The following is a 115,343-nucleotide window of genomic DNA, read 5'->3' as shown; positions in this document are numbered from 1 at the left end:
AGCAGCCTGTGCTAAGGGCGTAAAATACCCCGTGAAGCAGCATAGCATTGTCATTACCAATACCAGCTTGCAGCTGATTGATTTAATTGTTTTCATACAAATTTACTTGCTAGTCGTTAGTTGTTCACTATGATTTGTTGATCCTTAACAGTAGTTTTTATGTTAAATGTTTGTTCTAATGTTGACAATACTTGTTGAAGGTTATTCGTTGACAAGTACCCTGTAAATAATTCTTTTCTCATTTTCGAGCCTGTGAATGTTACGCTATAGCCGTAATGCTGCGCAACTTGATGTAAAACTTCTTGCAGGGAAGTTCCGTGGAACGCCATCAAATGATCTTTCCAGGCGGTGTAGTATAACGTATCAATTTTTTTATTAACCAATAATTCCCCGTCTTTCAAATAAGCCATATCGCCGGGCGATAGAACCTTAGATGTTTGTTTGTTCGTCACCTTAACGGCGCCGGAACTGAGTACCACATAAGGATGCCCATTGTTGGTGTTTACGTTGAAAGAAGTGCCCAAAACGTGCACATTCAAATCTTCGTTGGCGTGAATGATAAACGGTTTATTAGCGTGCTGTTGCACGTTGAAAAATGCCTCTCCTTCCATCCAGATTTCTCTTTCGCTGCGCGATAAAAAATCTTCATGGAGGCGCAAGGTACTTTTTTGTTTCAAGTAAATCGATGTTCCATCTTGCAAAGCCACTAATTTAATAGTGCTGGCATTGTTGTGGTAGGTGATAATTCTACTTTCACCCATCGATAATTTATACATCAACCCTATACCGGCCATAGGAATAATAGCGGCAGCTACTTTTACCCATGTACGTTTCCAGAAAGGCACTACGTTGGTATTTGCCACTTCCGGGATGTGTTGTATAATGTTGTTGAAGATGTTATGGGCTTCATTCCCGGTCATTTTCAACGTAGTATCTTCTTGATCGAAAGCGATATCGTTTTCGTTGGGAAGATCATTAGCTTGGGCGCGTTCGATGGTATTGAGCAATAGCAAGCGTTCTTCCAGCGAGATGGAATCATCTGCCAGCTTTTGAAATAATGACTTGATATGCACGGTTTGTTTATCCATGTGAAAATGCGCCTATATAGATAATACGATTAAGTGAAAGGGATGTACGATCGTGTTGGAAAATATTTTTTCTTTTCTATGCCATCATAGTAAAAACCGCTACCAGCATAGCAATATCGGCATGTTGGTAAAGGTATTGGCGGATAAAACGGGATGCCTTCGTTAGTTGATCCTTGACGGTATTGGAGGAAATACCGAGTTGACTAGCGATTTCGGTATTGGAAAGGCCGTTGAGTTTGCTGAGTTTATAAATGAGTTGTCGTTGCCCGGGAAGCTGCGCGATTGCTTGCATGCGCATCTCTTCGAGTTGTTTATAGTACAAATCGTTGTGGCTGGTGGCGGGTTGTTCTTCGTAAGATTCGAGGAAATGTTGCCGGAACTTCTCGTCGTGCACCGCTTTTTTAAGTTGATCGAGGATAATGTTTTTGGCGATCTTATAAAGGAAAGCTTTGATAGACAGGGAAGGGTCGAGTGATGCTTGTTTCACCCAAACTTTGAGAAATACCTCTTGCACCACGTCGAGCGCTATTTCGCGGGAGGTGGTGAGTTTGAAAGCGTATGCAAAGATTGCATCGCTGTATTTTTGATACAAAGTATGAAAAGCCGGCAGATCGTTGTTTACGATCTTCTCGCATAATTCTTCATCCGTTGGCTGAACCATTGGTACAACGCTTTTGGTTGGGAAAAAATCACTGTATTGGTCGCAAAAGTATATAAATCCTGTTCATGAAATATTCATCGACTAAGCTATAACCCCCTATTTAAAATAAAGATAACATGGAACATCGTGGAACGAGGAATAAATATATAAAAGGATTTTCGAAGTTTGCAAGTAAAATTTTCTCGTTCTCAATAGAATTATTTTTCCGCCACATTCCTTTACCACAGCTAGTTTGAAAATTATTTTTCAATTTCCTCGCATTAAATTTGTTTTATTGAATGATAAATCTATATCTTCGCGTCCCGAATTGCTGGAAACAGTATATCGAGGATCGGTAGTTCAGTTGGTTAGAATGCCGCCCTGTCACGGCGGAGGTCGCGGGTTCGAGTCCCGTCCGGTCCGCAGAAATTAAAAGCCTTCAGATTATTCTGAAGGCTTTTTGTTGAATCGATTTTTCCCATAACAAAGATCAGGCTGGACCATCTCCCCATTGTCACCAAGAGGTTTTAATCCAAAGTTTGACCAACTGAGCTCCAATAGAGTATTAATTCCTTCCAATATGGAATATCTTTACCGGCTAACTTTTGTTCTTAAATGTCAAACACTTTCCTTAATTCATCCCCATACTCAGCATAATAGCATTGATCTTCTTTATCAAACACCGATATGTAGTGATCCAAATGATTTGTGATCTCATTGAGCAGATACAACCGAAGATCCCATCCATATATAATAGTACCAGGGGCATAAACAGAGAGGATGGGACTATCAGCCAGGCTTGTCTGACTAACTAAAAATCTATGTAAAGTAAGCGGTAGTAATTTTGGCGTTAATCCATCAGCATCCAAAAAACAGGCAATAATTATTGCTCTTGAAAAGCAGTATAGAATACAGTATCAATAAAAAAAAGTGTATTGGAATTGACTATAACATTCTCGTCGTGTATATCCTCAAGTATCAAACCTAGTTCCTTATTATAATAGTTATTAGTGGGCAGTCCTTTTCTTAATGTATTTTCAAAACCATTGTATGCCAGTAATTTCTTAACATCTGATAAGTCAACTACATCGCCTGCTGTCACAAATGGTTGTTTTAAGACAGCAAAGAAATCATCTTCAATTTCAATAAATCCAAGAAAAGTATAAGCTGTATTGGGGAAAAGGAGATTGTGAATTACTATACTGTTAAAGAACTCCAGCCAGGTAGCGTAGTAAATTCCATCATTGATTTTAATGACACTTTTTGTTTCTTCTTCAAAATAAACTTTTGCTTCACCTCCTCTGGCAAGAAATTGAGATTCACTTGGGGCTTGTCCTATTAATAGAGCGTTTTCTGAGGCATATTTCCTTAAGAATTCGACCTGCTCTTTTTTTGAGATTGACTTACTTTCGAAGTCTCTCTTAACCGTTGTACTTGTGCTAAAGCTTGAGCATAGGATATTTCTGGTTGCTGTGCAATTATCCGTTGCCCCCTCAATGATAACTCCGTCAATGATATTTTTAAGTTTACTTCTGGTATCATTAATATTCATTTCATGTAAAATTACCAAAAAAAAGGAAAACACGCGAATACGCTATTCAAATGAATATAAACATTTGTAAATCAAATAAATATATTCATATATTTAAATATACTCATTGTGAAATGAAGCTATTTTCTCCAGATCTGATAAGACTAAGTTCGAAAGTTGTCCCTTCTAATAAAGCCCAATTCTCTTAACTAAGAATAATAAGTATATTTAAATTCCCCCAAGGCTGGTGAATGGAAAATTTAACAACCCTGCTAAAAGTTGTCCTACTTAAACCCCTGCCTAAATTCCAAAGGTGATTGATTCGTTTTCGCTTTAAATAATTTACTGAAGGATTGCGGGTGTTCAAAACCTAATTCATAAGCAATTTCGCTGACCGACATATCGGTTGTAGTTAATTTTTCTTTGGCTTTCTCAATGGTTTTTTCTTGGATGTGTTGCTGGGTACTTTGGCCCGTTAACATTTTAAGTACACGACTTAAATAACTGGCAGATACGTGGAGATTATCGGAAATATACTGTACCGTTGGCAGACCAGTATGAAGCGACTCATCGTTTTTGAAATAGTCATTCAACAATGTTTCGAAACGAACGAGGAGTTGGTGATTTGATTTCTTACGGGTTATAAACTGGCGATGATAGAAACGATCGGCATATGTAAGCAATAATTCGATATGGGCAATCATTACATGCTGACTGTGATTGTCGATATTCGATTGATATTCCTGTTGGATATTTATGATGATATTATTTATGGTATCTTCTTCTTTACCAGACAAGAACAGGGCTTCACCTACCGAGTAATCGAAGAATTCGTATTGTTTTATTTGTTTGGCCAAAGGCATATTCCATAGGAAATCGGGATGAATAAGCAATATCCACCCTGATTGTAATAATTCTCCGCTTTCACCAAGTTCAATACTAAACACTTGCCCAGGGGCCATAAACGACATCAAGCCTTCATCAAAATCAAATTGTTGATGGCCATATTTCACCTTGCCATTGGTTCTTTTTAGGGCAATCATGTAGAAGTCGAGCACTAAACTCATAGGTTCATCAACATGTAAATGGCGCGCATCTTCAACATTCACCACGCTAATTAATGGGTGTTGAGGATTGGGCAAGTTTCGAAACCGGTGAAACTCGCTAATTGATTTAAACCTATGTATACGCTCGCCTGTCATTTTATTGTTCTTTTCTCACTTCTATGATTAATTTACCGCGCACATGCCAGCTTTCGCTTTCCCTGTGTGCTTCGGCAACTTGTTCCAGTGGGAATATTTTGCTAATAATCACCTTTACGTTGCCTTCATCGATCAAATTTGCAATCTCCTTAAGGTATTCAGCAGCAACAAATGTTCCTTTCCCTCCTACCAATTCCCCTGTTGCATGTTTTGCATCGAGTGCAGCTTTTACTTCATCACTAAAGGGGAAATCGATATTTACACTAACCAATACACCGCCGTCTTTTAATACTTGCACGTTTTTCAAACGTTCTCCTTCATCGCGAAGTGGGGAGGCATCAAACACAACATCAATATCCCGTAACAAATCTTCAAATGCTTGGGTTTTATAGTCAATTACTTCGTCGGCACCAAGCTGTTGTAGGAATTCAATATTGCTAGTGGAAGCCGAGGCAATTACATATGCACCTTTCGCCTTAGCAAACTGTACAGCAAAACTGCCAACACCACCAGATGCACCTCGAATGAATATACGCTGACCTATTTTCAGTTTACCGAGTTCAAAGTTACCGGTCCACGCTACCATGGCAGCTAAAGGAACACCGGCCGCTTCGTTAAAGCTAATGTTTTTGGGCTTTAATGCAAACTGGTTAGCCTTAGCAGCCACAAATTCAGCATAGCTACCATTGCCTGGGAAGTTAGGTACGCCATATACTTCATCTCCCTTTTTAAAAGTTGTTACTGCTGCTCCTACTGTTTCTACGATACCTGCTGCATCCCAACCTAGGGTTAAGGGTAGTTTTAGGATGGGTTTCAAGAAGTCGTTCCCACCTTCCCGGATAACCCAATCGACAGGATTAACACCACTGGCGTATACTTTAATTAAGATCTCGTCGGCTTGGGGAACTGGGTGTTCTATTTCTTCAAGTTGCAAGACTTCTACACCTCCAAATTCATGAATTCTAACTGCTTTCATTGTACTTCTTTTTAGTGTTAACAAAACTCCCAAAGAATTAATGAATGCATGTAGCTGAATCTTGCTTAGTTGTAGCTATACATGACTTAACTGGTGAAATATGGTTAACTCGCCATACTTACCTCCATACTTTCAAAGCAGGTACGATTATGATAAATAAAATGCAAAACGTATATTTAGTTATAAAATATAATACTTTGATCCCAGATTTAACCTTACAATTGCTTATTAAGCAAGAATTTAACCTAAAGACACTCCGTGTAACCCAGCAATACCTTGAAATTATGGATGTGCATTATGATGATGGTTTACCTACCATTGAGAGAATTTCTAGAAGTAGAAAAGATGGTATAACAGTAGCGTATGTTAAAGTTGTAAATGAACACTTCTATTTAGCTGTATACATCGACGAAGCAAATGAGAAGATTGTAAACATTGGAACCGAAGCAAGGAATACGGTTGTTTTCCGTGCAAAATCAAAAACACTTAGTGGTGATCACTTAGCGGCAATGACAACCTTACCGATAGATTTCAAACAAAATAAAGGTGATTTATTAAAATTTAGTTTGCTTGATATCGCACCTAGCATAAAAGTAGGTCCTGTAGAAGAAAAGCTAAGCGAGTTACTGGATTTAATAGCAACAGATAAAGAAGGGGTCGCCAATTTGGTGACTACCGCCAATGGAAACATTCAAGTAATCATGGATTTTCATGGAGGCAACCAAATATTAGGCGGAGTTGCGCTCAGTGAAGAACACATCCAGAAAATGGCACAATTAAATCTAAGTTTCAATTTCTTTGTAACATCATGGGGTAAACGTTTCAAATAATTCTTTGCTGTCCATTGCAATATCCCCCTATTTACTTGCATCAGATGCAAGGATTAGTCGCTTAGGGCAATTAAAAATGTACAAAATGTTAACCATGAACCCATCACATAGAATTTCTTAATTACGCCAGGATATGGAATTACTGAATAAATTAGTAGCTATAGTAAAGGAATAAACTGCTATGCTTAGTACTATAAATGAATAGAAATCCCAGGTTTGCCATCATCCGTAGGATAACGAGCAACAAAATTCAATTGTCCTTGCAAGGCGGGATCTTTCCAACGTGTATTATATTCCGATGTGTAGTTGAAATACAATACACAACCCGGCTGTGTTTCAACTACATTTTGAATGCATGCTTCGTCGGGTAAATGATGTATACTGCCATTAGATGAAACAAGTATATGTTTAGCCATCAGCGCTTCTGCCAATTTACGCGTAGTGCTTCTTTGACTGCCATGGTGTGCTAGCTTCCATGCATCTAGTGTAAAGCGAGGTTCGCCACGCTGTGCTTTAAGTAATTGAATAACTGGAAGCAACTCATCGGAAGGGGCATCGCCTGCAAAAAGGCAGGATTTTCCTTCATAAGTACCAATAAAAGCAATTGAGCAAATGTTAGCAATGCTCTTATCTGGGCTTCCGCTGCCACCTAACACATCGGAAGGTGCTGCAGTATACCGTGTTTCCTTTTGCCAACGGGCGTCAACAGTTTCTTTTGCTTCAATCTTCGCAATTTCCTTTTTCCAATCTACATAGAGTTTTTGTAAGGCTTTTATGGAAGGCGTTAATAAGGTTAGTGTAAAGCCACTACAATTTATAACCGGTAAAGCATTCGGATCACGTATAACGACAGCTTTTCCTCCAAAATCTCCATTATGAACTAGTTGGCGATCGGCTATTAACTTGGACAAGTATTCTCCTTGCAAAGCACCTAGTATACTACCGCGAATTTCAGGTTGGTTGATTTGAGCAAAACCATTGAACCAAATCTGTTTTACTGTAATGGGTAATGGCGATTGGTTAAGGAAGGTAATAATACCATCGATGTGATCAATATCGGTATGCGTGACGATTAGTAATTCTATTGTTTTTATGTTGGGGGCTACGCGTTTCAAACCGGCCATCATACCGGAATACCCATAATAAGGTCCTCCATCGATGAGTATATATTTAGGATCGACTTGTGTGCCGTATTCAATCAAAATGGCATCGCCGAATAGGGCTGGTAGTAAGTGAATATTGTACATTTTTTATGCTACTTTAATTTTCCAGTCGGCGTCGCCGTGTGCTAATAGTGTTAAACTCATCATCATACCTTTCGCTAATAGGCGCTGACGTAAGCGAAGTACAACTTCACCGAAACGGAGTTCCTTCCCTGCTTCATCTCTCAATATTGTCACTAACTCAATCACGATAGCCGTGGCTACTTCCCCTTTTATTTTGGTGAAATTGGATAAGACAATGGCGGCGCCTTTACGTTGAATAAAACTAACCGTATCGAATAAGTAAGCGTTGGTATCAGTGGATTCGCAACCAATTAATACAACAAAAGGTGGCTGCTTATTGGCTGCTACATTTAAATAGCTTTCATCGAATTGGGTTTGTGTGAGGAAATCTTGGTTTGCGATTTCTAGTTGTTGTACACCTACATCATCGTTCTCTTCAATATGAACGACGAGTATAAGCGTATCGGGGTTGACTTGTGGAATTTCCAGTAACCAATTAGCCCAACCGGTAGCCTCTCTTGGTGTTACCGGAGCTCTATCATGAAGAGCCTTTTTCATTTTATCATAGCTACCTGGCTCTACATTATTTACTTTACTTGTGCAGGCGTATAATGTTCTATTAAGTACTTCTAGTGTGCCTTTTGAAGTAGACGGTGAAAATGTCAGTTTAAAATCTTCCTCACCACCTTTTACATTCGTAGGAAATTGATGCCGCTCTACTATATAGCGCAATCCCCAGAAACCTGTTGGGCAAACCACTTTTTTATGATCTACATTCTTGGTTACACACTGGCAAGTAGTACCTTTCATGAGCGCTTCTTCTGCATACTCACACAATGTAGCATCTTCTAATGGTGCTTTAAATGTATAAGCTAAGTCGATTGGTAAATACTCATTTTGGTTGCTTAGCAATTGAATAGGCCCACTTATCTTTACTTCATTTAAGAAATTGGTATAGAGCATGTAACCTTGGTTAGCAAGTTTGATAAGCAACTTAATATTGTCTTCCGAATTTAAAGCAGTTTGGTCTTGAAATAAGGCACCTTTTTCTATGGTATCTTTCATTTTCTCTACCAGTTTTTCAATACTGGAGGCATACCTTAATTCTATGTATTTGTTATTATGCATAGCAGGTAATACCGTATCATCACTCCCTTTGGCATCTATATAAATACTAGTGGTAAAATCTGTTCTATTCTCCAACTGGTTCAAATCTTCGTTTAGTATGATTTGTGTTACCAATACAGGTTTCTCCAATTCAACTACTTCCCCAGGCGTAGTAATAGCAACACGGTACTTTACCTTTTGCAGTAAACGAGTTTTATGGTAAGCATATATATCAGCCTCAAAAACACCAGCTTCATTAGCAGCGATACAATCTAGTAATGCAATGGTACTATCGCCTGAGCGAGGCAGAAGGATACGGCGATTATACTTTTTCTTTTCGGCTAAAACATCTATTACAAGATCGATATTCACTCTATTAATAGTAAGATCGGTAAACAGTTGCTCTTCACGGATTTGATTATTTGTTCTTGTCCATAAAGGAGAATCAACGCCTATGCTAATTTTCATTTGAAATGCATTCCCTGCCAATAGATGATCTTCAATTGGATTACCATTTTCGTCGAATATCGCAACGCGCAAATAACGGGGAGCAGCAGGTCCTGTTGGTGGAACCGGTGTTTTTCCACCATTATTTCCGCGGGGCGTAGAAGGCAAAGAGGTAGGTGGTACAGTCTGCCCTCTTCCACTACTTTTCCCAAACACATCATCATCATCACCATCTATCTCAAAAGGTAAATCATCATTATCTCTTTCATCTGAATCCTCATCACCTGGTGTTATTACAAGATCATCTAAGTCGTCAATTACTGGAGGCTTTGTTTCCGGCGTTTCTTCCGGTATATAATTAGGTAGTTCAATTTCACCATCTGCTGTACTAGGTAGCTGAAACCCGATTCGCTTTAACTTTGTGCTAATTGTGGATACAACTTTTGCAAACACTTTACCATCCTCTATTTGATAAGATTCTCCGTTTGATTGAAGATAATTCCCAATGTCTTGTAGATTCATATTTACCAAACCCTTTCCCGGCAATTCAATATTAATCGGAATAAATGGACCCGTTTTATGAACTTTAATGAGCTTTTGACCGAGGTCTACTGCGAAATAAGAAAGTTTAGTTCTATCGTTTAAATCATTGGCAACATATGCTCTTACATTCACATTAGCGCCCTTAAAGGAAGCCATCGCTTCTTCTACACCTTTGTTTAATGAAAGTTCGAGCATGAACCTTGCATACCAGGTTTCCAATTTCAATGCAGTTTGTACATAATACAAACCACCGGCATCTACTAGGCTTGTCCAGTTCTTCGATAATTTATCAATGGCTCCCCAGTCCTTTCTTATGAAAAAGGATTCTTTTTCAATAATGATAATAACTGAAGTATTCAGTTGAGTTAAATACTTAGAATGATCAAAAAAGTGACGTGCTTCTTCTATTCCATCAAACAACAACACATTCCAATTATACACTTGTTGTGCTCCTAAGCTAGCTACATCAGCATATTGTATGATATTTGGGTCAGTGGCCACCGCAACAATTCCATCTTTACTAAGATCAATTACACCTGTTTTCACCGGCCATTCCCAACCTGTATTGGCTGCATTGGGAATATTGATTTTCTTAAAGCTCATAAGTATCGGATTTATAGATCGCATATTTAAAAACCTGGTAAGAGCACTTGTACCTCATCTTCTTCCTCCCCAGCACTAGGTTTGCCACCTAATACAGAACCATTTCTATTCGGATCCCTCTTCGTATCACGTACTGTTAGTTCCATTTCAAAATCAACTTTGGGTGTACTGTATCGATGCTTATTAATACCAAGTGTATCAAAGTCGCCATGCAACACAGTATAACTATTTATGATAGTACCTAAAGGCTTATCTTCTACACCTTGTAAATGAGTACCTACCACCTTTGTAATACTCGTGATTAAATCTAAAGCAGCTGTTACTGGTGTTGCTTTGGAAGCCATTGTAGCGAGTTGACTGGTAATAGATTTATAATCGGGATCTGATTTTACTTTCGCCATGATTTCTCCTGCTTCGCGCAAGCCTTTTTTAGACTTCATAACTGAACAAAAGGCGTGAAGCTGCGTAGGACTTTTTGCTTTTTTGGAAGGCGCTTGCCAATAGTAAATTGTTTTATTAATGGGTAAAGCTTCATGGTCACCAATACGAGGAAAACCTTGTAAATCGATACCACCAGCTAACTGGTTATCGGCATCACCGACCACAATAACTAAACAATACAAACTAGCTTTCCCTGGAAAACCAAGGAATGCAGGTGTATTATTATCTTTAATAAACGGTGGTAGTAAACGTAGTTCAACGCCGCTTACAGATCCAGAATCGTCAATAGTTCCACCTAACACGGAACTCTTATTTACTTCCTTGGGTAGTGATGTTCTATACAATACATCTTTTGCAAAAAAATCGATTGCCATGGTGTAATATTTTGAGGTTATCGTTTCAAGAATTCGCGGGGATTATCACGTGCAATAAGGTCAAATTCCGCTTCTGATAAACCATTCATCATATCTGCCAACATCAGTTTATCAGACTTATGATTACGCACTACATAGAAATCTGTTCCATAGAGTACCTTTTTCAGTAGCCCATCATTGCGAAGTGTTTGACGAAGTAGAGGAATTACATCTTCGGTACCGTGTAGTATATAGCTAATATCTGCGTATACATTACTATGTTGTAACATGAGCGTACTAATAATGGAATACCAATCTGCCTTCTTCCATAATTGCTCTGCCAATCCTCGTTTAATCTTATCATTTTCATCCTTTATTGTGATACCTTCTTTTTTTGTATTCAACTGTTGTGCATAATTATCCCTGTCTTTCTCCATAAACTTGAGCCACTCATCTTCGCCACCGTAGTGGCCAAAGCAAAGTTTCAAATGCTTTAGGTCTTGTTCAATTGTATTATCTCCAGGACTGTAACCAAATAATTCCTGTATTCTTGGATCTTTAGCTTGTGCGACTAATTTGGTAAGCCATTGTTTATAAAGCAAGCAGGCGTAATTCATGGGATGCGTAAAAATTTCTTGTACTTCTACAGGCCGCATATGATGTAGGCGTAATGGTTTGAAGTATTTATCCAATACAGGTTTACTATTATCCTGGTCGCCTTCATATTGTTCGAATACAGGATGTGTATCCCATTCTTTTTTCTTTTTACCGCGGTAGAAGATTGTTCCACGAATGCAGTGTGTAAGGATTGGGATACCGTTATCAGCTGCGTATTTCCAAAGGGGCAATAGCCTTTCGTCGAATGGGAAATATCCAAGGGCCGGGTAAATTTTAAAGCCACTGAATTCCTTATCCTCGATATAGGTTTTGATGAAGCAGGGTTTTAGGACTACTTTCCCCTCTACTACTTCATAATCGAAAAATGTTTCGTTACCCACCTTTTCTCTTCGTGGATCAACGAATACAAACGGGAAAATACGGTTGGGGTGTTTTACTTTGATCGCGGCTAATTCTTCCATTTGTTTGCCATATGGTTTGGGCGGATTCCCAGCCCCCATAAACTCCATATCCATTGGTAACACCACCATTCCAGCTCCTTCCGGGTATTGTTTGATCAACCGGTCGAAAATCCTGCTTTGGTCTTTATACCTTGAGAAACGAACGATATTCATATAGCGTTTCAGCATAGCCGTGGTTTCCTTACCCGGCAACATTTTGAAGAAACCGGAGAATTTCTTCAAAAGAAACAATAGCAAGTTTTTGCCAGATGGGAAGAATGTTAGTAGTATTACTAGCAATAAACCTTTCAAAAGCCAGCTATTTGTAATAATTAAAATGCCATGAGCATCAAGCCAACCGATAATTTTATCCGGGGTGTTGGTGCTAATATCTTGCTCGTGTAAGTAATCGCTTATATAGATATTATAGAATTCGTGGAACACACTAATTATTATGATGACTCCTACCAAAAACTTAATGGCCCCTAAAATATGAGAGCGGGTAGTAGCAATTTTCGCACGGTACAACATTTCTCGTAGTACGATATACCAACGCTGGCCCGGCCAGCGGTAAGGACTTTTTTTGCTATTGAAGTACCATTGTACAAGTTTCACTAACACCGTAATGTTTAATAAATAGTAAAATGGCGGTGGAACAAAAGATTTCGCGATGTGAGGGGGTACAGTTTCTGATGTAAAAATATGCGTATGACAATTAATCATGGGGGCTTTGTCCTTTTTTACGCAATCGCATGTAGTCGTTGTTTGTTTCAATGACATGTTTAATTCGAGGTTAAGGTTGATTGGGATGATAATAGTATTCTTTACTATTAATGCTTACGAAATAATTGGTAGCATGAACAACATCACCTATACAATGATTATTATGGGGATTTGCTACCTGGGAAAAATAAAAATGTATACTGTCGCTATTTGGGATATTGATATTTGGGGCCCATCTTGCTCTTCGACTTCCAACAGTAAGTTAAGTAAAAAACCAATATATAACTATATCACCTTCGTTGTAGCAGTAAATTATTATAGTAAAGGGAAGACCTGCTATTCAAATGATTAAAATATGATATAAAAAAAGGAAGTAACTGTAATTACTTCCTTTCAATAAATTTATAAACTAAGACTGGGTTTACGTAACTGTCGTTGTTTCCACCTCACTAGTCCGACCACCACCAATGATAACATCAGCGACATGAGCATATACCGTAATGAGATATCACCTTGGGTTTCCATTTTACCAGTTTGTGATAGTACATAACCCGAAAACGAGGTAATTACATATACTAGGCCTCCAATCAATCCCCCGGCTAAGCCTGCATGTTGAGGAAAGGCTAATATATTTTGTGTAAAGAAGATGGTATATAATAACCCTGAACAAATATGGATTAAGAAGGCAAAAAACATAAATCCCCATAGTGAATGCATCACTAGCCCAGCTACCATTAACAAAATGGTTAAAACTAACTGTGTGCTACCTGCTACTAGAATTTTTTTATTAAAATCTACCGCTACTAATCGTTTGCCAATAATACCACCTATCATCCAAGAAAAACCTAGGATTAAAGTACAATATCCAATTACTACTGAATTATGATGGAAACTATGTTCAATTACAAATGGTCCTGCTATATTGAATACCATCACTACAGAATAGCTCAAACCCAATATCACGATACCTATTAAGAAAGGAGCATTGCTTAACATTTCAACATAATCACGGCGGATCTTTTGTAAGTCGAATTTCTTTTTCTCGATCAAAGTTTCACCACTAAAAATCAATTCCAGCACCAGCAATACGAACGTGTACAAAGCTAAGAAGTAAAAATTCGCTTGCCAGTTGAAGAGTTGTTGTAAGAAGCCGCCTAAAAACGGTGCTATAATTGGACCTAACGACCATACTATTGTAAAATAGCTCAAGTAGTTTTTACGCTCATCGCCCTCGTACATTTCTACGAATAGCGCCCGTTTAGCCACGATCAAGAAGGCTGTACTAACACCTTGTACGATTCTTAAGGCACAAATCAGTTCCACACTACGTGTATTGGCAATGATTAAAGAAGAGAATAACATAACTACTAATGAAATCATAGCAGGCTTATATCTTCCTAGGCTGTCTAACAAACTGCCTACAAACATTTGTCCTAAGCCGTAACTCATAAAAAAGCAGGTAAGTGTTAACTGTATTCTATCGGCGGAAACATTTAAATCCTTTGCCATCGAAGGGAACGAAGGCAAATAAATATCTGTAAAAAATCCAGACAAGGGGATACAACTAAATGCCAAAATCGTTGCGATCTTTTTCCTCCTTGCTGACGCTTGCTGTAACATATATCTAATTTGATCACAAAATTATTGCGGTGTAGCTTGTATACGATTAGAACAATCAAAGAGATCATTACAAAAATCAAATATGACCGTTCCTGCCGGCTTGCCTATATTGCAAAGGTGTTGTTTGGGTTAGTTTTTTGAAGAAATTATTGAAATGTGCGGGTTCATCAAAGCCAAGACAGTAGCCCACTTCAGAAATATCCCATTGGGTATTCAATAACAAAGTTTTAGCTTCTTCCACAATTCTACTTTTGATAATATTAGTAGTAGTATGACCCGTAGCCCCCTTAATTACAGCATTCAAATGATTTACATGCACGTTAAGTACCTTCGCGAAATCGGCGGCGGATTTCATTGTTAATGGGTTCTCTGGAGAATCTAAAGGAAACTGTTGATGGAGCAGTTCATCGAAGTTTTTGAGTAAACGGGATGAAGCCGGTAAGTCGTTGGGGGTTAAAGTATCTGCGGGATGTTCAACCAATATGGTGTGCATTAGTAAGCATAACAAGTTGCGTACAGCTTCATATTTATATGGATACTCGCCTTGCGCTAAAGCTAACATTTGCTCAAAGTATACTTTAATCAGCGTTAACTGCTGCTCATCTAGGAAGATGACAGGTTCGCTCCAAGCCTTAAATAAAGGGGAACGTTTGAAAATATCGAATTGATAATGTTCGTTAAAGAATTCCTGGTTGAACAAACAGTAATAGCCATCTTGCTCATCGGACATACTCACCCATGAATAAGGAACAGCAGGGCAAGGAATGAGTAAAGCTGGGCGATCTATGAGAATAGTATTACCACCGTAATTAATTTCACCTACACCTAGGATGAGCGTGATTTTGTAGAAATCGCGCCGGTTGTAAGGCGTTTTGAAGTTGCAGTATTTCCTGATGTTGACGTTGAAGTGGGATTTTCCAGTTTCAATATCTGCCGTACTGAAGGGAAATTGAATCGATGAACGATCACGGTAAAAGTCACTTAATGTCTCCAATTGCCGACTCATGCTTGCAAAATTACCCCAATTTGCCGATTTATCAATAAACCGGCGTTTATATACAACCAGGTGACAATTCAATAAAATAAAAGGTTAATCAACTTTGCTTGTTGATTAACCTTCATAAATAGTTACAATAAGATTACATTCCCATTTGTTCTATTTGGAAATCCAATCCTTCCTTCACTGTAATGACTTTTCGAGACACTTCATTGATGTTTTCACCTTCTTTCGTCCATAAGAATGGGAAAAAGCTGAAAACGTGGTTGCCATCTATAGCCTGCACATCTACTTCCCAACCTGTCCAGCGTAAATCTTGGTAAAATGCCGCGATATCGCCTTCAAAACAAAATACTAAGAACTCTGAGTAGCTAATATCCATTGGCTCCCATCGTAAACCTGCAGGATCGAAGAAATACATTTTACCTTGGTCATCCCCTAAGCCACCCGCATTAATAGCAAAATGGCCCCCCACTACATCATCGGCTACCATAAGATATCCAGAACCTGCTTGGTTCCAAGAATCGATGCTGCGTTGCATTTTGGGGTGACCAGCGCCCAGAATACGGATCCATCCATGATCTACGAAAATACCACCTGTTTCATATACAATAGCTCCCATGGGTGAGCGAGTAGTAACTTGTAGGTGTAACAAAGCATCTTCCGCCACTTGTTTTTCTACAGGTAACACTTCGATTGTATGCGTAGCAGATTCTATCCATTCTTGCACTAATGGCCAAGCGGGATCTTCTTTATTAATTAATTCTTCTAATGAACGCATATGTTGAACATTTGTGTATTGCAATATTATTAGCAAGCACAAAGATACCTTATTTACAAATCTCGCCACTGTTGGTGAAATTCATCACACCAAGTAAGCTGTTTAACACAAATAATGATTTAAAAAATAACGCCCTTGTACATTTGGAGTGTCAAAAAAACATTCGAAATAATGCTCAAAACTCCCATACAATATATTCTACTTTACTTTCTAATAATATTTACTAATAACACATTTGCACAATCATTAGACAAGCAAATTGATAGTATTATATTGTCAACCTTTAATGATAAAGACGGACCAGGAGGAGTATTTATGGTGGCTCAAAATGGAAAACCCATTTATCAAAAAGGTTTCGGCAAAGCGAACTTAGAGTTAGACGTACCACTTTCTCCCGCCCATGTTTTCCAGTTAGGATCTATGACCAAGCAGTTTACAGCTGTAGCAATCCTCTTACTTGAGCAACAAGGGAAACTATCTGTGCAAGATCCTATTATAAAATTCATAAACGACTACCCAAATGGCCAACATATAACGATTCACCATTTGCTTACCCATACTGCAGGTATTAAAGATTTCACAAAGATGAAAACCCTCCCAAGCATCGCCCAAAAAGAAATGACGCCTAGAATGATGATCGATTTTTTCAAGGATGAGCCAGTTGATTTTCTTCCAGGGGAGAAGTTTGATTACAATAATTCGGGGTATGTTATACTAGGGTACATAATCGAGATGGTTGCTAAAGAGAAGTATGAAGATTTTATTCAACAATATATTTTTAACCCAGCGGGCATGCACCAATCCTATTATGCCAGCGATCGTAAGGTGATTCCCAACCGGGCTAGCGGTTACCATAAAAAGCAGTGGGGTTATGTGAATAAAACTGCTATAAGTTTTAGCGTGCCTTTCTCTTCCGGGGCGCTAATGTCGACATTAGCCGACTTACTAAAATGGCAGCAAGCGTTGAATACTGACCTAATATTGAACAAAACTGGGCGAGCGAAAGCTTTCCGGACTTATCAACTCAATAATGGTTCAGGCTTTACTTATGGCTATGGTTGGCATATTAAAAATATTGAGGGAGTACCTACGCGAGAACATGGTGGTAGTGTTTTCGGGTTCAAGACAATGGGTATTTATATTCCCAGTGCAGATATCTACGTAGTAGGAATGAGCAATTGCGATTGCTTTTCACCTACAACAGTAACGGGCCAAGTTGCGGCATTGGTATTGAAACAGTCTCAGCAAAAATAGATTGTATGCTTTACCCCAACATGCTTGCATGTTGGGGTAGCATCAATCAATGAAACTGCCATCATTGCGTCTTTCTTTGTTCATATTCTTTCCACCCGACCATTGCTGAGGACTCCATGAAAACTGCAACATGAAAAACCGGCTATTAGTATTCGATTGTATATCTACATAACCATTCATTAACAAGCGACGGTTTACAACTTGGTACTGCTTAAACAAATCCATCACCAATAAACTTACAACGCCATTCTTCTGGCGAAATACGCGCTTTTCTATATTCATGCCAACCACAAATGGCTGGCGATTCAACGTTGCGTCTTCACTTTCATAAAAAGATTGATTGATATCAAATCCCATTAAGAAAGTTTTTGTAAAGAACAGCTTCCCATACAAATTGACTGCTTTCTTTGCATATTCCACCGTTGGAAATAAGGGTAAAGAATGCTTGCTATTGTTTTGTTCCCATTGAGCAGCGAGATTTACGTCGAGCCAACTTATAGGCGTTCCGCTGAAAGTTAAGGTGTGATTCAACTGTAAACCTCTTGCAATGTTCCTTCCTTTATCAAAAAAAGAAATCATTTTCGAGCGATTCCAGCGTCCTTCGAATTTCACAGAGTAGGATGTATGATCGAATGTTTTTGTGAGATGGTACATCCCGTTCCAGCTATTGTTCCCATTTACTTGCGTAAAACTTGTTTCGCGGGTAACAATACTCGGTGTTTTACTATATAATGTAACCTGCTGGGTTACTTTGTTACTGGGTAATAAATACTGTGATAATAAACCAATAGTAAATGCCTGTGGTTTAAATAGCTTCGTCATTCGGAAACTGAAACTATGAAGAACGGTAGGCTTTAATGAAGGATTACCAACCACAACTTGCAATGGATTACTATAATCAGGAATTGGCATAACTTCCTCGAATCTAGGCAATTGTACACTTCCGTAATAGCGAGTTGAGAATTGAAAATTTGTCCCTTTCGCAAACTCGTAGTTAAACTCTGGTAATATAATCGCGTATGATTTAGACAATGTATTCTTAGGGTTTAATAAGGCTGCGTTTATGTTGACATGTGAAAATCTTGCACCTATATTTATACTACTTTGGTTGCTTAATATTCTTCTGAAGTTTATGCTGAAAGGGGTTTCCAATGTTTTATATACATAATTTCTACTTAAAGAATCTACTTTATATGGGCTCCCATTCTCTTGCACATTTGACACAATTTGTTGATGATTAAAGACATTATAATTCGATTGAGCCAATAAAACCATCGTCGTTCGCTCGGAAAAATGGTAGGTAAAAGTTGCATTAGCAAAATGCTGTTGCTGATGATCGTTCGTCTTATTCAACAAATTGTAAACCGAATCCTTCACATACTGTGTAGAATCTGTATAAGTAATTAAATTATCATCTTGTTTTCTTTGGTATAAAGGATTGGATTGAATTTTTATACTAGCAGTGATAACCGCCTTTGAAGGTACAAATATGTGAGAATAGTTACTTTCCACTCGGTAAATATCCTTTTGGGTATTATTGTTAATAATACTCAATTGCTGGGCATTTATTAAACCACTTTGATTAATTTGGTTCCGTTTATCCACATGCAGCCAATCATTGTTCCAACCGAAGGATATGTTAAACTTTGTTTGATCAGATTTTTGGTAAAACATAGCCACTTTGGCTTCATGTTGACGAGCATGTTGGTTAGTGGTCAATAAGTTGTTCCCCCAGATGATACCTTTATCATAATATTCATACCTGTTTTCCTTTTTAAAATAAGACTCGTTTTGGGATTTGAATTGATAGCCTAGTTCGTAACGCCAACGAGCGTTGAGCTTATCTTTGAAAGTTAACACCGCATAGTGAGCCCGTCGATCCCCTCCCGACATGTCAGAATTGGATGTATTAGTGGATTGCATTAAAGTTTTAGCATTACTAATTGTTCCTACGGCAGCACCTTGTTGCACGCCCATTGGCTGGGTCTCTATGCCTGCTTGTAATTCAAGTTGTTTTAAGCCATCAACACGTTTAGCATATCCACGTGCCTCATGGCGATCATCTATATTACTTTCAAGCGTTATGTCGAATAAATTAGCGACTGATTTATCTTTCTTAGAAATAATGTTAAGTGTTTTATTCGGTTCACCTTGTTTAAGGCCTGCCGCTGTGGATTGTTCGCCATAGTCATCGATTATTTGAATTCGTTCAACAATATTAGCAGGTAATTCCTTGATAATATTCTTCACATTACCACCAAAATACTTAATACCATTAAAGAGTGCCTTGTTGACTTGTTGCCCCATGAAAGTTACATTACCATCTTTATCAACTTCAACTCCTTCCAATTTCTTGACCAATTCTTCCAGCTTTGCATAATCTCTCACGATATAATCATCTGCCCAGAATTGGGTGGTATCGCCCAACATCTTGGGACCTACTTTTCCTTTGATGGTAACACCTTCAAGCAATTGAGCATTTACACGCAGAATTACGGGGGGAATAGTGATGCGGGGTTTAGTATCGTTGAACAAGTATTTTTGATAAAATGGTTGGTACCCCATCATGTTTACACCTATAAAAAATTCCGCTGACTTCACTTCTCGAAAAACAAACACCCCATCCTCATTTGTTACTTGATACACGGTATCCTTACCAGCAATCAATTTAATTGATGCCCCGGGTAATTCAACTTTCCCTGAAGAATCCATTACAACGCCACTAACAACACGTATTGGCAAAGCTGTACTTTGTTGCGCATACATTCGAAATGGCAAACAAAATAAGATGCATATCCAAAAGCGCATCATCACACCTCCTTTTTAGCTATGGTATATTCCGCCCAAAACTCCGATACTGTATCTGCATCAACACGTTTTTGCTTATCCTCTTCAGTCATTTCACTTCCATTAGCAGAAATCATTTTTAGGCCTGGCGTTAAAAATATAGAAGTACGACCACGTTGGCCAGTTCCCATCATGCAAATATTGTAAGTAAACTTGCTTGTATTCGCATCAATATCGAGTAATTTCCTTGGTACACGTAATTCATAGACATAGAGGCTCTTTTCAAAACTGAACTCCCATCCAACCTTGATACCAAACTCATTATAAATGGATATTACGGAGTCGCTAATAGCAGGTATATCTTTTACAGCTATCTCATTCCACTGTCCCATGGGAATACGCTTATTATTGGCCACTACAACTGGGAACTGAACCAATGGAGCAGAAGCAATGTTTTTCTCTCCGTTCTTGCTGATATAAAATTGGATACCTGTTCTGCTAATTGCCTTTGTAATATTGTAAGTTTTTTTTATAGCTAGGTAGATAAATTCATTATCGTTGGCAATACTGTACCAGAAGTTTCCATCTTTATTAAAGCTTTTCAATTCCCCCCAATCTTCAATATTTCCATCCACTTTCAAATTATTTGCCCAAATGGGGACACTTTGTGTATTGGGCAATTTCTGTGCTTGCGCAGCACAACTCACTGTAATGAATAAAATGACGAGTAGTTTCTTCATATTAATTATTTTTATACAATAACTACTTACCATTGTACTTATTCGAAATCATACAAATGGTAAGTAGTTGTGATGGCTGATGCATTAATTATTGTCCATCAAGGCAGTGTACATAAATGCACACTATTCCTCCCAAGGCCAATCACATACTTGTGTACGTGGATTAAACCATAATCCTTCAGGGCACTGGTAAGCAACGGTATTCATACCATACTGGTCGATATAACAAGCATAAAACCAGTTATGCGCTTGGGGATGAGGATATAATCCTTCTTGCGTTACGTTTTCTTCGCAATAATTCAGGTTGATGATGATTGTTTGCGCATAAATAGCAGTGGAAATTAGGCCAAGACCTAATAACAATCCGAGCATTTTCTTTTTCATAAAAAATTGGTGGTTTTAGTTTTTAATGAAGGGTTACATTTCCATTTATATTGATCAATAATGGCAAGGTGGGGGAATTAGAGAAAACAAATAGATGTTGACTAAAAGGTCCTGTTCTCTTCAATTCGTATTCGACAATAATATTCTTCGTAGCGCCTGCTGCTATGGGTTCTTTAGGCCAATCTACCTTTAAGCATTCACAAGAAACACGTACATTTTCGATCTTTAGTGGCTCTGTACCAGCATTTTTAACAGGTACTTCTAACTTTTTCCTGGCATTCACCACATCATTTCCAAAATTCATATCGGTTTGTGCCGTTACTAGCAAGGGTTGGCGCGTTGTATCGAAAGAATTATCCGCCATAAACCGTACTTCCGTCATATAAGGTTGATACAACATAGCATCTAACTCTCCGAAATTCTCTTTCATAATACTATTGCTGATTGCTTTTGCGGAATCCGTCAACCCGGAACTGTACAGGGATTTAGACAGTAAATACTTATTTAGAAAATATGGTTGTTGTTGAATGCTTTTAACCAACCTATCATTTTCATTGCTATCAACTTTCCCGTGTGTACGAAAATCACTTAGTACATGAAACAGGTCATTAACAAAAGCTACCTTCGATGCTGTACTAAGCTGCTGGCTGGTATCTTTACCAATATTCAGAAAAGGGCGTTTCGATTCGGAGAAATACATACTTCCAGCAGCAATTTTACTCATCACATTTACTAAGTCTTTTGCGCTTCCTCCTTTCAGTACACCACGCACATTACCACTAGGGTCGATAATAAGAAACAGTGGAAATGCGTATTCACGAACAATTTGATTGACCCACATATTACCATCCATACGGGCATCAACCGAGGTTACTGTCGCGTTTACGGGAAAAAGATCGGGCTTTGTCTTTACCATGTGTGTAAGAGTACGCTTATAGTAAAAACAAACGTCACAGGTTTTGTTGGTTACCATTAACACGGTATACTGTTGGGAAGATTTCGCTTCGAATAATATTTCATCAATAGTATTCACATCGCTGAAATTCAGTTTCGTTTCCATAGCAGGCTTACAGCCGACCATGAGGCATAAGAATGCCAATGCAGCAACGATACGCATTCTACGTAGAGGTTAAAAATTTTAATGATTGGTTTGGTCTATTTGGTCAACACGATTAACAAAAACTCACGCTTGCAATATTTAACTAATTTTCGAAATAACATAATAATCAATTTCTCTTTTGGGAATATTGTTTTCCACATCTATGATAATAGATTGATTCTTAGTTTTTTTGGAGTGAAAAATTTTTTTTCGCCTACTCAAACAGCAGAATTAGTTCGAAATCCTTTCAAATTTCAAGTGAATAAATCCTTCAATAATCAATGTGACATTAAGTTACAATCAAAAATAATTGGTCAAAATTGAATGCTATACTACAGTCCTTATTATATACTCACCATCACAAAAATTATGTAACAAATACACAAAGCCACCAACATTATTTTTTACCTTTGTAGTTTAAAACCTAACTATGCGAATTCTATTAACAGCCATTACCCCATCACTAGTGGAGGCTTGGGGAATATTTTTTAAAAATGCTCCTGGGGTAGAAATTCTTACATCAGATATTACCCAGTTAACTGTAGATGCTTTAGTAAGTCCCGCTAATTCCTTTGGATTTATGGATGGAAGTCTTGACTATGCTATATCGGAGAGATTGGGATGGGATTTGGAAAAGAAGTTACAGGCAAAAATAAAAGCACTGCCCACTGGAGAACTACTAGTTGGGCAGGCTATAATATTGGAAACCGGCGATTCAAAAATTCCGCATCTAATTTCAGCACCAACGATGCGTATTCCTACAAATTTCAATATCAACACGTCCATCAATGCATACCTAGCGATGAAAGCCATTCTAATTGCAGCCCAAAATGACGATAGAATTCACTCCGTTGCGATCCCAGGTTTATGTACAGGTGTTGGTCGAATGGATCCCAAAATAGCTGCAAGCCAAATGTTCGCTGCTTATGAGGAAATAATGCTGGGCAAACACCTAAACTTTGACAACTTTGCGGATGCTCAACGACACCATAGATTATTGAATCCACTAGGAATGATTTGGACACACTAAAAACGCCTTCAAACATAATTTGAAGGCGTTCAAAATTTCATTTACTGAAACTTAAAATAACATTTCATATACTTTTGTTTGTATATAGCAACTTCCGTTCATTTCACCATGCAACATTTGACCTTGTGTATTTAGTATAACGCCTTTACAAGTACCAGTACTACGACTACCATCATTCACTTTAACAGTAAACTTTTCACCATTACCCAATTGAGGTTCTAGTTCAACAATTTTACCTACTGCCATTCTAGCAAACAATACAGGTAGGTTTTTAATAACGACTTCTTTGGAATTCGTCAATTGGAAACTACATTTTTTCTGAATGGTAACAGGAATTAAAAATAACAAGACCGCGACCAATGTGAACACTGACGATATGATCAATGTTAACATATGCTTGCGAATGAAATGTTGTTTTGCTACAATTTTGTCAATAATTTGCATAACTATTCTTCTACAAGGTTAGGATTTTCAAGCTGATTTACTACCAAAGAGTGATAATATCCACGTAACCCAATTAGCTCATCGTGCGTACCAGTTTCTACGGCTTCTCCTTCATGAAAAACAATTATTTGGTCAGCATTTTTCACCGTACTTAGACGATGTGCTACCACAATCACAGTTTTCCCTTCGTAATAATTAGCCAAATTGTTATAGATAATCCGCTCATTTATTGTATCAAGCGAGTTCGTAGCTTCGTCAAAAAATATAAACAGTGGATTTTTGTAGATACAACGCGCGATTAATAATCTTTGCTTCTGTCCTTGACTTAAACCGGCACCATCCAAACCAATACGTGTATGCAATCCATTTGGTAAATCGCGTACATAATGTTGCATATTGGCAACATCCATTGATTGTTGCAATAATGTTTGATTAATTTCGCCACCCTTCATAATAATATTATTGAGGATGGAATCGCTGAAAATATATCCATCTTGCATTACAGCTCCTGTGGCCGTTCTCCATTGGTCATAATCAATATCATTCAATTCAATATTACCAACGGAGATACTGCCTTCTTGGGGTTCATACATTTTCATCAATAACTTCACAAAGGTTGTTTTACCACTTCCACTTGTGCCCACAATAGCGTTAATTTTACCTTTTTTGATATTAACATTAATATCTTTTAGCACTTTCTTTTGAATACTGCCAGGATAAGCAAATGACAGATTGCGTACCTTAATCGTTGCATTCAAATGCTGCAAATCACCTGGGCTATAAACCTTTTCCTCATTTTCAGCCGGATACTCATCTACTTCTGCGATTCTTTTCAAGCTGAGTTTTGTTTCGTTATATGCTTTGAAAAAGCCAACTAAGCTTTGTACAGGTGCAGACAACTGGGCCAATATATATTGCAAGGCAATTAGTTCACCAAGCGTATGCTCACCTCGTACAACCCCAATAGCTACGTAACCAACAATTACTAAGCATGAAAGTTCCACCAAGAAGAAGGAGCCAAGGTCTTGAATTTGCTTTAGGATTAAATTCTTTTGATTATAGTGAAAGAGTGATTCTTGTAATTGATTCCAATCTGTGATTTTCTTAGTAATAGCATTACTAAGCTTAATGTCGTGTACACCATTTACTAATTGAATCATGAAACTTTGATTCTTGGAAGCACAATCAAATCTTTGATAGTCGAGATTCTTACGTTTGTTTAGAATATATTTCACCCAAGCAGCGTATATCAACAATACCGCTAAAAAGAATAAAAATATCTTCACACTAAATACTAACAATATAATTTCAAAAACGGCCAATGTAATAATTGATATAATAAATTCACTGCTATGTGTTGTTAAAAAATCTTCAATTCGTGCATTATCATTAATACTTTGTACAATATCTCCACTATTTTTTCGATCAAAAAACACGACAGGTAAGCGCAGCATTTTAAATAAATAATTCGAAATCAGTCGAATATTAATACGTGAACCAATATACAATACGGCCCAGTTACGAAACAAATAAACAATACTCTTCGATAGTACAAATACAAATTGTATTGTTAACAATAGCACAATCAATTGTATACTTTCACCATTAATACCATAGTCGACCATAGATTTGGTAATAAAAGGAAGCGCGACCTGTATACCCAAAGACACTAAAATTCCCAGTGCCACCTTAATAAGCAAGCCCTTATGGGGACCTATTTCTTTCGTGATCTTAGAAAACGTTTTATTTTTGGGTTGAGGAGGAAATTTTTTATCGTTTTCTTTTGTACTATAGAATTCATCGGTTGGTTCGATGTACATGGAAAATCCTTTATCTGTTGGGCCACCATGAGCCCCGATCCACCCTTGTAAGAATTCATCACCACTTAGCTTTAGTTTATGTTTCGCGGGATCGGCAACATATACTGTGTAATCTCTACCACGCTTTTTAACGTCATGTACAACAACAAAGTGCTCTTGGTTCCAAGCAACTATAATTGGAAATACTTGCTGCTCTTGAATCTCTTCAAGCGTAATATGAAAACCTAAAGCATCTAATAGCAAAGTATTAGCCCCATTTTTTATTCCTAGCATACTCACCCCATCTTTTCCCATATCGCAAATCTCTCGCAAATAGCGAAGCTCTATATGCTTTCCATAAAACAGCGTTATCATTTGTAAACACACCGGTCCACAATCCATCTTATCTATTTGCCTAATAAAGGGGAACGACATGTATCTAAATTTTTGGTTGTAATATTATTGATTCATAGAAGCTATATTCATACCTGATCTAGCTTTACCAACTTCAATTCTAGCTATCCTTTCCATGTAATCATAGACTATCAATTCATAAAAACGTTGGTTGAAGTTGAAGAGTCGATTTACGTGCATATGGACAATACTCCAAATAATCTCATTTCGTTTCTGTGTTGTGAGTACCTCTAATCTTAATGACTTGCAATATTCGCCACGTTCAATCCATGGAAGTTCATTTGGAAGTCCAACAACTGTAGCTTCGTAAGCCTCCCGATGCTCTCTGAAATTCTTGCTGAGCTGTTTTTTAAGTATAAGATCCATATTAAACTCTACAGCAAAGTTATCACGGGCAACTTCGCAGAATTGAAGGATTTCATTCAGGCTGAATCCGAAAGAAAGTAAATAGTGCCGGACATTTTTCAATGCAAATTGCAGCCTTACAAAATCTGGCAACTGCCAATTTTCTTGCAAGAAATATTGAACAATTTCTGCATCCTTACAAAAAACTTTTTCTAACACATCAAAATCTGCAGGATGGTACCTTTCTAGTTCTCTTGCATATTTTTCCATTTGAATATTATGCACAAACGGTAGCGCTGAAAAATGTGCAAATACATCTTTCACAATATTTCCAAAATGCTCAACTGGTGGATTAAACAATCTAAACCTTAAATGATGTGCAGTATCAAAATATCTTATAAAGAAAAACTGTGGTTCATATTGATAATCAGTATTCCATTTTTGTAACAGTTGTGGCCATTCTTTTGATAATAATTGATCGAATTGGGATGGGTTACAATAAATTTTAAAATACGTCCAACTATCACAGGGGTAAAAGCTGCGTTGGGTATTTTCTTGAGTTGCGCTTTGCAGGGCACGAATCAGCTGTGCAGAATTACCTTTTGATGAAGTTTGAGCAGCTTCTTTTTTATAAAACGGTAAAATAAAATCGTTGGTCATACCTTGCGAAGGATCGAATAACGATTCTTTGATGATTATTTTCTTCATGCTTTTGATGTAAGCGAAAAACATTTCCCAGTGATGTTCGCATGTTACATCCACATACATTTCATTATCACCTTCTTTTACCATGAAATAACGAATGTGTTGCAATTTATGCATCAATCTTTCCCTCATTTCTGTTATAGTTATTTGTTGTTTAAAAAATGGCTCGAAGTAGGATTCTTTGAACTCCCAACTTGCTGGAATTAAAACAACATTTTGATAACGAACGCGGGGAAAATAATCTAACTTATCCACCCATGTGCCTAAATGTATATGCACACCATCTACCGTATTCTGCCGTTGTATATCACATAAAAACTTGTACACTGGGTGTTCTGACATAGTATAATTATGTGCACTTGTTAAGACCGGCTTTACGAATTTTTGTATTTTTTCTGCATACAGTAATACTTTATCATTCTTAACATACACTTGTAGATCGCCAGGATAGATTGCGCGTTCACCAGGCAGCTGGGAGTTTACAAGGTATGGCAATTCATATTTTCTAAGTAACGGTCTTGCTAAGATATTCACCAATCCAGCATCGCTAACATGACTAATTTCCGCCATCACTTCATGTTCACCTAAAGCACGTTCTTCAACCATCGCCGCTTCTTCACAGATTTTCTGAATTCCGGGATGTGCATTAGCGAACCTTGCTAACATATTTGTTGCAGTAATACCAGCCCATCCATTAAACTGAACATAATGATCGAACTCATTTTGTTGTAGGTTTTTTGCAGAAATAATGGAAAAATGGGCATTAAAGGTATCGGGTAATTGAGGAATAACCGATTGAAAACTTTTCAAATCAGCATCAGTTAAAACAATTTCTCTTTCTTGAGCCTTAATACAATCAACATATTTCTGTAACCAAAATGAATAGTGCTGCTCATACCAACGCATTTCCGTATATGGTTTAGCAGGAGGATTTAAAGCTGTAATTTCATTTAATAGTTGGTTATTGGCACCAATTTTTAATTTATTAGCTGGATAACCAATTCCCATATCAGCGTCTAAAACAGTTAACAGCGACACTGGAGCTTCGTTATAAGTGGCCTCCATTACCTTTTTAAAAGCTTCCACTGTTGCGCTAGAAGAAGAAAGCGTAAAATGGCTAGCTACTTCAATACCACGCATGACAGAATTGATAATACTTTGATCAATTTTTACCTGTTCGAATTGATGATAGGTATCGATGTGTAATATCCGCTGGGGATCAAACTGAATATCCAATGAAGTAAACTCATCAATGAGCCACTCGACAAATCCCATCAAGCTTACATCCTTGTTAACAGCTCTTGTTTTCTTAAAAATGCTAGTAACCCGTCCAACCAAATCACGCGCCTCTCCCTCAATATCCTTTATTAACAAGCGTTCCAACACCTCCATAAAGTGATCTTGATATGGCATTCCGGCAATGGATGGTGCGATTTCTGTAATAAGAATATGTGTTTCAATCAATTCATCAATAAACGCAACAATGTCGTCCATTTCCAAATCTTCATCATACGCTTGTAAAGTGCCTATTATTTCTTTATAATTAACCCAGTTTCCACCGCTCTTCAGCACTTCATACAAATATTCATTTCGATCTATCTTAACAACTTCATGAATTCTTTTTCCATGTAGGAAATAATAATTTATATACTTTACATCTTCTCCATCAAATAGGCAAGTTTCGTTTACTTTATATTGCAAACGCGTTCTTATATAAGGTTCATTCAATAAACGATTTGAAATATTCTCCAACACTAACGCATCCAATTTTACATCCAAATATTGCCCTGATGTATCATGAACGATGTTCTTATCTCCATTTTCAGCTATTTCCATAGTTCCTACAGCCGCAAACATACCGAATGGTGTACAGCGGGTACTCATTCTGTTCAAATACCGCATAAATGCATGTTCAATTTTCTTCGTACGCTTTTCAGTCGCATCATTCTCATTCAAATACAATTTAATTTGCTCATGCAAAGCAGGTGAAGCAATGTATAACGCATTACTAAAAAAAGAATCATCCATACATGACTTCATTTTCTCCTTTACAGATCCTTCAAACACGCATGTATCAATAGTTTTTGTTGGAACTCTTGCAACCACTTGCTGCGCTGGTGTAAAAAATTTCTCTAACATTTTATACTACTTTTTGTAATATCAAACCGCCCAGGCGTAATAAACTTTCTTTCTTTTCTTCTAAAACGCGGTTGTGCTCATAAATCACAATCTCGTCGACCTTCAAGACATCGTAGAACTCATTCAATTTATCCTCACAATAAGCACTATTCCCAATCACACGGTGATTATCTTGTTGAGTCATATCCAAATTCCACTCTTTCAATAAGGCACTTACTCGCCGATCATCATCGTTACAAGTCATTTGTATTGCCACGGCGCAAGTGCCGTGCTTTCTATGTTTTTCATAGTATGCTTCTTTGTAATGTTGAATAGTATCGATGTAGCTTTGTAATGGCTTATTGCTATGAAAAGTAGAAACACATAGATGCATATCCTCTGCCACTGCTACTTTTGCTGATTCCATTCCGGTTCCCAACATCCAAGCATGGGGCACATCGGTTCCATAGGGAGGAACAGGTAATGCACCGGGTGCCTCAGGATCGTATAGTCCTCGTAAATATTGCAACACCTCAGCTACTTGGCTTTTCGCCAAGTCCCAATCAATGGCATCTTTGTACAACAATGCTCTTGTAGTTTCTGGCGGAACCCCTCCACGCGCTAAACCTAAATCGATGCGTCCAGGGTAAATGGCGCCTAACATTTTAAAAGCGGATGCTACCCGGTAAGCACTATGATAATGTACAAGTATTCCAGCTGCCCCTACTTTTATATTTTCTGTGTACCCAGCCAATATCGCTATCATGATTTCAGGGTTCGTCCAAGAACAATAATCGTTGTAATGTTCGGCCAACCAATAACGATGATATCCAGCTTGGTCAAGACTTTGTGCCAAATCGAATACAGCATTAATCGTATCAGTAGCTTGTACGCCTGGAGGCATGTAATATCCAAAGTCGAGAAAACTCAATTTTTTGTCACCCATGTTTACAAATTTTCTATATCAAACAATAGGATTTTGTCCCATGCGAAATTCACTTTGCTACCATTTTCACGGTTAAGCAATGGAAGCGCTAAGCCAGGTAAACCACGTAGTATACCATGCTTTGGGAAGTTTATAAGAACATCATCGGTCAAATAACTAGTTAAATGATTGGCCCAATAATCGCCCATATCTTTACATTCTTGCCAACCGGTTTCATTGTATATTTTATCATATTGATAAATAAAACTTGACATACCATGACACATATGTAATTCCATGGCATGCCCACCGGTGATTTCGAGAGACGGAAAATTATTTTTAGTAAGCGTAATATGTTGACTGATTTGAATGGCTTCGCGGAAATTATTGATCCACTCTTCATTTCCTAGTGTCTTTCCTGCGAAATAAAAAGGAGCTGCATTTGAAATTAGGCCCATACACCATCCTTGTGTAAAGGAAGTGTTTACTTCACCATCACGGTATACAATATTTGGATAGATATATGGGAATTGTTGCTCATTTTTGTGTTGCCTTAACCAATTTAAACTTGCTACAATCAATTGTTCACAAGTTTCTTTTTCTATATCTTGCTTATAGCATTTACACAAGAAAAAAACAATGGATGAAAGGCCATGAGCGAGGCCGTGGTTATAATAATTTACTCGTTTACGTGGCGCCTCATTAAAATGGGAAGTATACAAATCGAGCCAACAGCAAGCTTTTCCATCATCTGAAAAATGTGCAGTACGGCGGAGGGTTAATACAGCTTCTGATAAAGTTTTGTAATGTTGATTTGTTCCACGTTCCATGAGGTAAATGCATTTTCCAATGGTACCAATTGTGTGGTCGTACACTTGGTCTTCTGCATCCCAGCTCATCGTATGAATAATAGCCTCATCGATATCATTAAAATCTTCAGTATAATCGGCAGGTAGTAGGTTATTGTTGACTAGAAATTGAGAGAACCAAGCCATACCTGTTAATCCATGAGCAAATTTGTAGTTCATCATATGTTCATTCACGGTATCGGTATGGTATGCAAAATTCCGGTAAGCACGATCTTTTGCGCTTTGATCTTGATATACGATCCCATAATAAAAAAAATAAAGTGCGTCGGAGAGTACACCAGACATAATTTGGCAATTCTTGTCGTATTCTTCAGTAATAAAAGAATTGATTTTATCTATCTGTGCTTTTAACATAAACAAATGGAATAGAAATAAAAGATAGAAAGGACCGGCAATCGCCGGCCCTTCGGGAAATTATAAAGCGCCCGCTGATTCTTCAACAGTGCCTGTTTTAGCGCAGCTAGTGTCGCATTGACCAGAAGTGCAGCTTGCTTCAGCGGCATCGAGGTTACGACCACCTTTGATGTTTTGTAAAGCTTTATCATCTAAAACTGATAAAGTTTGTTTGTTCAATTTCAATTTTTTGATTTCGGTATTCATTGTATTGCGTATTTAAAAGTGACTGATGCCTACTCTATTGAACTTAGGTTTTCGGCTAACCCTAATATGAAGGAAACCTACGATGCGGGCATGACGGGTTAGGGCAACAATACGGGTGTTACAAACTCCCTACGGGCCAAAACAAACAAGGTTCCAAGAAAGAAACTATTTTCCGAAGCTTTCAGCTTCTTCTTCAGCTTTAGTTTTAGCACAGCTAGTGTTACATTGACCAGAAGTGCAGCTTGCTTCAGAAGCATCCAAGTTACGGCCACCTTTAATGTTTTGTAAAGCTTTATCGTCTAATACTGACAAAGTTTGCTTGTTCAATTTCAATTTTTTGATTTCGGTATTCATTGTAACATGTATAAATGTGTGATGCTTACTCTTTTGCAAACAGGTTTTCAGCATGCCCTGTATAAGAGAAACCATTGTAGTGTTTGAGTATTTGGGTGTTTTGGGCAACAAAAGGGTTACAGTCAACTCCCTGCAGAGCTGTCATTACAGATTTGCTAATATTCTTAAACGTTGAAAATGGTTTCGAGAGGAATGGGCTAATTATTCAACCTCAGCATTTGTTTTAGCGCAGCTAGTGTCGCATTGGCCAGAAGTACAGCTTGCTTCTGCTGCATCGAGATTACGACCACCTTTGATATTTTGCAAAGCTTTATCGTCTAAAACCGCTAAAGTTTGCTTGTTCAATTTCAATTTTTTGATTTCGTTATTCATGACAAAAAATTTTAAAAAAATGATGCTTACTCTTTTACAAACAGGTTTTCAGCTTACCCTGTGGTTAACGGCTACTATTGTGCTACTTCTTCAGCATTTGTTTGCGCACAGCTAGTGTTACATTGGCCTGAAGTACAGCTAGCTTCAGCTGCATCAAGGTTGCGACCACCTTTGATGTTTTGTAATGCTTTGTCATCTAAAACAGACAAAGTTTGCTTGTTCAATTTCAATTTTTTGATTTCCATTGTGAGAAAATTTAAAATTGGTTAACATACGCCTACTCGTTTCTACAGGTTTTCGGCTACGCCTGGTACATAAGGGTCCATGGATTATGTAGTAAATTGAAATATTGTATAATCAGCTACCGGCAGCTCTATCGATAGCATCTTGGTTACTGTTTTGCTGTTTTCTTTTTGCTTCTTTTTTACCTATCTTATATGAAATAGTTACACCCAAACTACGAGCATCGTAATAGTTACTATTTTTCTTTTCAACCCCATTTACAATAGAGGAAAACTTTATTTGTTGAGTTTTGAAGATATCCCTTACTGCTATATTAACAGCCAATCGCTTTTCCAAAAAAAGTGCCCTTACACCTATATTCATATTCGAATAAGCCTCAAACTTACTATAATTACTTATCTCCGGGAATTGGTACCAATAACTCAAACTTGCAATTAGCGTTTTCTTCTTATTCAATGTTATTGAATTGCTCGTGCTTAAAAATGCACTTAAAATTGACTGCCGCGGAATTGTTCCTTGTAAATCCGATTTATCCATGTTTTGATAAACAGAGACATTATTTGTCATATTCCAGCCTTTCACTGGTACTACCACGGCAGAAATATTAGCCCCCAAGCTGTACGATGTCAAAAAATTGCGATATATCAATTCTATCAAATTCGTGTCTGGTCGAAGGTTTTCAATTTGACTAAACTTATTTTCTGTTTCCTGGAAATACAAGCTCAAACTATAGTTACTTTTGAAGGTGTACGACAATTCAGCATTGTGATTAAAAGAAGGTAACAAGAAAGGGTTACCAACAGAATAGGAATAAGCACTACTGTACCATTTAAAAGGATTAAGCAAAGCGTAGCCTGGTCTATCAATTCTTCTTCCGTAATTCAAAGCAACAACATTATCATCATTAATAGTCTTTACAACATATAACGTCGGAAATATTTTGAAATAATCCTGCTTCACTTGTTCCTTAATGGCAACAGCATAACCATCAAGCCTAGTGTATTCTCCACGTAATCCAGCTTGTAACTCCCATCCCTTACCTATGGATTGATGGTAATTTAAATATGCAGCTTGCGTATTTTCCTTGTATGTAAATTGGTTTTTTGTAATTACTTGTATATTTCGGCTATCATCTATCTCGTTCATAGACCGATTTTGAATGAAAGTAGCCTTTGCACCAATAGTAAGTTTTGCCTTCCCAATCGGCATCTCAAAATCTGCATTAATTGCCTGCACATCAATCTCTTGATTTCCTATTGCTGCAGAAACGTTTGCTGTTCCTGTCAGATTGCCTCCAGGTAAGTAATTTGTTGTTTGGTAATCGTTCGTTTTATGACTATTTTGAAAAAAGTAATCTGCGTTTACTGTTAATCTTTGTGATTGAGGGAAAGTATGTTTAAAACTCAAATTTAATGATCCATTATCACTATTCCCTTTTGCACGGCTAATTGTATTAATAGTGGAGTCCAATTGAGCCGATAGGTCCTTCATTAAAATTGTATTCACTCCCCTTAAATCTATCCTATCATGTGCTCCCATGTAAGCCAATCCCATAGTTGTTTTGGGAGATGGGTTATAATCTATTCCGGCTTGATAATTGAAGTTTCCCGTTCTATCCTTTCTATGCTCCAACTGGTCCCACGTTTGTTTAGGGTAATAGAGCTGTGTGAAATAATTGGGTGCCTTACTTCCTTCGCTCATACTTGTATTAGCGTATAATGCAACTTTCTTTGTTTGATAATTAAGAAGTAAACCTGTTCCTCCTCGAACGTATGTAGTTTGGGTATAAGCTGTACTTAGCATCGCACTCCATCCATCTTGCTTAATTCTTTTCGTACGAATATTTATTATACCTGCATTACCAGCAGCATCGTATTGTGCAGGTGGCATAGTTATAACCTCAATAGAAGCTATATTTTCCGCAGGAAGCGAGCGTAGGTAGTTTAACAAATCTTGTCCACTCAAATACATTATCTTATCATTGATCATCACCTTTACACTGCTTTTGGCAACAAGCGAAATATCATGTTCATTTACTCTTACACCGGGCGTTTCTGTAAGTACATCCAATAAAGTACCGCCAGCTAAAGTTTGCATTTGTTCGGTATGAAATATAATACGATCGATCTTTCGCTCCATTATAGGTTTCTTCGCTTGTACGGTTACGGTGTTTAATTGTTGAACTTTATTATCGAGTAGAATGGGTGGAATAATATGATTTGCCGTAGCTTCAATTTGAATGGCGACAGGTTGAAACGTTTGTATTGATGACTGAATAACTAGGAAATATGCGCCGACCGGGATATTGACTAGCGTAAATTGTCCTATGGAATCAGTAAATACTGTTCTTACACGTACGCTATCAGTAGTACGATGCAGTTGAACCATAGCGCCTACAAGCGGGCGTTGCTCTAACAACAAGGTACCCATTGTTACATACTGTGTAGCAGAACTGTTTTGTGCAAATGCTCCAAAATGACAGGAAAACATGAATAACAACAATATCCATTTAATTGTCCTGTTTGCCTTCTTTTGATTCATACGATGATCTTGGTTGCAACGTAAATTTTGGGCCACTCATTATACTTTGGTACGCTTAAAGCTGCCACCAAACACAAATGCCGTATTAAAATCGGCAGATAGTTAACAATCCTAACTAAATAAACAGGAACCAAGATTCCAAGCAAACATGTTGGGTTATGCTACCTTTTCCAAACAACGATTGGGTCGACGGGCTTCAAAATTTTGTTGTATTCAAAAATGGAATATTCTTATCTAGTACAGAACAAACAAACGTGTTATAAAACAGATACGATTTGAAAGCGTACTTTTAATGCTCTCTAAAGATATTTATTTGTCAATAATGAAAACTTCACATATCGAGAAGTAAAATATGGCTGAAAGTTAAGCTAGCAGGATATTATAATAGATCTTAACAAACAATCCAAGGGTTTCATCAAAGCCAAAAATCAAACAATACGCATATTGTGTTAACGAATTTAGGTCCTTTTCACTTACAGTAGATAGCACATTAGTGTTATTTTTGTTGTAACATCCATTGAAATCCAAGCTGCTGCAAAATTGCTTCAGCAAGATTAAAATACTAACCAATTCGAAAACAACGCATGCTAATTCCTGCGAAAACTTCTTCGTATGTGTGCGTAATGGGTTCGTTTTTTCTCATAAGCGCCAAAGCGTATAACATTGGTAAGTAGTGATCCAAGGTGGGGACAGATTTACGCGCCATTTTCCCTTGCTGTTGATATAATAATAAACTTAAAAAGTCGCGATCATCAATTTTCTTTTTCACCCATTCATCAAATTCTAATGCCCAACCATAAGGCTTTTGAGAGAACATATGCAAGGTAGATAACTCCAAATTATGTACAATATTTCCACTACCGATTATGAGAACACCTTTGTTTCGCAGCGTGTTTAGTTGTTGCGCTAATTTCCAGTGTTCGTTTAATGGTTTTGCCAAATCAATACTCATTTCCATAACGGGAATATCCGCATTGGGTGAGAGATGTTTTAATATAGCCCATGCACCATGATCTAATTCTCGTTGATCGTCGGCCTGGAGCGTCGGATTTTCTTCTAGAAAGCTGCCAGCCAAGCCGGAGGCACCTTGAACGGGGTAATAGCTAGATGTGTAATTTGATTTTGTTGAGATGAATGTATTGTCGAGCGATTGCCAATGAGCTGAGATGACTAAAATGGCAGAAGGTTTTTGGGGAAGACTTGCAGCCATTCTACGCAGGCTTTGCGTAAAAGGATTATCGAGAAATGCATTATTAGGATCGCCATGCCCGATAAAGAATACCGGCATTGTTTGACTATTATCGAAAGTAAAATTTTTACCCAGTAAGCGCTCTAAACCTTTTGCTTCCGCGATGATAGGTAAGAATGTTAATAACTTCAAGAAATGCTTACGTTCCATTTTCAACCCAATTTTTCTAAAACCGGGTGTAAATGTAAGGTGTTTTGAATGAATGAAATACGTACAAATAAAAAAGGCAAGTGCACCATGTCATTCGACCGTTGAAGTATGCGAAGCAACAATGCCTAAAAAAACCTAAACAGACCGAAACATGAAACGGATAAACATCAACGATTGTTACATCAATTTTATATTTATTTCTTGAATAAACATTGTAATTTGAAAGGCATCCCAAAGCATTCATATTCCACGAATTCATTCAAAAACACTCAGATGAAAATGAAATTAAACCTAACGCTAGTAGTCGTTTTATGTACGACTATTTTTGCTTGTCGGAAGGACAAAGAAACGCCTTCAACTACTAAAGATTATTCCATAGAATGGTCACTTGTTAAATTTCCTATTTTAGTAAGTAGCATTTCCCAAGTGAATTTTTTTGATGACTATAATGGTTATGTTGTAGGAAGATCAGAAACCATGGATACAACCTATTTGCTACGCACTACGGATGGAGGAAAGTCATGGACTTATCAAAGCATAGATAATAAATTATTCAGGGATGCAAGTGGCGGTAGTTTCCCGGGTAACATCGGTATCCCTTCTCCCACTAGTAATTTGGTATTGGCAGCAGCAGCGGCTTTTATGGCATCTAATGATGGTGGATTGTCATGGAAACAGGCAGGCAATTCATCTATAAACATTTTAAATCCTCAACTCGGCAGCTTTGTGTTTATGCAAAATGAAAATGTAATATTCTATACTTCGCAATTATACAAATCTAAGGACGGTGGCCAAAATTTCAAATCCACATCTGATAATTACAGGATGCCATTTAGAATAGTTAAAATGAAAGGCAATACTGGTTTTGCTATTTCAGGTGATGAATTTGATGCAACTAATTATAGCATAATATTGAAAACTACAGACGGAGGAGATTCTTGGAAAGTCGCTAATCATCCAGATGCAATGTCACGCAATATCACAAGCCTATTTATGTTGAATGAGAATATTGCCTATGTAGCAGTTAGTTTGTATAATGGAAATATCGGAGGAACCATTTCAAATGGTGGTGCATTGTATAAAACCACAAACGGTGGACAAACTTGGTTCCCTATAGAAACCGATGGTCAAAATCAATGGAAAACACAGCTTTATAGTCTTTACTTTTTTGATGAAATGCGGGGTCTTGCAATACATGGTCGTGGCATTTATTATACTTATGATGGTGGAAAAACATGGCAAGATGAGGGACTCCTTAAAAATTCGCGGGAAAATTACGACTGGAATATGACTACCACATCGAAAGCTACTTTTGTTGTAGTAGAAGGTAACAAGCTGTATAAACGAACATATTAAAATAACAGGAGCCTCCATAAAACATGGGGGCTTCCTCCAACTACTTGCTTCGCAGTCCGAACCATTCACAATCACAATAACACTGCATTTAAACCGCAGTGATCAATACACACCAAATCCTCCACAGTAAAGGGTTTCGCTATAAATAGGTAATTAAATTTTGAATTATAGGAATTGTTAACTAATATTACAAATACCGTTTATAAGCAGATATAGCATGTAGGACACAATTGACCAATTTTAGTGTGTTTGTTACCGCCAAGCATTGTGCTTCCGTGCATTTTATTAAGTGTTTTAGAAACCCGACAAACATGCATAACCCAAAAATTCACCTGGCACTTCTGAGTGAACACACGCTTATTAGGAAAGCACTTGTTCATATGGTATCACAAGATGCAAATATTCACGTGATTATTGATGTAGGTAGTAATGATGAGCTTTTTACCAAGCTCAATATTTGCAAAGAGGTGAATGTATTACTGATGGATTTGTCTTCACCGCTCAATAATACACTTCAACTGCTTGAAACCATCCAGCAAACGTTCCCACATATCAGCGCCATTTTAATACAGAACAATGAAGATCCCATGATGGTAAGTGAATTACTTGATAAAGGAATTTATGGCTGTATTCCCAAAACTTCTTATCCTACAGAGCTAATCGATGCCGTAAAAAGTGCTTATCATAAACAAATTTATCGCAACCAATTATTCACAGACGCTTTGTATTGGCGAACCGGTTCACTAATGAATAAACCTAAAAAACCAAAACTTAGCGAAGTCCATAAAAATGTGTTGATACTTCTCTGGCAAGAAAAAAATACAAAAGAAATTGCAGATGCAATTTTCTTAAGTACTAGTGCTGTGGAAAAAATTAAACAGTTTTTGAAAGAAGAAATGGGTGCCAAAACAACCATTGGCCTTATTAAATCAGCTATTCAAAACAATATAATTTCCATCGATTAATAGGCTCTAAAATAGGCCCTCCGGTTTGCCCAAGTAAAAAATTCGCTACTCTCTCCTATCGTAGAATGTCCAAAACTTTCATATACCACTTGGTGGTAAATGGCAAACATTCCCACTTTCCAAAACAATTCTTCACCGGTTAAATCGTGCTCTTTGTAAAACGTGCTATAACTTAAGTACGCATGCTTTTCAAAGAATTGATGTGCTGTTGTATCGCGCAGTAAATGAGCCGTCATAATATGATCACAATGATCGTGCGGGTTAAGAGAAATATCGGGATCAATGAAATGCAATACTATCTCTCCTTTTACCTGTAACGTTGAAACGTGGATGATAGCATCGAGGGTTTTAACCAACGATTGCCAATCGGTAAACTTATTACGGTCATCTACAGACTTGAGTGATGAAATATCTTGTGTTCTCAATTTCATAAGACTTTGGTAATTGTACCGCTCAAAACCCTCTCCTTCGTAGTTCCCGTCGGGTAAACGCATAAAATAGGAGGTACAATCCCCGTTTGTTGTGCAGGTAATAGAATGTCCGTTCAGTTCAATTTCGTCTAGGACTTGATGCTGCATTGGGGTTTGTGATAATCTAAACCTAATACTAGCCACAGCAGCGGCCTCTCTTGCTATCCAATAAGCATCTTCATACCCTGCATCTCCTGCTGTGGTATGAATGATGACAGTACAACAATTTTCATCAGCAATATCATTACCTACATGAGGACTCATAAATAATTGCCAATCATCTTGATGTGCTACTACATAAATAGCGGCACGTTCATAAGTTTTACTCATTTACAACAATTTTATGTAACGAAGCGGGAATAGTATCGGATTGAATAAGGCGGCGAATATATTGATCGGTGATTGATTGAATTTCCGATTGAGTGAATAAGTCGTTATCGTAAGCTACATCCAACGTAACTGCATTTTCGAATACATTTACAAAAAGGGCCAGTTGTTGATAGCACGTAATTCCTTGGGAAGCAGCTGCAGGTTTATGTTTGAATTCGTAGAGATGGTCTGGGTAATTGAGATTGAAGAACATTGGAATTTCTGCACCTACAACACCTGGTAAACAAGAGCCAACTTGTTCATATGGATAAAGTCCGTAATGATGCATTTCGAACAAGCGATTATTGACTTGTTCCAAAAACCCAGGTAGGCTGTTCTCCAATGCAGGTTCAAAAAATCCCATACCTTGAATTGTCATCCAACCAATTGAATTCTGGTATTGTTTCGTAGTTCGTGGAGCTACAGGAATGTCGATAGCAAAACGGGATTGTCCAGATATCTTATACATTTCCCATAGAAAATATCCGATAAATACAGCAGATAAGCTTACGTTATACTTTTTGCTACAATTCCATATAACTTTCTTATGATCTGCATCTAATACAATGGTAAACAAACCACCATCACTTCCACAGTAACGCCTTGTTACAGGTGCTAACACTTCTTGATCAATCCATCCGATGGCTTCCATTCGCTTTTTTACGGTATCGATTTTGGTTTGGATTTTCTCCAATTTTGCTACTTTTCTTTCAAAAGGAACACAATCATATGTTGGTAACCCTTCCTGCATTTCTCGTTTCCAAATTTCTCGGAAAGCTTGGCCAGCTTGGGTATATAAAATTTTTTCTTCCCATGCTGTGTAATGACGGTAATCGAAAACAGGAGGTATTACTACTTGGTTTGAATAAAAATACGCTCCTTCAGCATCAAACACCTTAAAAGAAAACTCATCAAAAGCCAAGTGGTGACCAGTCACCGTTACCATATGCAAATCAATTTGTAGAGAACAAACCATTACGCGAAAAAGTGGGCCAGTTTCGAAATTGAAAGCCAATGCACGTTGATGTGTTTTCTTAGCTTCCATGAAAGATTGTTGTGCTTCCCCCGCCATTCCTCGTAAGTCGAAATAATCTACTTCCAATGGCATGTTGGCAACTGGGTGAATTATTTGTAATAATCGGCCATCTTTCATTTCATAGGTTGTACGCAAGATTTCGTGCTTAGTAACAACATGTTGTAAAAATGAATTAAAATAGGCATGATCGAAGTGCGGGATAGAAAAACTGCGCTGCATATTAAACGGGTAATGATCACTCCGAATTCTATATAGCAAATATTCTCTACGTTGAATATATCCCGCGTTGGCAATGATTTTCATAAAAAATTATTTAACTCACCTTTGAAACATAAGCTTCAGGCATTTCAATCGAAATGGCTTGTTTTAACACAGGCAACTTCAAGACAAGCCTATCTTTAGAAGACTTTTTCACGAGTATACCTTCCATTCCATTAAATACACCCTTCGTAACAAGTACTTTATCTCCTGCAATAAAAATCGATTCTAAATGCACATCTGTTGCAGAAGATTCGATGATGCGAATATTCTCGATTTCCTTTTCTGCCATCTCAACCGGCTGGTTTTCGAAAGACACGAACTGTACAACACCGCTAGTAGCCAAAATTTTAAATCGTTCCTTCAAGTTTATTTTCACAAATACATAATTCCAAAACAGGGGCTCTTCCATCATTTTCATTCTATCACTCCATTGCTTACGCACCGTGCGCAAAGGAACATACGTTTCAATGCCTGCATCAGATAACTGCTTTGCCACTTTTCTTTCAGATTTGAAACGTGTATATAGTACATACCAATTGCATAAATTATTTGGTTGCATATGAGCTACATTTAAAATGCTGAGTTAATGATTGACAGATCAACTATTCGAAGCGTCCTTCTTTTGTGATAAGTCGATACGGTTCTTTAAAAAATTTGTTTGTATTGTGGTTGAATTGTTCACTGAAAACGACAGGAATTCCGTGTCCCGATCCGGGTTGTATCCACAAGTATGCGTGCGGAATATGTTCACTGATAAGGACTGAATGGCGCACCTTAATGATATCATGATCGCCTGCCACCACCATTACAGGACAATTGACGGACTGAAGTGCGCTGAGTGTTATTTGCGGCTGCTCCATCAGTAAGCGGAGTTGTTTGAAAGTGTTTGCTTGATCGGGATTCCGATCCTGTAATTGCTTCAATTCATTATAAACCGGCTTCACGATATCCAACACATCAACGTTCACAGCGGTTGTATCGGGCCATAGATTTGCTCCAGAAATGACTAGTTTCTTTACTTTGTTAGGATGCCTTATCGCTAACAACAAACCTATTATTCCACCATCACTCCATCCTACAACCTGCACAGAATCCAGTTGCATTGCCGTAAGTAATGCATCATAATCATCAGCCATCATTTCATAGGTAAGGCTATCAACACGATCGATAGATTTACCATGAGCGCGAGAATCGGCAGTAATGACTTTATATTGCTTGGAGAAATAAGGGTACTGTTTATCGAAGCTGGCAATTGATCCACCGTTTCCATGAATAAAAAGAATAGGACTACCATTGCCGTACGACTCACTATACATGCGGAAACCGCGAAATTCGAAATAGTGCCCTATAGCACTGTTATTTCCATAATCACCTTGTGCGTTGGCGGTTACAACAAGGCATAGCAATAGCCATACGAGTATTTTACTTCGTAGCATAGACGTTGTTTTTTAAGCAGTTGGACGATTAAAAGCGATCTTGTTCTTCTGTTGAACCGGTTGTTCGTTCGCGGTTCGAGTTGACTTTATACTTTCCGAAATTCCAAGAGAATGTGAGCCGCGCATTGCGCGAATCATCGCGATAGAAGTATTTCATATCTACATCGCCGTATTTTACGCGGCTTGTGGTTTGATTTTTATAGAAAATATCATTCACCGAGAATGTAATCTTTCCCTTGCCGTTCATGATAGTTTTTGCCAGCCCGAGGTTTATACCAGACGAAGACCCAGTTAGAGTAAATTCATTTAGTTGACCTGATGTATAGTAAGCGTTGATTTCGGCGGAGAATGTTTTCGTGAACTTATAAGTAAAGCCGCCATACACTTGCCAATTCCATTTCCTTTGGTTGTATAATGAATCGGCGAACGGTGCTTTATATTGATTATAGAATGCTTGAATACCAGAATACCCATCTAGCTTTCTACCAATCTTAAAGGGATAATTCAATTCGGTAGTTATGTTTTGCCAATCACCCAAGTTTTCTGCATGCATATACGTTACATTTCCTTCTTGGTGCGGTGCTTCACGGTAAATCACACGATCGGTATAACTATATGCCACTGAAAATGTAGGCCAATCTTTAGGCTTGATCGACAGCCTTGCGGCATGACTCAATTGCGGCAGTAAGGTCGGATTGCCCTTCGCATACGTTAACGAATCGATGAAATATGCGAAGGGACTTAATAATTGGAAATCCGGCCTATCTAACCTTCGACTATATGTGAAATGGATGAAAAGATTTGGATTAATTTCTTGCTGAATAAATAAACTTGGAAAGAGTTGTAAATAATCTCTCTTCAAAGCCAGCGTATCAGCCAGGTAACCTTTATTGCCAGTTCGCTCTACACGCAATCCTACTTGCCATTTTAGCTTTTTGTGCTCACCAGTAAGGCTTGCATATGCGGCGTAAATGGCTTCTTCATACTTGAAGATGTTTGAACGATGGGGATCGTATTCTCCATTCCGCGTAAACAACAAGTCATTATGGATATTCACACTCGACACTTTCAACCCTGTTTCTAACTTCAATCGACTAGAAAATGGATGTTCATAATCGGCCTTGAAAGTCCAAAAATTAAGAGGCGTTTTTCCGCGTTGGAACTGGTGTACTATTGATTGATCGGCCGTTAAAATCCTAATATCCCCTTCATTCCTATAGTAATAATCAGATACGTCCAAATCGATATTCAAAACTTTACCGGTAGAATCAAACGTATGGTTGAAATTTAGGTTAGCAGTAACGCTAGTACGGTTAATATTTGTTGTATTATCTGTTCTAAAACTATCTACCGCTTTCATCGTATGAAGTGGCAGCAAATCGGTGTATGTTCTACCTGTTCCTTCACCATTCCGGTGATAGCCACTTAGCAAAAAACCTATTACGGTGCGTTTGCTTAAGGAATAATCTACCCCGACACGGAAGTTGTATGTGCTGTACTGGTAAGGATAATAATTCGTTTGTTTGTACAACGTACCATCTACGACCCTATCATAATTATTCACTTCAAACACCGACCTCCGCATATAATCCACGTTACCAAATATGTTCCAATTTCCCTGTCGATAATTCATGGCTAAGGAACCTGTTAAGCGATGATAATTGCGATCGTCGGAACGAACATTGCTTTGATTATATGTACTAAAACCGCCACCAATTACAGCATTCCCATTAAACCCTGCCCGGTAATTCTTTTTCAATATCAAGTTGATTACACCGGCATTTCCACTAGCATCATATTTTGCGCCGGGGTTATTCATTACCTCAACCCGGTCGATATTGCTGCTTGGAATATCTTTAATTACCGATTCCATATCTGTGTACGGAGAAGGCTTACCGTTAATCATGATCACAACACCTGTTTTACCTGATAAGCTTAAATGATCATTTACTAAAACTACGCCTGGCACCTTCGACAATACTTCAAATGCAGTAGCACCTGCACTAGTAGCACTATTTGAAATATTTACCACCAAGCGATCGATTTTCTGCTCCAAGAAAGGTTTTTGGGCCGTTACAACGACTTCGTTTAGTTTCTTGGCTTGTTGCGATAAGAAAATCGCCGGTAAAGCTTGCATTGTTTCAGTGCTTGTTACAGAAATTGGGATAATTACATCTTGGTATCCCAAATAGTTTATACGCACTAAATACTCAGCCGGCAAGGCTTGTAGAGAAAATCGGCCTATTGAATCTGTCAAAGCACCCATCACTAACACCGAATCAGCTTTCTTTAATAGCAATACATTCGCATACGGAGCGGGTCCTTCGCCTTTTACTTTTACTTCGCCGGTAAGGGTAACGGGCGATTGGGCTATGGCGAGGCAATGACAAAAAACTAGGATGAAAAGGGTTGCTCCAATGGCTTTCATAATTTTATTTTTAACTGGATGAAATCCGCGCTCATCAATGCTTCGAAACAAAAGTCACGCGCTTTGATTGATTATTTTTTTTTGTTAGGTGAACGATAAAAATGTAGCTGTAGACGGGGAAAAAGTTTCCGCAAACTGTTGGCGGATAAAAGTGAGCAGTTGGCGGATGGGACTACTATAGGTGAGCCTTTTTTCTTATTTTTAAAGAAAAAGCGTGGCAAGAAAAAAAATCATCCTAACCCACATTGTTTTCTGGACCTTGTTCATTCTACTAGGTATTATTATGAATGTTGCCCTTCATAATAATATGCACATTACCTGGCAGGCATTCTGGAAAGACTTCACCGACCCATTTACTCCCATTGGCTATGGTAGAACGATTGTTGTATGTTACTTGAGCTTATATATTTTCGGGTTATTGATTAGCAGGAAAAAATATGCCATTGCCGCCGCTTCGGTAATATTGATGATTGGGTTCGACGTTTCGTTACGTTTTTTGATTGAACAGAAATTTGTAGGCCCTGTTTTCGACAAATGGCAATTTCCTGATGGTATTGCTTTTGGACAATATTTCGCGGAGAACGTGTTTTTTAGCGCTATGGGGATTTTTATTTGCTTTTTATTGAAGATTATTGATGATATGTATAGGAATGAGGTTATCGAAAAAGAAAAAAATGCTATGGAACTTCAATTCCTAAAATCGCAAATCAACCCACATTTTCTTTTCAATACCTTCAATAACTTATATGGATTATCATTAAGCGACCCCCAAAAAACGCCAGATGCTATATTAAAGTTATCTGAAATGATGCGTTATATGTTATATGAATCTAACGTAGAAAAAGTTTCCTTGCAGAAGGAAGTCACCTATTTACAACATATGATTAGCTTGCAAGAACTCCGGTATGATGATCAGACTTATATTAATTTCGATATTTCTGGGAATTTAGAAAACTATTCAATAGCACCGTTGTTATTGATTTCTTTTGTTGAAAATGCATTTAAGCATGGAGATGTAATGGATAAAAAAGAGCCTTTAATTATTAGTATCAAGTTAAAAGATGGAAAATTGGTGTTTAATTTGAGGAATAAGATCTCTTATAAGAATAAGGATCATGTTGGAGGAATTGGTTTGCAGAATGTGAAGCGCAGATTAGATTTATTATACCATAATTCCTACGAACTGGATATTAAGAATGATAATGTTATTTTTGAATCATCATTAACCGTTAACCTCAATTAATATGATTAACGTACTTGCCATCGATGATGAACCATTAGCTTTGAAAGTACTGGAAAGTCATTTACAAAAAATCCCATTTATTGAAAAAATTGTAACCACCACAAAAGTGCTGGATGCCTATACTTTAGTCGATAAAGAGCAAATCCAACTTATTTATTTGGATATCCAAATGCCGGACTTAACGGGTTTACAATTTATGAAATTGTTGCAAGGCAAAGCAAAAGTGATTATCACCACCGCTCACCAGCAATATGCGCTAGATGGATATGAATATAATGTGATCGATTATTTGCTTAAACCCATTTCGTTTGAACGCCTCTTTATTGCCACCAAAAAGGCACTCGAGCAGTTACAAATGCAAAACACATCCGTTCAAAACACAATACCTAGCCTCTCTACTGCTACTACGCCGCAGTTACAGCCGTTTATATTTGTAAAAACGGCATACCGCCTACAACGCGTGTTTTTTGATGATATATATTATATTGAAGGGGGGAAGGACTATGCCACGATTTATACCGCTGGTGAAAAAGTACTCAGCTTAACAAGTCTTTCTAAAATCATGGAGTATTTACCCTCAGATAAATTTATCCGCGTACATAAATCTTACATCGTGGCACTAGAAAAGATTTCAAGTATAGAAAAGCAACGAATTATCATCAATAATGAAGTTATTCCCATCGGCGATACATTTAAGGATGCTTTCCAAAAACATATCCGCGAGATATAATTACTTCTTTTTAAGTGATTTAATGATAGCGCCCATCCATCCAAAATAATCAACCGTAAGCTTCATGACTGGGTATGCAAGTATAAGGGAAAGTCGTCGACCTTTAAGCTCAGTTGTTTCCCCTGGTGCAATTAATAAAAGATTGAGGCACCAAGCAAGGCAGAATACATATAATCCACCGAAGAACCACATTAATTGCGTAACATTCATCACAGCGAAATACGCAATCATTAATGGCATACCCAGTATAAAAAGTAGCACAAATAAATCCACTAATGATCTAAAACCAATGCGTGTACCTTTCATAATTTGGTCTGCATAAAAGCTTTTCTCTTTTACAAAGGTTTCAATATAACCCAAATTCCAGCGTACACGTTGTTTAATAAGTGCGCGCAACGATAAAGGTGGGCGAGTGAGGGTAAGAATATGATCTGCATAAATGGCTTTAAAACCTAAACGGTGACCAATTTGCGTGGCTTCACGATCTTCTCCACTTCTAAAACCACTATGTTCTTCATAAATCGACAATAACACATCACGTTTAAAGCAGCAACCAGCCCCTGGCATCACCATTACTGTTTGATCCTTTTCGTGGAAGCGATATAAACTACGAAGCAGCGAATATTCAAGGCGTTGAAAATCAAAAACGCTACCACTACCTTCATAAGGCAACATGCGAAAATAACAACCCATGAGAGATGGATCGGCTTGCATCGCTTGCACAAGGCCTTCTACTTTCCCAGGATCATCAATATCTGTATCAAAATCTGAAAGGATAACAAACTCATGCTCGATATGCTTGAGAGCAAGGTATAATGCGCCCACTTTATTTGCATTAGGTTTAACTGTGGCAAGATAAAAAGCAGGATTATGTTCGTTAATAAAACGAATCATTTTCACAAGGCTGTTATCTGTTGAACCGTCGTCGATGATGACAACGTCAAGTTTATCCTTGTATTGTTCTGCTACATTTGCAAAGTATTGTAATCTACGTTCGAGATTACAATTAGATGCTTCATTGTATTGCGGAATAAGTAGCGCAATACGTTGTTGTTGACGAGGAGCATTGAGTACCCAACTGAGGCGGGTAGCTTTTTTTTCCATATCCTTGATCATAAACTATTGAAATTGAAAGGAGTTAGAATGTTATACCATAATTTGCGTATCTGCACTTTGTTCTTCTTGAACTGCGCCAGCTTGCAAATGAATTGAATTGTATTGGAAGAGATCAGAAACATTGAGGCGTTTACCAAAGGTTTGGTTGACTTGCCTGTATAATTGAATAAGCTTAATTGAATCGCCACCGACTTCGAAAAAGTTATCGTGGATACCGACTTTCGAGATACCCAGTAAATCTTGCCAAATAGTACAGAGTTGCTGTTCTGTTTCGTTGCGAGGCTCATCACTACCAGTAACTAGTAAATTACCCGGTTTGGGTAATGCTTTGCGGTCTATTTTGCCATTACTCGTGATAGGGATCGAAAGAACATTGACCATTAAACTAGGTACCATGTACGATGGTAACCGTTGTTGTAGGTATTGTAGAATATTGTCTTTATCAAAATTATCACTCACTACATAAGCGACTAACTTTCCTTCATTAGCGATGACTACATTTTGTTGTACTAGGCCACTTTGTTGTAGCGTTGTTTCAATTTCTCCTAGTTCTATTCTATAACCACGGATTTTTACTTGGTCGTCGATGCGACCATGGTATTCTATTTCACCGCTGGCAGTCCAGCTTGCAAGGTCCCCGGTTTTGTAAAGGGTTCCTTCACCGAATGGATTCGTGATGAAACGTTCTGCCGTTAATGCCGGGTTGTTTAAATAGCCCAAGGCTACCTGTACCCCGCCGATATATAATTCTCCTGGTACCCCAACTGGAAGGCGGTGTAAATTTTTGTCGAGAATATAAACATCTACGTTCTGGACCGGGCGACCAATCAATACTTTTTCAACTGCTTGGCATAATGGTACTTCCCAGTAAGTAACATCTATAGCTGCTTCAGTGGGGCCGTAGAAGTTATGTAACTTGGCGTGGCCGAGTTTTTCTTGGTACATCGAAACATGGGATGCTAATAGGGCTTCCCCGCTACAAACTACATGTTGCAAACTTTCACAAGCACCTGCTTCAATATCACTTAAAAATGCTCCCAGCATACCTGGTACAAAATGCAAAACAGTGACACCTTCTTCTTCAATTAATTGTCGTAAGTATTGGCTATCTTTTTGTCCCCCGGGTTTTGCTAAAACCATGCGGGCTCCGACCATCAGCGGAAGCATCAATTCCCACGCCGATACATCAAAGCAATAAGTGGTCTTTTGCAAGATAACGTCGCTACTTTGAAGAGCGTGGTAATGGGCTGCCCAGCTTAAACGGTTCACCAAACCTTCGTGCGCATTTACGACGCCTTTGGGTTGGCCCGTGGAGCCGGATGTATAAATAACGTATAATGGATCTCGCGGCGTAATCCCGGGATCGAATATATCTTTGGAATAGGCTTCGTAGCGACAATTATCAATCTCTATTTTTACTAAGGGGGTTGATAGCTGGGTGTCACTCGTTGTTAGCACAAAGCCAACTGTGCCACCGTTACACATGTACGCGATCCTTTCTGCAGGGTAACTGGGATCTATGGGAACATACGCGCCTCCAGATTTAATAATCCCCAGCAGGCCAATTACCATTTCGAAAGAGCGTTCTAAACACAGCGGGACAATACTGCCACGTGATACACCCTGTGCCTGCAGGTAATTCGCTAACTGGTTACTGCGTTCTTCCAACTCCGCATAGCTCATATGTTTGCCACTAAACGTTAACGCTGGCTTATTTGCGTGTAAAATTGCAGCTTCGCGCAGTAAATCAACCATGGTTGACCCAACCGGGTAAGCAGCACGTTCGCCTTGGAAAGATTGCTGCTGAGCGTTTTCAGCCGGTGTAAGTAACTCGATTTCTTCGATACGTTGCAACGTCATAAGTTGCTGCAAGGTGTTCTTGAAATGACCTGCCACCATCGAAACGGTTTCTTCGTTCAGTAAACCTGCGTTGTAGCTGAAGTTGATCTGCAAGGTGGGGTTCAGTTCTACCAAGATCGTGAGCAGGTAGTTGGTATGCTCTGCTAGCTGGATATGGCTAAAGCGTAAACTTCCTGCCACGTTCGAAGTATCTTCTACCGGGAAGTTTTCAAACACCAACAAGCTATCGAATAAATCACCTTTTACACCGGCTAATTCTTGCAATGTACTCAACGGTGCGTAACTATAATCACGGTTACGCGTATGCTCATCCTGGATAGTAGCAAGCCAGCTGTTAATATTACCACTATTTACTTGTGTACGTTGTAAAATAGTATGAATATAAAGTCCTACACGCTCCTCGCTATGCGCTATATCTGTAGGTCTACCCGATACCGTTACCCCGAACAACACGTCTTCACGGCCACTATAACGCGACAATAAATAGCTCCAAGTTCCTTGCACAAGCGTATTTAAAGTGACACGGTTCCGTTGTGCGAAAGATTGTAACGCAGCATGTTCCCCTTCGTTGAGTGCTAGTTGAATTGAACCGGTATTTGCACTGCCTTGGTTGCGGGCCACGTTCGCTGGTACAAACGGTAGCAGGCTCGGTGTTTCAAAACCACGTAAATACTGCGACCAATGTGTTACTTCCGAAATAACATCACGCTTTTGAAGGTACTTTGTAAAGGTCGAGAAATTGTCTACTTCGAAAGAAACGGGCTCCCCGCGTAGTAGCGATTCATAATGTGTTTGAAGGGCCTTGATAACGATGGGAACCGACCAACCGTCGAGTAAAATATGGTGGAAAGTCCACACCATCAATGTTCGGCCGTTACTTACTTCTAGTAGCGTTACACGCATTAACGGTGCTTGTCTAAAATCGAAGCCGGCTAAACGGTCGCCCGTTAAGAAACTTTCTACTTCGTCTTCTTGGATTAAGTACTTTGAAAAAGGGAGGGAAACATGGCCATGTACGACCTGTACGCCGTGGGCTAGGTGTTCATAGTGAAAAGAAGTACGAAGAATTCCAAATTGCTGTAATACTACATGCCATGATGCGCTCAATAGCTTCTCATCAACCCCGTTTACCTCCGCGGTAAACTGTTCTACGTAAGTGCCGGCATGATTATCCATTAATCCGTGGTATAACATGCCCGCCTGCACTGACGTTAAAGGGTGGACTTCTTCAAAACTTTCAAGCGCACGTAACAATTCAAACTCTTCGCTACTTAATTTTCCACCTAGCCCGGTATCCCAAATTGTAGGGGTAATAACTTCGGCATTGATACAATGACGAATAATATTTGTTAAGTGAAATAAATAATCGTTGGCTAACTTCTCTATTGTTCCTGCTGCAAACTCCAACGTGTTATAACTCCACGTGAATTGTAAACTTTCTTCAAAAATATATCCATCTACACCTAGCTGCGCCGGGTAAACATTCGTGGCTGCGCTAGCTTCACCTGTTCCTTGGAGGATATCAGTACTTTGGGTTAAATAACTTCGTCCTACGACCAAGTTGCTTAGACGACCAAGATAGTTAAATAATATACAAGGTGTATATACTAACCCAATATTTTTATTAAAATATTTTGAGATACCGTAACCTAAACCTTCGTATGGAATACCCCGCAGCGATTCTTTTGTGCTAATGATTACATTTGATAGATCCCCCGTACTAGATAACAAAACGGGGTACATCGATGTAAACCAACCTATTACACGGCTATTATCGGCACCAAACCCTTCCCGGCCATGGCTTTCTAAGGTTACTACATGCTCGTTCAAACCCGTATAACCTTGCAAGGTTAATTGTAAGGCTGATAAGAGGATGTCATCAATTCTTGTGGAATAAGCTTGGTGAACGTTTTGTAAAAGTGATTGTGTTAAATGGGCAGGAAGAGAAACTTGCAACCTGCGCATATCTCCTATTAAACGTGGTGTTTGCAAAGCGTGGTCTACTGGTAGGGGTTGAACGCGGGATACAATTTTCTCCCAGTAACTTGCTTCCTTCAATAACACCGGGTGATCTTTCAACCCAATTAAACGTTCAGCCCAAGCTCTATAACTTGTTGTTCGATTGAGCACCGGCAACGGTTTATCATCAACAATACAAGTAATGTAGCTTTCCAAATCCTCGCATAGTATACGCCAAGAAACCCCATCGGTACACAAGTGGTGCGCGGCTATGAACAAACCATTTTTCACTCCTGGTAGCTCAAGTAAAACTACCCTGGCAATTGGACCGTTTTCAATGTTCAATCCTTGTTGAACCTGGGTGCAAATAGTTGCAATATTGGTGGTTTCTACACTTATTGTCTCGACCGTAATTCCAGCACCGTTGTAATACTGTTTCCAACTTCCATCTTCTCCAAGCAAATACCTAAAACGCAGTGCATCATGTTCTTTACACAAATGATCAACAGCAGCTTGCAATTGCGATGCAGTTACTTCTTTGGAAATATCAAGTAAAACAGCTTGGTTATAATGGTGCAAATTCTCATGCCCCTGTTCGAAAAACCATTGTTGAATAGGCAACATAGGACTTTCCCCTTCCAAGGGAAGTACAGGAGCGACAATATCTTCTAGCTGGGTTAATGAACTAGATAATTGAGCGATTGTTTGGAATTGGAAAATATCGCGTGGTTTTATATCTAATCCCAGCTTGCGGGCACGGCTGACTACTTGGATACTCACAATTGAATCGCCACCGACTTCGAAAAAGTTATCGTGGATACCAACTTTCGAGATACCCAGTAAATCTTGCCAAATAGTACAGAGTTGCTGTTCTGTTTCGTTGCGAGGCTCATCACTACCTGTAACTAGTAAATCCACCGGTTTGGGTAATGCTTTGCGATCTACTTTGCCATTACTCGTGATAGGGATCGAAGGAACATTGACCAATAGGCTTGGTACCATGTACGATGGTAACCGGTGTTGTAGGTATTGTAGAATATTGTCTTTATTATCACTCACCACATAAGCGACTAACTTTCCTTCATAAGCAATTACTACGCATTGCGAAACGTAGCCACTTTGTAGTATCGTTGTTTCAATTTCTCCTAATTCTATTCTATAACCACGGATTTTTACTTGCTGATCGATTCTTCCCAAATACTCCATCTCTCCAGCATTCGTCCACCGTACTAAATCCCCACTTCGGTATAATTTCTCACCGGGGCTGAAAGGATTATCAATAAAACGTTCAGCCGTTAAGTGAGGATTATTATAATAACCTCGTGCCAACCCATCACCTTTCACATATAGTTCCCCAGGAACACCAGTAGGTAACAATTGCATATCTGCATCCATAACCAAGCAACCCAGCGTGGGAATTGGAATACCAATATTGCTAATACCAGCTGCAATTACGTCATCACCAATTTCTTTAAAAGTTACGTGTACCGTCGTTTCCGTAATACCATACATATTTACCAATTTGCACGCAGGATAATGCGTATACCAATTGCGCAAATAAGCTGTGTTCAATGCTTCACCTCCATAAATAACGTAGCGAACATTCAAGGAAGGATAAGTTTTACAAACTTCCTCTTGTAAAGCATAAAATGCTGTGGGAGTTTGATTAAGTACAGTTACATTCTCTTCCTGTAGTATTTTTGCAAAATCAAATGTATTGCGAGCGGCAGAAGGAACAATCACTAAACATCCGCCATATAATATGGCACCATACATTTCCCATACAGAGAAATCAAAACAATATGAGTGAAACAATGTCCAAATATCGTTTTCATTGAAATCAAATAAAGGTTGTTCGTTGAATAATAAACGTACCACTTGTTGATGTTCTATCATCACGCCTTTAGGGCGGCCAGTAGAACCGGAGGTATAAATAATATATGCTAAATCATTGGGGTGAATATCAACGTTCAATTCACTTTCATCTGAATACGCATAATGTATCGACTCTACAAAAATTTTCTGGATATTAGTTTGTAAAACAACATCCTCTCGTGTCAGGATAAAGAGAGAAGCTGTATCTTCTAACATAAAATCAATCCTATCTTGTGGATATTCAGGATCAATAGGTACGTAACAAGCTCCAATTTTTAATACTGCCAGTATGCTAATTACCATTTCGAAAGATCGTGGTAAACACAATGGTACTAAACTTTTTGGCTGCACCCCACTTTTTAATAAATGATGAGCTAACTTATTACTTGCTAAATGTAACGTATAATAATCCATGGATTCCCCTTCGAATCGCAATGCAGTTTTAGAAGGGAATTTCAGTGCCACTTCTTGGAATAATTTTACCAAATTAGTATGCCGATCCCAGTTAACAACGGGCATTGATAATAGCTTTTCTATTTCTTTTTTTGGTAAGATTGAAATAGAAGAGATAGATGCTAAGGGTGTCTCTATAACAGCATCTAGTACTTGTAGGAAGTGGTCCGTCATATTCTGAGCAGTACTAGGCAGATACTGTTCATTAAATTCTAGCCAACCTATGATATGATCTGTATCGAGATGAAAATCCCATAGTAACCGAAATTTACTTGTTGTCCTTATAACTTCTTCATGCTTCCATATACTAGTAGTAGTTTGAATAGTTTGCGGCAATTGTTGATCTTGCAATACCATCATAACATCAAAAAATGGATGGCTTTCTAATGATCGTTCTACCTGCAAAGTATCTACCACTTTTTCAAATGGTACTTCGCCGTGCAAAATCGCAGATAAAGTATTTTCCTTTACCTGCTGCAATAATTGGTGTACGCATTCAGTTCCTAATACTTGCGACCTAATAGCCACTGTATTTGCGAAGTAGCCTACGGATGATTGCCAGTTAGGATTTGGTCGATTAGAAAGCACACTCCCCACGCAAACATCTTGCGCACAGTTAGTATATTTATACAATAATATTTTCAAAGTTGTGAGCAACACCATGTATGGCGTAACTCGTTCTTGTTCGCATAAGTTTTGTAATTTCTCCCATCTTTCATTTCCTATTACAAACTTCACGGCTGCTCCCTTTCTCGTTGGTTGAGTAGCTGGAGCAAAATCTGCAGGTATTTCCAAACGTGCACAATCTTTTAATTGATGCGACCAATATTTCAATGATGGATTCCAATCACCATTTTTCAACGACTCTCGTTGATATAGCGCAAACGAAATTGCGCTATTATCAACCTCAATCATCACCTTCTCTTCTTGCCGCAATTGATCATAAAAATTCAATAAATTACTTATAATAAATTGTAACGACCAACCATCTGCCACCATGTGATGAACGGATAAGTATAACTTGGTCGTTCCTTCGAATGTTTCGAACCCAGCTCGGAATAATGGTCCTTTAGTAAGTTCGATTGCTTTTGTAAAAAACGCATTTGCATCAACTATTCTTTCTAATATGGGCACTTCAGAGGAAGCCAAGAATACGCTTTCGTCGTACATAATAAAACGCGTTGCTAAACTAGGATATTTAGCAACAAGCAATCTAAGGGCCTCATTAAAATAAGGAACATGTAGAATATGATTTGTGCTATAAGAAAAATTAATATGGTAATGAATACTTCCTTCCAACTGGTCAACTACCCAAAGCGCTTCTTGTGTAAAAGAAATTGGTAAATTTTCTTCAGGAACATAATTTTCATTCTCAGCTGCATAAATATCTTTCGCTGCAAGTGAAATATTTTGTACAGTTTCAGCCTTAAAAGCATCCGCAAATGAAATAGCATGTAGATGTTGAAGTTGTAACCAATGTACAAACCGCAAAATCGACAATGAATTTGCTCCAAACGACAATAAGCTATCATGTAGTCCAAGATCTGGTCGAGCAAGTTGTGCTCGCCAATATGATAAAATAATGGAGGTTAAAACCGAATCGCCTTCTTCTGTAGAAACTTGCAAATGGGATTCGTAAATTTCCAACAATGCACGTTTATCCACCTTTCCATTGGAAGTTTGCGGGAAACTGCTCACTTCAATAAATGCGCCTGGTACCATATATGCCGGCAACTTTGATTGCAAGTAATTACGGATACTGCCTTCTTCAAATATTTCATTTTCTTCCAATTGTAAAAAAGCTATCACTTGCTTTCCTCCCGCCTCTCGAACTGCCACAACAGCATTTTTTACGCCGCGCACATTTTGTAAGCAACATACAATCTCGTTTAACTCTACGCGATGCCCATTTACTTTCACCTGTTCATCCTTTCTACCTATGAACACCAATTCTCCATCTTCAGAAACCGATACAATATCGCCCGTTCTATACCAACGTTCATTTTCTGCATCTACAAATGAAGCTGCTGTTTCAATAGGACGGTTTAAATATTTAGCAGCTACCTGTCGGCCACCTAACCACAATTCATCCTCTACAATTTTAGTTTTAACATCTCCAACCGGGAAACCTATTGATAAAGGTTTATCCTTTTCTACTTTCGCAACAGTTGCCCAAATTGTGCATTCCGTTGGGCCATACTCTTGGTATAACTCTGAAAGGGGAAAATTTGCATAATGTAATCCCATCAAGCTTTCATCTAAAGCTTCTCCTCCAAGAATTGCTCTATGCGAACTCGTTGCTGGAATTATATTCACTTCCAATAAAAAACGATAATAAGACGGTACGCACACATATGCATCAACAGGGTTTTGTAGCAACAAACTATTTAATTTCTTTGCATCCTTCAGCGTCTCGTCGCTTGCCACAATTAATGAGGCCCCACTACTTAAACTCCACCATATTGTAGCTAATGATGCATCGAAAGCAAAAGATGGCATTAGCAAAAGACAATTTGCGTTTCCGTAATAATTTAAACGAGCAATTGTCGAAGCATATAAACTATCATGTGTTACAACTGTTCCCTTCGGAGAACCTGTTGAACCCGAGGTATAAATAATATATGCATTACTTTGCGGATCTATTTTTTTTGATTGAAAAGCTTTCCCAACATTCGGAATACTATTCACACGAAGGACTGGGATATTAGCGTCAAAATCCTTTATATCAGTTATTACTAACTCTACACCAGCATCCTGTAAAATATTTAACACACGCTCCTTAGGCGTATTGGCATCAATTGGTAAATAGGTTGCTCCTGCTTTCATTATAGCCAACATTGCCACAACAAATGATTCTCCTCGATGCATATAAACAGCTACGGCCGCATTCTTCGACAAACATAGTTGCACAATATATTGCGCCCATTTATTCGATTTCCTATCCAATTCTTCATATGTACACACCCCGCTTTCGGTTATAACCGCCAATGCATGCGGATGCAAAGCCACTTGTTGATGATATAATGAAAGTACGGTTGCTGTAGCGTTTGTTGCCATGAACTGATTTTTTTATATGCTAGAAAACAGGAGTTTGAATAATAGAAATTTGGTCATTTGTACCGGGTAAACATGCTATTGTACAAGCATAGCCATGTACAATTTGCACGGGGATTAACTGCCACTCCGCACGATCCGTGAAGGCTTGGGTTAACTTTGGGAGAATGTGTATTGATTGCAAAGGTATATGCATACCCCGACCATCCGCCTTCATAACGGCTTCTTTAATAGTCCAATAGCGGTAAAACAAATTGAGATCTTTCCCGATGATTTGCCATTCTTGCTGTGTAAATACCTGCTCGAAGTCATCCAGTGCAATGGGAGAAATTTTTTCAACATCTACCCCGATCTTTCTATCACTTACAAGCAATACAACAAGATCTCCCGCATGAGAAATATTGAAATCAATTGGAGAGTTTAGCAAATATGGTCGACCATACTTGTCTTTCCTAAGCTGCTTACTGTGCATATAGCAATACTTTTTCAACATTGCCTTGCCTGCTAGCGATGCAGCTGCCGTGGGTATATGTTTGGGAAATTGAAGGTGATATTTCCACTCAGCTGGTAAATCCAATTGTTGCCAACTTTCTTCCCATGTTTCGTTTGTAAACGCAGGCAATACAGTGAAATACAACGTTAACACGGTACTAGTTTTTGCTAAGCTTACCACTTCCCGGTGAATCGACTTGTACGAAAGATGGGTTCCCATTATAATACACGCCTCCACTTCCTGAAATAAATCCCACCAATTTTTCACCACAGGAGAAATAACTTTGGCCGCTACCGCTGGCATTGAAATACACTTCCTTTACAAAACAATTTTCGGCTTTCACGTGCCCACTTCCAGAAGAATTACAACTCAACTTAGCCACATCACCAGCCAATGTAAGTTCTCCAGATCCAGAATTACATACTTCTAACAAACCAGCCTCCAATAATAACTCCATACTACCACTACCGGAATTATACACCTGTAAAGCTTCTACAGCAGTCGTAACTGGCAGCACAATTTGAGCGCTGCCCGAATTACGAAGTGTATGCAAAGTGGGCGTTGTAATATGAATTTCTATCGATTGTGAGGGTTGTAAACTAATGTTACGTAGTGTACCAATGGTTAAGCATTCATTCTTAACTTGTGTTTTGATATACGGCAAAATATTCTTGTCGGCAATAATCTCAAGTTTCGTTGATAAGCCTTTCTGCACAACAACACGGGTTGTTGCAATGCTCACATTGATTTGTTGGAATACTGGGATTTCCCTGGCTTGGCTCGCCATTTTCCCATTGCCCGGAATAACCATCGAGCCCAATTTCAGCGTTGACATCAGTATACTTGGAATTTTTGATAAGCTCATGCTTACTATGTTTAGAGGGTTGTGGATGCTGAATAAGAGTTGAAAAGGAAAGAATTGTTTGCAAAATAACAGGTTCTTTCCCTTGAATGAAAAAGTGATGTCCTGGCATAGTTTGTATCTCAACAAAATTATTGACATCATTCCGCCATGCATTCACTTCTTCCGGGGTTATATTTTCTTCGCTGCCATTAATTACAAGTACGGGTACTGGCAACTTGAAAGCTTCGTGTTTATAGGTTTCTACAAGTTGAAAATCGGTACGGAAAATATTTTCCACCAAATCTTGATACGCTTCGGTATCCCGGATTTCCTGCGGTGTTCCTCCATATGCATATATGGCTGCCCAAAACTCATGCTTAGGTAATAGATGAAGCTTCCGTACTCGCTTTCCTGTTTGACTAGGAGCCATGGTTCCCGTAAATGCGCAGTATTGAGGAATGGGATCACCTTTTTGCAGTAAATATTTTGTCAATAAAAACCCCAATAAGCTACCCATTGAATGCCCGTAAATAATGTACGGACCTTTCAGCTGTGGTCGAATTTGCTTATATAAATCTTCTACTACTTCTTGTAACGAAGTAAGCGGTAATTCTTGCATACGCATACCATGCCCCGGCAATTCGGGCAATATACCTTCTACGCCAACTGGCAAATTTTTCACGTAATTACGATAAGCAAACTTAGATCCACCAGCATATGGTAAAAAAACAACTTGCTGTACCATTATCCTACAAATTGTGGTTCTAATAATGGTTTCAATAATGCATCTTGCACAATTCTACCTTCTTCGAACTTAATAACACGGTCGGCTTGGTTGATATAACGATCATCATGGGTGATAAGAATAATGGTTTTCCCCATAGATTTTAAACGATTAATAATTTCTTGGTAGAAATATGCACGGAATGCAGGGTCTTGTTCTGCCGCCCATTCGTCCATAATTAATACATCGCGGTTCTCTAAAAGGGAATAAACAAGTGCAAGACGCTTTTGCTGTCCTTTTGAAAGATGATGTTTGAACCAATTCTTAGATGTATCGATGCGGAGTATATTCCGCAGCTGTACCATATCGATTAATTGGGATAACTGTACATTTTGTTCGCGAATATCAAACTCGTCGTAGTTTTCGGAGAAAAGATGGTTACTCGTGAAAATAGAAGACAATTTATCACGGTATGCGTCGGCATTTGACAAGTCAATTTTCTCACCGTTATAATAGATGTTTCCGCTTTGGGGGATGTATAAACCAGTGAGCAAATTCACGAAAGTACTTTTACCACTGCCATTCCCCCCTTCAACAAACACCGTTTCATTTTTCCTAAGTGTTACATTTACTGGACCCAATGAGAAAACTAAGCTATTATGTTCATCGAAATACGTGTATTCCACATTTTCAAAAACGATACTTTCGAAAGGCTCTTTAGATAAATTCACTTTTTCGATCATGTCGGCTGTTCTGAAATCTTCCACTTGTTGATCCAAATCCTCCATCTTCTTCAATGCTCCATCAACCCTAAAATAAAATGGAATATTTCCCAAAAAAAAGTTCATCGACTCTAACATGTGTAATACAATCAACAAACAGACCGTCATTTCTGCAATGGGGAAATTTAAAATCCGTGGAAATAGAAACACGATAGACCCAATTAACAAATACCAAGTAAAGCGAGAAATAAAACCAAAAATGGTGTCTTTAGTATATGTTTGTATACTCAGCTTTTTCTTCGCCGCACGGTTGTTATAAATGAAACCACCAAGAATGTTATCGGCACGTAAAATGCGCATTTTAACTTCTTTATAACCATCCAAAAAATCGGTCATATAGCCGTAAAATTGATCCTGGTAACGCTGTATAGCCGAGAATTCATTCTTAATAGTAATTCCACTTCGAATAAAACCGATGGATAATAACACCAAAAAAACTGTGAAGGTAGCTGCCACCGGTACATTCACGGTGAACATATATCCAATACTACACAACACGATGATCAAAGTATTGGCAGAAGCCACGAAAGTGCGAGGAAATTCTGCTAAAATCCATGAGTCGCCTAATGCTGCATAAATTTTCTGTTTCCCCATTTTTTCAAATTTCTCGTAAGTAGCATGCTTCACTTTAGTAAGCACCGAGTTCTCGTAGTTGACTAACATTTCGTTAGTCAATACTATCAAATACTTCTGCGAGATAATATTACAAGCAGCCGAAAATGCAATAATTGACAAGTACAATACCCAATCATACGCAGGCCAAATTGCCACCGGTTGATTGGTGATTGCTTGATTTATAAAATATAAAATACCACTGTAAATAAGAGAGTTCCCTAACCCCAACAGGATAATAAGCAAGTAAAAGGCTTTCGACCTACTTTTCAATAAACGAAGAATACGTTTCATGGATTAATTTTAAAAGATGGCTAAACGGACATCGACACTAATATTTTACGATCACCTTTGTATGGCATACGACCATGAGCTACCAGCACATTATCCAACATCAACAAATCACCTTTCTGCCATGCAACAGGAACCGCCGTTTCATCCACAATGCTTCTCACTTCATGAATCATTTCCTTTTCAATACGTGAGTCATCTCCAAAACAACCATACATCGGTAACTCTTCTTCCTGGTTATCGTACAACTCCATCAATGTTTCATAAATTTCTGGACGCAAATGGCAAGGATGAAACTGATCTACTTGGTTAAACCATACTTCCTCTCCACTTACAGGGTGCTTCAATAAGGCATCTTTACGCTGAATAATTTTCAAGCCACCATCTTCTTTCCATTCAAAATCCACGTTACCTTCTTTACAAAAGTTCTCCACTTCATTTTGAGATTCTGTTTCGTACGTTTGTTGCCAAGAAGGGCCAACACCACCGCCATTATGCAAGTTCCTAATATAGGTAACGCCCTTCTGTGTAAACGTTTCTAATAATTCAGGACGCATTTTGCGAAGAATTTCACGACCGTCAGCAATGGGTGTTTCTCCCCCATGTTGTGCAGGTGTTACACAGAAAAAGAATAAACGCGAAGGCCAACGATTAGAAAAAGATAATTCGTTATGAAGCGTGATATAGAAATCTGCATCGTATTCTGTTGAGGTATAAATATTCTTCGCCAGTTTTGTACGCGGTGAAAAACCGTCGACGTAATTGACGAATTTATCCGAGATAAATGACATCACATGTTCGAAATCATCTAAATCACTCAGGTCAATACCTTTAAATAAAATCGCTCCTTTTTCATGTAAAAGATCTGTGAGCTTGGCTTCATTTTCTTTGTACCACGCAATAAAAGTATCGCGGTTATCGCCGTTAAAGCGTACCACTAAAGGAAATCCTTGTTCAAAAACTGGGTTCATATGTAGAAAATTTTTGAGGGTGAATTAAATAGTGGCAGTGGCCACGAGGTTTGGAAACGTGTGTAAAGGAGAAGTTGATTGTTTTAAGAGTAACGGGATCAACTGCTGAACATGATCCTTCATGCGGTGCATGAAAGCATCTTCCAACATATTTTTATTGTAATTGATATAAATACTAAGTTCGTTCGGGGCTGTTTCCATACAATTAAAATGCAAACTCCAATCTGTATCAAAATCGTAATCGGTAGTTTCTGCTGGTAGTTCGAGAAAGTCGGCAGCTTTAATATGGTCTTCAACTTGCACATAGTTATGTAAGTTTACTTGTACCTCCATCCAGCGTTCGCGCCATTGTACACCTGTACCAAGTCTATGTTCGATTACTTTTGTAAATGGAACTGTCTGGTGACGGAAAGCTTCCAATGTTGTTTGACGTACGCTAGCGAGTAGTTCTACGAACGTCATATCACTTCGTACTTGATCGCGCAAGGCGATTGTATTGAGGAAATTGCCGATTTGGTTTTCGAGGGAAGGATGAATACGACCACTGGTAACTGTACCTACTACTACATCGTTCCATCCGAAAGCTTGGTGTAATACAACTTTTGAAATCGCGAGGAGTAACATAAATAATGTAGTATCCTGCTGTTTAGCAAATTGTTTGAGCGCTTGGGTTTCGATGGAAGACAATGCAAATTTCAAAGTGCCGGCTTTCCATTTTGATGCTTCATTTCCAGTAACAGGTTCTTCAAACATCGGCCAATTGCCTTGAAGCTTTTTCTCCCAATAATCTAATTCTTCCGATCCATGGCGCTGTAATTCATTTTCTAACCATACTACGTAATCTTTATATTGGAAGCCCAAAGCAGGCAAAGCTGGCTTTTCATTCTTCGAAAAAGCATCGTAAGCTTGTAAAAATTCTGCCAACAACACGCCTTGACTCCAACCATCGGTTACTAAATGATGTACTGTCAGCACAAACAAATGTCTTTCTTCAGAGTATGCCACTACGTTTACGCGTAACAGCAAATCAGATGAAATATCAAATAACCTGTCATGCTCACGTTGCGGGTAGTAATCCCAATTAACGGCCGGATCAGCGGATTCGTAGGTAACAGGTAGTGGTATATCTGTTAATGACATAATTGCCTGGCGCAATTCACCATCTTCAACTGAAAATCGAGTACGTAACGACTCGTGGCGATCTAACAAATAGGAAATAGATTGTTCTAATGCAGTTTTATTAAGATTTCCTTTGATAAAGAACGGTAAAACCATGTTGAAAATCCGGGAGCCTTCTTGCAACTGGCTGTTGATATAAAACGTTTGTTGCATGGCAGAAGTCGCGTAATGTTCACTAATTGGGATGGTAGGAATAATATCATTATCCACCTTCTCCAATTGATGTACTTGCGCCGGCATTCTTTCCTCAACTATCTTCGCCATAGCTTTAATCGTTCCATATTCAAAAAAATCGTCCATATCCAACGATACATTGAATTGCTTATTCACCCGGTTTAATACTTGGGTACCGTTCAATGAATGCCCACCAATATCAAAGAAATCATCATCAAACTGAATATCATCAGCTTTCAATACATCTTTCCAGATTTGTGCAATTTCTTCATTCAAGCTTGGTTTAACTTGCACAGGCATTCGTTCTTTCACAATATTTGCCATAGCCTGGATCGTTCCATATTCAAAGAAATCGTCCATATCCAACAATACATTGAATTGCTTATTCACCCGGTTTAGTACTTGCGTGCCATTGAGTGAATGTCCTCCAATATCAAAGAAATCATCATCTAATTGAATATCATCAGCTTTTAATACCTCTTGCCAAATTTGGGCGATCAGTTCTTCAACGCTTTGAACAATTGGTAAACGATTGATATTGGGTTCAGATGAATGGTTGTTAACAGTATCTTCCAATTGGAAGAATGGATTTATACTGAAATATGCAATATCTTTTGGTTTCGATACCACAATGTTGGAAAGTCCGCTACTAATCGCTTGTTGCATTACTTGCATCCCTTCATCTGCACCAATCCCATTACCAGGTTCATCAAACACATCCCATCCCGGCCAGTTAATACTTACTAATCTTGTCCGACCATATAAGCCAATTTTTTGTACAAAATGATCTTCGAAGCAATTGGCCGCTGCGTAATCGGCGCTAAATTTCTTAGGTATGATAGCGTTGAGCGAGGAAAAGCACAAGAACAATGAAGGCTCAAGCGAAGCAGTTGCTTCAAATAAATGACGTGTTCCTGCAACCTTGGGTGATAATGTACGTTCAAAATTTTGCCAAGTTTTATCTTGTAAAGGCACGAAATCGTCGGCAATACCAGCCAAATGTAAAACTGCCTGTACAGGTGGTAACTCTTTCGATAAACTTTTCACAACATGCATCAACTTTTCACGATCGTTTAAAGGTGCCGCATAGTATGTAAAACTGGCCGCCTTTTGCTGTAATTCCTTCACGAATGCCGATTTCTCAATATCATTTTCAATCGCACGTTGACCAATCACAATTAGATGATGATGTTTATCCGCCAAAAAACGGCAAACGATTCTACCAATTCTCCCCAATCCTCCTGTTATAATATACGTACCGGGTTGTTGAAGAAGTCCTTCATTCGTTGAGGTAAATCCTTTGTAAGGATGCAAGGCTTGTACATAATGTTTCTTATCAACAAATTTGCTAAACTTTATTTCATGTGAAGCAGTTATTGCATCTATAAAACTTGCAGCATTATTAGCAGTATCTTCATCTACAAAATCAACTACACGCATATCTACATGTAGAAAATCTGACAAAATTCCTTTCCATGCCCCCCAGGCTGCTGCCACTTCACTTGTTTCCCTGTTTATCAAATTATATATCCCACTTGTAGCCACATATACACCAAATTGCCTTTTTAACAAATGCGTTGCGAATGCCTTCGTTACATTAAAAGCATGTGCAAGAATGTTTTCATCGTTCTTAACATCACATCCCAATACATCTACAATACCATTTAAAGCGGGAAAATCTGTTGCAATAGCGCGCTCCAATTTTATGTAATCTTCCAAGGAATTGATATTCACATTGTATTGCGTAGCACTAATTTTCTCGAAATAAGCGCCGTTATTCACCTGGATGATTGTATTATTGGATGCTAATAAATTGAATACGTTTGTTGCAAAATTATTTATACCAGTGAAAAGCACTAGTACTTTTTGCGAAATGGGATGACCTTTCGCAAGAGTTATCTCTTTCCAACGATGTTCGTACAATAAATGTTCGCCGGTAGCTTGAACTTTGCTTGCTTCTTCTACAGGAAACCAACAACGAATCTTTTGAAATGGGTAAGTAGGAGCTGGTTTAACAGCAAAATGTAAAATTGATCGAAATGCAGGAATATGTGCTGTAATGCCTTGTTCAAAAATTAACTGCAACATATAAGAGGCATCAAATGCAGCACTATTTGGTTGAATAGCTCGTAATACGGGAGCAGCTTGGGTTATCATCCTACTTAGCGAACAATTATTACTTACTCGAAGCAATAACGTGCTACTATCTTGAGTCGCTAAAGTTCCTGCCAATGTATCAACCTTCATTTTATCTGTAGGAAGTTCATGAATACCCTCCGCAGTTAATTTTGTGATTTGCTGGAGTAATGAACGATCATTGAAGATGCGTTGTGCGAGCTTACCAATTCCAGTAGCAACAACTCTTGATATGTCGATTTTAATTTGGTCGAGAAATAATAGCCACACCAATTGGCCCGCTAACGTAGGAGCAATCGCACCTGGCGCATCTGCCATTACTGTATCATGAACCGATTTAAAGTCGCTATTGATTTGTATAATGTAATTCACAATAGCAGGGGGTACAGCTTCGTTTGACAATAATACAGTAACCGCGGATTGTGCTTTTTGCTTGAACGTTGGTAAGTTAGCATCCCGGAGGGCCGAAATTAATTGCTCAATACTTGTACCCCGAATCGTTAAGCGATGCTCATAATCTCCCCTGCAAATATTCAATGTGTGCAATGCACTAATAACATCTGTTGCCGGTAATGCTTCAAGGTAATTAGCAACGTCAATTTTATATTGTTGAAGTGCAGCGGGAGTTTTGGCACTTAATTTCAAAAAATAAGATCCCCAATGCTCCAAATCCTTCGTCTGCTCATAAAAAGGCTCATATGCTTCTAAAACCAAATGCACATTCGTACCACTCAATCCAAATGCACTAATCCCAGCCCTTCGAGAATGTCCATCGGTAAGCCAATCTTTATAAGTTGTATTGACAAACAAGGCCGATTGCGTATAATCTAAGAAAGGATTCGGACTTGTAAAATGTAAACTAGGATATAGTTTTCCATTCTGCAAAGAGCAAATCAATTTAAAAATCCCCGCCATACCTGCGGCATGATCTAAGTGCCCAAAATTACCCTTTACCGCCCCTAAAGCACACGACTGTAAAGCTGCTCCATGTTTACGAAATGCTTCAGTAAGTGCTTGGAATTCTATAGGATCGCCCAATTTTGTACCTGTTCCATGTGCTTCTATGTAACCAATTGTGTTAGGATTGATCCCAGCATCAGCCCATGCTTCTAAAATCACTTGCTTTTGCGCTTCAGGACTAGGCGCTGTTAAACCGTTCGATAAGCCACCATCACTATTCATCGCCATTCCTTTAATAACCGCGTAAATGTGATCGCCATCTAAAAAAGCTTCAGCAGCACTTTTCAATAAAATCACCCCACCTCCTTCACCACTACCTATACCATTGGCAGATTGATCGAATGGTTTACATTTACCATCGGGCGACATTGTATTCAATGGGCTTTCCTCCTGCATTTCTGCAAAGAAATTTTGCACTGTAAATGATCCTGCCACAGCCATTTTCACACGACCTTGGCGAATATGTTGACAAGCTTCATACACCGCTGTTAATGCGGAAGAACAAGTTGTATCTAACATCATCACCGGCCCTCTCAAATCTAGCATATACGCAACTCTACCAGCGATAATCCCGTTTGTATTTCCTATAATCGCCACACCATCATCAATACCCGAAACAGCCGAATAAGCACTACCCAGCCCTCCCATAAACACACCGTGCGACTGGCCTTTAAATGCTGCCGGGCTGTAACCCGCATTTTCAAATACACCATATACCAACTCCAGTACAATACGCTGAACCGGGTCTATGGATTCTGCTTCACTTTTAGATATACCGAAAAAAGAATGATCAAATTTGTCTACGGATTCTAAAAAACCAATGGGTCGGTAATTTTTAGAAGCATCACAACGCGCATCAGTCAACCTACCTGGCGATACCGTACGTACCATATCCTGCCCTTCTGCTAACAACTGTGCGAATGCAGCTAAAGTGTTGGCCCCGGGAAATAGGCCGCTCACCCCGATGATAGCTACATCGCTGGATGAAAAATTATGCATAAGAATATTTTTATTGGGTGAAAACTAAACTTCGAAGTCACTCGCAGTAACGGTACTTACTTTTATTTTAGTTGACAAGAAATTGCCTTGACTTCGGATGGTATTGAATTTAAAGAGATCAACAATTGTGATCTGCACGGCAAGCGTGTTAACAATTTCTTGGTGCATACGAATAATTGAGATTGAATCGCCGCCGGCTTCAAAGAAATTATCTTCAATACTCACATTATCCAATTTCAACACCTGCATCCAAATATTTTTCAATGTTTGTTCCAATTCATTGGTTGGCTCGGAGAAAGCACCTGGGTTTTGCATGAGGTTAATTTGAGGTAATTTACTTTTATCTACTTTTCCGCTACTAGCCAAAGGCACTTCTTCAATTTCAATGAACCGTTCTGGCACCATGTATTCAGGCAGTTTATCAAATACGTAATTTCTTAATGCAATCTCATCAAACGGTTGCGAAGTAATGATATATGCAACAAAGAATGGACGTTTATCGGCATTATGCAATACAACAATTGCCTTACTAAGGCCAGGATATTTTTCAATGATCGTTTCAATTTCACCAGGCTCTACACGGTAACCACGGATTTTAATTTGACCATCAGAACGACCTAAATATTCAATATTTCCAGCCGGCAACCAAGTACCAATATCACCTGTACGGTATACCTTCTGGTTGGGGAGAAAAGGATGATCAATAAAACGGGCTGCAGTCATGGCTGCATTGTTCCTATAACCAGCCGCCAAACAATCGCCACCAATCAATATTTCACCAGGTACTCCAATAGGTTGTAATTGCATAAGTTCATCAACAATATATATTTGCGTATTCGCAATCGGCATCCCAATTGAACGAACGGGTCTTCCTGCATCATAATCTTCCACAATACATCCTACAGTAGCTTCAGTTGGCCCATATTCATTGTAAATCTTAATGAATGGATTATACGAACGTAAAATCTCTACATGTCTTTCCAATAAAGCTTCTCCACCCACTATCACAACTTCTATAGCACTATCATTTGCAGTACTCATTGGAAGTAGATTGATGTGAGACGGTGTAAGTTTGATTGTTTTTATGCCACTGTTCTTTGCAAATGCGTTAGCAACAATTTCATCAGCAAAACCATCCATTACTTCAATTACATCGCCGCGCATTAATGGTGCGAAAAGCGTTGTAATTGTTAAGTCAGAAGAAAGGCTTGTGAAAAGTGTAGTATTAAAACCACTTTCGTTATGATAATAATAATCATTCGTCCAGTGCAAATAATTGATAAGACTAGCATGTTTCACCTCCACCCCTTTCGGTGTACCAGTAGATCCCGAAGTATAAATGATATAAGCCGTTTGTTCAGCTACATTCTCGACATTTGAAGGAGCAATACCGTAATAAGGCTGCATCTCATCTTTAATATGTTGTAATGATAAAACCCGGGCTGTTGAACTATCTTCTTGGGTAAACAATGTTGGATCAGCAATTACAAGGGCAATGTGATCTAAACGGGTTAGTTGTTCTAATTCTTGCTTAGGATACTGGCGATTGAGTGGAATGAAACAAGCACCAGACTTCATAATACCTATATACAATGGAATTACCCAATCGTTATGAGGCATCAAAACCCCAATAGGCTGTCCTACCGAAACATGAAATGAATTCTGCAAGTAACAAGCGATTGCATCCGACACTTTCGCCAACTGCCCATAAGTCCATGTAAATTGCTGATGTTTCAAAGCAATATGCTGTGACTTTTCTGCAACGATAGTCGACAATACACTTAGAAAATCATTTGGAATATCCTTACGGGCCGTACGGTTAAATCCTTCCAGTAATTGTTCACGCTCCGAGGCTTGTATAAAATTGATCCTTGCGATAGAAATATTGGGATGCTTGATGGCCTCGAACACATAACATTTGAAATCTTGCAACATTTTCTGCATACGCCACGCATCGAATAAGGAAGAATTGTAGTTAAAATTCATCCGCAAGGCATCAGTCGTTTCAATAAAGTCGATTTCAATATCATATTTACTATTCTTACTAGGCACTTCATATCCTCTCATGTCGATACCATGTAGATGCACATCCCCCTCATCCACCAACCGCTCCAAGTAATTCACCGTAATATCGAACAAAGGAGATCTTGCTGGATCACGTTTTAAACGTAAATCATTCAATAAACGTTCGAATGTATATTGTTGTGCTCCAAAGGATTCTAAGAAATTCATTTGCATGTAGCTAACCATCTCATCAAAACTCCAATTCGGTTGAAAAGTACTACGCATCAATAAAGTGTTCACAAAACAACCGATCAATGGTTCCATCGCCACCTCATATCGGCCAGCCATTGGGATACCCACCATTATATCAGCTTGGTTACTGTACCTGTAAAACAAACCCTTCAGGGCAGACAGTAACACGATAAATGGGCTACAACCTTGTTTTGAAGCATAATAACGAATGCATTGAAATTCTTCAGCACTAAACCCTAAGTAGCAATTATCACCTTCATAAGTCTTTATTGCCGGTCGCACCCTGTCCGAAGGCAAATCCAATACCGGCAATTCCCCTTGTAACTTATCTAACCAAAACGTGCGTAACTCATCAATATTACCTGTTTCTTCTTCCTTAAAATCATAGCATTGAAATTCCAAAGGTGCTAATGAACAAGGTTTTCCTGATGCAAAATCATTATAGATAATAGAAAATTCCCGGGATAGATTTTGTAACGACCAACCATCGGAAATAATATGGTGCATACTTACCAACATCATATATCGTTGCGATGCCAATTGTAGCATATGCACCTTAATAAGTGGCCCATTGATTAAATCAAACTTATAATGAAAATAATCTTGGATGCGACTAAGCAACGTTGCTTCAGAGTGATTTAAAAATGATTCTTCCGTTACATGAAATCCCAATTCCTCTAATTGCCTTGTTGCTTGCATAGGTTGCCCTTCAACTTCTAAAAAAGTAGTACGCAACGCAGCGTGCCGCTCTATAATCGTTTCAAAAACCCGTTGGATAATATTTACATCCACAGGTCCAACCAACTCCACGCTGGAATTAGAATTGTAGGCGATATCTTCTTGACCTCTTTGCCAGAAATACCACAAAGTGCGTTGCAAAAAGGTGAGCGGAAATAATGGGGACATAACAGGAAAGTTTAAGAATGTACTGTTGTAGAGGCTTTTTCAATTAATACCGCTAAGTCTTTTACGGTAGGTTTTGCGAAGAAATCTGCCAGTTTTACCAATACACCGAATTCCTTCTGCATACGTGAAATAATTTGAATGGCCTTCAATGAAGAACCTCCAATTGTGAAAAAGCCTGCATTACGACCCACTTGCTCCGTTTTCAAAATACTTTTCCAAATAGCTTCAATACTTTCTTCTAATGGCGTTTCACAAGGAGCGAAATCGCTGCTATTTACTTTCTGAACCGGCCGCGGCAATGCTTTTCTATCAATTTTACCGTTCATATTTAAAGGAAACTTATCCATTTTTATATAATGTAATGGATGCATATATGTCGGTAAAATGTTAGATAAGTATGATTGAAACGCTGCTACAGGAATATTATCAGCTGCAACATAATAAGCCGCAATTTCGAGCTCAAGAGAAGTATTTTCGTGAACAGCTACAATTACTTGTTGAATAGAAGGATAATCTTGCAACGTTTTCTCTACTTCGGATAACTCAACCCGGTTACCATTAATTTTCACTTGTGTATCTTGTCGACCCACAAAATAGATAATTCCATCTTCACCTAACTTCGCCAAATCACCCGATTTATAGAGATATTCGCCGTAGGCAGGGGCCAGGTTAGTAAGTGCAAATTTCTCATTCGTTAATGCATTATCAGCGAAGTAGCCATTTGAACGAAATTTAGTTTGAATCGAAATTTCCCCAATTTCATTGGTGTTACAAATTTGTCCATTCTTCATAATGTAAACTTGCGCTCCTGCTATCGCTTCTCCCAATGGCACGATCCCTTTTTGCGAACTTATGTCTGCGGGAATGCGATAAAACAACTTAGCCAAAGAGGTTTCAGATGGTCCATATAGATTTACAAGCTGGATATCGTATTGCACTACATTTCTCCAAGCTGCTACATCTTTATAAAGCAAAGGTTCTCCGGCTAAAAAGATATTCTTTACAGTGGCTAGATGATGCGAAAGCTTAGGGTTCGATTGAATTTCCGCTGTTAAGAGCCTGAACAATGATGGTACTAAATGTATATGTGTGAGGTTATTCTCGTTGATCCATTGTAAGAACCCACGAATATCTTGCTTTGTTTGTTGTGTAGGAATACACAGCGTACCACCATTATACAACGGTAAGAAAATATCGCGCAAGCTCACATCAAATGCAAGCGGTGCTAATAACGAAACATTGGGTTGTACATCATCTACAAACAACTCACTTTCCCAACGAATAAAATGATCTAAACCTTCTACCGTCCCTTCAATTGCTTTGGGCGTACCTGTAGAACCAGAAGTGAAGAACAAGTACGCAGGTGTTAGCCTATCAGTAAATAATGACTCTGCGCGTACCGTATGTGCAGTAACTGTATTTTCTAATGATAGTTGGTCGCCGTTCAGATGCAATTGGGCTTGTGGCCAATGTAAGCCTGCCGGTAGTGAAGATGTTGCAATCACTAATACCGGTTTCACTTGGTCAAGTATAAAAGATACGCGTTGTGTAGGCACACCGGGTTCCAAAGGCAAAAACACGGCCTCGCATGCTTGTAAAGCCAGGATGGAAGCTATATACTCAATACCAGGTGTAGCATAAATCGCTACTATATCGCCTTTTTGTACACCTGCAACTTGTAATTGTTGCAGTACATTATTTACAAAGTCGTTCAATTCGCTGTAAGTAATGGTTTTACTAGGCATGCGAAGAGCTATGCGCTCCGGGTTTTGGGCCACGGATGCACGGAAGGCATTCATGATTTTCATAACTAATTTAAATAAGGTGAAAGAAAAAGTAGGTTGTTAGCTAAAAGGTTCCATATCGAATAGTTCCATGAATAATCCGAATGTAATAACAATCATTAATAGATCTACTTCGAAAGTTTCGTGCAAGTTGAAATCATCTGAGAGGTAAGTTTGTTTTAATGTTTCAATTGCATCTGGGTTAAAAAATCCTTGCCTGCGAATGGTTTCATACGATAATAAATCATTCACCCAGTCAATATTCTGTTGTAACAAATACCTAGCACCCGGTGCTACGAAACCAAATTTTTCGCGTTGTTGAATAGCTGGAGGTAAATATTGTGCAAAAGTTTTACGCAAGATATATTTCTCACAGAAGTCATTTAGTTTTAGCTCATCTGGAATTGTTTTAGCAAACTCAATCACGTTGATATCCAGGAATGGATAACGTGCTTCAATTGAGTTGGCATAGGCTACCCGATCACCATGATCTGCTAATAAGTGGTCGGATAAACGTAATTTAAAATCCACATAAGCACGCTTTTGCAAAGGTGTTTTGCCTTTTATTTTCGATTTGTCGATTAATCGTTCATGAAGACAATTGAATGCTTCAAATTGATCATTCAGTTGATCTGAATACAAGCTCCGGCGAACATCTTGGTAAGGATATAAGTTACGTTCATACTGAAACCCTTCATCCCCCCACACTCTTTCCCGAATTTCACTCTCAAACATCGATTCAACCGCGGTTAAATCATTTCCCATCACACTTCTATTTTTGTCTAACTTATACCCCACATAGCCGGCAAACACCTCGTCGGCACCTTCACCAGTAAGCACTACTTTCATACCATGGTCCCTAACATGCTGCGATAACGATAAACTACAAGTATTATATGTTTCTTTTAAAGGTGTTTCTGCACAATAAATCATCTGCTTCAATTGCCCCGCCATCTTATCCACATCAAACAATATCTCTTGGTGCTGGATATTATTATGTGAAGCTACAATCCGCTGGTATTCCCGCTCATCAAAACGACCTTGGTCAAACACAACACCAAATGATTGCTTTTCCGCCGTTGTGTCCAAATTTCTACTTAAACCTGCAATGATAGAAGAATCTAATCCCCCGCTAATATATAATCCCACGGGAACATCTGCATGTAATCGGTACTTTACAGCCTGGGTAAGCCGCTCATGTAATTCATTTACATAGTATTCTTCAGGATGATGAACCGGCTGGGATTCAAACTGTAAATCCCAATACTCATGCACACTTACGCTCCCGCTTTCTATTTGTAGAAAATGACCAGGTTTCAATGCGTGAATATGCTTAAACATTGTAGTAGGACTACACAATCCAGGCAAACAGAATATTTGATCTAACCCTTCCAAGTTTACTTGCCTTCTAACACCAGGGTATTGCAAAATTGATTTAATCTCGCTCGCAAATACCAAATGTTGATCTACTTCCGTGTAAAATAAAGGACAAATACCTACATGATCGCGTGCTAGGATAAAACGCTCTTGGCGGAAATCATACAAAGCAAAGCTAAATTGCCCATTGAGATGTTTGAACATTTGGGTACCATATTCTTCATACAAATGCACCAACACTTCTACATCACAATTAGTCTTAAATATATGGCCACGTTGTTGCAAATCGGCCCTTAACTCTTGGTAATTGAAGATTTCGCCATTACAAATACTCACAATCGTACGATCTTCATTCCAATTGGGTTGTTGCCCATGCGACAAATCAATAATCGACAACCGTTTGAAGCCTAGCCAAAAGAAATCGTGTTGAAAAGAACCTTCTTCATCAGGGCCTCTATGAATGAGGGCATGGGTCATAGCAGAATATGCACCAACGGGCACCTGTTTAAGTGGCCGTTGGTGTATGTTGAATACACCGGTAATACCGCACATATGGGAACAATTTTTTGGGTCTAAAGAATAAAAAGGATTGAAATTGGAGGTTTTTGCAGAAGAAATATAGCTTCGCTACTGAAACTCACAGGAGAGTTATCTTATGCTTTTTTTGCTGTATGAATGTAAAACTAAGCGAATGAAAACTCTTGTACAATGCGGGATTTCAGAAATAATGTTGAGGAAATCCGTAAAAAAACATACAGCAACTGTATAATATTACTACAGGGAATAATGACAATGCAAACAAATTAATAAACCTGGTGCACTATTGAAGGAATATAAGAGTAGATCAATTGAGTAAGCAAAAAAAAGGCAGCACGTGTTGTACTGCCACATAAAAGTTTACGCATTAACGACTTTTTTACATTATCATTTTCACACTGCGCTATTGCTGCACTTGGCATAACTAACTTTACATCTCACGCACGAACTAGCCATTCAAACGTGAACTGCACCATCCCCGGTGCAGGATTTTAAAAGTTTCAATTTTTTAAGGTAAATAAGGTCATGTGTGTACAACATGGCCTTGTTTAAAAATGCATCATGTTTCCAAGTTTTGCAAAAGAAAAATCATGTGTCGTAATAATGTGTCCACCAAAATTAATCCTTTATACTGCGACCGTACTACTAATCATTAGATTTCCTACAAACTACTCTTATCTAAATTAGCCACCACTTTGTGTTTTGCATACAATGCAAATATTAAATAACAAAAACTTATTATTTTCGTCTTGCAAGTATAAGTCTAGATATAACAATCCTATATGCACGACGAGCAATCAGCCATAGCCTTACAAGATAAATTAAGAACACAAGTTATTACCCATGATCAATTTGCTACTCCATTACAGCTAATAGCCGGATGTGATGTGGAATACGATAAAGACACTAACCTAATAGCCGGTAGTATCGTAGTTTTAGATGCCGAAACACTCAGTATCGTTGAAGTTGCTACTCATGTAATGGAGGTTACTTTCCCCTATATTCCAGGCTTATTTTCATTCCGAGAGTTGCCACCACTGCTCGAAGCATTCAAAAAATTACAACAACACCCCCAGCTCATCGTATGCGATGGACAAGGACTAGCTCATCCACGCAAATTTGGGATGGCCTCTCATTTGGGTATTAGCTTAGATATTCCAACTATTGGATGTGGAAAAACACGCCTTTGCGGGATTCATGGTGAATTACCGCCTGAAAAAGGTGCCTTTGTAGGATTGTATGACGAAACAGACAATACACTTATTGGCAACGTACTTCGAACACAACCAAATATTAACCCAGTTTATGTATCTATTGGTCATAAAGTTTCCCTTGAAACTGCGACAAATCTCGTTCTCCATTTATGCACCCAATATCGTTTGCCGGAAACAACCCGCATTGCAGACCATTATGGTCGTTTAGCCATGTTAGAGGCGAAAGGTGAAAAAGATGTTTAGCTGGCGATGGTAGTTCTTTTCGGCCGCCGTTGCGTCACTCACTTCAACTGCATCAACTCATACAAACGACAAAAACGCTAAGTAAAACTTAGCGTTCCCTAGACTTTTTACAGCATTTATATGTTTACAATGGTAATATCTCTATTAGTAGAAATTCATCACTAATATCTGTAGTTGTAACTGCTTGCGGAGCACTTAAGCCGATATCTACAACACCCCCAACCAGCGACAATTTTGCTTGTACAAGATCACCTGCATCAGCGTAAAAATTATTAATAGTTGCCACAAGTGCAGTAGCAGATACTACTACAAGGCTTGTATTGTAGGTAGTGTTTTTTGTAATATTTTTAACCTGTACAGGAAGACCTGGTAAAAGCGTTATTGCAGAGGAGAAAATGACCTCAACAACAATAGGCGTAGCACGAATAGCTGGTACTGCACCATTAACAAAAGAAATTAAATCGCCGTTAGATTGGGATTTGGCATGAACGAGTTGGCTAGATATAACTAGAACAGCTAACAATAGGAACTTTTTCATTGGTAGTAAATTATAAGGTGAATAAATGATGGGTGCTGCTTAGTCTAGGTAAGTGTAAAACTATAAAAGGTAACTGCAGTTTAAACTACATTACGAGAATATTCTATTTTCCTCAACAGGTATTCCATTTAATTCTCAACAAAAAAAAATTAACAAATTAAATCGAGATATAGTATTTTAAGTCCTTCAAATTTACTTCCCATGCGTTATTTCATGTTATGTTGCCTGCTTATATGCAGCCTTTCTATCTTCGCACAATCGAAGAATGCTACTACCGAAAAAAACAACATCCCCTACCGAGAAAAGGTAAAAGATGCATACATGAAAGAACGTTGCGTGCTAGATATACAAGCACCGGCTTCAGCAAATAAACTTCCTATTATAGTATGGTTTCATGGTGGTGGCTTAACCGGTGGCGACAAAAGAATCCCGGCTACTCTCAACAACCAGCCAGCAATTGTTATTTCAGCCAATTACCGTTTTAGTCCTAAAGCAAAAGTGGAAGACATTATCGACGATGCCGCTGCCGCTGTTGCTTGGGCATTTGAACACGCTTCTGCATATGGGGGCGATACATCTCGCATCTACGTAGCAGGCCATTCTGCAGGTGGCTATTTATTAGCAATGATCGGCCTAGATAAACATTACCTCGCTAAATATAAAATTGACGCCAACCGTATTGCTGCCTTATTTTCTTTCAGTTGCCAAGCTATTACCCATTTTACATGGAGAAAGGAACATAATATCAGTGACAAACAAGCAATCGTAAATGAATTTGCACCACTATACCATGCCCGCGCCGATGCACCACCTTTATATCTATTCACGGGTGATAGAGAATTAGAAATGCTGGGACGTTATGAAGAAAACGCTTACTTAGCACGGATGATGAAAATTAATGGTCACACTAAAACCAAACTCTACGAGTTCGACGGTTTCAATCATAATAACATGCCTATTCCAGCATTCGAGATCATGTTGCAAGAGATCTTTAAGAAGAAATAAGCTGAGGGTATACAGCAGTATGCTCAACTATATTTAGTGCATGAAACAACTAATATGGTTGAGCATATTTTTTTGCTCTATCACCTCAACACAACTTAATGCACAACAAATGCAAAGAATCTCCCAAGAAGCATCTCTTCATCCCACCAAAGAAGAAAGTACATGGCTCGCAAAACTATGTAAAGAAAACCCTGCATGCATTCCATCCAATAACATTGAACGTATTAGCAATCCCGAAGGTCAATTACTCGTTAGCAAATTAACACTCTCACAAGAAGAACTCGATAAAGCTGGCATTCTTTACATCGACCTTGCTTTCTATACTTCTGCCTTAGATTACAGCATTACCTATTCAGTAGAAAAAAAGGATGGTACAAAATCTTCAGGCACCTTCATTGTATACAATAACAATCATTCCCTCCATTCATTCGATACCCAAAAAGGTAAAACCACCATCACAAGTGTGTTTCGCAATGGAAAGAAAATCCTGCAAATGCCCCGCTAATTTTTGATCCTTATTGAACATATACAACCCCAAATTTGTAATTGAATCAAGCCTGGAACAACCAATGGGCGCAGTATATGAAAAAAATATGGCTCCTATTCTGTCTTTTGCCACACTGCTTATGGGCACAAACCGAGAAAACCGTCAATAACCAATTTCAATCATGGGTAAGCATAAACTCCACTTTCCGCTTCAATAATCATTGGGGCGCCATCGGCGATTTCCATATGAAACGAAATAATTTTGTATCAGACCCCAGTTTTTATTTCATGCGGGTCGGTGGCGGGTATTGGTTGAATGAAAACCTTTCTTTTATTATGGGCTATGGCCACCTTTGGCTAGCGCCCCCTCCTGGTAGAAAAACATATGCCGATGAAAATCGTTGGTATGAACAAATTGCATATGCTACCCGTGTAGGCAATGTTTCTTTACTGAACAGGTTTAGAAGTGAACAACGCTGGCGCGAAGCGCTACGTGACGATAAATCTACCGGCGACTTTAACTTCTCTAACCGTTTCCGGTATTTAATTAGTGTAGGCATTCCTGTTTCAAAAAATCCTCATATACCCCAAATCTCGTTAGCAAACGAAGTAGCTGTTCAGTTCGGAAAAACGATTGTCAACAATACATTCGACCAATTCCGAGCTTTTGCAGGTATACGGCAAGGATTCGGGAAAGGATGGTCATACGATTTCGGGTATATGCTGGTATGGCAACAAAAAGCCAATGGCTTCGAGTATGATGCTAACCATACCATCCGTCTATTCTTCTATTATACATGGACGAACAAGAAGAAAAGTCATAAAGAATTACCAGCACTACAATATGAAGACGAATAATGGTTATTCTTGCTGAACGGGGATTTTACCCATCTTTATCGCCAAAGTAAATGCTTCGTAATCCTTTTCAGTTTGATCTGCATATGCTACCGCGAAATCACTCAAGGCTTCATCCAACACACCACTTTTACCCATATATTCACTTAACCGTTTACCATCTCCCGTTTTCGCATGAGCACGCGCAAGCATGCGGCCACATAAACGTGCATAGGCCGATAACAACTCCTTATCAAAATTCTCTACATCTGGCGCAATCTTCCGATCGCGCAATTGACGGAGATAATAATGCCTTCCATCCGAAGCGGTACTCCAACCTAAGAAAATATCACTAGCCGCCTGCACTAATCGCTGGCCTTGCACCACCCGCTCTCCATTATGTTTATACTTACTTTTTTTAGTATAAGCTTCCAATACACTGGGGCGCGCCTCTTTTACTTGGATGAATAATGGCTCCTCTTTATCATTCATTAATAGCACCACCAAACATCGTGTACCTACACTTCCTACACCTACTACCTTCAGCGCCACATCAATTACTGTAAACTTATTAAAGAGATAGCGTTTATCATCCGACAATGTTCTCTTATAATTATCCATAAATATTTGGATCATCTCCATTTCCTTTTTAACATCTACGGGATGATAAATGAGGGGCTTCTGCTCTGCAATCTCAAAACTACCCAGCAGGCTTTGGGTAATTTTATAAAAAACTTGTTGATGTGTTTGCTTTTCAGCTTTTGCAACAGCAGCTTCAAGGAGATGTTGAATTTTAGCGTTATTCGTCATGCTGCGCACTTGTTCCAAATCGAACTTCATATACCATAAATCTAAGGTGCTCATTTTTGTATATTCAGCAAGATGGCTCCGGTAAGAAAAAGCAAATTCATGCGCCATTTCTTTAGCATCTACCCCTTTCATATTATTATGCCGCGCAGCCAATACAAAACTCGTCGCCAATCGCTTTACATCCCATTCCCAAGGAGCCGGTAATGTTTCGTCGAAATCGTTGGCATCGAAAATAAGGCTACGCTCAGGGGTTGCAAATCCTCCGAAGTTCATTAAATGACAGTCGCCGATGGCTTGTACGAATAAGTTTGTATGTGGTAAGCTTGCCAAGTCGCGGGCCATAATAGCTGCTGTTCCCCGGTAAAAAGCAAAGGGAGAAGCCGCCATGCGGGCATGCCGAATAGGTATTAGGTTACGCACACGGTCGTAATTCGTTGCCTTAATGATGGTTAAGGGGGAAGGACGTTTTGTTTGCGCCTTGTAAATACCTTGAGATCGGCGGCTCACCTTCTCACGGAGCATTTTGCCGCCTGTAGATTTTACTTCCATATTAATCATAACAGGCATAGTAGGCAATCGGTTGAACCCACTTAACAATTACGTAACATGGGTTTATTTCCTTTGCGCTCATTACATCATAATATTCCCCCGTATGGCCCGGTATTGTAGTTTATTGATAATATGTTTTTTCATGATGCTGACCTCCAAAGCTCAGAACGACCTGAGAATGGAAGTGGAATTACCCAGTGGTTTAGAACGCAACCATGTTTCGTACCCCGATTCGCTCTTTCTCCAGTTAAAGGCCAATTTCAATATGGCAATGGAACAAAAAGATAACCTTTCCGCCGCCAAAGCTCTCCGCGAAATGGGCCAAGTTTGCTACCACTTAGGCCATTATCCCCAATCACTCGACTATTTTCAACAAGCGGTCAACTACTTCCGCCTCACCAACAGCCCACAGCTCCTTGCCGAAACCCTCGGCGATATGGGTTTATTATATTATTATAATCGCCAACCCGAATTGGCACGCAAACAATACAATGAAGCCCTTCATTTATATATCCAACAACAACATAAACCCGGCATGGCCGACATTTATGGGAAAATTGGGCATCTCCATGAGAAAATCCAATTGTACGACAGTGCTTTTTATTACCAACACCTCGCCCTTTACTCTTATAATGAGTTGAAAGATGCTCGCGGCGTTTCCAAGATTTATGAAAATATCGGGAGCATTTACGAAGATTTAGCCCGGTACGATAGTGCTTTTGCCTATTTCCAAAAAGCTTTGTATTTAAACCTACAAGACCGCAATGAAATTGCGCAGATAGAAATATATAATAACTTAGGCGATGTTTTACGTAAAACCGGGCGCTACGACGATGCTTTGGTTTACACCCGCAAGGCCACCTTCCTAGCCGAAAAGCTAAACGAACAATACCAATTAGCCAGCGCCTACCGTGATATGGCCAAAACTTACAACCTAATAGGTCGTAATGATAGTGCTTTTTACTACCTGGAACTAAGCAGGAAACACCTGTTAGCTATATATTCGGAGGAAAACAGCCAACAATTGGCCCTTTTACAAACGATTTACGATACAGAGAAAAAAAATGTAGAGATCGAGAAACTAAAAACCACGCGCCGCATAAACTACATTATTACAGGAGCTGCCGTGCTGGTAATTGTGCTTTTAGTACTACTGGGGTGGACTATCATCTCGCGTCAACGCATGAAAATCCGTAGCGAGCAACTTTTACACGAGCACAATAAGCAAGCATATGAATCCCAAAAAGCTCACATGCAAACAGCTTTACTCAATCAACAACTGGAAGAAGAAAAGCTCGTTCACGCCCTCGACATGAAAGGAAAGGAACTTTCAACCCATATGCTTCACATCATCCAAAAGAACCAACTACTCGAAAACCTCCGGTCGCAACTCGAAGCCATGGTAAAAGATGATAAACGTGACCAAAAGAAACAAATCAAGCAATTGCTCAACCTCGTACAACAAAGTTTTAACCACGACGAACATTGGCAAGATTTCCGCGGCATCTTCGAACAAGTGCACCAAACCTTTTATACCAACCTTCAACAACATTGCGATAACCTCACCTCAAACGATCTTCGTTTGGCAGCACTATTAAAAATGAACATGAGTTCGAACGATATTGCCACCTTACTGGGTGTTTCTTTGGATAGTTTACGGGTAATTCGTTACCGTTTACGGAAGAAATTGAACTTGGAACAAGGAGAAAGCTTAACAGCATTTATCCAGTCGATGTAGGCGTAACTTTGCGGTAATGTTACGGTAATAATTTGGTAACATACTTTTTGTTACACAACAAATTAGCCACCATGGCTAATCTATACAGTTCTTGTTCACGTTGTTGCCTTGTTGTTTACGGTGCTTGTAACGTTGTTTACATTTTGTTCACGCGGAATTTTTCAGCAATTGAGACCGTCGACGCACTTTTGTGTCAGCAAAAAAACAACTATGTTCAACAAGCAATTTTTGATTTTCGTCGGCATACTATTTTTCCAAGTACAATTGTATGCTGCCATAATTAAAGGAAAGGTGACTAATAAAAATGGGGAACCATTAATGGGCGCCTTGGTGGTAATTGAAGGGAAACAGTGGCACGACATCGCGGGATTGGATGGTGGCTTTGTTATTAAAAATGTGCCTGTTGGGGAATATTCGCTCCGGACTAAACTACTTTCTTATCAATCGAACGTAACGAAGGTGGTGATTAATAATGAGGAAACAGTTATTATAAATATAGTATTGGAAGATGATCAAAAGAATCTCCAAGAATTTGTAGTAAAAGGTAAGCAAAACCCAAGTTCGGAACAAACGGCTCGTTCTCTCGAACGTAACGCCGACCAAGTACTGAATATCGTTTCTGCCAAAGCCATCCAAATTTCTCCAGATCTTACAGTTGCCAATGTACTCCAAAGGATATCAGGTGTAAGTATAGAAAGAAATAGCAATGGTGATGGTCAATTTGCCATTTTACGTGGTATGGATAAACGTTATAACTATACCTTAGTAAACGGTGTTAAAATTCCTTCACCTGATAATAAATATAGATACGTTCCTTTAGATATCTTCCCTTCCGAGTTATTAGATCGCTTGGAAGTATACAAAGCACTCACGCCTTCTATGGAAGGTGATGCCGTAGGAGGTGTGGTGAATATGGTCATGAAAGATGCCCCAGCCACCCGTTCTTTGCAAGCAAACCTAGCTACCGGCTATAATGGTTTGTTCTTGAACCGTGATTTCATGGGTGTGAAAGCAGGTAAAGTGAATATGCAATCGCCTTATGAAATGTATGGCAATAAATACAGCGCTTCCGCCAAGGACTTTTCTACCGTAACAGCCGATTACGATACCCGTAAACCATTACCTAACGTAGTAGCAGGTTTATCAATGGGCGACCGTTTCTTTAAAGATAAATTCGGTGTAATCGTAGCGGGTAGCTTCCAGAACACGTACCGCGGCAGCAATAGCGTATTCTATAACCACGAGGTAGTAGATACCTTACGGGGTATTACCTTAACAGATAGAAGTGTTCGCCAATACTCAGAACAACAAACTCGCTTAGGTTTACACGCTAAATTGGATTATAAATTAAACGATCAACATACCTTCAAATGGTACAACGCTTACATGCAGTTCAATAATGCACAAGTACGCGATGTTCAAACCACGCAGCTAACTATCGGGGGCTACGATCCAGAAAAAGGCAATGCTACTTTAAGTTACAGCACCCGTACCCGTATTACGAAGCAATCTATTTACAATAGCACGCTTCAAGGCGAACATCGTTTATCTGATCGTATTGAAGTAAACTGGTCGGCTGTGTATGCAAATGCTACAAACGATCAACCCGACAACACCAACATTCCTTTACACGGCCAAAGAACCAATTTCGTAGATAAACGTACAACTGTTCAAAATGCTAGCCGTCGTTGGGAACACAATACCGATAAGGATCTCGCAGGTTACCTCAATTTCATTTACAAACAACATATTGCCAACTTACCGGTTACATGGCAAGTAGGTGGTTTGTACCGCGACAAACAAAGAGAAAACTTCTACAACAACTACCAATTATTACCGGCTAACTTACAAGCACAATATGGTGTAGATTTCAACAGCTATAAAGACATTCAATGGACAGTACAAAACCCGTTCGGCTCAGTAGCGAATGGTAATACCTATAGCGCATCCGAGAAAATTACAGCCGGTTATATCCAATTTAAAGTAGCCAGCAAAGTATTGGAAGCAGTTGGTGGTGTAAGAGTCGAAAATACCAACCAAGGCTACTCCATGAAGTTCCCAATCGGGGAAGACAACCCGAACGGTTCCCAACAATACACAGACGTATTGCCTTCATTACACTTACGCTACATGGGTATTAACAATACCAACATCCGTGCATCGTACTTCAGATCATTAAATAGGCCGGGGTTTGCAGAAATTATTCCTACGCCGTTAGTAAACGAAGAATATAAAGAACGTGGTGATCCAAATTTGCAACATGCCATAGCGGATAATATCGATTTTCGTTATGAATACTTTCCTCGTCCTACAGAACAGTTCATGGCAGGTGTATTCTACAAACGCATTCAAAACCCCATTGAATATACCTTACAACCCGATAAAAACCGTGGTCAAGATATCTACTTGATGCCAGGTAACTTCGGTACCGCCACTAACTATGGTGTAGAGTTAGATTTCATTAAGTATTTACGCAATTTCGGGGTGAAGGCGAACTATACTTATACACACTCTTCTATTACCACATCTAAATCAAAACGTGTTAGAACAGCACAAGATAATGGCGATTTAAAAACCATCTTGGTTGATCAAACGCGTCCTTTATACGGTCAAAGTGCACACGTGGCAAATGTAAGCTTACTGTACAAAAACGCGAAAAGAGGCTGGGACGCACAGTTAGCGGGCTCTTACACAGGTGATCGTATTAACACGGTTTCTCAATTCGTTGATAACGACATCTGGCAAAAAGGCTTCGTACAACTCGATGCTTCTGTAGAAAAAACAATCGGCAAATTCACTGTTTTCGCAAAAGCGAACAACCTCCTAAATACACCCGCTGAACTATACGTTAAAAAACCAATGAATAACAAAGATTTCATTGAAGGACAAACCGCGGGCAGCAATAAAACATTGATTAAACGCGACTATTACGAGCGTACTTACTTATTAGGATTCCGTTACAAACTATAAATCAAACGTAAAACATAATCATTCAAAGATGAAAAAAGTATTACTCAGCGCAGTGATTGCCACTGCCGTACTATCGTCATGCAGTAAAAAAGACAACGTAGCACCTCCTGTGCAAGAAACTGTTTCCGGCGAAGTATCCGGTACATGGACAAAAGGCGGTACTTATACCATCACTAACCACATTGTTATTCCAGAAGGGAAAAGTTTAACAATCGAAGAAGGTGTAACTGTATTGATGAATGATACAACCATCAAACCAGAAATTATCGTAAAAGGTAACTTGTACAGCTTAGGTACTAGCAACAACCCGGTGAAATTTACTATTCCCGACAACTTAAAAGCTGCAAACGAGTTCGGCGCTTTATGGGGTGGTATTATCGCTGCACAAACGAGCAACGAATTAGTTTTAAGCAACACTATCTTAGAATATGGCGGTGCTGTAACAACAGAATCATCAGCATCAGTAAAAGCTGGTTTATATAAAGCAGCAGCGGGCGAACACGTACCGGCTTTGTATTATGGTAACATCAATGGTAAATTGGTAGTAACCAACTCTACCGTTCGCAACTTCAACGAAGATGTATTCTATTTAGAAGGTGGCAAAATGATCATTGCAAATAACACATTCTATACAACAGGTGTTTCAGGTGGCGAAGCTATCAATATCAAATCTGGTACACAAGCAGACGTTGCTTTCAACTTGATTTATAGCCCGAATACAAACGGTTTAAAATTGAGCAATGCGGGTGATCGCTCACCGCAAGCACACGTTATTGGTTATAACAACACAATCGTAAACGCAGGTTGGAGAAGACCCACTACAAAAGGCGGTTCTATCTGGGTTGAAAAAAATGTACGCGTCGATTTATACAACAACTTGTTAGCGAACGATCGCTACGGTATCAAACGCGATAAAGGGAACCCAGAAGATGCTCGTTCTACAGTGGGCAACACATTGTACTATGGTTTCTCTGCCGATGGCGTAGCACAATTCCAACCATCTACAGAAATTTTAACCGGTACAAACGATATCATTTCTGCAACAGTAGCAGCAAACGATCCTAAGTTTGTAAACTACCCTGTAAGCACTGCTAGCACAAACGCTACATTCAACACTAGCTGGGATTTCCATTTAGCTACAGGTTCTCCTGCTTTAGGTAAAGGTAAAACCGGCTTTACCAGGCATTTCTCTGGTGGCTTAACAGTAGGTGGTGTTACTTACACAAGTCCTGCTCCAACTAGCAACATTGGTGCTTTTGGTACAAAATAATTTGATTCAACTTTAAATTATTATAGTGAGTAGATTCATTCCCATGATGGGTGTAGCTTGTGTAATGTTGGCCAGTTGCCAATCTACCCCAACAACACCTGTACAAGATTCAACAAAAACTGTTAGCAGTGTTGACTCGATCGTACGACCTGTGTACGTTTCCGATACTGTTCGTTATGATAGCGATGATCCTGCATTTTGGATCAATCCAACCGATACCAGTAGCAGCCTGGTAATTGGTACAGACAAAGAAGAAGATGGTGCTTTATATGTATATAACTTGCAAGGTAAAGTCATTGAGCAGAAAGTTGTACGCAACTTGAAACGTCCAAACAATGTAGATGTCGGGTATGGTTTGATGTTGAAAGGAAAACCTACAGACATCGCAGTGACCACTGAGAGGTTAGGCGGCACTATTCGCATCTTCGCCGTGCCTTCAATGGAAGCCATCGACGGTGGAGGTATTGAAGTGTTCAAGGAAGAAAAGAACCCTGATTTTCGTGCACCCATGGGCGTGGCTTTGTATAAAGACAAGCAAGGTACCATGTATGCTTTCGTAGGTAGGAAAGACGGTCCTAGCGGCGAATACATTTGGCAATACAAACTGTCCGACGACGGTACAGGAAAAGTAAAAGCAACTGTGGTACGCAAATTCGGGCATTACAGCGGTAAAAAAGAAATTGAATCTATTGCTGTAGATGCTGAATTGGGCTATGTATACTATTCTGATGAACAATTTGGTGTGCACCAATACTACGCGGATCCAGCAAAAGGCAACGAAGAATTGAGCGTATTTGCGAAAGAAGGTTTCACCGAAGATCACGAAGGTATTTCAATCTACAAATTAACCGATACCACTGGTTACATCATCGTCAGCGATCAAGGTGCTAACAAGTTTCACATTTTCCGCCGCGAAGGCGAACCCGGTAAACCATTTGAACATCCTTTATTGAAAGTGGTAAAAGTACAAGCCAATAAAAGTGACGGTTCCGAAGTAACAAGTCTAGCATTACCTGGCTTTCCGAAAGGGTTGTTTGTAGCGATGAGCGATAACAAAACATTTGAATTCTACCGCTGGGAAGATATTGCCGGCAAGGAATTGCAAAGCAAATAATCACGTTAACGTTTCCTTTTTTATAAGAGCCTTCTCTATTAGTTAGGGAAGGCTTTTCTTATTGCTTGTTAACTATAGATTTATCCTTGCATAAAATTTGGTAACTTCGAAATATGACAGCAAAAAATTACGACTTATTAATGGCCGCTTTAGTTCGTCAAAAAGAAGCTATACTTTCTTCACAGGAAGCTATGCAACGCATTTATGATGAATACAAACTAGGTGAAATCTTCACAGAGAAATTGCAAGCAAACAATAAAACGCGTAAAAAAATTTCAAGTAAATCTAAGCAATAAAACAACTTTATCAAGTCTCACTTAAGATCGTTTGTTCGAACATTTTTGAGTTCCTAATATTGTAATTCAATGTTCGAAAATGGGTACTAATAATTTAATATATTCATCCGATCAAGGTTTAATATTAGGGTTCCATGGATGCTCTGAAGAGTTAAGAGATGCCGTAGTTTTAGGCAAAACCATATTGAGACCCAGCAAAAATATATTTGATTGGTTAGGTGATGGGATTTATTTTTGGCAGAATAATTATGAACGAGCATTGCATTACGCCCAAAATGCACCACCCACTCTTCAAATCAAAAAGCCGGCAGTACTAGGAGCCGTATTTTGCTTAGGAGATTGTTTAGATCTTACAGATAAGAAAAATATAGATTTACTAAAAGTTTCCTACGACACTTTTGAAGGTATTGCAAATGCTAAAAAAATTACATTACCCCGAAATGTAAATGCCCCAGGAACCAGGTACCTAAACGACAAAGTATTGAGAAAACTGGATTGTGCCGTTATTAAACATTTACATTCACAATTAAAATATGCTGGATTAACACCTTTTGAATCCGTTCGAGGCGTATTCTTCGAAGGAAAAGAAGTGTACGATGGCGCAGGCTTTTACGAACATACACACATCCAAGTGTGCATCCGTAACCCAAATCTCATAAAAGCTTTTTTTATCCCCCGCCTAGAAACCGATTGGCCGTAATCCAACTCCTTACAAAACATCATATAACCAAATATCATTATCCCAATCAATCCCTCATGACCAAACCATTTTACCCACATTCAAATTCGCTCCCATAGCCAATCCCCTAAACTTTTCCACATGTCGGCCAAAGCGCCCCCGTTCAGGTAAATTTTTCCTAGCTTACAGGGCAAATTTTTGAACATCATTCATGAATAAAGACGATTTTTCATCCTTATATGGCTCGTCGCCCGCATTACAAATGCTCCGCATGCGCAATGCACACTGGGTACTACCCTTTCTGTACGGCGTGTTCAAGGAAGATAACCGGTTCAGTATCAACGAATCTCAACTCATCCAGCTCCTTGCCGATACCTTAAGCGAACAAGAAGCCGGTACCGAAGATTTCGAAGAAGCCAAGATTGAATTTGGAGAAGACGAAGAAACCCGGAGCAGGAAATACCTCCTCAACTGGGTGCAAAAACGACTATTACAGGATCTTCCCGGCCCAGAAGGTAGCACTATCTACCAACTGAGTGCCTATTCCGAAAAAGTATTCCAATGGGTACAAACCCTTCAACTTCGTCAACACGTAGGTACAGAAAGCCGTTTCAAACTGCTATTCAACTCCCTCCGCGACATTGTTGAAAACACGGAAGACGACCGCGCCAAAAAACTTGAAAACCTCAAGCAAAAACGCGCAGATATCGATAAAGAAATTAAAGCTATCGAACTGGGCGTTATCCCAGATCGCTATAACAACGCCCAAGTACAAGAACGCCTTGAACTTTTCACCCGCCTGTGTTACGACCTGGTAAGTGACTTCCGCGAAGTAGAAGACAATTTCAAACAAATTCACCGCGCCATTGTAGAGCAACATACGAAGGCCGAACATCATAAAGGGGCAATTGTAGGTTTCGCATTCGAAGCATACGATGCGCTCCGGAATAGTAACCAAGGAAAAAGCTTCTATGCCTTCTGGGATTTTTTAATATCAAGAGCCGGGCAAGAAGAATGGCGAGAACTAACAGACCAATTGCTGAATACCCTGCAAGACCGTCAAATTACCGCCGACGATCACTTCCTCCAAAACATTAAATCACTCCTCTTACAACAAGGGAAAAGTGTGTACGATGCGAATGATAAAATGGCCGAGAAACTCAGCCGTATTATCACGGAAAAAGAAATCGCGCGACATAGGCGCCTACGCCTACAGATCGGGAGCATAAAAGAATTGGTGTTCGATTTAATGGAAGAAGACAACATCCCCTGCGGCATTACCCTCGACGATACAGCAGATATCAAAATGATAATGGACCGCAAATTATCACTCGAACAAAAGCGTGATACCAATGTTGCCAAACATCCAGAAATTGCCATGGAAAAAATCGAAGACTTGGAGCGGTTCAGCAGGATTCTTAACACCTCGCATGTTGATAAAAAAATGCTCTGGCAAAAAGTACAAGGCGTATTGAAAGATAAACATACGGCTACCTTAAAAGAAATCGTGGAACTTAACCCACTCGAAAACGGGCTGGCAGAAGTTATTACCTATTTCAGTTTCTTAAAAGATAAAGCCGCCAACGCATACATCGTTCAAAATACCACTGAACACATCCCGCTCAATCCCGAGCATACAAAGTTCATTGAAGTGCCTTATTTATTATTCGGAAAATAGTTAACATGAGCAACAAAATATTACCATATACCACCGTTGTAGTGAAATTATTGAAAGGGCCCGTGGAATACCTCGATAAAAACAACTGGGACAAACTTATTCAATATAAAACCGAGCTGATCACGTTCTTACAACAACTCGGCCTCATTCTCGTTATCGACGAACTGGATGGTTACGCCTTCTTGAAACATATTATAACCGACGATGAAACAGCCGAAGTAAGCTGGGTAACCCGCCGCGCATTCACGTACGAAGAAAGCGTTATGTTGGTACTCCTCCGGGAAATGATGGCAGAATTCGAAATGAGTGAAGCAACTACCCGTGAACTCGTTAAAAAACGCCGGGAAATAAAAGAATACGCAGAACTCTTCTTCAAAGAAAAAGCAAGTAGAATCAGGTTTCTTAAAGAAATTGATCGCTTAATTGACAAAGCAGAAGAAAACGGCTTCTTACACATGGTGGAACATCAAGACATCATCGATGAACAAAAATTCAGAATCCGGAAAATCATTAAGGCGAAGGTAGATGGCGAAGTGCTGGAACAATTCTTCCAACAACTGCAAGCATACAAAGAAGAAATCGCCGCCGAGCAAAACTAATTTTATCCATTAAAAGGAACATCTCAGATGCAATTAAACGTTTTTAGCACCGATAGCGAAAAGAACGGCTTTAGATTACAATACATGGAAGTGTACAACTGGGGCACTTTCGATGAACATATACACACCATTACCCCGGCAGGTGAAACAAGTTTATTAACCGGTAGCAATGGCTCCGGTAAAACAACTTTTATCGATGCCCTGCTTACCCTTATGGTGCCCGAAAAGAAGTACCGCTTCTATAACCAAAGCTCTGGTAGTGAAAAGAAAGGTGATAGAACGGAAGAATCTTACGTTATGGGAGGTTACGGCACCATCAACAACGATGCTAATGGCACCACCAAAGCCCTGTATTTACGCGAGAAAAAAGAAGAAGCCTATAGTATCCTGCTTGTCAACTTCGCGAATGAAGCAGAACAAGAAGTAACGCTCTTCCAAGTACGCTATTTCGTGAATGGCGATATGAAACGCGTATTCGGGGTTGCACATCGCGCTTTACACATTGCAGCCGACTTCTCACCATTTGATTTTAACGGCCAATGGAAAAGAAGGTTGGAACAGTCGTACAACAAAGGCTCACGCAAACAAATTGAATGGTTCGACGCAGCAAGTAAATATGCACAACGACTCGTAGAAGCTCTCGGTATGCAAAGCCCGCAAGCTTTACAGTTGTTCAACCAAACCGTTGGTATTAAAGTATTGGGCAATTTGGATGAATTCATCCGCATGCACATGCTGGAGCCACGGAATATGGAAGACCAATTCCAAGAGTTGAAATCGCACCTTAGTACGTTGCTAGACGCGCAACGGAATATCGAAAAAACAGAAGAACAAATCAAACTCCTCGAAACGGTACAGCAACATTACGAGAAGTTCTCTTTGCACCAAGCGAAAATCGATCAAACCAAGCAACAACTAGCTACTTCGGTTATCTGGAATAGCTTCACCAAAAGCCAGTTACTCACGCAAGCACTGCGGGAAAATAAAGCGCAAATACAATCACTCATCCAGAAAAAAGACAACACGAAGCAAACAATCGAACAACTAAACGAAAAAGATCGTGTTACGCAAAATCTACTGGAAAAAAATAAAGCCGGCCAAGCACTTGCACAACTAGAGAAAGATATCCAAGAACTCGAACGAAGCAAAGTACAAGCCGAACAGCACCTTCATTCTTTACATGAATGGGCTGCCCTGTTGCCTTTACAAGAAAAGGAAATCACCAACGAATCGGCATATGGCCGTATTATGAAGGATTTAAACCGCGTGTCGAAAATATTAGAAAACGACCAACGGTTAAATGATGAAGATGATTACGAAGCCAAACGCACAAAGGAAAAATCCGTAACGGGCAAAGAAGAGTTAGAGCGCGAAATCGAGATGTTGCACCAATCTAAAAACAACATCCCGGCACACTTAGTAAACCTGCGTAAAGAAATTTGTAACAACCTAAAAATTGAAACAAACGAAATTCTCTTCGCCGGTGAATTAATGCAAGTAAAAACCGAAGCACTCGAATGGCAACCAGCTTTAGAAAAGTTGCTGCATTCATTTGCACTCCGCTTATTAGTACCCGAAAAACACTACAAACGCGTAACTACATACGTTAACAACAATAATCTTCGTACACGCCTCATTTACAACCGCGTGAACCAAGATCGTATTATGCTGGTACCAGAAGAAGATACAGTGTATTATAAACTGGAATTCCACGCCGAAAACAAGATGAGTCAATGGGTGGAACAACAGGTAATTCAACAGTTCGATTATTATTGCGTTGAAAACGAAAAAACTTTACAACGGTACGATAAAGCCATTACATTGAATGGGTTGATCAAGAACTATGATCGACATGAAAAGGATGACCGTCCCGAGAAAAACGACGCTGCGCGTTATGTAATGGGATGGAATAATGAGAAGAAAAAAGAAGCTTTAATTATCAAGCGGAACAAGCTATCAGACGCACTTACGCAAGCCAATGAAACTTTGCAAACATGCCGAAATAAAGCCAACCGCCTGCAAAAGCAATTCTACGCCCTCAGCCGCTTACAAGAATTTAAAGGTTATGAATTAGTCGACATCCCGCGCATCCAAAAATCTATTCACAAAGCGAGCGAACAAATGGAATCGCTACGCAAAGAGAATAAAGAACTCAACGCGCTCAAAGAACAACTACAAGAAATCCGCGAACAAAAAACCTTCGCAGAAAATATTCATACACAATTGATCCGCGACGAAGCGTTGTTACAACAACAAATCGGCGACATGCAACTGCAACAACAATTGTATGGCGAGCTACTTATGCACATCACGGAACAAGATAAAGATGAACTCATCGTTTTCCAACAACAGCACAGTAGCGAGTTAGGAAATGTTACGCTAGATAATATCGATGCATCTTACCAACAACTCAAACAAGCCAAAGAAAGTACGCTTAAACGCGCGGAAGAAGATTTCTATAAAGAGAAAACCCAACTCGATAGAGGTATCAACAAGCTAAAAAATCCTAGCCCCGATATCTTACAAAAATTCCCCGGCTGGCTCATCGATGTACAACCATTATCCGATGATGCCAATAACGCTGTAGAATATATCGAATGGCTAGAGAAGCTGCAAACAGAAAACTTACCCCGCTTCAAAAAGGATTTCGAAAACTACATCAACGTCACTATCACGTATAAAATTGGTGGCCTGAATGAAGAAATCGAGAAGTGGGAACGCGACATCAACAATAGCATCAAAAAACTCAACGAAAGCCTCCGTGGCATTAACTTCAACCGCTTGCCAGACACCTATATTGAATTAGGTAAACGCCCAGTGCCGGCAGGTTCCGAAATCAAAGAGTTCAAAAACAAATTACTCGATGCCTTGCCACAAGCCGCCAACTGGCAACAAAGCAGCTTCGAAGAAAAAGCGCTGCACTTCAGAAATTTCGTGCAACCATTAATTTCTTTGCTCGATGAAAACGAAGCCTACAGAAGCAGGGTAATGGATGTGCGTAATTGGTTCGAATTCTGGGCAGATGAACGTTATAGGAATACCGACGAGGTGAAGAAAACATACCGCCAAATGGGACAACTATCTGGTGGCGAAAAAGCGCAATTAACCTACACGATTTTGTGTAGTGCGATTGCATACCAATTTGGTATTACCCGCGAAGGTAAAAACCCGAAAAGCCTACGCTTCATCGCCGTAGATGAAAGCTTCAGCAACCAAGATGAAGAAAAAGCTACGTACCTCATGGAGCTGTGCAAACAATTACATTTACAATTGCTCGTAGTTACACCAAGCGATAAAATACAAATCGTGCAGAACTTTATCGCGCATGTACACCTCGTACAACGCGTGAACAACAGGCATTCTGTACTTTACAACATGACCATCAAAGAACTACAAGAAAAAATCAACGAAGTAGAAGAAGAAACTTCTACTGTGTAATTATTTCCACATATTAATTTCAATACACTTATGTTACACGAATTGCGTCGAATAGGCGCAATTTGTGTCAACATGACACCCATTTCCTTCGTACTTCCCTTTTATATTAGTTAACTTTGCAATGCTCATATCATTATTCATTAAACGAATTTAGTATTGACCAATGTTACTCGTCTTACCATTGTTGGTGGCGGTAGTTGGGCAACGGCATTAGTGAAAATATTTGCAGAGGGTGGGCTCCAAATCACCTGGCTTCATCGCAATGCGGAAGCCGCCACTTATATTCAAAAGCATAAGCGAAATCGCAATTATCTTAGTTTCCTGGAGCTCGATTTTAATAACATTTCTACAACCCATCTTGCGCAAGAAGCCATCGCCGCTTCTGATTACATATTATTTGCTGTGCCATCGGCCTACTTAGCAGCTACCATCGCTGAATGGAAAGATTTTGATTTTACAGGAAAGAAAATCATCGTATCCATTAAAGGTGTTGTTGGTGAACAACATGTAGTGCCTTCAATTTATTTGGCGCAATTCTTTAATGTAGATGCGGATGATATTTTAGTTATCGGCGGCCCTTGTCATGCAGAAGAAATTGCTTTGCAACGGAAAACATATATGACAATCGCCGGCAAAGACAAACAACTTACCTCGCAACTGGCTACACAGTTAAACTCGCCGTACTTACGGGTGATCGATAACAACGATCCACTCGGCGTAGAGTACGCAGCAATTCTGAAGAATATTATTGGTATTGCTGTGGGTACTGCTAGTGGTATGAATTACGGCGACAATTTCATTGCAGTACTCGTTAGTAATGCTTTACGCGAAGTAAAAGCATTCTTACATGCTGTAGATGATGTACCGCGTGATCTCACGCAATCGGCGTATTTCGGTGATTTGTTTGTAACGGCTTACTCGGAATTTAGTCGCAACCGAACATTTGGTAAAATGATTGGTCGTGGTTATAACGTACGAGAAGCACAAGCGCACATGAACATGGTAGCGGAGGGTTATTACGCCGTAAAAGGCATCTACGCTATCGCGCAAGCGAAACAGTTACATATGCCTATTGTAGCGGCCATGTACCGCGTATTATACAACCAAGCATCACCCTATGTGGAGTTCCAATTATTGGAACAATCATTATCGTAACTAACACTTATTCTATGCGAAGGAATGCCTAGCATGCTTCGTTAACCTTAAACAAATGTGTATGATTTTAGCAACAGACCTAGATGGAACATTTTTAGGAGGAGACCAGCAAAGCAAGAACCAGTTGTATAGCTTGATTCGTGACAACAAAGATTTCAGGTTGATTTTCGTTACCGGCCGTGGGCTTGAAAGCGTATTGCCGTTATTGAGCGACCCGGTAATCCCGCGTCCCGATTATATTATTTGCGATGTGGGGGCCACCGTATTAAATGGCTACACCTTGGAACCTGTACAACCGATTCAAAATAGTATAGAAGAAAAATGGCCAGGCAGGCAAGTGATCCACGAACAAATGGACCAAATCCCCGGCCTGCGTTTTCAACAAGTACCGCAACAACGCCGTTGCTCGTACTTCTTCGACGATGAAAGCATTAAATACCAAGTAGAACAACTAGAAGCACAACTAGGCTGTGATATCATTCTCTCCGCCGGGAAGTTCCTAGACGTGATGCCGCCAAATGTAAATAAAGGCAGCACCTTGAAACAACTCATCCACTTATTGCAAGTACCTGCCAACGAAGTACTCGTTGCCGGCGATACACTTAACGACCTTTCACTTTACAATTGCGGCTACAAAGGTGTAGTGGTTGGTGAAGCCGAACCCGCTTTGCTTAATGCCACAGCGGAACTCGATCATGTATACCAAGCCATTGCCCCAGGTGCAGGCGGTATCATGGAAGCCATGCAACAATTTCCAGCTTTCGCTTCATTCGTGAAAGCGCAACACATACCGCTTGCTGTAAACGAGAACGTCGATACACAGCTTGTAATGTTGTACCACCGCTTCCCATTCGAATCGCGCGAAGTAAACGGTAAAATGGAACGCGTAGCACCTAAAAGTCCGAATGGAATTATTCCAACGCTAACAAACTTCTTTAAAACCGGTAGGCCCGGCACTTGGATTGCTTGGGAAGAAACGAAAGACAAGAAAGCGAAGGCGGAGAACTTTTTTATTGATGAAGAAAATTACCCAAACTTGCAAGCCAGCCCTGTATTACTCGGCCAGCGAGATGTTGAGGTATTCTATAAATTATTCTCAAAAGAAGCCTTTTGGCCAGCTATTTTCTCGTTTATAGAGAAAGTACAGTTCAACCATACACACTGGGAACATTACCTAAAAATCAACCGTCTTTTTGCTGAAAAAGCGGCAGCAGAAGCAGAGCCTGGTGCTACTGTTTGGGTGCATGATTATAACTTGTGGATGGTACCCGGCTATTTACGCCAATTACGCCCCGATGTAAAAATCGGTTTCTTCCACCACACCTCATTCCCTGCCGCGAATACATTCAACGTTATTCCCTGGCGTGCCGAAATTATTGGTAGCTTATTACAATGTGATTACATCAGCTTCCATATTCCTCGCTATGTCGAAAACTTCGTAGATGTTGTTCGTAGTTTGATGAATGTAAAGATCGTGGAACAAGTGAATTGCGCACCGAGGTTCTTAACGTATAGTTGCGCCATGGGTATCGGTAAAATGACTACCGAAATCCAAACAGGCCAACGCACTGTACGCTTAGGCGCTAACCCTGTTGGCGTACACGTTGATTACATCAGCGAACTTACCCAAAAAGAAAGCGTACAACAACTCGCAAAAGAACTCCGTGCACAAACGAGCGGTAAAAAAATCATCCTCAGCGTAGAAAGATTAGACTACGTAAAAGGTCCACTTGAAAAAATCCGCGCATTCGGGCAGTTCCTTGAAGAATACCCCGAATTCCATGGTAAAGTAGAGTTAATCAATATTTGCACGCCTCCATCGAGTGGTATGAAAATATACGAAAGTGTGCAACGTGAACTAGAACAAGCCATTGGTAAAATTAACGGTAAGTATTCTCGCTTAGATTGGGTGCCTATTCACTTCTTCTTCCGTGCATTACCTTTCGAAGATGTAGTAGCATATTACGCGATGGCCGATGTTTGCTGGATCACACCACTGCGTGACGGTTTAAATCTTGTAGCCAAAGAATACGTAGCTGTACAAGGTCAAGATCCCAATGCTACAGGCGTACTTGTGTTATCAGAATTCGCCGGTGCTTCGGTAGAACTGGCGCACGCTGTACTAACCAACCCGTACGATAAAAAATCCATGAAAGAGAGCCTACTAAAAGCCCTCGTGATGGACGAACAAGAACGCAAAATACGTATGCAACGTTTATATCAAACCGTTAGCACCTATACGATTCACTATTGGGCTGAAGAATTTATGGAAGCGTTAGAAAAAGTGGAAGTTTTAGTCGAAACAGAAGCCTGATATATCAAAATTGACAAAACTAAAGAGGGTGCCTTCAAAAAGCACCCTCTTTTTTATACTTCACCGACAGTTCTCCGACTCTTCTCCGACATTTCACCGACAAACCCCCAGTGTTTACAAGGCGTTACCTTACCTTTTGTCGACATTTTACCGACATGCAGTAAGCCTATACAGGGTTTTACCAACCCTTTGTCGACATTTTCCTTGCTTTTTCCTTTCCCAAAGCTTTTGCTCAACACTCCAAAACCGGCATTTTCCGGCACATTCCGGCATTTTCCGGCAGAAAGCGGCACTTTCCGGTACAAATCGGCACTTTCCGGCATAAAGCGGTTAAAAGCGGTAAAAAGCGGCACTTTCCGGCACAGCGTTTTTCTACGTCAAAGCTTCGTCTTACTTTCGAAGAAGTGCACGATTGCTCTTTGACTTATTGTTTTTGTTGTGATGCCTGCTTTGGGTGGAAAGCAGCCTCCCGTATCTTCATCTCCGGCCCCAATGGAATTGTAGGTAGCATAGATCTCCGTTGTAAAGCCTCCCGCGAAATACCTGTTGGTGGATGTACTGGTGCGTTAGTCCTACGGAGAAATGAGCATAATAGCTGAACAACCTATTTTTTTATGCGATTTTATTGAATAACTTTAACGAAAATCCAATCACTTATCTTTAGTGAATACCCAATGCGCCAACCAGGCTTTTCAAATTTCCCAGTATTAGAAACCGGCAGATTAATTCTTCGCAGGCTTTCATTAAATGACGCAGAAGGAATTTACCAGTTGCGTTCAAATGCTGAAGTTGCAGCACTTACAGGAAAAGCACCATTTGTAGGTATCGACGAAGCCATTGCATATATTGATAAGATTGATCATCTAATCAATAAAAATGAATGTATATTTTGGTCAATGTCTAGCCGGGAGAATCCCGTTTTAATCGGAGCAGTTTGCCTCTGGAACTTTGATATACCAAAAGGAACCGTAGAAATTGGGTACGAACTTCTCGAAGGGTTTCAAGGTAAAGGGATGATGCGAGAGGCTATTATCCCGGTACTCCAATACGCATTCGAAGTAATGGGTGTTGAAACAATAACCGCATTCCCTTCCGGTGAAAATCCCTCTTCGGTAAGACTACTTGAAAAATTGGGATTCGAACTAGCTCCAAGCCATTTTGAAAATACACATATCAATGTTCCAAGTATGCTCACCTATATCATCTCCCGTCCAAAATAGATTTTAAAGCTGCCAATACCACTGCATTTTGCCCAGTGTGCCACTAGTTTTACATGCTTATGGTTTTACAATTTTCCCAGCTTTATACACAGCGTTGATCTTTCTTGTGTTCTTGATATCCTCCACCGGGTTTCCATCAAGAATCAATAAATCCGCTACTTTCCCTTTCTCAATCGTACCGAATTGTTCATCTAGCTTCAATACTTTAGCAGCATTCTGCGTGGCCGCTTTAATTGCATCGATAGGTAGCAAGCCTGCCTTTACCATCAACTCCAATTCCAAGTGCTCGCTAAACCCTTGTACACGTACAGGTGTAGCACCACTATCAGTACCCAAGGCTATTATGACACCGCCATCGTATAACTTTTTCAAGTTCTGTAAGGCTATTTCAAAACCTTTCATGTTACGGTTGTAGGAAGGAGAGTTCTTGATGTCGTTTTGATATTTCTCCGATGTAATCATCTCGTACACACCCGGCTCTAGTGCTGCTTTGAAGAAAGCATCATCAACCCATTCCGGTTTACGTGCATAAATGAAAGAGAACTCATCCAGGGATAGTGTTGGTATGTAACACACTCCTTTTTGCTTGAGCAATTGTACCAATTCGTCGGTAATAACAGTATCTCGAATAGAATGGGCAATAACATCTAACCCGTCATTCGCCAATGCTGAAGCATCGGCCGCGTAATACAAGTGCGCCGCTACACGCAAGTTATGTTGATGTGCATTTTTAATAATTGCTTGGTAAACGGCAGGTTCCATTTTCTTTGAGCCACCACCAAAATCATCTACCCAAATCTTTACCATATCGGGCTTATACTGCGCTAACGTATCAATGTTTGTTTTTGCTTCTGCAGCATCTGCAGGATGAAACAAGTCACTTGCCCCAGCAGGGTTGAACGATCCGCCACCACTAGCGCCAAACCCAAAGCCGGCCGAATGAATACGGGCACCGGGTAACAAACCTGTAGCACTAGAATCTTTCAAACCACTTTTAAATAACCACGGGCGATCGGTACCCATCACTAGCACATGCAGCACCCCGTAATCTTCGTACTTCTTTAGTTGCGATAGAATATTCTCGCGGGTGTAGTTACCGGTGGTGGTGGTAGTATCCTTCAAATTCCCAATATGCACATGCGCCGAAATAAGTGCAGGCATTACAGTTTTACCGTTCAAATCAACTACGTTCGCACCTGTACTATCCAAATGCTGGCCAATGGCCTCGATTTGATCTCCACTAATAAGAATATCAGTTTGTGTCATAGGTGCTTTGCCCGTGCCATCTATAACGGTGGCATTTCTAAGCAATGTTTTGTTTGTTAACTGCTGCGGGGCGCTGGAGCATGCATGTAGGAAGGGTAATAACACAAGTGAATAAAGCAATCTAGTTTTCATACTGCTGGATTTTTTGGATGTGTGAATCTACTAATTTAGCTCACCCGCAATAAACGTGCAAGCATTCTATTTTATATAAATAAAATAGCCCGGCATGCAAGCATACCGGGCTTATGTTAATTTGTAATTTCTCTTATTTATACACCATCTTCACCGTTTCTACGGAGCTTTTCGCCATTTTGGTTACCGTAATGGTGTAATTCCCAATAGTGAGGGTTTGTCCTTCATGTGGAATCTCTTCCAGCTTATATGAAATCAACCCCGCTAGTGTATTATAATGGTTGCTCATTGGCAACATCACCGGTAAATACTTGTTCAATTCATCAATGTTTTGATGTGCATTCACCATGTATTCGTTCGGCTGGGTTTGTAATACAATGGGTTGCTCATGGTCGTGCTCGTCTTGAATTTCACCTACTAGTTCTTCCAAGATGTCTTCCATGGTAACAATACCGCTTGTATCGCCAAACTCGTTCGTTACAACTGCTAACTGCTGGTGCTTTTGTTGGAAAGTACGCAACAGGTCTTTGATTTTCATGCTATCGGGTACATAGAAAACTGGGCGGATAATATCGCCCGGGGTTTTTACTTTATGGGCATGCAAACCGGTATACAGGTCTTTTGTATTGATAACACCAATAAGGTTGTCGATTGAATTTTGATACACAGGGTAACGGCTATACCCTTCGCTGAGGGCCAGGTCGATAAAGTCGTCGAACGGTAAATCGGCATCTAAGGCAACAATGTTCTTCCTGTGAACAAGTATATCCCTTACACGGCGATCATCGAAGTCGAATACATTCTGAATCAGCTCACGCTCACTTTCTTCGATGGCACCGCCTTCTTGGGATTCAGAGATGATAAGTTTAAGTTCTTCTTCTGTGTGAATTTCATGTTCTTTCATCGGTGCAATACCAAATATGCGTAGAATCATATTGGCCATACCGTTTAAGAACCAAATGAATGGACGGAACACGAAATAGAAAATACGCAATGGCACAGCTACTACAAGTGTAGTGGGCGCCGGTTTGCGAATGGCGAATGACTTAGGCGCTAATTCACCGAATACAATATGTAAAATAGTAATCACCAAGAATGCGATAGGAACAGAAATCTTATGCGCCAATTCCGGCGTTACGTTCACATTCAAGGCTTGCATGGTATTTAAAATGATTTCTGTTGTAACTTCTTCACCTACCCAACCTAAGCCAAGGGAAGCCAAGGTAATACCTAATTGGGTAGCAGCGAGGTAACCATCGAGGTTATTGACTACCTTCTGGGCCGTTTTAAGCACGTTCGAAGGCACCGTTTTCATACTGCTGATTTGGGTGGCCCTAACTTTTACGATTGCAAACTCTGCGGCCACGAAAAAGCCATTCAACAGAACAAGAAAAATCGTCAATAATATATCTCCGGTCATAATTCAACATTAAAGTGAAGCAAGCACCGGCTTGATTTTCTGCTTTTTTTATCCACTATTGGCCCGGTGATTGACTAAAGTTTACAAATTAAAGAAGAAAATAATAATAAATAAAGCAGCGCCACAATTATTTATCATTCCTGTCAAAATCTTTCTTTTCCACCTCAAAAAACATGCAAATGCCCCTATTTTACCCGGGAACCTAGTAAATTGAGGCAAGAAAATAGGCTGTAGCACCAAATCATCACATGAAAAGTAGGTTTCATCACTTACAAAAAACAGCCTAGAAAATGCAGGGTATACTTGCATAAAATTAGTTACATGAGAAACAAAATCATTTCGTTTATAGAGTTCATGCTCGCCACCATTATCATGGCGGCACAAATCGGTTCCCTCCTTAGCTCGTACCGTCCCGATGCTGTTAGCCTATTAATTTTCAGTTTCATCGTGTATGTAGCTTTCGTATTTGTGGATGTTGTATGGACGCCCATCTATTATGGTCGCAAAGCATGGAAAAAGTTGATCCTTGGATGGGTAGGTGCGTATGGATTCGTAGTAGCATCGGTGGCCATCTTGAATTTTTATTCCGCCGATTATCCGTTTAATATGGTGAGCAAAATTTTCACAACAATTATGCCTGTGGCACTAGCTTTTACGGCGCTATTAGCAGCTTACAACACCCTTAAATATCTAATCCTCGACAAATTCATCCCCTATACCCTCGAAAACGGTACTATGCAAAAAATGTTGCGGGAGTTTTTGTTGATTACCACCGTTTACGTGTTAGGCTTCTTCATCCTAAGCGGCAGAGGATACCGTATTGCACAAGAATTATGGGCCACTATTATCCCGGTTTGCGGGTTGCTCTATTTAATCAACCACTACTTATTACTGCCTTTCAAAGAAGGTAAAAAGCACAACGAGTTCAAATATTACGCCTTGTTAGCCATTAGCTTCGTGTTACTATTCATGATCTTTATGGCTACTTTCTCCCGTAACTACGATGATGCCTACATCTTAATCTTGCAAGTATGTGTACCTATCTTGTTCATTGGCTTATCCATCTTCCATTACGAAAGAAATAAACAACACTATTTGCAAGTTCAAAAACTCAATACCAAGCTTGGTCATTCCAATGCCAGTCTTGATTTACTCCGCAACCAAATTAACCCGCACTTCTTATTCAACTCGTTGAATACGCTGTACGGTACTGCCTTACAAGAAAATGCCGATCGTACCGCTACGGGCGTACAACGCTTGGGTGATATGATGCGGTTTATGTTGGAAGAAAACTTGCAAGACTTTATCCCGATGAGCAGCGAGGTTGAATACATGAAAAACTACATTCATTTACAAACCCTCCGCGTACAAACATCCGATAAAGTACATATCACCAGTAAAATCGAAGATATCAACTGCAACCACCTTGTAGCGCCTATGTTGCTGATCCCGTTCATTGAAAATGCTTTCAAACATGGTATCAGCCTGCGCGAAAAATCATGGGTAAACATTTCCTTGTATTGCGACGACCACCATATCTATTTCGATGTGAATAACTCTGTACACGCTAGGCACAGTGAAGATACAGAACGTTACAATACAGGCATTGGTTTGAACAATGTGAAGCAACGCTTAGAATTATTATACCCAGGCAAGCACGAATTAAGCATTCGCCAAGGCACGCAAGAGTATTTCGTACACCTAACATTAACAGTATAAACCCTATGATATTACGAACAATTGCCATCGACGACGAACCTATCGCGCTGAACATTATCCAAAACTTCGTAGGAAAAGTGAAAGGCATAACACTACTAGCAGTATTCACCGATGCCTTTGAAGCCATGGACTATGTTGCAAAGCACCCGGTAGATTTAATTTTCTTGGACATAAAAATGCCCGACATCAGCGGATTAGATGTATCAGCAAGGGTTTCCAAGGAAACGATGGTAATTTTCACAACGGCTTATACCGAGCATGCCGTAAAAAGTTTTGAGCTCAACGCAATAGATTACCTACTTAAACCGTTTTCGCTACAACGGTTTGAAAAAGCATGTGAGAAAGCCCTGTATTTACAACATCTAAAGCGTGAAGCGTTCAAAGAAGAAGCATTTATCGCCGTTAAAAGTGGCTATGATCAAGTGAGAATCCCTGTAACATCTATCCATTATGTACAAAGCGCGGGCAATTACGTTCAATTTATTGGAGATAAGGGAAAGATACTTTCGCGGATGACCATGCAGGAAGCGGAACAATTGTTACCACCTGCGCAATTCACCCGGATACATCGTTCTTATATTGTAGCACACAAATTTGTAGATAAACTGGATAAAAACAATGTGTACATAGCCCACCTTGCTTTACCTGTTGGAAGTGGGTATAGTGAAGGATTGGAAAGAATTTTTAATACAAACGTTTAACCTAATCGTTATGCTCGGCAAAGTAATTTTAACCACAAATTTATTGTAGACTTCCGCCAATCTACAGACAGACCAGGTGTACGGATGCTTACCCAAAGTATGTACGTTCGGCACCTGGAATGTCACCAAGCTCCTACCGCTTTTCCTGCTGCTATTAATTCCTGTAATATTATTGTTGTACTCGCTTCGCGTGCTTTATTGGCCATTTGCCCAGCCCATAAATTCGTCAGCTCGCTATTATTCGCTGCTTGCGCTGCCTTTCTAAACCCGGTTGTTAAGCTATTCTGTACAGGGTATGGTGGAATATCGATGCCTTCTTTCTCCAATAGCTGCATAAACGTATTTTGAATACCGCGTGCCCACCTACCAGAGAAGGCGCGGGTTAATGCAGTGCTGGTATCTTTGGATTGAAGAACCGCTGTTTTGTATGCAGGAATGGCCAAGCTTTCATTACTGGCTAAGAATAACGAACCAATTTGTACCGCTTGGGCACCTGCTACCATAGCTGCTTTTGCCGCAGCGGCATGCCCAATGCCCCCGGCAGCAATGATGGGTTTCTTTGTAACTTGTTGTATCGATTGTAAAAGTGTTAGCAATCCAATTTGCGGTAATTGTTCGGGATGAAGGAACGCCCCCCTATGCCCTCCAGCTTCAATACCTTGTGCTGTAATAACATCTATTCCACTTTCATCGAGCACTTTTGCTTCTTCGGCACTGGTAGCAGTTCCCACGAGTATTTTATTATGTTGATGAAGGAATTGAATTGCTTCGCTGTTGAGGTTGCCGAACGTGAAACTCACCACGGCAATTTGCGGGTCTACCAGTAAAGGCAATTGTTCCGTATAATGGAAGAACTGGAGTTGTGCACGTTGAAGCGGTTGAAAGGCAAGCTGGTATTTATCGGCCGTTTGTTGCATCCAAACCTGCATATCATCAAAAGCTTGCTCGTCGATCACGCTAGGTATATCATGTACAAACAAATTGACCGCGAAAGGCAGTTTCGTTAACGACTTCACCGCTTGTATTAAAGCGGCTGTTTGATCATACGATAAACCACCCACCGGCAAAGAGCCTAATGCACCTGCATTCGCCGCCGCTGCCACCATAGCAGGACTCGTAACACCTAACATCGGTGCTTGCACAATGGGATATGCTGCGGGTAACCATCCATTTTTCATACAATGAATTTACCACACTTCAGCGGGGTAGAAATGAACAAGTTTAGCACACCTAATCCCTGCCAATGCAGAAATACCCGTCGGCATTCAGTTGCATGAATTGCCGGGGTGTTACACCAGTGAAGTATTTAAAGTCTTTTATTAAATGACTTTGGTCGTGGTAATTATACTTTACAATCAATCCAAACCAATCTACCTTATTCGTAAATGGCATGTTCGATATTTCTGCTAGTAACGATTTAAAGCGAAGAAACCGGGTTAACTCCTTCAAGGAATACCCTACATACTTCTTAAACTGTAGTTGTACCGATCTTTCGGTGAGCGCGGTTTTGGCAGCTATAACCTTAACGGGATTTAGTGTTGTATCGTGGATGGTATCGATGTGATCTAACAAAGGCAATAAATGGTCACCTGTAGAGGAAATGGCCTTTAACAAATATTGATCAAGCACCGCGATACGTGCAGCCGTATGCTCCAATGAAGCCAACATCTTCCACAAATCTTCTACCCTTTCTGCTTGTAAAGCCGCATCGCTTGCGCTCATCCCCTTTTCATCATACACATCCAACGAAGCATGGAATAAGCGGTAAAAGCCATTATACTGGAAAGGTAAGATTAACAAATCGGCCGCTGGCGGTACTTCGTAATTCAACATCTTACGCAAAGGACCTACAATATTGATTTGATGTAGCGTATAGGGTAAAGAAGTGTCTTCCCCGAAACCATATTTAATAGGAGGTCCGAAATTGAAAACGAGCATCATTTCAAGATTCGGCGATAGATGAAAGGTTTCTATAGGATCATAAGCCGCTTTGCGGATCACGTAATAATGACTTAAAACTCCCTGCAAGCCGGGATGTACCGGATACCTTCCACCTTGTTCCATGAAAGTTAGATTTCGTTTTCTTACAATTTTCCCCCAAGTGGTAGGAATAGCTTTGTGGTATCAAAATTAATAAAAACAACCATCATGCTACATACCATACTCGGTGCAAATGGCACCATTGCACAAGCACTACTACCCGTTTTACAAGCGCATCATGAAAACATTCGCTTAGTATCGCGCAAGCCTCAGCCTGTTGAAGGTACAGAAACCCGCGCTGCGAATGTGCTAGATTATGAGCAATTATACAAAGCATTAGACGGCTCCGACATTGTATACCTTACCATCGGTATACCTTACAACGCGAAATTATGGGCTATACAATGGCCGCAAATCATGCAAAACGTGATCCGTGTTAGCAAAGCCATTCATGCGAAATTGGTCTTCTTCGACGATGCCTATATGTATGGGAAAGTAGATGGGCCTATCACGGAAGAAACACCCTATAAACCCAGCAGTAAAAAAGGCGTCGTAAGAGCCTACATTGCCCGCCTGTTGGAAGCTGAAATGAAAGCCGGCAACTTAGAGGCTATCATTGCAAGGGCCGTAGATTTTTATGGTCCCGGCGTAACCGATAAAAGTGCAGCAGGCACCTTGGTATTTGCTAACATGCTGAAAGGTAAGCGACCACAATGGTTTATCAACCCCGATGTACCAAGGGCGTACAATTATACCCCCGATGCTGCCAAGGCCTTGTATATGCTCGCTATAACAGCGCATGCCTATGGCCAAATTTGGCATCTTCCCAGTGTGCGACCAGCTTTAACAGGCAGGCAGTTTATTGGGTTAGCTGCGAAGTATATGGGAGGTACATCCAAGATAATGGTAATACCGAAATGGATGATTCGGCTGATTGGGGTGTTCAATCCTTTTATGCGTGATATGGTAGAAATGGGTTACCAAGATGAATTCCCTTTCCTCTTCGATTCTTCTAAATTCGAAAAGGCCTTTCAATTCACGCCCACCTCCTACGAGGAAGGAGTAAAAGCAACGGCTAATTGGTATCTACAACAAGCGAACAAGTAAATATTGGTATTTCATAAAACAAACAAGGCTGTTGATTTTTCAACAGCCTTGTAGATTGTAAACTTCACCACCGGTTAGTTTGGATCATACCCGGTATTCTGCGGTTTTAAGTTTGGATTCAGATCTATTTCAAATTGGGGGACTGGAAATAGTACATGAAAAGCTTTAATATTAGTCGTTCCTTTTGCTGTTAAAGTGCTCACCAATTTGTCGGTTCTAACTAAGTCGAACCAACGATGACCTTCAAAGCATAACTCTAACCTTCTTTCTTGGAAGATAGAGTCGCGGAGTTGTGCTTGCGATAAATTCTGGAAATCTGGTAAGCCGGCACGCTTGCGGATACTGTTCACCGCTTTATAAGCAGCGTTATCATTCACTGGAACGTGTACTTCGTTGTATGCTTCCGCCGCAATCAATACCACATCGGCATAACGCATCAAAGGATAGTTGTTATCCGATTGGTTCTCTGTTTTAGCATCTGCATCAATCCATTTGTTACAATAGTATTTATTATCCGTTCCTTTTGTGAAAAACACCTCGCGGCGTTTATCTGCCGGGTTAAAGGCATCGTATAATTCTTGCGTAGGTTGGAATGAACCGAAACCACGACCACCTACCGAGTTGTTCTCTTGTGCAAAGAAGGCAATTAAGTTACCTCCTTGGTTATTAGGACCACTCATGAATTGTGCATCAAAAATGGCTTCTTTACCAAACTCGTTTTTAATATCGAATACATCAGCATAGTTATCCCACAAACCATACCCCATACTTGGCGCCATTACTTCTGCCGCTTTATCGTATGCTAATTGGTATTGTTTAGTGGTTAAATAAGCACTAGCCAAAAATGCTTTGGCAGCACCTTTCGTAGCCCGGCCTTGGTCGGCACCTGTATATGAAATAGGCAATACTTCTTCCGCATCCTTCAAATCCAAAATGATTTGTTCGTACACTTTAGCGCGTGGATCGCGTTTTGGATAGGTTAATTTATCCAAAGAAGCAGTAGCCGTTACCATTAAAGGCAAGTCTCCAAATAAACGCGTTAAATGGAAGTAATAGAAAGCACGTAAGAACTTCGCTTCACCCACTAAGCGGGCACGCAAAGTTTCGTCCATATTAATCTTCGGTACATAATCGATCACGAAGTTACAGTTGTGAATACCTTGGTAAAATGTTTGCCAAGTTTCGCGGAGAATCACGTTCTGAGAATTATGCACATAGTTATCCAATTGGATACGATCGGCATTATTCGGTAACGGGAACATGTTATCGGTCGTAATCTCTCCCAAAATCGCGTAGTTTCTTGCTACGAAGCCGTTATTACGAACCGATGAATAAGCCGCTGTTACAGCTGCAATAGCATCGTTACGGGTTTTATAGAAAATCTCGGGTGAAATAAATGTATATGGCGTTTCGTCTAATTTCGCGCAACTGCTGGCAGTAATCGCCAAGATGCCCAATATATATGCAATACGTTTCATAATGTTCTTTTTGATGTTGCTAATTTTTACAATCCAATGTTCAAACCAACTAAGTAAATTTTCGCAGCAGGGTAGCTACCATAATCAGTACCCATACTCAAGTTATCCTGGCCAAAACGGCTTACTTCCGGATCAAATCCAGAGTACTTCGTCCATGTAGCTAGGTTCTGACCGCTTACATAGATTTTTACACTCGTCATGTTTACACGCTTTAACCATTTTTCAGGCAAGTTGTAACCCAATTGAATATTACGTAAACGTAAGTACGAACCATCCTCTACTTGCCTATCCGTAATTTGATAAGGTTGACCGCTTGAGTTAGCACGAGGAATTGTTTTACTTGGATTAGTTGGCGTCCAACGATCTAATACAGCCGTTGATTGGTTCGCAACACCTGTCATAGATTCCTGTTCGAATCGGTTTAAGTTGAAGATGCTATTGCCTTGTACTCCTTGGAAGAATACCGATAAATCAAACCCTTTGTAAGAGAAGTTATTGGTAAAACCGTAAGTGAAATCAGGTTGTGCTTTACCAAGAATCACGCGATCGGCAGTAGAAATCACACCATCACCTGTTACGTCTACGAAACGACGATCACCTGGTTTAGCATTCTTCTGCGCAGAGTTTTTGATCTCGTCGGCATTTTGGAAAATACCATCTGTTTTATACCCGAAGAACACACCAATAGGCGAGCCTACACGTAAAATACCAGAGTTACCCAATTGCAAGTGACCACTCGCTTGGCCAGAAGGAATATCACCTTTCACGTTACCCAAATCCATAATCTCGTTACGGTTAAAGGCAATGTTGAAATTCGTATTCCACTGGAATTTACCCGTAACGTTGGTAGTATTCAAAGAGAATTCCAAACCTTGGTTACGCACTTTACCTACGTTCTGTAACGATGTAAAGTAACCAGATGTAATCGGCAAGGAAATGTTATACAACAAATCGCGGGTATCTTTCTGGTAAACATCTACCGTTACTTCTACGCGGCTGTTAAACATCGATAAATCAAACCCGAAATCCAATTGCGCCGTTGTTTCCCATTTCAAGTTAGGGTTACCAATACGGTTCGGTGCATAACCCACCGATAACACATTACCAAAGTTGTAATTCTGTACCGATAAAGAACCCAATGATTGGTACTGACCAATCTCTTGGTTACCCGTTAAACCATAGCTGGCACGGATTTTCAAGTCATCAATTGTTTCAATCGATTGCATAAATGGCTCTTTAGAAAGGCGCCATGCAAGTGACCCAGATGGGAAGAAGGCATTTTTATTACCCGCACCAAAACGAGAAGATCCATCGACACGACCCGTTAATGTTACCAAGTATTTATCCCTGAAACCATAGTTTACACGGGCGATGTAAGAACGTAAAGCCCAGTCGTTTTTACCAGAAGCACCAATGTTCGTTTGCTGTGCTGTACCGATATTATTTTCCTTGAGAATGTCGTTCGAGAAGTTTTGTGCATTCGCTGTCACTGTTTCAAAATTCGCAGTTTGGAATGTGTAACCTACGGTTGCATAAACTTTGTGAATTTTATTGAAGGTTCTATTGAAGTTCAAGGTGTTTTCATTCAACCATTCACCGTACTGTGTAGCATTAATAGACGCTCTACCATTGTTAGCAGCACCTGCATATACGTTACGTGTTTGGTAGAAGTTGTTCTTACCATAGTTAATCGTAGCACCCAACAATGTTTTAATCGTTAAGCCTTCGATGATTTTGTATTCACCTGTTACGTTACCGAGGAAACGGCTCGTTGTAGTTTTGTTGGTTGTTTCCATGGCTAAAGCTACCGGGTTACTAATCAAAATACCACCAGGACGGTTGTTCATGGTGTACGAACCATCGGCATTGTAAATTGGAACGGTAGGAGAGAAAATTAATGCTCCATATACAACACCGGCATTACCACCACCATCGCCATCAGTATTTACAGAACGGCCACGAGAGAACGCGCCGGTCATGCTAGTACTAATTTTGAAACGATCGCTTACTTGTTGATCGAGGTTCATTCTAATGGTACCACGACCGAAGCCCGAGTTGATAACAATACCTTCTTGACCGAAATAGCTACCGCTAACGGCGTACTGGGTTTTATCGTTACCACCGGAGAAAGTCAACTGGTAGTTTTGCATAGGCGCATCGCGGAAAATAGCATCTTGCCAATCGGTTCCTTTGCCGAGTGCAGCAATTTGTGCATCGGTGAAGGCGAGTGGTTTGGGTGTGTAGTTGGGATTAGCCGCGAGGTTGTCTGCATTGTTGTTAGCGATACCTTCGTTGATCAACTTGGCGAATTGGGTAGCATCGAGCATGTCTAATTTCTTACGTACTTTTTGCACACCGTAGTAGCTTTCGAAGTTGATATTATTGCGACCAGCTTTACCTCTTTTCGTGGTAATGATGATAACACCATTTGCACCACGGGAACCATAGATAGCTGTAGCAGAAGCATCTTTTAAAATCTCCATGCTTTCGATATCATTCGGGTTTAGGGTGGGACCGCTTTCGTTGTACAATGGATAGCCATCTATTACGTATAACGGTTCGTTACCTCCTTGGATAGAGTTACCACCGCGAATACGGATAGTCATACCACCACCTGGTGCGTTCGATGATTGTGATACTTTTACACCTGCTGCTCTACCGGCCAATGCCTGGGATAAAGAAGCGGCTGGTGTAGCTTTGATGTCTTTGGCACTTACAGAAGAAATAGACCCCGTGATGTCGGATTTACGCATCGTACCATAACCTACTACCACTACTTGGTCCAAGGTTTTTTCCGATACTTGTAACGTTACATCTATGGTAGCTCTACCATTCACCGGTACTTCTAAAGTATTGTACCCAATAAAGCTAAAAATCAAAGTGGGATTAGCGCCGGTAACATTCACGGTGAATTTACCGGTTTCGTTGGAGGCTGCCCCGGAAGAAGTTCCTTTCTCGCGTACAATAACACCCGGTAAGGATTCTCCCCTATCGTTCTTTACCGTACCCGATACTTGCCGGGATTGTGCCAATAATTGCAGCGGTAACATAATAGCTGCAAACAAAAGCAAGGCACATGTGATGCGCCCCACCTGGAAACGTGAAATTTTTTTCATAATTGGAATGAATTGTAATCAGTTAAATTTTACGTGGCCGATTCGTTTTGTTTGGTTTGTTGTTTGTGTGGACTAATTATTAGTGTTGTTTCAGTTTTATACGTTCGAATTAAAAATAGATAGAAGAGTTTTTGCAATCGATAGCATATACCACTACAAAGACACTACAACCAGGAAAAATCTTGAAAACGCTACGCTTTCCTGGCCCTACAACTCCTCTACATGCTTCTTAAAGTATTATGAAAATCAATGCATTACACCTTCTGCTCTTTCGGAAGATGCATTAAAAACTCCGATAAGTTGGTATCCGGCATTAATTGCAATTTCTTCCGCAGGCGGTACCTCGCAATCTCCACTGCCTTCAAGGTTATATTCAATAGTTGCGCAATTTCCTTGGTCGACAAATTCATTCTCAGGTAAGCACACAGTTTCAAATCGTTAGGTGTCACTTCCGGGAACAATCTTTTCAAGTCATTGAAAAAGTCGAAGTTCACGTTGTTGAAATGGATGGAAAACTGGTCCCAATCTTCGTTACTTTTCTCTACTTCCCGTATTTGTTTCAACAAATTCCGGAAGGCCGGCGTATGCTCTCCTGAATCTAATTTCATGAGCGCCGTGATGTTGTCTTTGATTTTTTTTAACACCTCTCCCCTTTGTACCAAGTTGATCGTCATGGTCAATAATTCGGAATTTTTGAAACTTATGTCAGTTTCAAGTTTTTGGTTTTTTAGTTGGATGATTTCTTTCTCATTTCTATCTAACTCCAATTGGTGCAAATACCGTAAATGCGCTTGCTCGGCTCGGTGCTTCTTCTTTTGCCAACGGAGTATATAATATAAGAGCGCCACCAAGGCCACTACATAAATTAAATACATCAATATACTATCGTACCAAGCGGCTCCTACTTCAAATGTGTAGGACACCACGCTCGATTCGCTCCCCCAGTTATTCCTTGCCTTTACTTTAAACGTATAATCACCCGGCGGCAGGTTCGTATAGTCTTTTTCACTCCTATTCGTCCATGCCGACCAGTTTTCATCAAATCCTTCTAACTGGTAACTGAATTCTATATTGCGTAGCTGCTCGTACATAGTCGACGCAAACTCGAAATGCACTGCGTTATTTTTATGCGATAAATAAGGCGGCTTCTTACTATTAGGTGCACCATAGCCACCGTATAAAGTGCTATCATTCGCCCCGGGTAATCGCACTTGGCCAATATGCACATCTGGACGGGCAGTTTGATTGCGGTATTTCTTATAATTAACGTGTATAATACCTTTATTTCCCGCAATGAATATGTTTTCATCATTCCACGAATAAATCGACTCATAGCCGCCTAAAGTTAGTCCTGCTAGTTCCGGGAAATCGACCAGGGTATACGGGTGACTTTTAGTAGGTTTTGAAAAGTCGATTACACCCGTGCGTTTATTACTAATGAACCAGATGTTTCCTTGTTTGTCTTCGTGGAGGTATTGGATTTTCCGGTTTTTAAATATCCCGTTGAGTAGCGCGCTTTCCTCGAATTTTTGCTTGGCAGGGTTGTATTCGTATACCCCTTTTTGCGCCGTTACTACAATCCTGTTTTTTACTCTATATATATAATTATCCCGGTCGGCCGGTAACCCGGCATTTTGCCCCAACAAGGTAGATCGCTGAATCTTCGACAAGTCGGGCGTTAAATCAATTTTATAAATACCGTGGTTCGGGTGTGAAGCCCATACTGTGCTGCCGGCATTATCAAAAGAGATAAACCGCAGCGATGCAGGTACACCTTGCAATTGCCCGTGGTCTTCGAAACTTGTACCGTTGAACTTAATATGTCGTAAGCCGGTGTAAGTGCCCGCAATAATATCCTTTGCAGGAAATACTTGGCTACCCGGCCTAAATTGCCAAGAGCCTGTGCCTGTGTACAAACGCGAGGCCGCCTGGTTTTTCACAACCATGGCACCTTCTTCATGACCAATAAATAAATGATCATTCAACTCTTCCAAGCTCCATATTTGCCCGGTGGTGTTCGGTACTTCGAAGAATTTACTATCGGATAAACTTAAGTCACCCTTAGTTATATCGAGCTTTGTAGCGTATAACCCGTTAGAAGTGCCTACATAAAGGTGGTTTTGGAAAATGCGCGTGGCGTAGCCTGTTACCTGCTTCCTTTTATCGGGGTAAATAAACTTCACCGCGCTATTGATCGCCACTTGGTCGATACCGTCATCTAAACCGATCCACAGGTTCTTATTCCGGTCGAGCAACATGCTACGGGTGTTATTCTTTTGCAGTCCTTCTGCGTATGCAAACGTTTGCACTAAATGACCAAATTTATCGATGATAAATACGCCGTTAGCATTACTCCCAAGGGCCAACCACTCGTCGTTTACCCTTTGTGCACAATAAATACGATCGTTATGCAAACGTTCGTCTATTTCAGTCACTTTTTTTGTAATTTCTTCTTGGTGAAGGAGATATAAACCTTTCTTGAGGGTTACTACGAGGTTGGTATCTTTGCCATAAGGTAAAATAGCCGAGATAGGGGTTTGAATAAGATCGGGATTGTTACCGATAGGTTTCCAAGTACCATGGTCGAACTTCAACAAGCCTGCGCCGTATTCCTGGGCGTACACTTGGTTGTTCGATAAACCCATATAAGCCCACTTATTATTGGGTTTATATACTTTTATCACCCCGTCTTTCAACAAGAATATGCTGTTCTTAGAATGGAAGAAGATACTGCCATCGTGCTCAAGAATACTCCAAATATCAGAAAACTGCTTTTCGCCCGCCGGTACTAAATGGTTAAAGGAATGGTATTGCAAACGGCCCTGTTGATCGGGCGAGAAATACCCCAATTCATCTTGGCCGCCCACGTAAATCTTGCCATCACTACCTACTTTCACAGCACGCACGATGGTTTGATTGGGCAAAGGGTATTTGCGCCAGAATTTGCCGTCGAATGTTAATAAACCTTCGCTATTTCCAAAATAAAGAATACCGCTTTGATCTTGCGCAATCGACCAGTTTTGTACCCCGGCTTTATAGTCGTAACTATGATAGTTAACAACTTGCGGCAACGCAGTTTGATTTTGACCATAGCTGCCGGCTACGAAAAATAGCAGCAACCATGTAGTTAACGTGGAATACCTCAATCTTAAACGTTTTGGTTGATAAAAGGCTATGCGTTCATAACGAATATACATCAACGCCATTCAAAACGCAATACTAACTCAAAAAAAGTATTGATTCTCTTTAAGTTGTACAGATTTTGGATGTCGATAAGAAGAAAGACCTTGGCGGGGGTCTGCTTTACTCTTCGACTGAAAAATTAAGTGAAAAATGTGTATCGAAAAAAATTTTTTTGGTTAACGACAGGTCCCAGCCGGTATAAAATTCGTACTAAAGCCCGGTACAACATTGTTGGCATCGGCTAAAGCAAATTCCTTACAAGCTTCTTTCTTTTTATTCAATTTTAGGTAAATTCTACCGCGGTTTAAATAAGCATAACTATTACGAGGGTACACTTTTAAGCTTTCCTCTATCATCTCCATTCCTCCTTTTACATCGCCAAGCATGGCCTTAGAGTAACCAATATTATTGAGAACCGAGCCCCTTAGAATATAATCATCAGTTTTCTTCAATGCTATCTCTCCATATTTTATAGCCATTTTATAGTCGCCCTTTTCGCCATATATATAATTTAATGTAAGTAGGATACCTGCTTCTTCCATCTTTTTTTGTCGATATATGCTCTCTAATCGTTTGATCCCTTCATCATATCGTTTTTGCATACACAATGCAAGTCCAAGGTAATACATGGCCAGGGAACGATTAGGAAACTCCTTGTCTACTACAATAAGTATTTGTTCACATTTTTTATATTTCCTTAACCTGTAATTATTCGACCCCATCTCTAACATGGCTATGATATAATAGTTAATATCTCTTTTCTTATCTACCATATTGAGTACTTGGGTATAGTATTGGTTAGATTGGCTGAACTGATCGATATTTCTACTTAACCATCCCAATTGTAAAGTTGCATCTAAATTTTTA

81 protein-coding genes and 1 tRNA gene (2 of these 82 cut by a window edge) are annotated in these 115,343 nt (G+C 39.6%); 27 read left to right on the top strand and 55 right to left on the bottom strand.

The annotated features are described in order from the left end of the window. The 3 genes from LX64_RS03965 to LX64_RS03955 form a co-directional block, all read right to left on the bottom strand. On the bottom strand, nucleotides 1-96 hold the beginning of the coding sequence (locus LX64_RS03965; protein ID WP_111596289.1) for a SusC/RagA family TonB-linked outer membrane protein. The gene continues 3,249 nt to the left of window position 1, outside the view; 96 of the gene's 3,345 nt are visible here — the first part of the coding sequence; the start codon lies at nucleotides 94-96; its stop codon lies off the left edge, out of view. A gap of 20 nt (nucleotides 97-116) precedes the next feature. Next, nucleotides 117-1,088, bottom strand: a complete 972-nt coding sequence (locus tag LX64_RS03960; protein ID WP_111596288.1) for a FecR family protein — start codon at nucleotides 1,086-1,088, stop codon at nucleotides 117-119. Between the two features lie 76 nt (nucleotides 1,089-1,164). Then, nucleotides 1,165-1,749: an RNA polymerase sigma-70 factor gene (locus LX64_RS03955; RefSeq protein ID WP_111596287.1), complete on the bottom strand. Its 585-nt coding sequence runs from the start codon at nucleotides 1,747-1,749 to the stop codon at nucleotides 1,165-1,167. A gap of 328 nt (nucleotides 1,750-2,077) precedes the next feature. Here LX64_RS03955 and LX64_RS03950 point away from each other — a divergent pair. Further along, nucleotides 2,078-2,151 (top strand) — tRNA-Asp (locus LX64_RS03950). 460 nt (nucleotides 2,152-2,611) lie between these two features. On the opposite strand, the gene LX64_RS03940 is transcribed toward LX64_RS03950, so the two are convergent. The 3 genes from LX64_RS03940 to LX64_RS03930 form a co-directional block, all read right to left on the bottom strand. Next, nucleotides 2,612-3,280, bottom strand: coding sequence for a putative polyvalent protein kinase domain-containing protein (locus tag LX64_RS03940; protein WP_111596285.1), 669 nt, complete (start codon nucleotides 3,278-3,280; stop codon nucleotides 2,612-2,614). A 263-nt stretch (nucleotides 3,281-3,543) separates the two neighbouring features. After that, on the bottom strand, nucleotides 3,544-4,461 hold the full coding sequence (locus LX64_RS03935) for a helix-turn-helix domain-containing protein (protein ID WP_111596284.1): 918 nt from the start codon (nucleotides 4,459-4,461) through the stop codon (nucleotides 3,544-3,546). A gap of 1 nt (nucleotide 4,462) precedes the next feature. Beyond that, nucleotides 4,463-5,437 carry an NADP-dependent oxidoreductase gene (locus tag LX64_RS03930; RefSeq protein ID WP_111596283.1) on the bottom strand — a complete coding sequence of 325 codons (975 nt, stop codon included), beginning with the start codon at nucleotides 5,435-5,437 and terminating at the stop codon, nucleotides 4,463-4,465. A 44-nt stretch (nucleotides 5,438-5,481) separates the two neighbouring features. Between LX64_RS03930 and LX64_RS03925 the strand changes: the two genes are divergently transcribed. Beyond that, nucleotides 5,482-6,267, top strand: coding sequence for a hypothetical protein (locus LX64_RS03925; RefSeq protein ID WP_111596282.1), 786 nt, complete (start codon nucleotides 5,482-5,484; stop codon nucleotides 6,265-6,267). Nucleotides 6,268-6,458: 191 nt separating this feature from the next. On the opposite strand, the gene LX64_RS03920 is transcribed toward LX64_RS03925, so the two are convergent. The 7 genes from LX64_RS03920 to LX64_RS03885 all read right to left on the bottom strand — a co-directional run bounded on the left by LX64_RS03920 (nucleotide 6,459) and on the right by LX64_RS03885 (nucleotide 16,166). Then, nucleotides 6,459-7,514, bottom strand: a complete 1,056-nt coding sequence (locus LX64_RS03920; RefSeq protein ID WP_111596281.1) for a ComEC/Rec2 family competence protein — start codon at nucleotides 7,512-7,514, stop codon at nucleotides 6,459-6,461. Between the two features lie 3 nt (nucleotides 7,515-7,517). After that, nucleotides 7,518-10,193 (bottom strand): hypothetical protein, encoded by a 2,676-nt coding sequence (locus tag LX64_RS03915; RefSeq protein ID WP_111596280.1) that lies wholly within the window; start codon nucleotides 10,191-10,193, stop codon nucleotides 7,518-7,520. A 26-nt stretch (nucleotides 10,194-10,219) separates the two neighbouring features. Beyond that, a complete protein-coding gene (locus LX64_RS03910) occupies nucleotides 10,220-11,008 on the bottom strand; it encodes a hypothetical protein (protein ID WP_111596279.1) in 789 nt (262 codons plus the stop codon). 17 nt (nucleotides 11,009-11,025) lie between these two features. Beyond that, nucleotides 11,026-12,825, bottom strand: coding sequence for an amidohydrolase family protein (locus LX64_RS03905; RefSeq protein ID WP_111596278.1), 1,800 nt, complete (start codon nucleotides 12,823-12,825; stop codon nucleotides 11,026-11,028). A 345-nt stretch (nucleotides 12,826-13,170) separates the two neighbouring features. Continuing rightward, the gene (locus tag LX64_RS03895; protein ID WP_111596276.1) at nucleotides 13,171-14,388 is read right to left on the bottom strand and encodes an MFS transporter; all 1,218 of its coding nucleotides are present in this window, start codon (nucleotides 14,386-14,388) and stop codon (nucleotides 13,171-13,173) included. Between the two features lie 76 nt (nucleotides 14,389-14,464). Next, nucleotides 14,465-15,394, bottom strand: coding sequence for a helix-turn-helix domain-containing protein (locus LX64_RS03890; protein WP_111596275.1), 930 nt, complete (start codon nucleotides 15,392-15,394; stop codon nucleotides 14,465-14,467). A 133-nt stretch (nucleotides 15,395-15,527) separates the two neighbouring features. After that, nucleotides 15,528-16,166, bottom strand: a complete 639-nt coding sequence (locus tag LX64_RS03885; protein WP_111596274.1) for a DUF2625 domain-containing protein — start codon at nucleotides 16,164-16,166, stop codon at nucleotides 15,528-15,530. A 273-nt stretch (nucleotides 16,167-16,439) separates the two neighbouring features. Between LX64_RS03885 and LX64_RS03880 the strand changes: the two genes are divergently transcribed. Beyond that, nucleotides 16,440-17,420, top strand: a complete 981-nt coding sequence (locus LX64_RS03880; RefSeq protein WP_211324722.1) for a serine hydrolase domain-containing protein — start codon at nucleotides 16,440-16,442, stop codon at nucleotides 17,418-17,420. 42 nt (nucleotides 17,421-17,462) lie between these two features. On the opposite strand, the gene LX64_RS03875 is transcribed toward LX64_RS03880, so the two are convergent. From LX64_RS03875 to LX64_RS03860, 4 genes are all read right to left on the bottom strand, one after another. After that, on the bottom strand, nucleotides 17,463-20,186 hold the full coding sequence (locus tag LX64_RS03875) for a TonB-dependent receptor (protein WP_158538517.1): 2,724 nt from the start codon (nucleotides 20,184-20,186) through the stop codon (nucleotides 17,463-17,465). Between the two features lie 44 nt (nucleotides 20,187-20,230). Next, the gene (locus LX64_RS03870; protein ID WP_148707184.1) at nucleotides 20,231-20,947 is read right to left on the bottom strand and encodes a hypothetical protein; all 717 of its coding nucleotides are present in this window, start codon (nucleotides 20,945-20,947) and stop codon (nucleotides 20,231-20,233) included. Nucleotides 20,948-21,070: 123 nt separating this feature from the next. Beyond that, a complete protein-coding gene (locus LX64_RS03865; RefSeq protein WP_111596270.1) occupies nucleotides 21,071-21,331 on the bottom strand; it encodes a chitin binding peritrophin-A domain-containing protein in 261 nt (86 codons plus the stop codon). 22 nt (nucleotides 21,332-21,353) lie between these two features. Beyond that, the gene (locus LX64_RS03860; protein WP_111596269.1) at nucleotides 21,354-22,448 is read right to left on the bottom strand and encodes a DUF1573 domain-containing protein; all 1,095 of its coding nucleotides are present in this window, start codon (nucleotides 22,446-22,448) and stop codon (nucleotides 21,354-21,356) included. Between the two features lie 412 nt (nucleotides 22,449-22,860). Between LX64_RS03860 and LX64_RS03850 the strand changes: the two genes are divergently transcribed. After that, complete coding sequence (locus LX64_RS03850) at nucleotides 22,861-23,460, top strand: macro domain-containing protein (RefSeq protein WP_111596267.1); 600 nt, start codon at nucleotides 22,861-22,863, stop codon at nucleotides 23,458-23,460. Nucleotides 23,461-23,511: 51 nt separating this feature from the next. Here the strand turns inward: LX64_RS03850 and LX64_RS25740 are convergent, their stop codons facing one another. The 11 genes from LX64_RS25740 to LX64_RS03795 all read right to left on the bottom strand — a co-directional run bounded on the left by LX64_RS25740 (nucleotide 23,512) and on the right by LX64_RS03795 (nucleotide 36,588). Then, the gene (locus tag LX64_RS25740; protein WP_148707183.1) at nucleotides 23,512-23,760 is read right to left on the bottom strand and encodes a hypothetical protein; all 249 of its coding nucleotides are present in this window, start codon (nucleotides 23,758-23,760) and stop codon (nucleotides 23,512-23,514) included. 146 nt (nucleotides 23,761-23,906) lie between these two features. After that, nucleotides 23,907-26,138, bottom strand: coding sequence for a peptidase domain-containing ABC transporter (locus LX64_RS03840; protein WP_111596265.1), 2,232 nt, complete (start codon nucleotides 26,136-26,138; stop codon nucleotides 23,907-23,909). Between the two features lie 24 nt (nucleotides 26,139-26,162). After that, a complete protein-coding gene (locus LX64_RS03835) occupies nucleotides 26,163-29,306 on the bottom strand; it encodes a lantibiotic dehydratase (protein WP_111596264.1) in 3,144 nt (1,047 codons plus the stop codon). A 1-nt stretch (nucleotide 29,307) separates the two neighbouring features. Further along, entirely contained in the window at nucleotides 29,308-30,231 is a 924-nt protein-coding gene (locus LX64_RS03830; RefSeq protein ID WP_111596263.1) for an LLM class flavin-dependent oxidoreductase, read from the bottom strand. A gap of 2 nt (nucleotides 30,232-30,233) precedes the next feature. Continuing rightward, on the bottom strand, nucleotides 30,234-31,433 hold the full coding sequence (locus tag LX64_RS03825) for a lanthionine synthetase LanC family protein (protein WP_111596262.1): 1,200 nt from the start codon (nucleotides 31,431-31,433) through the stop codon (nucleotides 30,234-30,236). A gap of 60 nt (nucleotides 31,434-31,493) precedes the next feature. Further along, a complete protein-coding gene (locus tag LX64_RS03820; protein WP_111596261.1) occupies nucleotides 31,494-31,679 on the bottom strand; it encodes a class I lanthipeptide in 186 nt (61 codons plus the stop codon). Nucleotides 31,680-31,844: 165 nt separating this feature from the next. Then, nucleotides 31,845-32,033 (bottom strand): class I lanthipeptide, encoded by a 189-nt coding sequence (locus tag LX64_RS03815; RefSeq protein WP_111596260.1) that lies wholly within the window; start codon nucleotides 32,031-32,033, stop codon nucleotides 31,845-31,847. A gap of 201 nt (nucleotides 32,034-32,234) precedes the next feature. Next, the gene (locus LX64_RS03810) at nucleotides 32,235-32,405 is read right to left on the bottom strand and encodes a class I lanthipeptide (protein WP_111596259.1); all 171 of its coding nucleotides are present in this window, start codon (nucleotides 32,403-32,405) and stop codon (nucleotides 32,235-32,237) included. A gap of 74 nt (nucleotides 32,406-32,479) precedes the next feature. After that, nucleotides 32,480-32,650, bottom strand: coding sequence for a TIGR04149 family rSAM-modified RiPP (locus LX64_RS03805; RefSeq protein WP_111596258.1), 171 nt, complete (start codon nucleotides 32,648-32,650; stop codon nucleotides 32,480-32,482). A 112-nt stretch (nucleotides 32,651-32,762) separates the two neighbouring features. After that, complete coding sequence (locus tag LX64_RS03800) at nucleotides 32,763-35,189, bottom strand: TonB-dependent receptor (RefSeq protein WP_111596257.1); 2,427 nt, start codon at nucleotides 35,187-35,189, stop codon at nucleotides 32,763-32,765. A gap of 562 nt (nucleotides 35,190-35,751) precedes the next feature. Continuing rightward, nucleotides 35,752-36,588, bottom strand: coding sequence for a dioxygenase family protein (locus LX64_RS03795; RefSeq protein WP_111596256.1), 837 nt, complete (start codon nucleotides 36,586-36,588; stop codon nucleotides 35,752-35,754). A gap of 273 nt (nucleotides 36,589-36,861) precedes the next feature. Here LX64_RS03795 and LX64_RS03790 point away from each other — a divergent pair, with 273 nt between their 5' ends. Both LX64_RS03790 and LX64_RS03785 read left to right on the top strand, forming a co-directional pair. Further along, a complete protein-coding gene (locus LX64_RS03790; RefSeq protein WP_148707182.1) occupies nucleotides 36,862-37,944 on the top strand; it encodes a WD40/YVTN/BNR-like repeat-containing protein in 1,083 nt (360 codons plus the stop codon). A gap of 311 nt (nucleotides 37,945-38,255) precedes the next feature. Next, nucleotides 38,256-38,909, top strand: coding sequence for a response regulator transcription factor (locus LX64_RS03785; protein ID WP_111596254.1), 654 nt, complete (start codon nucleotides 38,256-38,258; stop codon nucleotides 38,907-38,909). Here LX64_RS03785 and LX64_RS03780 read toward each other — a convergent pair. Genes LX64_RS03780 through LX64_RS03760 form a run of 5 tightly spaced genes read right to left on the bottom strand, consistent with a single transcriptional unit; the run spans nucleotide 38,906 to nucleotide 44,909 of the window. After that, entirely contained in the window at nucleotides 38,906-39,709 is an 804-nt protein-coding gene (locus LX64_RS03780; RefSeq protein WP_111596253.1) for a PIG-L family deacetylase, read from the bottom strand. The two genes, LX64_RS03785 and LX64_RS03780, sit on opposite strands and share 4 nt — an antisense overlap. Further along, on the bottom strand, nucleotides 39,702-41,087 hold the full coding sequence (locus LX64_RS03775) for a condensation domain-containing protein (RefSeq protein WP_111596252.1): 1,386 nt from the start codon (nucleotides 41,085-41,087) through the stop codon (nucleotides 39,702-39,704). The genes LX64_RS03780 and LX64_RS03775 overlap by 8 nt, the downstream gene beginning before the upstream one ends. Nucleotides 41,088-41,097: 10 nt before the next feature. Further along, nucleotides 41,098-41,604 carry a UpxY family transcription antiterminator gene (locus tag LX64_RS03770; protein WP_111596251.1) on the bottom strand — a complete coding sequence of 169 codons (507 nt, stop codon included), beginning with the start codon at nucleotides 41,602-41,604 and terminating at the stop codon, nucleotides 41,098-41,100. A 43-nt stretch (nucleotides 41,605-41,647) separates the two neighbouring features. After that, the gene (locus LX64_RS03765) at nucleotides 41,648-42,481 is read right to left on the bottom strand and encodes an alpha/beta fold hydrolase (RefSeq protein WP_111596250.1); all 834 of its coding nucleotides are present in this window, start codon (nucleotides 42,479-42,481) and stop codon (nucleotides 41,648-41,650) included. A gap of 28 nt (nucleotides 42,482-42,509) precedes the next feature. After that, on the bottom strand, nucleotides 42,510-44,909 hold the full coding sequence (locus tag LX64_RS03760) for an outer membrane beta-barrel protein (RefSeq protein WP_111596249.1): 2,400 nt from the start codon (nucleotides 44,907-44,909) through the stop codon (nucleotides 42,510-42,512). Nucleotides 44,910-45,123: 214 nt separating this feature from the next. Between LX64_RS03760 and LX64_RS03755 the strand changes: the two genes are divergently transcribed. Continuing rightward, the gene (locus tag LX64_RS03755) at nucleotides 45,124-46,152 is read left to right on the top strand and encodes a sensor histidine kinase (RefSeq protein WP_148707181.1); all 1,029 of its coding nucleotides are present in this window, start codon (nucleotides 45,124-45,126) and stop codon (nucleotides 46,150-46,152) included. A gap of 1 nt (nucleotide 46,153) precedes the next feature. Continuing rightward, nucleotides 46,154-46,882: a LytR/AlgR family response regulator transcription factor gene (locus LX64_RS03750; protein ID WP_111596247.1), complete on the top strand. Its 729-nt coding sequence runs from the start codon at nucleotides 46,154-46,156 to the stop codon at nucleotides 46,880-46,882. On the opposite strand, the gene LX64_RS03745 is transcribed toward LX64_RS03750, so the two are convergent. From LX64_RS03745 to asnB, 11 genes are read right to left on the bottom strand one after another with little or no spacing between them, the layout of a single operon-like run. Beyond that, on the bottom strand, nucleotides 46,883-47,986 hold the full coding sequence (locus LX64_RS03745) for a glycosyltransferase (protein WP_158538516.1): 1,104 nt from the start codon (nucleotides 47,984-47,986) through the stop codon (nucleotides 46,883-46,885). It lies immediately after the preceding gene. Nucleotides 47,987-48,028: 42 nt separating this feature from the next. After that, complete coding sequence (locus LX64_RS03740; protein ID WP_111596245.1) at nucleotides 48,029-57,202, bottom strand: non-ribosomal peptide synthetase; 9,174 nt, start codon at nucleotides 57,200-57,202, stop codon at nucleotides 48,029-48,031. Nucleotides 57,203-57,221: 19 nt separating this feature from the next. Then, on the bottom strand, nucleotides 57,222-57,911 hold the full coding sequence (locus LX64_RS03735; protein WP_211324721.1) for a 4'-phosphopantetheinyl transferase family protein: 690 nt from the start codon (nucleotides 57,909-57,911) through the stop codon (nucleotides 57,222-57,224). Further along, nucleotides 57,850-58,407 (bottom strand): GIN domain-containing protein, encoded by a 558-nt coding sequence (locus LX64_RS03730; protein WP_245952534.1) that lies wholly within the window; start codon nucleotides 58,405-58,407, stop codon nucleotides 57,850-57,852. The genes LX64_RS03735 and LX64_RS03730 overlap by 62 nt, the downstream gene beginning before the upstream one ends. Next, nucleotides 58,379-59,281 carry a thioesterase II family protein gene (locus LX64_RS03725; RefSeq protein WP_111596243.1) on the bottom strand — a complete coding sequence of 301 codons (903 nt, stop codon included), beginning with the start codon at nucleotides 59,279-59,281 and terminating at the stop codon, nucleotides 58,379-58,381. Before LX64_RS03725 ends, LX64_RS03730 begins: the two co-directional genes overlap by 29 nt. Then, entirely contained in the window at nucleotides 59,281-60,948 is a 1,668-nt protein-coding gene (locus tag LX64_RS03720; protein ID WP_111596242.1) for an ATP-binding cassette domain-containing protein, read from the bottom strand. Before LX64_RS03720 ends, LX64_RS03725 begins: the two co-directional genes overlap by 1 nt. Nucleotides 60,949-60,968: 20 nt before the next feature. Then, the gene (locus tag LX64_RS03715; RefSeq protein WP_111596241.1) at nucleotides 60,969-61,916 is read right to left on the bottom strand and encodes a TauD/TfdA family dioxygenase; all 948 of its coding nucleotides are present in this window, start codon (nucleotides 61,914-61,916) and stop codon (nucleotides 60,969-60,971) included. 24 nt (nucleotides 61,917-61,940) lie between these two features. Further along, nucleotides 61,941-67,364, bottom strand: coding sequence for an SDR family NAD(P)-dependent oxidoreductase (locus LX64_RS03710; protein WP_111596240.1), 5,424 nt, complete (start codon nucleotides 67,362-67,364; stop codon nucleotides 61,941-61,943). Between the two features lie 24 nt (nucleotides 67,365-67,388). Further along, entirely contained in the window at nucleotides 67,389-70,526 is a 3,138-nt protein-coding gene (locus LX64_RS03705; RefSeq protein WP_111596239.1) for a non-ribosomal peptide synthetase, read from the bottom strand. A gap of 11 nt (nucleotides 70,527-70,537) precedes the next feature. Beyond that, nucleotides 70,538-72,334 (bottom strand): non-ribosomal peptide synthetase, encoded by a 1,797-nt coding sequence (locus LX64_RS03700; RefSeq protein ID WP_111596238.1) that lies wholly within the window; start codon nucleotides 72,332-72,334, stop codon nucleotides 70,538-70,540. Between the two features lie 36 nt (nucleotides 72,335-72,370). After that, nucleotides 72,371-74,239, bottom strand: coding sequence for an asparagine synthase (glutamine-hydrolyzing) (gene asnB / locus LX64_RS03695; RefSeq protein ID WP_111596237.1), 1,869 nt, complete (start codon nucleotides 74,237-74,239; stop codon nucleotides 72,371-72,373). A gap of 767 nt (nucleotides 74,240-75,006) precedes the next feature. Here asnB and nfi point away from each other — a divergent pair. Further along, nucleotides 75,007-75,681 carry a deoxyribonuclease V gene (gene nfi, locus LX64_RS03690; RefSeq protein WP_111596236.1) on the top strand — a complete coding sequence of 225 codons (675 nt, stop codon included), beginning with the start codon at nucleotides 75,007-75,009 and terminating at the stop codon, nucleotides 75,679-75,681. Nucleotides 75,682-75,805: 124 nt separating this feature from the next. Here the strand turns inward: nfi and LX64_RS03685 are convergent, their stop codons facing one another. Continuing rightward, complete coding sequence (locus tag LX64_RS03685; RefSeq protein ID WP_111596235.1) at nucleotides 75,806-76,219, bottom strand: hypothetical protein; 414 nt, start codon at nucleotides 76,217-76,219, stop codon at nucleotides 75,806-75,808. A gap of 201 nt (nucleotides 76,220-76,420) precedes the next feature. On the opposite strand from LX64_RS03685, the gene LX64_RS03680 reads away from it, so the two are divergent. The 3 genes from LX64_RS03680 to LX64_RS03670 all read left to right on the top strand — a co-directional run bounded on the left by LX64_RS03680 (nucleotide 76,421) and on the right by LX64_RS03670 (nucleotide 78,568). Then, entirely contained in the window at nucleotides 76,421-77,224 is an 804-nt protein-coding gene (locus LX64_RS03680) for an alpha/beta hydrolase (RefSeq protein ID WP_111596234.1), read from the top strand. 109 nt (nucleotides 77,225-77,333) lie between these two features. Further along, nucleotides 77,334-77,729: a hypothetical protein gene (locus tag LX64_RS03675; RefSeq protein WP_111596233.1), complete on the top strand. Its 396-nt coding sequence runs from the start codon at nucleotides 77,334-77,336 to the stop codon at nucleotides 77,727-77,729. A gap of 77 nt (nucleotides 77,730-77,806) precedes the next feature. Beyond that, on the top strand, nucleotides 77,807-78,568 hold the full coding sequence (locus LX64_RS03670) for a DUF2490 domain-containing protein (protein WP_148707180.1): 762 nt from the start codon (nucleotides 77,807-77,809) through the stop codon (nucleotides 78,566-78,568). A 3-nt stretch (nucleotides 78,569-78,571) separates the two neighbouring features. Here the strand turns inward: LX64_RS03670 and LX64_RS03665 are convergent, their stop codons facing one another. Beyond that, complete coding sequence (locus LX64_RS03665; RefSeq protein WP_111596231.1) at nucleotides 78,572-79,921, bottom strand: DUF2252 domain-containing protein; 1,350 nt, start codon at nucleotides 79,919-79,921, stop codon at nucleotides 78,572-78,574. A 124-nt stretch (nucleotides 79,922-80,045) separates the two neighbouring features. On the opposite strand from LX64_RS03665, the gene LX64_RS03660 reads away from it, so the two are divergent. The 11 genes from LX64_RS03660 (at nucleotide 80,046) to ggpS (ending at nucleotide 97,154) form a co-directional block, all read left to right on the top strand. Beyond that, on the top strand, nucleotides 80,046-81,641 hold the full coding sequence (locus LX64_RS03660; protein ID WP_245952532.1) for a tetratricopeptide repeat protein: 1,596 nt from the start codon (nucleotides 80,046-80,048) through the stop codon (nucleotides 81,639-81,641). Nucleotides 81,642-81,851: 210 nt separating this feature from the next. Beyond that, a complete protein-coding gene (locus tag LX64_RS03655; RefSeq protein WP_111596229.1) occupies nucleotides 81,852-84,611 on the top strand; it encodes a TonB-dependent receptor in 2,760 nt (919 codons plus the stop codon). 28 nt (nucleotides 84,612-84,639) lie between these two features. Next, nucleotides 84,640-85,881, top strand: a complete 1,242-nt coding sequence (locus LX64_RS03650) for a right-handed parallel beta-helix repeat-containing protein (protein ID WP_111596228.1) — start codon at nucleotides 84,640-84,642, stop codon at nucleotides 85,879-85,881. Nucleotides 85,882-85,906: 25 nt separating this feature from the next. After that, nucleotides 85,907-86,995 carry a phytase gene (locus LX64_RS03645; RefSeq protein ID WP_245952530.1) on the top strand — a complete coding sequence of 363 codons (1,089 nt, stop codon included), beginning with the start codon at nucleotides 85,907-85,909 and terminating at the stop codon, nucleotides 86,993-86,995. Between the two features lie 113 nt (nucleotides 86,996-87,108). Beyond that, nucleotides 87,109-87,291, top strand: a complete 183-nt coding sequence (locus tag LX64_RS03640) for a hypothetical protein (protein WP_111596226.1) — start codon at nucleotides 87,109-87,111, stop codon at nucleotides 87,289-87,291. Nucleotides 87,292-87,370: 79 nt separating this feature from the next. Further along, the gene (locus LX64_RS03635) at nucleotides 87,371-87,991 is read left to right on the top strand and encodes a hypothetical protein (RefSeq protein ID WP_211324720.1); all 621 of its coding nucleotides are present in this window, start codon (nucleotides 87,371-87,373) and stop codon (nucleotides 87,989-87,991) included. Nucleotides 87,992-88,181: 190 nt separating this feature from the next. After that, nucleotides 88,182-89,648 (top strand): DUF3375 domain-containing protein, encoded by a 1,467-nt coding sequence (locus LX64_RS03630; RefSeq protein WP_111596225.1) that lies wholly within the window; start codon nucleotides 88,182-88,184, stop codon nucleotides 89,646-89,648. Between the two features lie 5 nt (nucleotides 89,649-89,653). After that, complete coding sequence (locus LX64_RS03625; RefSeq protein WP_111596224.1) at nucleotides 89,654-90,247, top strand: DUF4194 domain-containing protein; 594 nt, start codon at nucleotides 89,654-89,656, stop codon at nucleotides 90,245-90,247. A gap of 27 nt (nucleotides 90,248-90,274) precedes the next feature. Then, nucleotides 90,275-93,685: an ATP-binding protein gene (locus LX64_RS03620; RefSeq protein WP_111596223.1), complete on the top strand. Its 3,411-nt coding sequence runs from the start codon at nucleotides 90,275-90,277 to the stop codon at nucleotides 93,683-93,685. A 156-nt stretch (nucleotides 93,686-93,841) separates the two neighbouring features. Beyond that, the gene (locus tag LX64_RS03615; RefSeq protein WP_111596222.1) at nucleotides 93,842-94,840 is read left to right on the top strand and encodes an NAD(P)H-dependent glycerol-3-phosphate dehydrogenase; all 999 of its coding nucleotides are present in this window, start codon (nucleotides 93,842-93,844) and stop codon (nucleotides 94,838-94,840) included. A 61-nt stretch (nucleotides 94,841-94,901) separates the two neighbouring features. Beyond that, on the top strand, nucleotides 94,902-97,154 hold the full coding sequence (gene ggpS / locus LX64_RS03610; RefSeq protein ID WP_111596221.1) for a glucosylglycerol-phosphate synthase: 2,253 nt from the start codon (nucleotides 94,902-94,904) through the stop codon (nucleotides 97,152-97,154). A 53-nt stretch (nucleotides 97,155-97,207) separates the two neighbouring features. Here ggpS and LX64_RS03605 read toward each other — a convergent pair whose 3' ends face one another. Next, nucleotides 97,208-97,507 (bottom strand): hypothetical protein, encoded by a 300-nt coding sequence (locus tag LX64_RS03605; RefSeq protein WP_148707179.1) that lies wholly within the window; start codon nucleotides 97,505-97,507, stop codon nucleotides 97,208-97,210. A gap of 321 nt (nucleotides 97,508-97,828) precedes the next feature. On the opposite strand from LX64_RS03605, the gene LX64_RS03600 reads away from it, so the two are divergent. Beyond that, nucleotides 97,829-98,374: a GNAT family N-acetyltransferase gene (locus tag LX64_RS03600; RefSeq protein WP_111596219.1), complete on the top strand. Its 546-nt coding sequence runs from the start codon at nucleotides 97,829-97,831 to the stop codon at nucleotides 98,372-98,374. 57 nt (nucleotides 98,375-98,431) lie between these two features. On the opposite strand, the gene LX64_RS03595 is transcribed toward LX64_RS03600, so the two are convergent. Beyond that, nucleotides 98,432-99,772, bottom strand: coding sequence for an amidohydrolase family protein (locus tag LX64_RS03595; RefSeq protein ID WP_111596218.1), 1,341 nt, complete (start codon nucleotides 99,770-99,772; stop codon nucleotides 98,432-98,434). 133 nt (nucleotides 99,773-99,905) lie between these two features. After that, complete coding sequence (locus LX64_RS03590; protein ID WP_111596217.1) at nucleotides 99,906-101,192, bottom strand: hemolysin family protein; 1,287 nt, start codon at nucleotides 101,190-101,192, stop codon at nucleotides 99,906-99,908. Nucleotides 101,193-101,513: 321 nt separating this feature from the next. Here LX64_RS03590 and LX64_RS03580 point away from each other — a divergent pair, with 321 nt between their 5' ends. Both LX64_RS03580 and LX64_RS03575 read left to right on the top strand, forming a co-directional pair. Then, nucleotides 101,514-102,911, top strand: coding sequence for a sensor histidine kinase (locus LX64_RS03580; protein ID WP_111596215.1), 1,398 nt, complete (start codon nucleotides 101,514-101,516; stop codon nucleotides 102,909-102,911). A 5-nt stretch (nucleotides 102,912-102,916) separates the two neighbouring features. After that, a complete protein-coding gene (locus LX64_RS03575; protein WP_111596214.1) occupies nucleotides 102,917-103,612 on the top strand; it encodes a LytR/AlgR family response regulator transcription factor in 696 nt (231 codons plus the stop codon). Nucleotides 103,613-103,734: 122 nt separating this feature from the next. Here LX64_RS03575 and LX64_RS03570 read toward each other — a convergent pair whose 3' ends face one another. Next, nucleotides 103,735-104,790 (bottom strand): NAD(P)H-dependent flavin oxidoreductase, encoded by a 1,056-nt coding sequence (locus tag LX64_RS03570; RefSeq protein WP_111596213.1) that lies wholly within the window; start codon nucleotides 104,788-104,790, stop codon nucleotides 103,735-103,737. 52 nt (nucleotides 104,791-104,842) lie between these two features. Further along, a complete protein-coding gene (locus tag LX64_RS03565; RefSeq protein ID WP_111596212.1) occupies nucleotides 104,843-105,676 on the bottom strand; it encodes an AraC family transcriptional regulator in 834 nt (277 codons plus the stop codon). 84 nt (nucleotides 105,677-105,760) lie between these two features. Between LX64_RS03565 and LX64_RS03560 the strand changes: the two genes are divergently transcribed. Beyond that, nucleotides 105,761-106,699: an NAD-dependent epimerase/dehydratase family protein gene (locus LX64_RS03560; protein ID WP_111596211.1), complete on the top strand. Its 939-nt coding sequence runs from the start codon at nucleotides 105,761-105,763 to the stop codon at nucleotides 106,697-106,699. Nucleotides 106,700-106,773: 74 nt separating this feature from the next. Here LX64_RS03560 and LX64_RS03555 read toward each other — a convergent pair whose 3' ends face one another. The 4 genes from LX64_RS03555 to LX64_RS03540 form a co-directional block, all read right to left on the bottom strand. Further along, nucleotides 106,774-108,177: a RagB/SusD family nutrient uptake outer membrane protein gene (locus tag LX64_RS03555; RefSeq protein ID WP_111596210.1), complete on the bottom strand. Its 1,404-nt coding sequence runs from the start codon at nucleotides 108,175-108,177 to the stop codon at nucleotides 106,774-106,776. 26 nt (nucleotides 108,178-108,203) lie between these two features. Continuing rightward, nucleotides 108,204-111,293, bottom strand: coding sequence for a SusC/RagA family TonB-linked outer membrane protein (locus LX64_RS03550; protein WP_111596209.1), 3,090 nt, complete (start codon nucleotides 111,291-111,293; stop codon nucleotides 108,204-108,206). A gap of 254 nt (nucleotides 111,294-111,547) precedes the next feature. Next, a complete protein-coding gene (locus LX64_RS03545) occupies nucleotides 111,548-114,439 on the bottom strand; it encodes a ligand-binding sensor domain-containing protein (protein WP_211324719.1) in 2,892 nt (963 codons plus the stop codon). Between the two features lie 213 nt (nucleotides 114,440-114,652). Next, on the bottom strand, nucleotides 114,653-115,343 hold the 3' portion of the coding sequence (locus LX64_RS03540; RefSeq protein WP_111596208.1) for a tetratricopeptide repeat protein. 164 nt of this gene lie beyond the right edge of the window; the window shows 691 of its 855 coding nt (coding positions 165-855); the start codon falls outside the window, past its right edge — the gene reads right to left on this strand; it ends in the stop codon at nucleotides 114,653-114,655.

The sequence above is a fragment of the Chitinophaga skermanii genome (assembly GCF_003259335.1).
GTDB lineage: Bacteria > Bacteroidota > Bacteroidia > Chitinophagales > Chitinophagaceae > Chitinophaga > Chitinophaga skermanii.
This window is presented reverse-complemented; position numbering and strand designations above follow the sequence as displayed.

What these genes read in the sequence shown, in the direction of transcription:
- LX64_RS03960 (WP_111596288.1), bottom strand. Translation starts at nt 1,088, where the DNA reads ATGGATAAACAAACCGTGCATATCAAGTCATTATTTCAAAAGCTGGCA.
- LX64_RS03955 (WP_111596287.1), bottom strand. Translation starts at nt 1,749, where the DNA reads ATGGTTCAGCCAACGGATGAAGAATTATGCGAGAAGATCGTAAACAAC.
- LX64_RS03940 (WP_111596285.1), bottom strand. Translation starts at nt 3,280, where the DNA reads ATGAATATTAATGATACCAGAAGTAAACTTAAAAATATCATTGACGGA.
- LX64_RS03935 (WP_111596284.1), bottom strand. Translation starts at nt 4,461, where the DNA reads ATGACAGGCGAGCGTATACATAGGTTTAAATCAATTAGCGAGTTTCAC.
- LX64_RS03930 (WP_111596283.1), bottom strand. Translation starts at nt 5,437, where the DNA reads ATGAAAGCAGTTAGAATTCATGAATTTGGAGGTGTAGAAGTCTTGCAA.
- LX64_RS03925 (WP_111596282.1), top strand. Translation starts at nt 5,482, where the DNA reads ATGCATGTAGCTGAATCTTGCTTAGTTGTAGCTATACATGACTTAACT.
- LX64_RS03920 (WP_111596281.1), bottom strand. Translation starts at nt 7,514, where the DNA reads ATGTACAATATTCACTTACTACCAGCCCTATTCGGCGATGCCATTTTG.
- LX64_RS03915 (WP_111596280.1), bottom strand. Translation starts at nt 10,193, where the DNA reads ATGAGCTTTAAGAAAATCAATATTCCCAATGCAGCCAATACAGGTTGG.
- LX64_RS03910 (WP_111596279.1), bottom strand. Translation starts at nt 11,008, where the DNA reads ATGGCAATCGATTTTTTTGCAAAAGATGTATTGTATAGAACATCACTA.
- LX64_RS03905 (WP_111596278.1), bottom strand. Translation starts at nt 12,825, where the DNA reads ATGTCATTGAAACAAACAACGACTACATGCGATTGCGTAAAAAAGGAC.
- LX64_RS03895 (WP_111596276.1), bottom strand. Translation starts at nt 14,388, where the DNA reads ATGTTACAGCAAGCGTCAGCAAGGAGGAAAAAGATCGCAACGATTTTG.
- LX64_RS03890 (WP_111596275.1), bottom strand. Translation starts at nt 15,394, where the DNA reads ATGAGTCGGCAATTGGAGACATTAAGTGACTTTTACCGTGATCGTTCA.
- LX64_RS03885 (WP_111596274.1), bottom strand. Translation starts at nt 16,166, where the DNA reads ATGCGTTCATTAGAAGAATTAATTAATAAAGAAGATCCCGCTTGGCCA.
- LX64_RS03875 (WP_158538517.1), bottom strand. Translation starts at nt 20,186, where the DNA reads ATGTATGCGCAACAAAGTACAGCTTTGCCAATACGTGTTGTTAGTGGC.
- LX64_RS03870 (WP_148707184.1), bottom strand. Translation starts at nt 20,947, where the DNA reads ATGAAGAAACTACTCGTCATTTTATTCATTACAGTGAGTTGTGCTGCG.
- LX64_RS03865 (WP_111596270.1), bottom strand. Translation starts at nt 21,331, where the DNA reads ATGAAAAAGAAAATGCTCGGATTGTTATTAGGTCTTGGCCTAATTTCC.
- LX64_RS03860 (WP_111596269.1), bottom strand. Translation starts at nt 22,448, where the DNA reads ATGCGTATCGTTGCTGCATTGGCATTCTTATGCCTCATGGTCGGCTGT.
- LX64_RS03850 (WP_111596267.1), top strand. Translation starts at nt 22,861, where the DNA reads ATGCGAATTCTATTAACAGCCATTACCCCATCACTAGTGGAGGCTTGG.
- LX64_RS03840 (WP_111596265.1), bottom strand. Translation starts at nt 26,138, where the DNA reads ATGTCGTTCCCCTTTATTAGGCAAATAGATAAGATGGATTGTGGACCG.
- LX64_RS03835 (WP_111596264.1), bottom strand. Translation starts at nt 29,306, where the DNA reads ATGTTAGAGAAATTTTTTACACCAGCGCAGCAAGTGGTTGCAAGAGTT.
- LX64_RS03830 (WP_111596263.1), bottom strand. Translation starts at nt 30,231, where the DNA reads ATGGGTGACAAAAAATTGAGTTTTCTCGACTTTGGATATTACATGCCT.
- LX64_RS03825 (WP_111596262.1), bottom strand. Translation starts at nt 31,433, where the DNA reads ATGTTAAAAGCACAGATAGATAAAATCAATTCTTTTATTACTGAAGAA.
- LX64_RS03820 (WP_111596261.1), bottom strand. Translation starts at nt 31,679, where the DNA reads ATGAATACCGAAATCAAAAAATTGAAATTGAACAAACAAACTTTATCA.
- LX64_RS03815 (WP_111596260.1), bottom strand. Translation starts at nt 32,033, where the DNA reads ATGAATACCGAAATCAAAAAATTGAAATTGAACAAGCAAACTTTGTCA.
- LX64_RS03810 (WP_111596259.1), bottom strand. Translation starts at nt 32,405, where the DNA reads ATGAATAACGAAATCAAAAAATTGAAATTGAACAAGCAAACTTTAGCG.
- LX64_RS03805 (WP_111596258.1), bottom strand. Translation starts at nt 32,650, where the DNA reads ATGGAAATCAAAAAATTGAAATTGAACAAGCAAACTTTGTCTGTTTTA.
- LX64_RS03800 (WP_111596257.1), bottom strand. Translation starts at nt 35,189, where the DNA reads ATGAATCAAAAGAAGGCAAACAGGACAATTAAATGGATATTGTTGTTA.
- LX64_RS03795 (WP_111596256.1), bottom strand. Translation starts at nt 36,588, where the DNA reads ATGGAACGTAAGCATTTCTTGAAGTTATTAACATTCTTACCTATCATC.
- LX64_RS03790 (WP_148707182.1), top strand. Translation starts at nt 36,862, where the DNA reads ATGAAAATGAAATTAAACCTAACGCTAGTAGTCGTTTTATGTACGACT.
- LX64_RS03785 (WP_111596254.1), top strand. Translation starts at nt 38,256, where the DNA reads ATGCATAACCCAAAAATTCACCTGGCACTTCTGAGTGAACACACGCTT.
- LX64_RS03780 (WP_111596253.1), bottom strand. Translation starts at nt 39,709, where the DNA reads ATGAGTAAAACTTATGAACGTGCCGCTATTTATGTAGTAGCACATCAA.
- LX64_RS03775 (WP_111596252.1), bottom strand. Translation starts at nt 41,087, where the DNA reads ATGAAAATCATTGCCAACGCGGGATATATTCAACGTAGAGAATATTTG.
- LX64_RS03770 (WP_111596251.1), bottom strand. Translation starts at nt 41,604, where the DNA reads ATGCAACCAAATAATTTATGCAATTGGTATGTACTATATACACGTTTC.
- LX64_RS03765 (WP_111596250.1), bottom strand. Translation starts at nt 42,481, where the DNA reads ATGCTACGAAGTAAAATACTCGTATGGCTATTGCTATGCCTTGTTGTA.
- LX64_RS03760 (WP_111596249.1), bottom strand. Translation starts at nt 44,909, where the DNA reads ATGAAAGCCATTGGAGCAACCCTTTTCATCCTAGTTTTTTGTCATTGC.
- LX64_RS03750 (WP_111596247.1), top strand. Translation starts at nt 46,154, where the DNA reads ATGATTAACGTACTTGCCATCGATGATGAACCATTAGCTTTGAAAGTA.
- LX64_RS03745 (WP_158538516.1), bottom strand. Translation starts at nt 47,986, where the DNA reads ATGGAAAAAAAAGCTACCCGCCTCAGTTGGGTACTCAATGCTCCTCGT.
- LX64_RS03740 (WP_111596245.1), bottom strand. Translation starts at nt 57,202, where the DNA reads ATGGCAACAAACGCTACAGCAACCGTACTTTCATTATATCATCAACAA.
- LX64_RS03735 (WP_211324721.1), bottom strand. Translation starts at nt 57,911, where the DNA reads ATGGGAACCCATCTTTCGTACAAGTCGATTCACCGGGAAGTGGTAAGC.
- LX64_RS03725 (WP_111596243.1), bottom strand. Translation starts at nt 59,281, where the DNA reads ATGGTACAGCAAGTTGTTTTTTTACCATATGCTGGTGGATCTAAGTTT.
- LX64_RS03720 (WP_111596242.1), bottom strand. Translation starts at nt 60,948, where the DNA reads ATGAAACGTATTCTTCGTTTATTGAAAAGTAGGTCGAAAGCCTTTTAC.
- LX64_RS03715 (WP_111596241.1), bottom strand. Translation starts at nt 61,916, where the DNA reads ATGAACCCAGTTTTTGAACAAGGATTTCCTTTAGTGGTACGCTTTAAC.
- LX64_RS03710 (WP_111596240.1), bottom strand. Translation starts at nt 67,364, where the DNA reads ATGCATAATTTTTCATCCAGCGATGTAGCTATCATCGGGGTGAGCGGC.
- LX64_RS03705 (WP_111596239.1), bottom strand. Translation starts at nt 70,526, where the DNA reads ATGTCCCCATTATTTCCGCTCACCTTTTTGCAACGCACTTTGTGGTAT.
- LX64_RS03700 (WP_111596238.1), bottom strand. Translation starts at nt 72,334, where the DNA reads ATGAAAATCATGAATGCCTTCCGTGCATCCGTGGCCCAAAACCCGGAG.
- asnB (WP_111596237.1), bottom strand. Translation starts at nt 74,239, where the DNA reads ATGTGCGGTATTACCGGTGTATTCAACATACACCAACGGCCACTTAAA.
- nfi (WP_111596236.1), top strand. Translation starts at nt 75,007, where the DNA reads ATGCACGACGAGCAATCAGCCATAGCCTTACAAGATAAATTAAGAACA.
- LX64_RS03685 (WP_111596235.1), bottom strand. Translation starts at nt 76,219, where the DNA reads ATGAAAAAGTTCCTATTGTTAGCTGTTCTAGTTATATCTAGCCAACTC.
- LX64_RS03680 (WP_111596234.1), top strand. Translation starts at nt 76,421, where the DNA reads ATGCGTTATTTCATGTTATGTTGCCTGCTTATATGCAGCCTTTCTATC.
- LX64_RS03675 (WP_111596233.1), top strand. Translation starts at nt 77,334, where the DNA reads ATGCAAAGAATCTCCCAAGAAGCATCTCTTCATCCCACCAAAGAAGAA.
- LX64_RS03670 (WP_148707180.1), top strand. Translation starts at nt 77,807, where the DNA reads ATGAAAAAAATATGGCTCCTATTCTGTCTTTTGCCACACTGCTTATGG.
- LX64_RS03665 (WP_111596231.1), bottom strand. Translation starts at nt 79,921, where the DNA reads ATGCCTGTTATGATTAATATGGAAGTAAAATCTACAGGCGGCAAAATG.
- LX64_RS03660 (WP_245952532.1), top strand. Translation starts at nt 80,046, where the DNA reads ATGATGCTGACCTCCAAAGCTCAGAACGACCTGAGAATGGAAGTGGAA.
- LX64_RS03655 (WP_111596229.1), top strand. Translation starts at nt 81,852, where the DNA reads ATGTTCAACAAGCAATTTTTGATTTTCGTCGGCATACTATTTTTCCAA.
- LX64_RS03650 (WP_111596228.1), top strand. Translation starts at nt 84,640, where the DNA reads ATGAAAAAAGTATTACTCAGCGCAGTGATTGCCACTGCCGTACTATCG.
- LX64_RS03640 (WP_111596226.1), top strand. Translation starts at nt 87,109, where the DNA reads ATGACAGCAAAAAATTACGACTTATTAATGGCCGCTTTAGTTCGTCAA.
- LX64_RS03635 (WP_211324720.1), top strand. Translation starts at nt 87,371, where the DNA reads ATGGGTACTAATAATTTAATATATTCATCCGATCAAGGTTTAATATTA.
- LX64_RS03630 (WP_111596225.1), top strand. Translation starts at nt 88,182, where the DNA reads ATGAATAAAGACGATTTTTCATCCTTATATGGCTCGTCGCCCGCATTA.
- LX64_RS03625 (WP_111596224.1), top strand. Translation starts at nt 89,654, where the DNA reads ATGAGCAACAAAATATTACCATATACCACCGTTGTAGTGAAATTATTG.
- LX64_RS03620 (WP_111596223.1), top strand. Translation starts at nt 90,275, where the DNA reads ATGCAATTAAACGTTTTTAGCACCGATAGCGAAAAGAACGGCTTTAGA.
- ggpS (WP_111596221.1), top strand. Translation starts at nt 94,902, where the DNA reads ATGATTTTAGCAACAGACCTAGATGGAACATTTTTAGGAGGAGACCAG.
- LX64_RS03600 (WP_111596219.1), top strand. Translation starts at nt 97,829, where the DNA reads ATGCGCCAACCAGGCTTTTCAAATTTCCCAGTATTAGAAACCGGCAGA.
- LX64_RS03595 (WP_111596218.1), bottom strand. Translation starts at nt 99,772, where the DNA reads ATGAAAACTAGATTGCTTTATTCACTTGTGTTATTACCCTTCCTACAT.
- LX64_RS03590 (WP_111596217.1), bottom strand. Translation starts at nt 101,192, where the DNA reads ATGACCGGAGATATATTATTGACGATTTTTCTTGTTCTGTTGAATGGC.
- LX64_RS03580 (WP_111596215.1), top strand. Translation starts at nt 101,514, where the DNA reads ATGAGAAACAAAATCATTTCGTTTATAGAGTTCATGCTCGCCACCATT.
- LX64_RS03575 (WP_111596214.1), top strand. Translation starts at nt 102,917, where the DNA reads ATGATATTACGAACAATTGCCATCGACGACGAACCTATCGCGCTGAAC.
- LX64_RS03570 (WP_111596213.1), bottom strand. Translation starts at nt 104,790, where the DNA reads ATGAAAAATGGATGGTTACCCGCAGCATATCCCATTGTGCAAGCACCG.
- LX64_RS03565 (WP_111596212.1), bottom strand. Translation starts at nt 105,676, where the DNA reads ATGGAACAAGGTGGAAGGTATCCGGTACATCCCGGCTTGCAGGGAGTT.
- LX64_RS03560 (WP_111596211.1), top strand. Translation starts at nt 105,761, where the DNA reads ATGCTACATACCATACTCGGTGCAAATGGCACCATTGCACAAGCACTA.
- LX64_RS03555 (WP_111596210.1), bottom strand. Translation starts at nt 108,177, where the DNA reads ATGAAACGTATTGCATATATATTGGGCATCTTGGCGATTACTGCCAGC.
- LX64_RS03550 (WP_111596209.1), bottom strand. Translation starts at nt 111,293, where the DNA reads ATGAAAAAAATTTCACGTTTCCAGGTGGGGCGCATCACATGTGCCTTG.